At 40.8% G+C, this 80,942-nt stretch carries 76 protein-coding genes, 5 tRNA genes, 1 other RNA gene, 3 pseudogenes and 1 riboswitch; of the genes and pseudogenes, 37 read left to right on the forward strand and 48 right to left on the reverse strand.

Annotated elements, in window-relative coordinates:
- Positions 1-112 precede the first annotated feature (112 nt).
- Both FTU64_RS11035 and FTU64_RS11040 read right to left on the reverse strand, forming a co-directional pair.
- Entirely contained in the window at positions 113-667 is a 555-nt protein-coding gene (locus FTU64_RS11035) for a hypothetical protein (RefSeq protein WP_180055778.1), read from the reverse strand.
- A 64-nt stretch (positions 668-731) separates the two neighbouring features.
- On the reverse strand, positions 732-3,626 hold the full coding sequence (locus FTU64_RS11040) for a valine--tRNA ligase (protein WP_180055777.1): 2,895 nt from the start codon (positions 3,624-3,626) through the stop codon (positions 732-734).
- A 184-nt stretch (positions 3,627-3,810) separates the two neighbouring features.
- On the opposite strand from FTU64_RS11040, the gene FTU64_RS11045 reads away from it, so the two are divergent.
- From FTU64_RS11045 to FTU64_RS11055, 3 genes are all read left to right on the forward strand, one after another.
- On the forward strand, positions 3,811-4,482 hold the full coding sequence (locus FTU64_RS11045; RefSeq protein ID WP_180055776.1) for a hypothetical protein: 672 nt from the start codon (positions 3,811-3,813) through the stop codon (positions 4,480-4,482).
- Positions 4,483-4,526: 44 nt separating this feature from the next.
- On the forward strand, positions 4,527-5,333 hold the full coding sequence (locus FTU64_RS11050; RefSeq protein WP_180055775.1) for an SDR family oxidoreductase: 807 nt from the start codon (positions 4,527-4,529) through the stop codon (positions 5,331-5,333).
- Positions 5,334-5,407: 74 nt separating this feature from the next.
- Positions 5,408-6,424, forward strand: coding sequence for a hypothetical protein (locus FTU64_RS11055; RefSeq protein ID WP_180059755.1), 1,017 nt, complete (start codon positions 5,408-5,410; stop codon positions 6,422-6,424).
- Positions 6,425-6,457: 33 nt separating this feature from the next.
- Here the strand turns inward: FTU64_RS11055 and FTU64_RS11060 are convergent, their stop codons facing one another.
- From FTU64_RS11060 to sdsA, 8 genes are all read right to left on the reverse strand, one after another.
- The gene (locus FTU64_RS11060; protein WP_180005074.1) at positions 6,458-6,901 is read right to left on the reverse strand and encodes a YbjQ family protein; all 444 of its coding nucleotides are present in this window, start codon (positions 6,899-6,901) and stop codon (positions 6,458-6,460) included.
- A gap of 3 nt (positions 6,902-6,904) precedes the next feature.
- On the reverse strand, positions 6,905-7,261 hold the full coding sequence (locus FTU64_RS11065) for a YbjQ family protein (protein ID WP_180005073.1): 357 nt from the start codon (positions 7,259-7,261) through the stop codon (positions 6,905-6,907).
- Between the two features lie 150 nt (positions 7,262-7,411).
- On the reverse strand, positions 7,412-8,866 hold the full coding sequence (adeK, locus tag FTU64_RS11070; protein WP_180021981.1) for a multidrug efflux RND transporter AdeIJK outer membrane channel subunit AdeK: 1,455 nt from the start codon (positions 8,864-8,866) through the stop codon (positions 7,412-7,414).
- A complete protein-coding gene (locus FTU64_RS11075; protein WP_078192210.1) occupies positions 8,866-12,045 on the reverse strand; it encodes an efflux RND transporter permease subunit in 3,180 nt (1,059 codons plus the stop codon). Before FTU64_RS11075 ends, adeK begins: the two co-directional genes overlap by 1 nt.
- A gap of 12 nt (positions 12,046-12,057) precedes the next feature.
- The gene (locus tag FTU64_RS11080) at positions 12,058-13,323 is read right to left on the reverse strand and encodes an efflux RND transporter periplasmic adaptor subunit (protein ID WP_168378125.1); all 1,266 of its coding nucleotides are present in this window, start codon (positions 13,321-13,323) and stop codon (positions 12,058-12,060) included.
- Positions 13,324-13,365: 42 nt separating this feature from the next.
- Positions 13,366-13,962 carry a phosphatase PAP2 family protein gene (locus FTU64_RS11085; protein WP_180055773.1) on the reverse strand — a complete coding sequence of 199 codons (597 nt, stop codon included), beginning with the start codon at positions 13,960-13,962 and terminating at the stop codon, positions 13,366-13,368.
- Positions 13,963-14,114: 152 nt separating this feature from the next.
- The gene (locus tag FTU64_RS11090) at positions 14,115-16,166 is read right to left on the reverse strand and encodes a site-specific recombinase (RefSeq protein WP_180055782.1); all 2,052 of its coding nucleotides are present in this window, start codon (positions 16,164-16,166) and stop codon (positions 14,115-14,117) included.
- 31 nt (positions 16,167-16,197) lie between these two features.
- Positions 16,198-17,175, reverse strand: a complete 978-nt coding sequence (gene sdsA / locus FTU64_RS11095; RefSeq protein ID WP_078191391.1) for an All-trans-nonaprenyl-diphosphate synthase — start codon at positions 17,173-17,175, stop codon at positions 16,198-16,200.
- Between the two features lie 459 nt (positions 17,176-17,634).
- On the opposite strand from sdsA, the gene rplU reads away from it, so the two are divergent.
- The 10 genes from rplU to FTU64_RS11145 all read left to right on the forward strand — a co-directional run bounded on the left by rplU (position 17,635) and on the right by FTU64_RS11145 (position 26,340).
- A complete protein-coding gene (gene rplU / locus FTU64_RS11100) occupies positions 17,635-17,946 on the forward strand; it encodes a 50S ribosomal protein L21 (protein WP_078191390.1) in 312 nt (103 codons plus the stop codon).
- Positions 17,947-17,965: 19 nt separating this feature from the next.
- Entirely contained in the window at positions 17,966-18,220 is a 255-nt protein-coding gene (gene rpmA / locus FTU64_RS11105) for a 50S ribosomal protein L27 (protein ID WP_067764378.1), read from the forward strand.
- A gap of 330 nt (positions 18,221-18,550) precedes the next feature.
- Positions 18,551-19,708 (forward strand): YadA-like family protein, encoded by a 1,158-nt coding sequence (locus FTU64_RS16505; protein ID WP_373886577.1) that lies wholly within the window; start codon positions 18,551-18,553, stop codon positions 19,706-19,708.
- 232 nt (positions 19,709-19,940) lie between these two features.
- Positions 19,941-20,636: an outer membrane lipoprotein chaperone LolA gene (gene lolA / locus FTU64_RS11115; RefSeq protein ID WP_180011509.1), complete on the forward strand. Its 696-nt coding sequence runs from the start codon at positions 19,941-19,943 to the stop codon at positions 20,634-20,636.
- A 175-nt stretch (positions 20,637-20,811) separates the two neighbouring features.
- Positions 20,812-21,588, forward strand: coding sequence for an RsiV family protein (locus FTU64_RS11120; protein ID WP_180055772.1), 777 nt, complete (start codon positions 20,812-20,814; stop codon positions 21,586-21,588).
- Between the two features lie 117 nt (positions 21,589-21,705).
- Positions 21,706-22,977, forward strand: a complete 1,272-nt coding sequence (gene serS, locus FTU64_RS11125) for a serine--tRNA ligase (RefSeq protein WP_168378122.1) — start codon at positions 21,706-21,708, stop codon at positions 22,975-22,977.
- 73 nt (positions 22,978-23,050) lie between these two features.
- Positions 23,051-24,445 (forward strand): siroheme synthase CysG, encoded by a 1,395-nt coding sequence (gene cysG / locus FTU64_RS11130; RefSeq protein ID WP_180055771.1) that lies wholly within the window; start codon positions 23,051-23,053, stop codon positions 24,443-24,445.
- A gap of 3 nt (positions 24,446-24,448) precedes the next feature.
- Entirely contained in the window at positions 24,449-25,153 is a 705-nt protein-coding gene (locus tag FTU64_RS11135) for a hypothetical protein (RefSeq protein ID WP_180007575.1), read from the forward strand.
- 38 nt (positions 25,154-25,191) lie between these two features.
- Entirely contained in the window at positions 25,192-25,671 is a 480-nt protein-coding gene (locus tag FTU64_RS11140; protein ID WP_180055770.1) for a tRNA (cytidine(34)-2'-O)-methyltransferase, read from the forward strand.
- Between the two features lie 168 nt (positions 25,672-25,839).
- On the forward strand, positions 25,840-26,340 hold the full coding sequence (locus FTU64_RS11145; protein ID WP_218947298.1) for a hypothetical protein: 501 nt from the start codon (positions 25,840-25,842) through the stop codon (positions 26,338-26,340).
- 111 nt (positions 26,341-26,451) lie between these two features.
- On the opposite strand, the gene FTU64_RS11150 is transcribed toward FTU64_RS11145, so the two are convergent.
- Together FTU64_RS11150 and FTU64_RS11155 are read right to left on the reverse strand one after the other, a co-directional pair.
- On the reverse strand, positions 26,452-28,059 hold the full coding sequence (locus tag FTU64_RS11150; protein WP_180055769.1) for a PT dipeptide repeat lipoprotein: 1,608 nt from the start codon (positions 28,057-28,059) through the stop codon (positions 26,452-26,454).
- 70 nt (positions 28,060-28,129) lie between these two features.
- A complete protein-coding gene (locus tag FTU64_RS11155; protein WP_180055768.1) occupies positions 28,130-28,525 on the reverse strand; it encodes a hypothetical protein in 396 nt (131 codons plus the stop codon).
- A 152-nt stretch (positions 28,526-28,677) separates the two neighbouring features.
- Between FTU64_RS11155 and FTU64_RS11160 the strand changes: the two genes are divergently transcribed.
- The 3 genes from FTU64_RS11160 to FTU64_RS11170 all read left to right on the forward strand — a co-directional run bounded on the left by FTU64_RS11160 (position 28,678) and on the right by FTU64_RS11170 (position 31,369).
- Positions 28,678-29,874: a cupin-like domain-containing protein gene (locus tag FTU64_RS11160; protein ID WP_180055767.1), complete on the forward strand. Its 1,197-nt coding sequence runs from the start codon at positions 28,678-28,680 to the stop codon at positions 29,872-29,874.
- 66 nt (positions 29,875-29,940) lie between these two features.
- The gene (locus FTU64_RS11165; protein ID WP_180005061.1) at positions 29,941-30,753 is read left to right on the forward strand and encodes a DUF6502 family protein; all 813 of its coding nucleotides are present in this window, start codon (positions 29,941-29,943) and stop codon (positions 30,751-30,753) included.
- The gene (locus FTU64_RS11170; RefSeq protein ID WP_180025802.1) at positions 30,731-31,369 is read left to right on the forward strand and encodes a hypothetical protein; all 639 of its coding nucleotides are present in this window, start codon (positions 30,731-30,733) and stop codon (positions 31,367-31,369) included. The genes FTU64_RS11165 and FTU64_RS11170 overlap by 23 nt, the downstream gene beginning before the upstream one ends.
- Before the next feature lie 61 nt (positions 31,370-31,430).
- Here the strand turns inward: FTU64_RS11170 and FTU64_RS11175 are convergent, their stop codons facing one another.
- From FTU64_RS11175 to rpoD, 6 genes are all read right to left on the reverse strand, one after another.
- Complete coding sequence (locus FTU64_RS11175; RefSeq protein WP_180007581.1) at positions 31,431-32,828, reverse strand: APC family permease; 1,398 nt, start codon at positions 32,826-32,828, stop codon at positions 31,431-31,433.
- A 265-nt stretch (positions 32,829-33,093) separates the two neighbouring features.
- Entirely contained in the window at positions 33,094-34,278 is a 1,185-nt protein-coding gene (locus tag FTU64_RS11180) for an iron-containing alcohol dehydrogenase (RefSeq protein WP_111885299.1), read from the reverse strand.
- A 3-nt stretch (positions 34,279-34,281) separates the two neighbouring features.
- Positions 34,282-34,815 carry a hypothetical protein gene (locus FTU64_RS11185; RefSeq protein WP_180055766.1) on the reverse strand — a complete coding sequence of 178 codons (534 nt, stop codon included), beginning with the start codon at positions 34,813-34,815 and terminating at the stop codon, positions 34,282-34,284.
- Between the two features lie 76 nt (positions 34,816-34,891).
- Complete coding sequence (gene lipB / locus FTU64_RS11190; RefSeq protein ID WP_180170291.1) at positions 34,892-35,551, reverse strand: lipoyl(octanoyl) transferase LipB; 660 nt, start codon at positions 35,549-35,551, stop codon at positions 34,892-34,894.
- A gap of 157 nt (positions 35,552-35,708) precedes the next feature.
- The gene (locus tag FTU64_RS11195; protein ID WP_078191448.1) at positions 35,709-35,996 is read right to left on the reverse strand and encodes a YbeD family protein; all 288 of its coding nucleotides are present in this window, start codon (positions 35,994-35,996) and stop codon (positions 35,709-35,711) included.
- Between the two features lie 127 nt (positions 35,997-36,123).
- Complete coding sequence (gene rpoD / locus FTU64_RS11200) at positions 36,124-38,013, reverse strand: RNA polymerase sigma factor RpoD (RefSeq protein ID WP_078192191.1); 1,890 nt, start codon at positions 38,011-38,013, stop codon at positions 36,124-36,126.
- Between the two features lie 399 nt (positions 38,014-38,412).
- Here rpoD and FTU64_RS11205 point away from each other — a divergent pair, with 399 nt between their 5' ends.
- Positions 38,413-38,622, forward strand: a complete 210-nt coding sequence (locus FTU64_RS11205; RefSeq protein WP_078191373.1) for a PA3496 family putative envelope integrity protein — start codon at positions 38,413-38,415, stop codon at positions 38,620-38,622.
- A gap of 67 nt (positions 38,623-38,689) precedes the next feature.
- Complete coding sequence (locus FTU64_RS11210) at positions 38,690-39,214, forward strand: YecA family protein (protein WP_078191372.1); 525 nt, start codon at positions 38,690-38,692, stop codon at positions 39,212-39,214.
- Positions 39,215-39,294: 80 nt separating this feature from the next.
- Here the strand turns inward: FTU64_RS11210 and FTU64_RS11215 are convergent, their stop codons facing one another.
- The 5 genes from FTU64_RS11215 to FTU64_RS11235 form a co-directional block, all read right to left on the reverse strand.
- Positions 39,295-39,711 (reverse strand): ABZJ_00895 family protein, encoded by a 417-nt coding sequence (locus FTU64_RS11215; protein ID WP_180055764.1) that lies wholly within the window; start codon positions 39,709-39,711, stop codon positions 39,295-39,297.
- A gap of 123 nt (positions 39,712-39,834) precedes the next feature.
- A complete protein-coding gene (locus tag FTU64_RS11220) occupies positions 39,835-40,245 on the reverse strand; it encodes an ABZJ_00895 family protein (RefSeq protein WP_078192189.1) in 411 nt (136 codons plus the stop codon).
- Positions 40,246-40,265: 20 nt separating this feature from the next.
- Positions 40,266-40,877 carry a DedA family protein gene (locus FTU64_RS11225; RefSeq protein WP_168378111.1) on the reverse strand — a complete coding sequence of 204 codons (612 nt, stop codon included), beginning with the start codon at positions 40,875-40,877 and terminating at the stop codon, positions 40,266-40,268.
- Positions 40,878-41,266: 389 nt separating this feature from the next.
- Positions 41,267-41,563: a hypothetical protein gene (locus FTU64_RS11230; RefSeq protein ID WP_078192186.1), complete on the reverse strand. Its 297-nt coding sequence runs from the start codon at positions 41,561-41,563 to the stop codon at positions 41,267-41,269.
- A gap of 194 nt (positions 41,564-41,757) precedes the next feature.
- Positions 41,758-42,690, reverse strand: a complete 933-nt coding sequence (locus FTU64_RS11235; RefSeq protein ID WP_111885306.1) for a rhodanese-related sulfurtransferase — start codon at positions 42,688-42,690, stop codon at positions 41,758-41,760.
- Between the two features lie 188 nt (positions 42,691-42,878).
- Between FTU64_RS11235 and FTU64_RS11240 the strand changes: the two genes are divergently transcribed.
- Positions 42,879-43,367, forward strand: coding sequence for a DUF1289 domain-containing protein (locus FTU64_RS11240; RefSeq protein WP_168378110.1), 489 nt, complete (start codon positions 42,879-42,881; stop codon positions 43,365-43,367).
- A 63-nt stretch (positions 43,368-43,430) separates the two neighbouring features.
- Positions 43,431-44,041 (forward strand): annotated as a pseudogene (locus FTU64_RS11245) (LysE family translocator).
- An 88-nt stretch (positions 44,042-44,129) separates the two neighbouring features.
- Here FTU64_RS11245 and ribB read toward each other — a convergent pair.
- Positions 44,130-44,789 (reverse strand): 3,4-dihydroxy-2-butanone-4-phosphate synthase, encoded by a 660-nt coding sequence (gene ribB, locus FTU64_RS11250; protein ID WP_168378108.1) that lies wholly within the window; start codon positions 44,787-44,789, stop codon positions 44,130-44,132.
- A gap of 103 nt (positions 44,790-44,892) precedes the next feature.
- A riboswitch (FMN riboswitch) is annotated at positions 44,893-45,046 on the reverse strand.
- A gap of 171 nt (positions 45,047-45,217) precedes the next feature.
- On the opposite strand from ribB, the gene FTU64_RS11255 reads away from it, so the two are divergent.
- The gene (locus FTU64_RS11255; RefSeq protein WP_180059756.1) at positions 45,218-47,059 is read left to right on the forward strand and encodes a DUF2157 domain-containing protein; all 1,842 of its coding nucleotides are present in this window, start codon (positions 45,218-45,220) and stop codon (positions 47,057-47,059) included.
- A complete protein-coding gene (locus FTU64_RS11260) occupies positions 47,056-47,670 on the forward strand; it encodes a GDYXXLXY domain-containing protein (protein WP_257220650.1) in 615 nt (204 codons plus the stop codon). The genes FTU64_RS11255 and FTU64_RS11260 overlap by 4 nt, the downstream gene beginning before the upstream one ends.
- A 73-nt stretch (positions 47,671-47,743) precedes the next feature.
- Here FTU64_RS11260 and panD read toward each other — a convergent pair whose 3' ends face one another.
- The 11 genes from panD to FTU64_RS11315 form a co-directional block, all read right to left on the reverse strand.
- Positions 47,744-48,124 carry an aspartate 1-decarboxylase gene (gene panD, locus FTU64_RS11265; RefSeq protein WP_078192181.1) on the reverse strand — a complete coding sequence of 127 codons (381 nt, stop codon included), beginning with the start codon at positions 48,122-48,124 and terminating at the stop codon, positions 47,744-47,746.
- A gap of 150 nt (positions 48,125-48,274) precedes the next feature.
- Positions 48,275-48,850, reverse strand: a complete 576-nt coding sequence (pth, locus tag FTU64_RS11270; protein ID WP_168378106.1) for an aminoacyl-tRNA hydrolase — start codon at positions 48,848-48,850, stop codon at positions 48,275-48,277.
- Positions 48,851-48,870: 20 nt separating this feature from the next.
- A complete protein-coding gene (gene rplY, locus FTU64_RS11275) occupies positions 48,871-49,167 on the reverse strand; it encodes a 50S ribosomal protein L25 (protein WP_168378105.1) in 297 nt (98 codons plus the stop codon).
- Positions 49,168-49,265: 98 nt separating this feature from the next.
- Entirely contained in the window at positions 49,266-50,219 is a 954-nt protein-coding gene (locus tag FTU64_RS11280) for a ribose-phosphate pyrophosphokinase (protein WP_078191360.1), read from the reverse strand.
- A gap of 37 nt (positions 50,220-50,256) precedes the next feature.
- A tRNA-Gln gene (locus tag FTU64_RS11285) sits at positions 50,257-50,331 on the reverse strand.
- Positions 50,332-50,422: 91 nt separating this feature from the next.
- Positions 50,423-50,497 (reverse strand) — tRNA-Gln (locus FTU64_RS11290).
- A gap of 28 nt (positions 50,498-50,525) precedes the next feature.
- Positions 50,526-50,600, reverse strand: a tRNA-Gln gene (locus FTU64_RS11295).
- A gap of 38 nt (positions 50,601-50,638) precedes the next feature.
- A tRNA-Gln gene (locus tag FTU64_RS11300) sits at positions 50,639-50,713 on the reverse strand.
- Between the two features lie 3 nt (positions 50,714-50,716).
- Positions 50,717-51,556 carry a 4-(cytidine 5'-diphospho)-2-C-methyl-D-erythritol kinase gene (ispE, locus tag FTU64_RS11305; RefSeq protein WP_180055780.1) on the reverse strand — a complete coding sequence of 280 codons (840 nt, stop codon included), beginning with the start codon at positions 51,554-51,556 and terminating at the stop codon, positions 50,717-50,719.
- A gap of 28 nt (positions 51,557-51,584) precedes the next feature.
- Complete coding sequence (gene lolB / locus FTU64_RS11310; RefSeq protein ID WP_180005450.1) at positions 51,585-52,163, reverse strand: lipoprotein insertase outer membrane protein LolB; 579 nt, start codon at positions 52,161-52,163, stop codon at positions 51,585-51,587.
- A gap of 9 nt (positions 52,164-52,172) precedes the next feature.
- Positions 52,173-53,885: a hypothetical protein gene (locus tag FTU64_RS11315; protein ID WP_180005451.1), complete on the reverse strand. Its 1,713-nt coding sequence runs from the start codon at positions 53,883-53,885 to the stop codon at positions 52,173-52,175.
- Positions 53,886-53,963: 78 nt separating this feature from the next.
- Between FTU64_RS11315 and hemA the strand changes: the two genes are divergently transcribed.
- Positions 53,964-55,247, forward strand: a complete 1,284-nt coding sequence (hemA, locus tag FTU64_RS11320; RefSeq protein ID WP_078191358.1) for a glutamyl-tRNA reductase — start codon at positions 53,964-53,966, stop codon at positions 55,245-55,247.
- A 370-nt stretch (positions 55,248-55,617) separates the two neighbouring features.
- Here hemA and FTU64_RS11325 read toward each other — a convergent pair whose 3' ends face one another.
- The gene (locus tag FTU64_RS11325; protein WP_180055762.1) at positions 55,618-57,546 is read right to left on the reverse strand and encodes a DNA primase; all 1,929 of its coding nucleotides are present in this window, start codon (positions 57,544-57,546) and stop codon (positions 55,618-55,620) included.
- A 211-nt stretch (positions 57,547-57,757) separates the two neighbouring features.
- Complete coding sequence (locus FTU64_RS11330) at positions 57,758-58,750, reverse strand: outer membrane protein assembly factor BamD (protein ID WP_180059757.1); 993 nt, start codon at positions 58,748-58,750, stop codon at positions 57,758-57,760.
- Positions 58,751-58,821: 71 nt separating this feature from the next.
- On the opposite strand from FTU64_RS11330, the gene rluD reads away from it, so the two are divergent.
- The 4 genes from rluD to FTU64_RS11350 all read left to right on the forward strand — a co-directional run bounded on the left by rluD (position 58,822) and on the right by FTU64_RS11350 (position 62,812).
- Positions 58,822-59,874 carry a 23S rRNA pseudouridine(1911/1915/1917) synthase RluD gene (gene rluD, locus FTU64_RS11335; RefSeq protein WP_078191355.1) on the forward strand — a complete coding sequence of 351 codons (1,053 nt, stop codon included), beginning with the start codon at positions 58,822-58,824 and terminating at the stop codon, positions 59,872-59,874.
- A 44-nt stretch (positions 59,875-59,918) separates the two neighbouring features.
- On the forward strand, positions 59,919-60,659 hold the full coding sequence (gene pgeF, locus FTU64_RS11340) for a peptidoglycan editing factor PgeF (RefSeq protein WP_180059758.1): 741 nt from the start codon (positions 59,919-59,921) through the stop codon (positions 60,657-60,659).
- A 40-nt stretch (positions 60,660-60,699) separates the two neighbouring features.
- A complete protein-coding gene (locus FTU64_RS11345; protein ID WP_180059759.1) occupies positions 60,700-61,251 on the forward strand; it encodes a flavodoxin family protein in 552 nt (183 codons plus the stop codon).
- Positions 61,252-61,483: 232 nt separating this feature from the next.
- Positions 61,484-62,812 (forward strand): hypothetical protein, encoded by a 1,329-nt coding sequence (locus FTU64_RS11350; protein ID WP_180059760.1) that lies wholly within the window; start codon positions 61,484-61,486, stop codon positions 62,810-62,812.
- A gap of 52 nt (positions 62,813-62,864) precedes the next feature.
- Here FTU64_RS11350 and smpB read toward each other — a convergent pair whose 3' ends face one another.
- Positions 62,865-63,338 carry an SsrA-binding protein SmpB gene (smpB, locus tag FTU64_RS11355; protein WP_078191351.1) on the reverse strand — a complete coding sequence of 158 codons (474 nt, stop codon included), beginning with the start codon at positions 63,336-63,338 and terminating at the stop codon, positions 62,865-62,867.
- A 137-nt stretch (positions 63,339-63,475) separates the two neighbouring features.
- Here smpB and coaD point away from each other — a divergent pair, with 137 nt between their 5' ends.
- The 4 genes from coaD (at position 63,476) to FTU64_RS11375 (ending at position 64,788) form a co-directional block, all read left to right on the forward strand.
- Positions 63,476-63,967 carry a pantetheine-phosphate adenylyltransferase gene (gene coaD, locus FTU64_RS11360; RefSeq protein ID WP_078191350.1) on the forward strand — a complete coding sequence of 164 codons (492 nt, stop codon included), beginning with the start codon at positions 63,476-63,478 and terminating at the stop codon, positions 63,965-63,967.
- Between the two features lies 1 nt (position 63,968).
- Positions 63,969-64,232 carry a YfhL family 4Fe-4S dicluster ferredoxin gene (locus FTU64_RS11365; RefSeq protein WP_078191349.1) on the forward strand — a complete coding sequence of 88 codons (264 nt, stop codon included), beginning with the start codon at positions 63,969-63,971 and terminating at the stop codon, positions 64,230-64,232.
- Between the two features lie 26 nt (positions 64,233-64,258).
- An RNA gene (gene rnpB / locus FTU64_RS11370) (RNase P RNA component class A) lies at positions 64,259-64,638 on the forward strand.
- Between the two features lie 73 nt (positions 64,639-64,711).
- A tRNA-Met gene (locus FTU64_RS11375) sits at positions 64,712-64,788 on the forward strand.
- Positions 64,789-65,233: 445 nt separating this feature from the next.
- Here the strand turns inward: FTU64_RS11375 and FTU64_RS11380 are convergent.
- Positions 65,234-65,812, reverse strand: a complete 579-nt coding sequence (locus FTU64_RS11380; protein WP_180055756.1) for a hypothetical protein — start codon at positions 65,810-65,812, stop codon at positions 65,234-65,236.
- A 160-nt stretch (positions 65,813-65,972) separates the two neighbouring features.
- On the opposite strand from FTU64_RS11380, the gene FTU64_RS11385 reads away from it, so the two are divergent.
- Positions 65,973-67,394 (forward strand): P-loop NTPase fold protein, encoded by a 1,422-nt coding sequence (locus FTU64_RS11385; protein ID WP_180048746.1) that lies wholly within the window; start codon positions 65,973-65,975, stop codon positions 67,392-67,394.
- On the opposite strand, the gene FTU64_RS11390 is transcribed toward FTU64_RS11385, so the two are convergent.
- Entirely contained in the window at positions 67,391-68,014 is a 624-nt protein-coding gene (locus FTU64_RS11390; protein ID WP_180009716.1) for a CatB-related O-acetyltransferase, read from the reverse strand. The two genes, FTU64_RS11385 and FTU64_RS11390, sit on opposite strands and share 4 nt — an antisense overlap.
- Positions 68,015-68,098: 84 nt before the next feature.
- Positions 68,099-68,509: a RidA family protein gene (locus FTU64_RS11395; protein ID WP_180005422.1), complete on the reverse strand. Its 411-nt coding sequence runs from the start codon at positions 68,507-68,509 to the stop codon at positions 68,099-68,101.
- A gap of 141 nt (positions 68,510-68,650) precedes the next feature.
- On the opposite strand from FTU64_RS11395, the gene FTU64_RS11400 reads away from it, so the two are divergent.
- On the forward strand, positions 68,651-69,238 hold the full coding sequence (locus tag FTU64_RS11400) for a TetR/AcrR family transcriptional regulator (protein WP_180021942.1): 588 nt from the start codon (positions 68,651-68,653) through the stop codon (positions 69,236-69,238).
- 77 nt (positions 69,239-69,315) lie between these two features.
- On the opposite strand, the gene greA is transcribed toward FTU64_RS11400, so the two are convergent.
- The 3 genes from greA to carA form a co-directional block, all read right to left on the reverse strand.
- Positions 69,316-69,792 carry a transcription elongation factor GreA gene (greA, locus tag FTU64_RS11405; RefSeq protein WP_078191345.1) on the reverse strand — a complete coding sequence of 159 codons (477 nt, stop codon included), beginning with the start codon at positions 69,790-69,792 and terminating at the stop codon, positions 69,316-69,318.
- A gap of 107 nt (positions 69,793-69,899) precedes the next feature.
- Positions 69,900-73,130, reverse strand: a complete 3,231-nt coding sequence (gene carB, locus FTU64_RS11410) for a carbamoyl-phosphate synthase large subunit (RefSeq protein WP_180059761.1) — start codon at positions 73,128-73,130, stop codon at positions 69,900-69,902.
- A gap of 13 nt (positions 73,131-73,143) precedes the next feature.
- Positions 73,144-74,286, reverse strand: a complete 1,143-nt coding sequence (gene carA / locus FTU64_RS11415; protein ID WP_067764227.1) for a glutamine-hydrolyzing carbamoyl-phosphate synthase small subunit — start codon at positions 74,284-74,286, stop codon at positions 73,144-73,146.
- Between the two features lie 309 nt (positions 74,287-74,595).
- On the opposite strand from carA, the gene FTU64_RS11420 reads away from it, so the two are divergent.
- Positions 74,596-75,081, forward strand: a complete 486-nt coding sequence (locus FTU64_RS11420; protein ID WP_180059762.1) for a hypothetical protein — start codon at positions 74,596-74,598, stop codon at positions 75,079-75,081.
- A gap of 238 nt (positions 75,082-75,319) precedes the next feature.
- Here the strand turns inward: FTU64_RS11420 and FTU64_RS11425 are convergent, their stop codons facing one another.
- The gene (locus FTU64_RS11425; RefSeq protein ID WP_078191341.1) at positions 75,320-75,859 is read right to left on the reverse strand and encodes a DOMON-like domain-containing protein; all 540 of its coding nucleotides are present in this window, start codon (positions 75,857-75,859) and stop codon (positions 75,320-75,322) included.
- A gap of 6 nt (positions 75,860-75,865) precedes the next feature.
- Positions 75,866-76,189 carry a YhbY family RNA-binding protein gene (locus FTU64_RS11430; RefSeq protein WP_168378090.1) on the reverse strand — a complete coding sequence of 108 codons (324 nt, stop codon included), beginning with the start codon at positions 76,187-76,189 and terminating at the stop codon, positions 75,866-75,868.
- 195 nt (positions 76,190-76,384) lie between these two features.
- On the opposite strand from FTU64_RS11430, the gene rlmE reads away from it, so the two are divergent.
- The 3 genes and pseudogenes from rlmE to FTU64_RS16380 form a co-directional block, all read left to right on the forward strand.
- Positions 76,385-77,035, forward strand: a complete 651-nt coding sequence (gene rlmE / locus FTU64_RS11435) for a 23S rRNA (uridine(2552)-2'-O)-methyltransferase RlmE (RefSeq protein WP_078191339.1) — start codon at positions 76,385-76,387, stop codon at positions 77,033-77,035.
- A gap of 136 nt (positions 77,036-77,171) precedes the next feature.
- A complete protein-coding gene (gene ftsH, locus FTU64_RS11440; RefSeq protein ID WP_218949157.1) occupies positions 77,172-79,061 on the forward strand; it encodes an ATP-dependent zinc metalloprotease FtsH in 1,890 nt (629 codons plus the stop codon).
- A 98-nt stretch (positions 79,062-79,159) separates the two neighbouring features.
- Positions 79,160-79,401, forward strand: a pseudogene (locus FTU64_RS16380) (IS5/IS1182 family transposase); the annotation flags it as partial.
- A gap of 238 nt (positions 79,402-79,639) precedes the next feature.
- On the opposite strand, the gene FTU64_RS11445 reads toward FTU64_RS16380, so the two are convergent.
- Both FTU64_RS11445 and FTU64_RS11450 read right to left on the reverse strand, forming a co-directional pair.
- Positions 79,640-80,734: a hypothetical protein gene (locus FTU64_RS11445; protein ID WP_121531781.1), complete on the reverse strand. Its 1,095-nt coding sequence runs from the start codon at positions 80,732-80,734 to the stop codon at positions 79,640-79,642.
- A gap of 98 nt (positions 80,735-80,832) precedes the next feature.
- Positions 80,833-80,942, reverse strand: a pseudogene (locus tag FTU64_RS11450) (IS5/IS1182 family transposase); the annotation flags it as partial.

The following is an 80,942-nucleotide window of genomic DNA, read 5'->3' on the forward strand; positions in this document are numbered from 1 at the left end:
CAAGTAACTTGGACCAGTGTTGATCATTTAGCATTGTTCGAGGCATAGCGAGTGTAAAATTGGGTTTGGCGATTTAATTTTACTATCTCGCTATTTTTTTAATCAACAAATGTCAACAGACCCTAATCTTAATTGAAAAAAGTTTGTTAGTTAGTGCCTCTAAATCCGATGGAATTTGCTCTATCAGGGAGTTTAAGAAAGAAGTACCTAAAAAAACCACATTTTTATGATAAAAATCTAAAATATGTGAAAATCTTTCATTTAATTCATTAATTTCACTATCATCTAATAAAGTTAATATAACTAAAGATTTCAAATGGTTTTTGTTAAGAAAGCTATTCAACATCTTTGATGTAGATTCTACATAGGTTGAAATATTTTTTTCATATTCAATAAACTTTTTAGGATCTAAGTTTTTACTTTCTTTTAATATAATTTCATTTGGGAATACAGCAAAATTTATAGCTACAGGCCCACTTATATCATCAATATTTTCATCTGTAATTATGTTGTAAATTAATTCATTAACTTCAACATATTCTTCAAATGCAATATCTTTGTATTCGAGATATTGTTTTAAAATTGTTTCAATAAATATTTGAATATCTACGGTATGAAGTATCCCTTTTCTTTTAAAAATATCTTTTATTAAATAATCTATGTTCATAATTGTAAAAAAAGAAGCCCCTAAAGGCTTCTTTTTACAGAATAAAAGTCAAATAAGCAACACATTAAAGCGCCGCAATCTGCTCCATATTCGCATTAATCTTCGCTAACTGGTCAGCAAACTCAGCAAGTTTCACTTTCTCACCTTCAACTACAGCCGCAGGTGCTTTCGCCACAAAACCTTCGTTCGCAAGTTTAGTTGCAATTTGGTCATGCTGTTTTTGAACCTTGTCTAAGTCTTTCTGTAAACGACCTAATTCCGCTTTCGGGTCAATTAAACCTTTCATTGGAACAAATACAGACACATGACCGACGACAGAAGAAGAAGACAATGGCGGTTGTTCAGCATCAGCTAGGAAGGTAATGCTTTCAACTTTTGCCAATGCTTTAAACAACGGTTCAATACGAGCAATTTGTGCTTTTTCAGCATCAGTCGTGTTTTGCAGAAGAACAGGCAACAAGCGAGCATTACCTAAGCCCATCTCACCACGGATATTACGTACCGCACCAATCAAACCTTGCAGCCATTGCATATCTGCTTCAGCTTGTTCGTTGATTTTCGCTTCATCCGCAACAGGGTACTGAGCCAACATGATTGTTTCGCCAGAAATGTTCAGTTTCGGCGCAAGCGTTTGCCAAATTTCTTCTGTTAGGTAAGGCATCAACGGATGAGCCAAACGTAAAGATGCTTCCATTACAGCAAGAAGAACACGACGTACTTCAGCTTTACGCTCAACTGATACGTTTTCATCATTTAGAACAGGCTTAGTCAGCTCGACATACCAGTCACAGTATTCATTCCAAATGAACTCGTAAATCGCTTGTGCAGCCAAGTCTAAACGGTAAGTCGCAAATGCTGTTTGCACCACTTGTTCCGCTTTTTGCAGACGGCTCACGATCCATTGTTCAGGCAATTCCCAAAGGTCTTGACGTACTTCTTGACCAATCACTTGCTCTTCGCAGTTCATCATCACGAAACGGGTAGCGTTCCAGATTTTGTTGGCAAAGTTACGGTAACCTTCAACACGTTTCATGTCGAACTTGATGTCACGACCTGTGTTTGCAAGCGCACAGAATGTGAAACGAACAGCATCTGTACCGTAAGATTGAATACCTTCAGGGAATTCTTTACGGGTCGATTTTTCAATCTTCGCGGCTTGTTTCGGGTTCATCAAACCTGTGGTACGTTTTTGTACTAAAGTTTCAAGATCAACACCGTCAATCAAATCTAATGGGTCAAGCACGTTGCCCTTAGATTTAGACATCTTCTGACCTTCGCCATCACGTACCAAACCGTGAACGTACACAGTTTTGAACGGAACTTGCGGTGTGCCGTCTTCATTTTTCATGAAGTGCATGGTCATCATGATCATGCGGGCAACCCAGAAGAAGATGATGTCAAAGCCAGTCACAAGCACATCAGTTGGGTGGAAAGTATTTAAGAAATAGTTTTCTTTATCTTTCGCTGCGTCGCCAGTCCAACCTAAAGTTGAGAATGTCCAAAGACCAGAAGAGAACCATGTATCAAGCACGTCTTCGTCTTGTTTCAATTCAACTTCAGGTGCAATGCCATTTTTCGCACGAACTTCAGCTTCGTCGCGACCGACAAATACATTGCCTTCAGCATCGTACCAAGCAGGGATACGGTGACCCCACCACAATTGACGTGAAATACACCAGTCTTGAATGTTGTTCATCCACGCCATGTACATGTTGCTGTATTGCTCAGGAACGAATTTAATCTCGCCATCTTTTACAGCTTTGATTGCAGGCTCAGCAAGAGGAGCGATCTTCACATACCATTGGTCTGTTAGAAGTGGCTCAACGATCACGCCTGAACGGTCACCACGAGGTGGCTTCAAGGTATATGGTTGAATTTGGTCTAACCAGCCTTCAGCTTCCGCTTGAGCAACCAATTTTTTACGTGCTTCAAAACGTTCTAAACCAATGTAGTCCGCAGGTGCAGGAATAGTTTTAGAAATTTGCTCGCCCGCTTTTGCGATATATTCAAAATCGCTCAACACTTCCGCATTTTTGTTGAAAATGTTGATGATTGGAAGTTCACAGCGTTTGCCCACTTCATAGTCATTGAAGTCGTGCGCAGGGGTGATTTTCACACAGCCTGTACCAAATTCTTTGTCTACATATTCGTCTTTAACGATTGGAACAGCACGGCCTGTAATTGGCAGGATAATGTTTTTACCCACAAGCGCCGCATAGCGTTCATCATCAAGCGCAACCGCAACTGCTGTATCGCCAAGCAATGTTTCAGGACGAGTTGTTGCAACCACGATGTGATCTTTACCGTCGTGCGTGCGGATTGATTTGTCTTCAAAGAAATATTTGAAGTGCCACAATGAACCTGCTTCTTCTTTATCAGACTCAACTTCTAAGTCAGAAAGGGCAGTTTGTAGTTTAGGGTCCCAGTTGACTAGGCGTTTACCACGGTAAATTAAGCCTTCTTCATGTAGCTTAACAAATACTTCTTTCACAGCATTTGATAAACCTTCGTCCATGGTGAAGCGTTCACGAGACCAGTCTACAGATGAGCCTAGACGACGAATTTGACGGGTAATGTTACCGCCAGATTGTTCTTTCCATTCCCACACTTTTTCGATGAACTTTTCACGGCCAAGGTCGTGACGGCTGATGCCTTCTGCGCCAAGCTGACGTTCAACAACCATTTGCGTTGCGATACCTGCGTGGTCGGTACCCGGCTGCCAAAGGGTATTTTTGCCAGACATACGGTTATAACGAGTCAACGCATCCATAATGGCATTGTTGAAACCATGACCCATGTGCAAGCTACCAGTGACGTTTGGTGGCGGAATCATAATACAGAATGAATCACCTTTTTGAGATGGCTTGAAGTAGCCTCTCTCTTCCCAAGTCTTGTACCATTTTTTTTCGATCTCGGTCGGATCGTAGGTCGTAGCAATATTTTGCGCTGAATCAGTCATAGTCTAAACAGATCAAAAGTGGATAAAAAATTAGATCTATTGTAGCAAAAAAAATGGTGAATTAGGGATGTTGGGCGAATGTTAACTTTTAGGATTTGGCAGTAAATAAAAGAGTCCGTATGATAGGACCTAAGATAAGAAGTATCCATTGATCCCAAAACTAAGATAAAAGGAGCAATATCAAATGACTTATTCTATTTCTTTAAAGATTCAACCTACGACATATCAACGTTTTGAGACGATTCATCAAAAACTTAATGCAGGTGAAACAGAAAGTCAGTCCAAAGCCTTAGGGGATAATCTAGCGGATATTGCATGTGAAATTTTAGATCAAGTTTTTGGTCAAATGGCGCGCATGAATAAGTCTGGAGACAATGAATCCGAAAAAATTATTCAGCAAATACGTGAAACGACCCGTAAATATATGCCGTGGTCTGTGTCTTTTTTCGGCAATGACCGCCTTGTACCGATGGTGAATTATTTATATGGACGTTTTTATAGCGAAGATGGTCAGCATTTTATGCATTACCCGATCGATGCCTCTCTAGCGAATGACTTGCTAGGCTTTGTCAGTCAGATGAAAGACGGGCAAAACCAATATGTGCCGCTCGCGTTGAAAGCATTCACGCAAGTGGTCGATGCAGGGGTGACGCATTTGGTGCGTGAACCAAAAAAAATGCTGAAATTTAATATGGTGGTGGATAAAACTTTAACCGGTGTCATCAATCTCACCACGCAACTCGGATATAAACGCTTCGATAAACTCGGCAAAATTTATGATGCACAATCGATGAGTCAGTACTTTGATCATTTTATGGTGTTTTTGAGCAATGAGCCTGTACTACATAAAGCATAAAATACATATAAATGAATAAATTAGTTATTTAAAAGGATGTCAAAATGGCAAAACGTGATGATTTGAACGGAAAAGTGGTATGGATTACTGGGGCATCTTCAGGTTTGGGTGAAGCTTTAGCGAAAGAATGTGCTTTGCAAGGGGCACAGGTCATTTTGACCGCACGTCGTTTTGAAGAGTTGGAAAAAGTCCGGGTTTCATTATTACATCCAGATCAGCATCTTTCAGTGTGTGCAGACATTACCAATGAAGAACAAGTTCGCCATGCTTATGAACAAGTCCTTGCGCATAAAGGCCGAATTGATTGGCTAATCAATAATGCGGGATTGAGTCAGCGTGCATTGATTACGGATACGACTATGCAAACTGAACGTGCCATCATGGAAGTAGATTATTTTTCGCAAGTCTATTTAACCAAAACCGTTTTACCGACATTTTTAGCACAAAAGTCTGGTCGAATTGCTTTTGTCTCAAGTGTTGCAGGCCTCTTAGGGACACAGTACCGCGCGACCTATTCTGCTGCAAAAGCTGCCATTCATATGTGGGCGAACAGTCTACGTGCGGAAGTTGCGGATCAAGGGGTGGGCGTATCGGTGATATTCCCCGGATTTGTCAAAACCAATGTTTCATTTAATGCACTCAATGGTGCCGGCAAGCCACAAGGGCATCAGGATGAAGCCATTGAAAATGGTCTAGAAGCCAATGAGTTTGCCGAAGCAGTAGTGCAATCTTTGCAACGAGGGGAAGAATACATCGTGGTGGGTGGTTCTAAAGAAAAGCTCGGAGTTTGGGTGTCACGTTTATCACCGACAACGTTGTATAAAATGATTCGTAAAACCAAAGTGAAGTAAGTTTTAACAAGTTTAAATTGTTTAAAAGTCACTCTTAACAGTGACTTTTTTAATGAGTATCGAGATTATAAGAAATGAAAAAGAATAATTTTAACAAATGGGGAATAGCCATCATTTTGTGCGCAATCATTGGTGTAATTGGTACGGTGGCTTATTTTTATTTTAAACAGAAAACTCAAAAAATTGAGCACAACTCAACACTCGAAAAGCCTGAAAAAGAAATAGGAACTGTATCAGAACCAGTTACTGAATCTGTTGAGATTGAACCTAATGTTGAAGCGGCGAGTGCAGAAGTTGTAATACGAGGACCGAACGAGGGGTGGTTACCGATCGAAGCACTATTTGATGAAAAAGGATTATTGAAGTCTGAGTATTATAGTCAAAATCCTCAAGATTCAGATGTTGATAAATTACCTTATAGCTCGAATAAAATTGGTGATTTTAAATGGCGAGCTGAATTTCATCCTGTTGATGATTTTAAAGGCGATCAAGCTAGACTCAAAGATCAATGTTTTGGATATTGTATTTTAGTGAAAGGTAAGTTGCTGACCAGTGTTGAATCGACTGTATTTACAGGAGCATTTATTGCGAAAGATCATTTGATCGAAGTGATTGTACATAAGGGGAGTGGCGCATATATGCCTGTCAACTATAGCTTTATCAAAATCGACAAAGCTGGTAATGCAGAGTTAATCTCAGATGATCATAATTCTTACAAAGATCAATTGGCTCGTATCAATCATTCGGGACTCGAGATTGACTTAAAACCATTTAGAAAACTTCAATATTTTCTTCTAATGAATGAAAATGGTTTAAATGTGTCGATGCAAAAACCCAATAAGGTGGATGTCGAACCGACTCAGTGTAAAGAGTATTACGAAGGAACATTAGAGGCATGTCCAACTTTATATGGATGTAAAGCTGACATTGTGGTGCAAGATCTGGCACGTGCTTATGCTGGAGATGTTGCATTTAGTTATCATGATCCAAATATTGATGAAAAGAAATTTAATGAAGTTTGTTTTAAAGTTTGTCGCAATGAAAATGTGAGTTATGAAGAGTTTGAAAACACATTGTGTAAAGTAAATTAAATAGTAAAAATGAATTGGGGAGAAGTAGAGAGATCAGATGTCTCTCTTTTGAATTGCTGTCCCATACGCAAAGACTTCGACCATGCCGCCTTGCATACCCAACTCAGTGGTGCTTAAACGCAGGCCCATAATTTGCGTTGCGCCCATCTTTTCAGCTTCTTGCTTTAAACGCACCACGGCTTCACGACGTGCCCGATCAACGATGCTTTCATAACTGGTTAAACGTCCGCCAAAGAAGTTCTGAATATTGGCAATCACATATTTAAAATAATCATGTGAAATCACTACATTACTTGAAATCAGTTGTCCGAATTGTTCAGTAGTTTTAAAGCGGTTGTTGTCTATGCGAATATGCGCCAATCGCTTTTCTTGAGCTTCGAGTTCTTTGAGATGCTTTTGTTCGATATGGCGACCGAAGCCCCAACCAATACAAAAGAGCACCACAAAGATCAGGACTTTAAAAATAAAGGCATCCATGACTTAGTCCTGAGTTGGAAATGGGTCTGGTAGTTTTGCTGAGTTGGCTTCTACGCGAACTGCCGTGCCATACACAAATAATTCAGAGGCGCCTTGAGCAATATTTGAGGTTGAAAAACGGATACCGACGACTGCATTCGCGCCTAAGGCACGTGCTTTATTAATCATACGGCTCATAGCTTCTTGACGGGATTCTTCGAGTAGTTCTGTATAACCTTTGAGTTCACCACCCACGATATTTTTTAGGCCAGCCATAAAGTCACGACCAACATGTTTACTGCGGACAGTACTGCCATAAACGACATCAAGTTGTTGTGTAATGGTATGACCCGGAACAGATTCAAGATTACTTAAAAGCATTTTTAGTTATCAATATAAAAAGGTGAATTGAAGATAGGAAACTCTTCAACAAAAAGCAATATGTTCATTTTTATTTTGTAGCTCCGATCTAAAAATGAAAAAGCCCACCGAAGTGAGCTTTTCAAATATTACGGGCTAGGCTAAATCAAATTATTGTTTTGATGCAGCTTTACGCTCAGCAGTAGAAGGTTGGTATTGCACAGCATCAGAAGTGTTGGCTTTGATACCACCACCAAGTGTTTTATACAATTCAACTTGATTGTTGAGATTTGCTTGTTCAAGCAACAACAAACCTTGCTCAGCTGCATAAGATGCACGCTGCGCATCAAGTACAGTTAAGTAGCTATCAATACCAGCACGGAAGCGGGCATTTGACAGTTTGTAGGTTGTATTGGTTGCATCAACTAAACGGCGCTGTGCTGCAATACGGTCACCAATGTTTTGGCGAACTGCAAGCGCATCATTTACTTCACGGAAAGCTGACTGAACTGATTTTTCATAATCAGACAATGCAATTTTCTGGTCAGTTTCAGAAACTTTAATATTGGCCTGACGTGTACCCCAGTCGAAGATTGGAATATCTAGGCTAGGGCCAGCAGACCATACAAAGTTGCCTGATTTAAATAGATCACCTAAGTCCGTTGAAGCATAACCCGCAGAACCTGTCAGGCTAATCGTAGGGAACAGACGTGCTTTAGCTGCACCAATGTTCGCACCGGCAGCAGACAGTTTATATTCAGCTGCACGGACATCTGGACGGTTGTTCAACAAGTCACTTGGAATACCTGAACCAATGGTATTGGTCGAAGTAATTCGATTGACACGTTGGTTCGGCAGCAAGTTCGCAGGTACTTGTTGACCCACTAATAGGTTCAATAAGTTTTGCGCTTGAGCAATTTGAGTTTTGTAGTTCGCAACATCATTACGTGCAGTTTCTACAGAAATTTGAGCCTGACGAACAGGAACTTCACTGTCAATACCGACATCAAAACGCTTTTTGTTCAGGTTGTAAGATTCAAGCTGAGCCTTTAAGGTTTGATCTGCAAGCTTCAAGTTTGAGTTAGCGTATGCATAGTTTAACCATGCTTGAGCCACTTGACCGATCAACGCAATTTGTGTTGCATCACGGGCACTTGCAGTTGCAAGGTAACTGTCTAAAGCATTGTCTTTTAAGCTACGTACACGACCCCAAAAATCAAGTTCATAAGCAGTGACACCTAAACCGACATTATAAGAGGTGATAGGCTTTTGTGTATTCAACGTGTCTTGACGAAGTACACTACCACTTGCACCAATGGTTGGTAATTGACCATTGGCAGTGATTTGATACTGTTGCTGTGCACGTTCAATATTTAAAGCAGCCGTACGTAGGTCACGGTTATTGGCTAAAGCTAAGTCAAGAACTTGTACCAGACGTTGGTCAGCAAAGAAATCTTTATATCCTTGTTCAGCAACAGAAGTACCAGAAGCACTTGCTGTGTAGCTTTCGGGGATATTGGTCTGAACAACCGGCTCTGGACCACGCATGCTTTGGCAGGCAGCCAAAGCAAGCGCAAGTGAAGAAACCGCAATGCTACGACCTGCAATAGACCATACATTTTGCATCACGATAAATGCTCCTGATTATTTTGTTGTTTTGGTTTGTACTTAAAGATACTTCGGATCCATACGTAGAACACAGGAATAAAGAAGATACCAAGTAGGGTAGAACTGATTACGCCACCCAATACACCATAACCTACAGAGTGCTGGCTACCTGCACCTGCACCCGAAGAAAGGGCAAGCGGAAGTACACCAAAACCAAAGGCTAAAGTGGTCATGATAATTGGACGTAGACGCATTTTAGCGGCATGCAATGTTGCGTCAAACAGATCTTCACCTTTTTCTTGAAGTTCTTTGGCGAATTCTACGATCAAGATCGCATTCTTCGCGGACAAACCAATGACGGCAATAATAGCCACCTGGAAGTAAATGTTATTCGCCAAGTTTGGATTTTTGAAGAACACCATTCCAAGGAAAGTCAGTAATAACGCACCCAATACACCTAATGGTACAACCAGTAATACTGAGAACGGAATAGACCAGCTTTCATACAAGGCAGCAAGACATAGGAAGACGATTAACAATGAAAGTGCGTATAGGAATGGTGCTTGTGCGCCAGACTCACGTTCTTCTAGAGATAAACCAGTCCATTCATAGTCAAAGCCTTGAACGCCCATCGAAGGAAGTTTTTGTACAATTTCTTCCATCGCTTTCATCGCGTCGCCCGAACTTACACCTACACCCGGTGAACCTTGAATGTTCACAGATGCGATACCGTTATAACGTTCAAGACGTGGTGAACCATAAGTCCATTCGCCAGTAGCGAAGGTCGAGAATGGTACCATTGTGCCTTGGTTGTTACGGACATACCACTGGCTCAGGTCTTCAGGCATCATACGTGCCGCAGCTTCACCTTGTACATAGACTTTCTTCACACGACCACGGTCAACGAAGTCATTGATGTAAGAACCACCCCATGCCATACCCATTGTGGTGTTAATCTCAGAAATACTCACACCCATAGCACCAGCTTGAGCTTGGTCAATCGTGATTTTGTACTGTGGTGTATCTTCTTGACCGTTAGGACGAACACCCATGAGGCGTTTATCTTGAGCAGCCATACCGAGTACCATATTACGGGCATCGATAAGTTGTTGATGAGTTTGACCTGCAGAAGCTTTTAACTGCAAGTTGAAGCCGGCAGTTACACCCAATTCAGGCATTGCTGGTAATTGGATTGGCATGATGTATGAAGCATCCTTCACGATCATGTTCAATGCCATACCACGTTGAATAATCGCACCCACTTGAGATTCAGGTGATGTACGGTCTTCCCAATCTTTTAACTTGATGAATGCAAGACCTGCGTTTTGACCTACACCTGTGAACGAGAAACCGGCAACACTGAATACAGAATCGACATATTTTTCTTCGTTTTTCAGGAAGTAATCGGTCATTGCAGTGACAGTTTTATCCGTACGCTCAAGTGAGGCATTCGGTGGTAACTGTACCAGTGTCATTACAACACCTTGGTCTTCTTCAGGTAAGAATGATGATGGTAACTTTTGGAATAAAAGCACTAATAAGCCGATTACAACTGCATAAATCACACCAGAGAAAATCTTGTGGTGTGTCATGAAGTTCACGCCGCCTTGGTATTTATGCGCAACTTTATCAAAAGAGCTGTTAAACCAACGGAAGAAACGGGCAAAGATATTGTTGCTTTCAGGTTTGTTTGGATCATGTTGTTTCAACATGGTCGCACATAGGGCAGGGGTAAAGGTCAATGCTACAATCAATGACAGAATCATTGCTGTTACCAGCGTGATTGAGAACTGACGATAAATTACACCTGTCGTACCACCGAAGAATGCCATCGGCACGAATACAGCGGTTAACACAGAGGTAATACCGATTAAGGCACCCGAGATCTGTTTCATTGAGATTTCAGTTGCAGTCACGGGGTCAAGATGATCTTCAACCATGACACGTTCAACGTTCTCTACGACAACAATCGCATCATCCACGAGGAGACCAATCGCCAGTACCATCGCGAACATGGTGAGTGTGTTGATCGAGAAACCAAACATGTTAATGACAGCAAAAGTACCCAATACCACTACAGGTACAGCCAATGTCGGAATAATCGTTGCGCGCCAGTTCTGTAAGAATAAGAACATCACAAAGAATACAAGAATCACGGCTTCTACAAGGGTATGTACAACACTTTCAATCGATAACTTAATGAATGGAGTCGTATCAAATGCAAGCGTGTCTTTTAAACCTTCAGGGTAGTTTGGACGTAGTTCTTTTAAACGTGCTTCAACAGCTTCGGCTGTATCTAATGCGTTTGCACCAGTTGCTAGTTTGATCGCTACACCACCAGCAGGTTTGTTGTTGAACTTAGAGTCGAACTGATAGTTGTCAGCACCTAATTCAACACGTGCAACATCACCTAAACGTACTTGAGCACCATCACTACTGTTACGCAGGAAAATGTTTTTAAACTGCTCTGGTGTTTGCAACAAACTTTGTGCTGTAACTGTCGCGTTCAGTACTTGACCTTCAGTTGCAGGCGCACCGCCTAACTGACCAACAGCAACCTGAGCATTCTGTGTACGGATAGCCGCAGCCACATCACTCGGTGTAACTTTCAGGTTTGCCATTTTGGCTGGATCTAGCCAAATACGCATCGCATAAGAACCACCGAATACTTGGACTTCACCTACACCTGCCACACGGCTGAGAGGTTCAGAAATATTCGAGTTTACATAGTCCTTAATGTCGTCCGCAGTCAACTTGCCCGACGGTGAGTGGAATGCTACAACTTGTAGGAAGCTTGCGCCAGATTTGGTGACTTTTACACCTTGACGCTGTACATCTTCAGGTAATAGCGCTGTCGCAGACTGGAGTTTGTTTTGGACTTGAACTTGGGCGATATCTGGATCGATCCCTTGTTCAAAGTTCAATGTAATAGATGCCTGACCGTTACCCGCACTGTTTGACGAAATATAACGTAAGCCATCCAAACCATTCATTTGTTGTTCAATGATTTGGGTTACGGTGTTTTCAACTGTTTCTGCAGATGCACCAGGGTAAGTCGCAGAGATTGAAACCGTTGGCGGCGCAATGGTCGGATACTGTGCAATTGGCATATTTGATAGCGTGAGTACACCCGCTAGCATAATTACCAATGCAATCACCCACGCAAAAATGGGGCGATGAATAAAGAATTGAGCCATTCAGTCTACTCCTTATGCGTTTGAAGTAGCTTTTTGTTCAGTTTTAGGCGCTGCTTGTTCTGTTGCTTTACCTTGTTCTTTTGCTGCAGCAGGTTGTTGAGCACCTTGAGGTGCAGCAGCCTGAGGTTGATACGGTTTGGCTACAACTTGTTGCTCTGGCTTAACTTTCGCAATACCGTCAACAATCACTTTATCGCCAGTATTCAAGCCTTGAGTCACGATCCAATTCGAACCTTGTGTACCAACAGTGGTTACAGGGCGAGATTCAACAGCACCTTTTGCATTCACAATCATTGCCATTGCTTGACCTGTAGGGGTACGTGTAATAGCAGCTTGTGGAATGAGGTAAGCGTTTGGAATCACACCCTGAACGATGCGAGCATTGGCAAACATACCCGGAAGCAATAAATGGTTCGGGTTAGAGAACACAGCACGAAGGGTAACCGTACCTGTATCAGGGTTCACACTTGCATCAGAGAATGCAAGACGACCTTCAATTGGGTATTCGCTACCATCTTCAAGACGTAATTTCACTTTGGTGTTATTACTGCTGTCTAAGTTGCCTTTGCTTAACTGTTGGCGTAGACGAAGAAGTTCAGCACTTGATTGGTTAATGTCAACGTACATTGGATCAAGACGTTGAATTGTGACTAATGGATCAGCCTGAGATGCAGTAACTAAAGCACCCGCTGTCACTGTTGAACGGTTGGTTTGACCTGAAATTGGCGCACGTACAGTTGAGTAACCTAAGTTAATTTCTGCATTTTTAAGTTCTGCCTGAGATGCAGCAACATCTGCTTCAGCCAGTTTAACTTGAGCAACAATATCGTCGTATTCTTGTTTAGAAATCGCATTTGAGCCAACAAGCTGACGGTAACGACCTTCTTTAACACGTAACACGTTTAGGTTTGCTTGTTGACGTGTTAAAGCAGCACGAGCACTGTCAGCTGAAGCACGGTTTGTACGCGAGTCGATCTCGTACAAGGCTTGTCCTTCGCGAACATAACTGCCTTCTGCAAATAGACGTTTCAGTACTACACCACTGGTTTGTGGACGTACTTCTGAAATTTCATAGGCAGATGTACGGCCGGAAAGTTCAACAGATTGTTCAACGCTTTGCGGTTGGGCAACAATGACACCGACTTCAGTTGGTGGCATTTGCTGTGCAGCAGCAGCTTGCTGTGCATCTTTAGGATCTTTGCTACAACCAACAAGTGCAATACTTGTTGCCAATGCGCAAGCAGTCAGGGCGGGAGCCCAAAGCTTTGCAGACATCATTGTTCCACCTCAATTAGATATTTATCTAAATTATTCATTTGTTTACGCTTTACTGATTTTGATGTAACTCAAATAAAGTAGCGCGATCCAAATAAAACTTATGCTCCAACCGGATAAGACATCTGTCGGAAAATGAACCCCAACATATACTCGCGAAACACCCATACACAGCATCCATAACAATGCCAAAATGGTGATCAAGCGATGTTGAGCATGTTGTCGGTAAATCAAGATCATAAGACACGCAAGCGATGCAGCATAACAACTGTGTGCGCTTGGGAATGAACTCCCGTAAGACGCTACAAGATGGTACATTTCTGGGGGACGCGGTCTGGTGAACGTAAATTTAAGCAACCATGCAAGGCCGATACTTCCAAAGATCCCTATACTGATAAAAACAATCTCTGTGTATTTTTTATACCACGCAAAGTGTAAACACCATAGCGTGGTGAAAAATAATACAAAAGGCATGCCGCCTAGCGCCGAAAGTCCGATGGCAATTTGATTAAAAACAGCAATACGGTGCTGACTCATCCATTCCACGATATTTAAATCTATTAGATTTAAATGGCTAGAATAAAGCGACAACACACTGATAATTAATGCAAAAAAACCAACAAACAGTAGCGTTCGTGGCATATTTTATTCCTTGTCATTTTAACCGGTTCGAGCTCGGTTAATTAATGGACTAAAGTGTACTCATCAGTACACTTTATTTCAAGTCTGTGTAAATCATACTGATTTTATTTTTTGTGTTCATTTACATCTTACTAAAATAAAACACAAATCTGCTAATGATTGTTCTTACTGGCTTGTGTGCCATCTTCAACTTCAAGTGGGGTTTTCGGTGGCCAGAAAAAGTCACTTGGTCGAGTTAGAAAATGAGTCATCACCAATTTAGCCAGGGGTTTCCATTGTTCAAATCTTACGCGACGAGCCCGTAGTGCCACAATAATTGTTAACGTGAAACTGACGAATAAGTTAGTCAGACCGATCAGAATAACCCCTAAGAATGACACAATGATTAAGCCAATGTCTGGCGAACCATTGATATTGATGAGGCCTTGAATAAAGTTAGCCGATGCGAAGGCAATATGGCGAATATCTAAAGGTAAACCTAAGATATAACCAATTGTGCCCATACTACCCAGCATGATCCCGAATAAGAAGTTACCCGCCAAAGCACCTAAGTTTCGTTCAATGTAAGCGGCAAACTTATCCAGTCTGTCTTGACCCATGATGCGTTTTAACTTTGGATGCGCTTGAATTCGTGGTCCAACTTTGCGATAGACCGCCATGTTGTCAAAGTAACCGGCAATCAAACCCGATAAAAACAAACATACCCCAGCAATCGCAGCATGTGGGACAGCGAGAGAAGTGAATGGGTTAAGGTCGTGTAATGTTTTGGCTGCTTTTGCATGATTCATTAAAGGTTCATGTAAAGCCATGTCCCAACTGAGGGCAATCAGCGCTGCAACAGGAATCGCAATACTGATGTTGCCTAAAATTGCAATAAACTGGGTGCGGATAATATTAATAATCAGCGCGGCAAGTTCGGCAATCTGAGCCATTTTCGAGCCTTTACGATGCTGAACCGTTGAGGCAAGTGCGGCAGCTGTCATCGCAGGCTGTTTGGTAGCAACCGTAAAATGTAAGACATGAATCAGCATAAAGCCGAAAGAGTAGTTCAGACTATATGAAATGGCTTGCATGAGCGGTGCCATGGTGACACGGGTCATCAGCACTTTTAGTGTTGCCATACATGCAATGATCACGCCGGCACCTGCCGCAGATCGGTACATGCTCATAAAGCTTTGTTTGTCCGTACTTACATAGTGTTCGCCAGTTTTACTTGCATTTTCGGTGACTTGTAGGGCAACCAATTCACTATTGGTGGCGAGCAAATCGCGCACACTGCGTTCGCTATAAATCGCTGACGTCACATCACTGAGTAAACTACCCATAGAAACATAGCGGACATCATCTTCTTCAACAATCAGGTTGAGTAAGATTTCTAAGCGATCTAAACACTGTTCTAAAAGCGACAATAAGTAAGTCAGGCTGACACTTACGCCAATTCGTTTGGTCGCACGCCGAATCTTCAGCACCACATCACGACATTGTTCCAGCATCACCAACGCTTGAGAAGCATCCGGCGGTAGCACGGCACTCATTTCTTCAGCACTTTGATGGAGCTTTTTATACTGTTGAATAAAATCGTTTATTTCACGGTTTTGCACCAAAAAAGGCGATTCATATTCGGTCAGTTCAGGCTGCGCATTAATAAATTCAGGATATAAGCCAATACCACTCACCCGATAAGACAAAACGGTAATGGCCTTAATTAATTCACGGCGAATTTTCTTTTTTTCTTCCTGATTGCTATGACCTTGGTTAAACAATCGAAAGAGCTGCATCCATTGCTGATCATCAATACTGTCGAGCCAATATTTGTCGCTATGACGATAAAAAACTCGACGGACTAAATCTTGTAGTTGAGTTTCGTCATTGATCAGGGGAAGAAAATGTGCGCCAAGACGTTGGAACAGTTGTCCCCAAAAACCATCGAGAGACAAAATACCCGTGTCCGCATATAAACTGGTTTGTTTATATCGGCTAATGAGGTTTAGAACAAAGCTTTGCAGGGTAGAGGCTGCATCTGGCGTGATGAGTAAAGCTTGGATGAAAGCCTGAAATTTTTTCTTAATTTCGTCGGTATTTTTTGTATCTTCTGGTCGAATTCGGTTGACCAATTCGATCAGCAAGTTTTCATCCAGCACAGCCCGAGGGGTATCGAGCTGTTGCTGCATGGTCAAAAAGATATCATTCAGTTTTATATGCATAGGCAAGGGGAATTACGATGAATATTGTTAATTATTGAATTCGGTGTAATGCCAAGTTTGCGAGGTTGATTAAAGCTTGACGATATTCAGTATCTGGTAGCGCTGCTAAAGCGGCTAGTGCTGCCTCAGTTTCTTCAGTCGCTCGTTGGCTACAATAATCAAGCGCCCCAGAGCTTTGTACAATCTGAATAACACGCTCTAAATCTGCCGTACCACCTGTGGCAATACTGCGGCGAATAATGTCATGTTCTTCGCCAGTGGTATTCTTTAAGGCAGAGATTAAAGGTAAAGTTGGTTTACCTTCCATCAAATCATCGCCAATATTTTTACCTAATGTTTCAGCATCTGAGGTGTAATCTAAAATATCGTCAATAATTTGAAAGGCATTTCCAAAGTGTCCGGCAAATTTTCTAAGCGGTTCACGGTACTCTGGTGTACCAGTCAGAATCGCTGCACCTTCGGTAGCGAGCTCAAATAAACGCGAAGTTTTACCGTGAATAATATCTAAATAGGTTTGTTCAGTAGTTTCGGGTTGGTGTTGTGATTGAAGTTGTAAAACTTCACCTTCAGCAATTTCACAGGTACCCGTTGAAAAGTCTTTGAGTAATACTTTGCTGTCTAGATCCACCAATAAATCAAAAGCGCGAGAAATCAAAAAATCACCCACAAGTACGGCAGTTTGATTATTCCATGTCGCATTTGCGGTTGGGCGGCCACGGCGTAAACCCGATTCATCGACTACGTCGTCATGTACCAAGGTTGCGGTATGTAGCATTTCAATAATTGCTGCAAGTTTACGGTGTTTTTCTAAATCTTCTGCGCCACAAGCCTTTGCTGCAAGTAAGCACATAATGGGACGCATGCGTTTACCGCCTGCTTCGACTACATGTTTACTGACTGCCATGACCAAGGCAACTTTAGATGTGATCCCTTCATTAATAAATTTGTCCATCGCAGCAAAGTCAGTAGCAACAGGCGCGAGAATATCTTGCTTAAAGTCGATGGTCATATGAAGAGAAACCTCAATAATTTTTGAATTACAGACGTAGTGTAGCAATTTGTTATATGAATAACAGATAAGAACTTACTCAATTGACTTAATCTTAAGTGATTTTTTTCATCAAGCGGAAGTATTGTACTTATTTTTTAACAGACTTTTATCTTTAGCATGTTGTTTGAACAGCATGTTGTTGATGTCAGTCCAGAGTATATTAGCGAATTGTTGCTAAAAATCTATGTCAAACCTTGTCAAAAGCATGATAAGTGAAATAGAGCACTCATTTTAATACTTTTAATGACACTGTTTATATAATAAACGCATACTCATCTAATATTTTACGGAAATGACTTGTTGTTTTTCGGGTTATCCCTTAAAATCTTTGCCTTTGCAAAACCCCAGTGACGATCGTTTTAAGATCGGTATATCCCTTTACCGGCACGACAACACGGGCATGTTTGGAGTACTTAAATGTACGCAGTAATCCAAAGCGGTGGTAAACAACACCGTGTAGTTGAGGGTGAAACCCTTAAAGTAGAATTATTGAAAGCTGAAACTGGCTCAACTGTTACTTTTGATGACGTGTTGATGCTTGTTAACGGTGACAGCATTCAAATTGGTGCACCAGTAGTAGCTGGCGCTAAAGTAACTGCTGAAGTAGTTAGCCATGGTCGTCACGACAAAATCCGCATCATCAAAATGCGTCGTCGTAAACACTATCGTAAACAACAAGGTCACCGTCAATGGTTCACTGAGTTGAAAATTACAGCTATTTCAGGCTAATTACGAGGAGTAAGTAGACATGGCAACTAAAAAAGCCGGTGGTTCGACTAAAAACGGTCGTGACTCGAACCCAAAAATGTTGGGTGTTAAAATCTACGGCGGTCAATCTGTGACTGCTGGTAACATCATCGTTCGTCAACGTGGTACTGAATTCCACGCTGGTGTAAATGTAGGTATGGGCCGTGACCATACTTTATTTGCAACTGCTGACGGCGTTGTGAAATTCGAAGTGAAAGGCCAATTCGGTCGTCGCTACGTATCTGTTGAAGCGTAAGCTTTAATAGAAAAAAACCCGCATTTTTTGCGGGTTTTTTTTGTCTGAATAAAATTTGAGGTATTTTTCTTGATTGTTGCAAACGATGTATGTAGCAATAAACCACCATAAATAGTGATTTAAATCACAAAATATAAAGAGCGTAATAGAGGAGTACAAATACAAAAAAAGGATAAGGACATGAATAAAATATTGAATACAGTTTTTATCGGTGCTGACTATCAGAAAAGGAATTGTCCTGATAAAAGCCAACAAATTGCATTTTAAAAGACACTACAACTTGGTGAAATAACTTCAATCGCTATTAAAGCTGTACCAAAATTACTAGCTGTGAGTATTTTACTGTCATTGGGTTCAATCACTTGGGCTAGCGGTTCAGGAGAGCATACCTTAGGTGGTTCAACCTGTTCGAGTAGCTGTAATGATTCACATCAGCATTCAGGAGGCAAAGGACACACAAGTCATGGAAATGGCAATGGTTATGGACATAGTGGCGGAGGAAAACCTCATACTGGACCACAAGGACCACAAGGACCACAAGGACCACAAGGACCACAAGGACCACAAGGACCACAAGGACCACAAGGACCACAAGGACCACAAGGACCACAAGGACCACAAGGACCACAAGGTGTAAAAGGTGATACTGGAGCACAAGGTGAACAAGGTCTTCAAGGTTTACAGGGCGAGCAAGGTATCCAAGGTGTGAAAGGTGATACTGGAGCGCAAGGTGAACAAGGTCTTCAAGGTTTACAGGGCGAGCAAGGTATCCAAGGTGTGAAAGGTGATACTGGAGCACAAGGTGAACAGGGTTTTCAAGGTTTACAGGGCGAGCAAGGTATTCAAGGTGTAAAAGGTGATACTGGAGCAACAGGTGAGACAGGAGCCACTGGATATAATGCTTATCAAGTTGCGCAAGTAAATGGTTTTGACGGTACCATTACCGAATGGCTCGCTAGCTTAAAAGGCGATATGGGTAATACAGGTATGACTGGTGCAACAGGTTTTAGTACTTATGACGTTGCAGTTGGTAATGGTTTTGAAGGCAGCGTTACTCAATGGTTGGCCAGCCTTAAAGGAACAAATGGTACCAATGGGATCTCTAAAGAAGTAATGGATGCTGCGGACACCTATATCCTGAATGAAGCAAAAACTTATGTGAACCAAGTTGGGCAACAAACTCTTAACCAGGCAAACGCCTATACTAATAGTCGTGTAAACGCATTGAATAGAGACATGCGAAAACTCGAAGATCGAACCTATGCAGCAGTGGCTTCAAGCATTGCAATCGCTTCCTTACCACAACCCACAGATGCAGGTTACAACATGTTCAGTGCAGGTATGGGGACTTGGGACGGTGAGCAAGGCTATGCACTTGGCTTCAGTGGTGTCACTGAAAACAAAAAATATGTGTATAAAATTGGGGTAACCAGCAACTCTGAAAGTGACTTTGGTGCAGGAGCTGCTATTGGGTGGCAATGGAAATAACTGAAAATTGGAATGTTGAAATTGCTAAATCATGGTTTAATTATTTGAAAGGCATTTGAGTCAAATCAAGGGCCTTTTTACTTTATATTTCTCCATCATGATGAATAAAAAACAGCAATTTGCATTAATAACCATACAAAACTTCTTATTTTCTCTAAATTTAGTCAATGAAAGTGGTTTAAGATGGAGCCATCTAACAAATTGCGTTGATGCAAATATAAAAGGTGAATCTATGAAAATGCTTCGTAAAACCATCTGTGCTATGGCATTAGGTGCAGCGACACTGGCACCGGTTATGAGTACGACAGTATTCGCGGCACCAGTTGCAGCGTCGGAGCAGCAGGCAACTGCCAATTTGGTGAAACAATTATCGGGTATTAAAAGTTTTACTGCTAACTTTCAGCAAACTACAAAAGTGACCAACCCGAAAGCCACTCAAAAGAAAGGTTTAAGTGCGCAGCATATGAACCAGACTTTTACTGGGGTAATGAAAGTTCAGCGTCCGGGTAAATTCTATTGGGAAACAACCAGCCCATCTAAGCAAACCATTGCGACTACAGGTAAAACAGTTTGGATCTATGACCCAGACCTACAACAAGCAGTACGCCAAAGCTTAGATGACCAAGTTGCGAATACGCCTGCATTATTATTGTCGGGTAATACGGCTCAAATCATGAAGTCTTATCGTATTACACAGCCAAATAAGACAAAAACTTATTACACCTTATATCCAAAAAGTGATGATGGCGTATTTCAAAGCTTAACCATTAGTTTTGGTGCGAAAAATGCACCAACCTTAATGATTCTCCAAGACTCATTAGGTCAAACAACAAATGTACGTTTCAATAATGTGAAGGTGAATGCGTCTATTCCAGCGTCAACCTTTAACTTTGTACCTCCAAAAGGTACGGACATTATTGATCAATAATTCTCATGAACGAAAAAAAGCAGACATCGGTCTGCTTTTTTTATGGAGAAATGTAAAGCAAGCAAGCTGAATTTAAGTGAAATTTAGTAGTATGCTGATATTCGCAGGTTGCTTAAATGAAGTGACTTGTGGTTTTGACTGTTGCTATAGGGAATTTTGGGATGAAAAAAATCATATGAATAATATAGCTTGGGCTGTTTCAGCTGTGGTTTTAATTGGGTCATTAACGGCCTGTCATCCTCGAAATGAACCTGTTGAAGGTGCAACGACGGAACAGAAGCCAGCGGTCGTCGCTGATGCGATTCCACTTATTCAATCGAAATCTGTTGCGATGCAATTGCCGAAAGCACAAGCTTGCGATGCGGAAGGTTGTACCCAATATACGATTCAAACGGTTGAAACCAATGTTGATTGGATTAATCAATATTTTACTGACCGAATTAAAAAGGCAGATCCGATTGCATTTTCAACTGAGCCGAATCAAAAAATTGATTTATCGGACAAGACGGATGCAGGCTTAAGTCAAAGTACCACTTCTGTTCGATATATTAGTCAGTGGGGACATATCGCAACTTTTGCGATCGAAAGCTATACCTATGCAGCGCATGCTGCTCATGGCATGTCTCATGTTGAATATGTCAATTTTGATTTAAAAGCTAAAAAACGTTTGGCTTTACAAGATGTCTTGGTCAAAGGTGCAGATGCGAAAGTGATTAGCGCACTTTTTGATGCCAACTATATGTGGTTGGATAGTCACGATATTGAACGTTCAAAACTACAGTTAAGCGATAATTTTTATTATGGCGCGAACGGGATCGTATTTGCTTATCCGCTGTATGAATTGGCGAGCTACGCAGAGGGCATGCCTGAGCTAAAACTTCCATATTTTATGGCTAAAGGGCTATTTAAACCTGAATATTTACCAAGTTTGCCAAATTACGAAACCAAATAAGACAATTTGAGGCAAGATTATTGGTCTAATAAGGGGCAGCTGTAAGCTCGGTCACTGTATTTTTGAGTGTTAAGAGCTTACACTATAGCCAGTTTTTTTCTTTACTTAAGATTGGCTATGATCGACCCGAAATTACTCAGAAATAATATTGAGGCTGTAAACTTAGCCTTAGCAAAACGTGGTGTTCAACTCAACGTAGCAGAGTGGGCAGACCTTGAAGCTCGCCGTAAGGAAATTCAGTCTAAAACTGAGTCGTTACAAGCTGAACGTAATGCTGGTGCAAAACAAGTTGGTCAAATTAAAAAAGCTGGCGGTGATGCATCTGAAATCATGGCACGTATGTCTGCTATTGGCGATGAAATTAAAGCGGCTGAACTCGCACTTTCTGACCTTCAAGCTGAACTCGAAGCCAAATCTTTATCGATTCCAAATTTACCTCATGAGTCTGTGCCAGAAGGTAAAGATGAAAATGACAATGTTGAAGTTTTAAAATGGGGTACACCACGTCAGTTTGATTTTGAAGTCAAAGACCATACTGATCTTGGTGAAATGATGGGCGGTTTAGAATTTGAAACCGCAACTAAATTGACTGGTACTCGTTTTAGCGTACTCAAAGGGCCATTAGCGCGTTTACAACGTGCAATTACCCAATTTATGTTAAATACACATACCTTGGAAAATGGCTATACCGAAGCTTATGTACCGTATTTAGTCAATGCAGACTCTTTACGTGGTACAGGTCAATTGCCTAAATTTGAAGAAGATTTATTTAAACTTCAAGGCGAAAAAGAATACTACTTGATCCCGACTGCAGAAGTGCCTGTAACCAACTTCGTGCGTGATGAAATCATTGACCCAGAACGTTTGCCATTAAAATATGCAGCGCATACGCCATGTTTTCGTAGTGAAGCAGGTTCGTATGGTCGTGATACGCGTGGCTTAATTCGTCAGCATCAATTCGACAAAGTTGAAATGGTTCAAATTGTAAAACCTGAAACGTCAATGGAAGCATTGGAACAGTTAACAGGTCATGCTGAAGGAATCTTGCAAGCACTTGGTTTACCGTACCGTAAAGTCGTACTTTGTGGTGGCGACATGGGCTTTGGCGCAATCAAAACTTATGATTTAGAAGTTTGGGTGCCAAGTCAAAATACCTACCGTGAAATTTCATCTTGCTCATGCATGGGTGATTTCCAAGCACGCCGTATGAAAGCGCGTTACCGTGCTGACCAAAAGAAAACTGAGTTTGTACACACGCTGAATGGTTCAGGTTTGGCCGTTGGTCGTACTTTACTTGCCGTGATGGAAAACTATCAACGTGCAGACGGTTCAATTGAAATTCCAGCAGTACTTCGTCCATATATGGGCGGTGCTGAATTTATCGATTAATAGTCGATAAAGTGCATACATTTGTGCACAAAAATTGCTTAAGACAATCAGATTTAAACTATTGAGGTCGTGTGTGGATATCTTTCCAATCTCTTTGAAGTTGCAGCAGCAACCTTGTCTGATTGTTGGTGGTGGTCGAATTGCATATCGAAAGGCTGTGCTGCTTGCAAAAGCGGGCGCACAGCTGACAGTTTGTTCACCCGAAATTGAAGATGATTTATTGAGCTTGGTTAATCAAACCCAAGGTCAATATCTCAACTCGGTTTATCACGAATCGGTTTATCAAGAAAATGCCATTGCGCTGCGTCAGTTTCGTTTAGTGATTGCAGCAACCAATGACAAAGCGGTCAATCAGGCGGTATTTGAAGCCTGCGAAGCTGAAAATGTCTTGGTCAATAGTGTCGATGATCCGCCGCATTGCCGTTTTATGGTTCCTGCGATTATTGACCGTTCTCCGCTGGTCATCTCTGTTGCATCCAATGGCACATCGCCAGTACTCTCGCGCCAAATACGCACCCAGTTAGAAAGCTCAATTCCGCATGGCATGGGCAAACTGGCTGAGTTCTCAGGTCAATGGCGTGCAGCTGTTAAAGCCAAAATCGTCAATCCAGATGAACGCCGTATTTTTTGGGAAGACTTGTATGCAAGCCCGCTCAAAGAGCAGGTATTTAATGACAATTTGACCGAAGCCAATCGTTTGATTGAACAGGCCATATTGGAATGGAAACAGCCGAAAGGCGAGGTGTATTTGGTGGGTGCAGGGCCGGGTGATCCTGAACTGCTGACCTTAAAAGCCCTGCGTTTAATGCAGCAAGCGGATGTGGTGATCTATGACCGTTTGGTTTCTCAGCCGATTATGGACCTCTGCCGCCGTGACGCTGAAAAAATTTACGTAGGTAAAGCACGATCTAATCATGCTGTTCCGCAAGAAGGCATCAATGCCTTACTGGTGAAATATGCAAGTGAAGGCAAACGTGTCTGCCGTTTAAAAGGCGGAGATCCATTCATCTTTGGCCGCGGCGGTGAAGAAATTCAGGAACTTTTTGCGGCAGGCGTTGCCTTCCAAGTCGTTCCAGGGATTACTGCTGCATCTGGTTGTTCGGCTTATGCAGGGATTCCTTTAACGCATCGTGATTATGCGCAAAGTGTACGCTTCCTGACAGGCCATCTGAAAGAAGGTTCGCCTGAGCTGCCTTGGAATGAGTTGGTTTATCAAAATCAAACGCTTGTGCTGTATATGGGCTTGGTCGGTCTAGAAAAAATTTGTGAGAAACTCATCGCGCATGGGCAGCGTTCAGACATGCCTGTCGCATTGGTTTCTAAAGGGACGACACCTGAACAAACAGTCGTGGTCGGGACATTGGCAGATATTGCATCTAAAGTCAGTGAATACCAAATTCAGGCGCCTACATTGACGATTATTGGTGATGTGGTGAGTCTGCGTGAACAGCTTCAATGGCTGGATTGATGGATGGCCTATTATTTTGCTGGCTATTATTTGTTGCGGCTTAAACAGCATGCATTATTGAACAGGGCTAATCAATTTATTCGTACTTGCAGTTCTTGCATTAATGATCATTTGATTAGCGATTGGTCTTATTCATGCGTTAAAAATGCACATTTTAAAATAGAAGATGTACAAAGCCAGTTTAATTTGTCTAATTTGCAATTGAGTAACTTGCGGAAGTGGGCTGATCAACATAGTTTGCAAGATCAGGTTGGTTGGATCAGCCTCTTTTACGATATTGAAACTGCTTTAGAATATAAGCATAAATTCTTTGAGCATTGTCAAAATGTTCACTTATTATCAATGTATATTGATGAAGAATATAGACAGGATATTCTTGAAATTTATAAACCTGCTTTTCCTAATATAGGAGAGGTCGGCCTTTATGCATGTTTGAAGAAGGTAATTGTTGAACCTGAAGATACAAATGAATTACTTTTAGGCTATGACTATATTGGCATAGAACCTTGTGGAGATTTTCACAGTTTTCATTGTCACCATCTTGCAGATAGGCTTTGTGAGAAATTCAATTTAGAACTTAATTACAATAATTTATTTGATGATTCTTCAAGACAGTCTGAAATTGAAGATTTTCTAAATGATGAATCGTCAGGACTTGAAGCAGTCCCATGGGGGATTGCAAAAGTGAAGTTGGTCAAATCTTGGTAAATATGTATTTATCAAACAATTTAATATAGAGAAAATACGTGATACATGTTGTTTTATACGAGCCAGAAATTCCTGCAAATACAGGGAATATCATTCGTTTATGTGCCAATACTGGAGCGCAGTTGCATTTGGTCAAGCCATTAGGTTTTGAGCTGGATGATAAAAAACTTCGCCGCGCAGGTTTGGATTATCATGAATGGGCACACATGAAAGTGTGGGAAAACTTTGAAGAATGCCTTGCGGGCTTAAAAGTGCAAGGTATTGAGATGGATGCCATTTATCCATTAACCACCAAAGGTTTTGAAACACCGCATACCTCTGATTTAAACCGTCCTGTAGCATTGTTGATGGGGCCAGAAACACGTGGTTTGCCAGAAGATGTCCGTATGATGTTCCCGAAAGAACATTGGATTCGCCTACCGATGGCACCAAATTCACGCAGTTTAAACTTGTCTAATGCTACTGCTGTGATTTTATATGAAGCTTGGCGTCAGCAAAACTTTAAAGAATTGGTCTAAGTGTGATCTGTTCAAAAAGCCGCTCTGTCGAGAGGTTTTTTATTGGGAGTGAGCACAGTGAACCATTTACAGCAATGAAGTTTTGTAAAATAAGGGCTTAATAACTTCAGCATCAATATAAAAATGTGTATAAGAACACTGTGAAGAAATAAAACGGGTACTTAAAACTTGAAATCTATAAATTTAAAAGCTTTTGGTGTCGTGATTGCGACCGGATTCATTTCATCAGTGAGTTGGGCTAATCCAACCGTATCAAACACAACGGAACAGACACCAGTCACCGTCACTGCAACTACAGAAAATGTTCCAGTTGTACCGAAGGTTGAGGTGATTAAGCCTTTTACTAAGGCTGAAGTACAACAGGGCATGCTGGAAATGCAGCAAAGACAAAATCAGCGTATTGAGGAATGGGGAAAAACACTAAAAGCCGACGATTTTGAGCGTTCTTGGTATGGTGGTCGCCAATTGAAAAAAGCAAAGCGTCAGGAAGTATGTGGGCTATATCAAGACTTAGTCAATGAAACATACAGCTTGGCTCAAAAAAATAAAGCGCGTCTTAGCCCTGCCGATCAGCAGTTAGTAGCAGATCGAAATCAATTTATTCAAAGTTTAGGTTATGAAAAAAATATAGTAGATACCAAGATGGGTTTTAACTGCCGCTTAAAATAATCGGTGTGTATTATTGCTTTGATCCATTTCAATAATTAATGTCCTTGATGTCGAAATAACAAGGACATAGAAAAGCTTAAGTACTTTTAAAAGCTCAAATTACCTCGTGAATTAATCAATTAGATTAAAGTCACTCAGCTCTGTTTGCAGATGTTTTGGATTATTTGCAAACAGCAGTTGACCGCTGGTGTATAACCAACCCAATTGACCTTGCTGCTGAAGACGTTTCAGTAAGACGTCGTTAAATGTCGACGTTGCAAAGACAGTTTCGCTAAAGACTTTAAACTCACCGACATTGGTGTTTTCACTGTCTTTCATAAACAGCATACCGTTTTTGGTGGTTGAACTCATATCTAAAGCACGGCTGACTAAGCGGTAACCGTCTTTAGCTTGCTCATCGATCATCTCCTGTAATTTTATGCTGCGTTCTACACTATTGCTGCCGGTTGGGTAAGTTTTATAGCGATAGCTGTAAGTGCCATGGTGTGCGCTGCTATTTATACAGGTTGCAACTTTAGGACTATTTTGTTTGCCGTTCAGAACTTCAGGTCGTAAACCTGTGAAATAGTTTTTGAACTGAATAATACGGCAGCCTTGGGCACCCAGTGTATTAAGTATGGTTTCCAGTTGCACTGGGTCGACGAGTGGGGAAACATAGCTGCTGTCATAGGTGTATGTTGCGGTATCATTTTCCTTCTTAATAAAATAATCTTTGAAATTCAGGGCATTGGTTGGTCTGACGCTATGCAGGTATTGATAGCCTGATTTGCCTTTTTCGTTTAACTGATTACGCCATGTAAAATAAATGTCAGCGGTAGAGGGTGCTGTACGATCTGCAACAATATGATTGAAACGCGTATTTTCATTGGCAAGTTTCATGTAGTTATTAACATTACCATTGTCCAGGGTTTTAGTATCATAGCCAATTAACTTATAACCGCTTTGTCCCATTGTATTGAGCTGAGCCAAGAAGTTTACTGTGTCGGTGGTATTAATAAAATTCTCAGACTTAAAATCTGCAGTTGTGATTTTGGTTTTCGGTTTTAAATTGGTGAAGAATTCATTGGAATTTTTTGTATAGCAGCGGCTGTCCTTGAGTGGGTCGGTAATTAGACCTCGTTGCATGATGATATAGCTTGGATTTGAAATCGTCGCGTTAATTACACAGAAAGAATTATTATTTAAAAAAGTTAAGACACGGTTGCTCGTCGCGCCACCTCTGACTGGTTGAAACTTAATGGCATGATATTCAAAGTTATTTAGAGTTGCAGCAGGCTGTATTTCACTCATGACCATGTCATGAAGTAATTGATAGCGTTTGGAAATAAATTCACCGCTGCAAGTTTTACTTGAACTATTGTGTACCGCATATTTTAGTTCTTCGTTCAGTGCACTGACTGAATTTTCACTGGTTTTATGAATTGAAATTTGTGGTAAATCGCAATTACTGTTACCGAGGGCAGAATTCCCTTGAATCCATTCACCTGTGAATTTATCCGCTACAGTTGTTGGCGTTGGCGTTGGCGTTGGCGTTGGCGTTGGCGTTGGCGTAGGTGTAGGTGTAGGTGTAGGTGTAGGTGTAGGTGTAGGTGTAGGTGTAGGTGTAGGTGTAGGTGTAGGTGTAGGTGTCGCGCCATCATCATTGGAGCTTGATCCACCACAGCCCACCAATGTCGTAAATACAGCAGCGATAATGCTGATTTTGTGATTATTATTCATGACTAGTGCTCAATAGAGTAAAGTTGTTATGTACGGCTGATGCGGTTGTATAAACATTTAAAATCAAGATTTATTGAACAAGGTGTGATTCAATCCAGCCATTGCCATGTTCTGTAGTGACTTCTATCAAACCTGTTTTAGTCATGTTTCCCGCAAAAATAATATCTGCATTTTTTGACAGTTTATTAATGACTTGGCTCGATTTATCGGCAGTTTTATAAAGCGGTAGATTATTAATTTTAGGTCTAAGTTGTTGTCCCATACTGAAACCATTTGCAGCATAATTTGAATTAGTCGTGGCCTGACTGCCTGTCCATTCTTTTGCGGTATTCGATACTTCTTTGGATGTTTCATTAAATTGATTCAGTGTATTTCTTAAATCACGCATGGTATCGGCAAAACCTGCATATACTGATATTGAAGCTAAAGACAGACTGCTAACGATGACTAAATGACGAATTTTCATGAACTTTCTCCTTTACTTTGTTATGTCATTCCGCGTGATATCTGACGGATTCATAACATTCGCGGTGTTTAAATAATTATAAAATGCGAAAATTTAGCATTTTTAAAATAGATCATTTATACTTCACTTGTAAAGAGGGTGGAGTGGTGAAAATGAATGTAGAAAGCCAGAGTGAACATCTAAAGCAAAGTAAAAATTGGTATCAATCCTTACCGACGGAATGGCAAAATTGGTTGAATGAAAATATTGAAAATGGTTGCGATGTACAGAAAATAAGTCTAATTTTACAATCACATGGATTAAGCCCAAGGGCGGATCAATACTTATTTTCTGATGCAGACCAACTTTCAGAACAGCTGCAAAATGAACTTTTGGAATACAGTCTTGAGGGCTTAGAAACAGATGAAATTTTAGAAAAAATTAAGCAAAAAAATATTTCAAATCATTTGATCATTCAGTTTCTAAAGCGTGTAAACAATAACGTAATTTTTAAAAAACTGAAGCAAGTACAGCAACAGCAGAATAAACAGCGTTGGCTATTACAGGTGATGGGTCAATTGAATCAATTGAACGACCACATTCCATCCACAATCGATTGCATAGAAACACCTGATTTTGAAACATTTATAGAGCGGTATTATAGCCAGATGCGACCAGTCATTTTAAAAGGTGGGATACAACATTGGCCTGCACTGCATAAATGGAGTCCTGATTATTTTGCACAGCATTTTGAAAATGATTTGGTTGAAGTCCAGATGCATCGTGAGCAGTATCAAGATTTTGAAAAAAAATCGGTACAGCTGAAACGCATTATTTTGATGCAAGATTTTGTCGCACAAATTAAAGCCTCTAAGCGTAGCAATGACATTTATTTAACTGCGAATAACGCCGCTCAAAATAAGCAGTTCATGCAAAAGATAAGTAAAGATCTAGGTGACTTCGCCAAAGGTTATTGTCAAAAAGAGATCAAAGATCGACATTTTTTATGGTTTGGCCCTGCAGGCACATTTACGCCGCTGCATTATGACTTAACCAATAACATGTTGGCACAAATCTATGGACGCAAGAAAGTGACTTTGATTCCTGCATGGCAAATGCCGTATATGTATAACGATCATTGGGTATTCAGTCAGGTTTTAGACGTTGCAAAGGCTGATCTAGCAGACTATCCACTGTTAGAAAATGTGACACCGTTCGAGTGCATTTTGCAACCAGGGGAAACCTTATTTATCCCAATTGGTTGGTGGCATAGTGTTGAAAGTTTAGATATCTCGATCAGTGTTTCTTTTACGCATTTTAATGTAAATAATCATTTTTTTACTGAATATCCTCAAGATCTCATCAGATAAAAATTGTGAAGTAGATTAAACAATGCGAAAATTTCACTTATGCAGTCTAATTTTCATGGCAATTCAATGAGCAAACTTCTCACTAATGAGGCAGATCAAAATTTACAGCAAGTATTGGTGCTGATGAATGAGCTGAGCCAATGGCTGATTCGCTCAGGTGTGGGATATACCGAGTTTACTGCTGCATTGAAACCGGTTTTTTTCCAACAAGCTGTACAAGAGTTAGAGCGTATCGATCAAAAACCGACGATTTCCGCGATCAGTTTACTTTCTGGCCTACACCGTAAAGACGTGACTGCTTATAAAGAAGTGATTTCTGAAGGTAAGGATTTGACCGAAGCGACTGTTTCGGAGCCGATTAGTGTGCCATCACGTGTGATGGGTTTGTGGCTTGCAGAAGGTTGGGGGGATTCTTTACCATTTAGCAGTGAGTCAGAAAATAGCTTTGAAATGCTGGTGAAAAGAATTTCAACAGAACGTCATCCGCGTTCAGTACTCAACGAGCTTATAAGGCTTGAAATTGCGACAGAAAAAGATGGGCAGATATATTTACAACAGCGTCGTTTTATTCCTGATCCTTCGCAGTTAGAAGCACGTAAAATTTTAACACGAAATGTTCAAGCGCATTTAGAAGCGGGTTTGCATAATTTATTGAATCCTGATGAAATACCTTACTTAGAACAAGCCATTTGTGCTGACGAATTAACAGAAGAATCGATTAATAAATTACATGAAATGAGCTTAGAGCTTTGGCAGAAATACTCACTACAACTTTTAAAACTTGCCGCGGAGCGTTGCGCAATGGATGACGGGAATCCTGAAGCAAATCGTGCATTTCGCTTTGGAGTTTATCAACATGATGCGAAAATTAAATTTTAAAATACTGACACTTTGCAGCCTGATGTCCATATTGTCAGGCTGTGAAATTGATTTTTTTTCGAGCGGTGGGGTAACGATCGAAGGCACAGGTGATCCAATCATTGATATCGGTCATGCAGGGGATGGCCGCGGAACAATTATCTTGGGGACACGATATTTAGAGTTTTCAGCTTCCGTGCAGGATTCTTGTTATGGCGTGGAACGTAAATTAGCCTTCCTCAATCCATTTGATCGTCAGTCGATTGACACAAAAACGTATGTAGAAATACCTGCTGCCCAAGCGGATCTTAATTCGCAAAATGTTCAATTGATCTTAAAAAATACCAATAGCGTACCAGTCACCATTCATTTGCAATGTGATATGCCATTAACCATGCAATTATTCGAGCAGGTTAGACCATATTTTCCAAAACAAGTATGTGATACACCTATAGATATCAAACTCTATCCACAACAACAGCATATATTTGAAGCAGCTGTAAATTTAGAGACTGTTGAAGATGGTATATGGTCACACGGTGATGGAGCATCGGTTGAATTAAAAGGCAATACACCAGACAAGTGTGAAGAAATTTCAATTCAATTTCAGCAATCTAGAAAATTCATACAACCTTAATTGGTATATTTAAAACAAAAAAGGCGCTTTAAGCGCCTTTTTTGTTTAGAGATAAACTTGATTAGAATTTATCATCAAATTCGTTATGTTGTGGTGCTGGGTGTTTAAAACCTTTAGTTTTATAACCAAGGTATAAAATACCGAACATTGCCCACCATAAACCATATTTCAAAGCAGTTTCTTCAATTTCTAACCACATCGCAAAGATACTGATAAAGCCAAGCATTGGAATAACGACAAAGCTAAAAATATCTTTGGCTGTTTTTGTGCGGCCATCACGAAGTGCATAACGTGAAATCACAGATAAGTTCACGAAAGTAAAGGCTGTCAATGCACCAAAACTAATCATCGAAATGACAATATCAAGATCCATAAAGCCCGCAGTTAATGCAACCGCACCTACAATCATGATGTTGTACGATGGTGTGAAGTTTTTCGGACTAATATGACCAAAGATCTTCTTGTTAATGACGCCATCACGCCCCATTACGTACATCAGACGTGATACACCGGCATGTGCAGAAATACCTGATGCCATTACTGTCACAATCGCAAAAGTTAAAACATAGGATTGGAACAGTGAGCCGCCGACGAGCAAGAGTATCTCTGGCTGTGTTTCAGCAATATTCTTGAAATAGTTACCCGGCTCAGCAGGGAAGAACAGCTGCATGAAGTAGGTACTAATAATGAAGATAATCCCTGCGATTAAAGCAGTTAAGAAAATCGCTTTCGGCAGTGTTTTCTCAGTATCTTTTGTTTCTTCTGCCAATGAACTTAATGAGTCAAAACCAGTGAACGAGAAGCACAGTAATGTTGCACCTGTAATCAGCGCACCCACAGACGTCAGCTCATTCCAGAATGGCTCAAGGCTCCATAATTGGTAGCGTTCTGCCGCAGAAATCGGGCCATCAGCATTGAAGCCCATTTGAAGCTTGCTGTAGACCATCCACGTGAAAATACCAATTACTAATAACTGCACAAGTACAATCAGGCTGTTAAAGTTAGCAACAAAACGCGCGCCGCGTAAGTTAATTCCAGTCATGAATGCCGTTAGCACAATGACCCATACCCAGTGGTTTACTGTTGGAAATAGTGCTTCAAGGTAAATCACTGCAAGAATAATATTCACCATTGGAGACAGCAGGTAATCTAGCCATGATGACCAGCCCACCATGAAACCAACGTTCGGGTGAATGGATTTTTGAGCATAGGTATACGCCGAACCCGATGATGGATAGCGACGGATCATATGTCCATAACTGATAGAGGTAAACAAAATTGCAATCAGGGCAATAATGTAAGATGTCGGCACGTGTCGATGACTTTCTTCAGAAACTAGACCGAAGGTATCGAACAAGGTCATCGGCTGAATATAAGCCAAACCAATAATAATAATGTGCCAGAGTCCAAGCGTTTTTTGCAGTTTAGCTGCCGATTGAGTCCCAGAGATATTTGTCAACGGCGTTATCCTCTTATCGTTGATCAAGGATCAGTCATATTCTAAGGATCGTTTGAGACGAACGATCCCCCCTACGTTTTAAAACAAAAGTGCGCCAATCTACTCCAAATTGGTACATTTTGTCAGTAACTTTGAAATTATTTTTAGCAGAAATTATGCCAGTTTGATTAAAAAATAACTGATATTGTGTTCTGCAAGTGAAAAGCCCGATGTTTAAAAAAACATCAGGCTTAATTTTTCGCTATATTCGCTTATTTTTCAGCAATTACCAAGCTTTTTTTAGAATAGTTTTGAGGTCTTCTAAGCTGGCTTCTTTAGGATTATAAATAATCGATCCATCATTCAGTGCTTTCTCTGCCACTTCATCTAATTGAGCTTCTGTCACCTTGCCAGTTTCACTCAAAGTACGAGGTAATTTGGTCAAACTAAACAAGCGGTCACGCATGGCTAAAAGTGTTGAAATGGCTTTTTCAGCGCGGAGGTTGGCCGGCGTTTGTGCATAAATATCAGGGCCAGCCAGTGGTAATAGCAATTCAGCAATCTTATCGCCATTTACTTCTTTGTTGTATTCCAACACATACGGCAGGAATAAGTTCATGCATAAGCCGTGGGGCAGGTGAGCGACTGCACCCAGTGCATGACCTAATGAATGCACTAATCCAACCATCGAATTCGAAAATGCAATTCCTGCCATCGTAGAAGCTTGTGCAAGTTCTAAGCGACCATGTGCATCGCTGGTATTATCTAATACACCAAATAAGCTATTGCTAATTTTCTTGATTGCGGCAGTTGCATAGGCATCTGAAATCGGGTTCGCCGCCATGCACGTATAGGCTTCAATGGCATGCGTCATCGCATCCATCGCTGTCATCGCCGTAAGATGAGGTGGCAAAGTTTGCGTCATACGTGGGTCAAGAATTGCCGCATGTGGCATCAAATAATTCGATGCAAAGGCCATTTTTACATTCTTTTCAGGGTCAGAAACCACAGCGACCATAGTCACTTCTGAACCTGTACCCGAGGTTGTTGGAATCACAAAAAATGGTTTTAACGGTTTTGGTAAGTTGTGCGCACCTGAGTATTTCAGTAAGTCATCGCCACCTTCAGACACCAAGATATTGGTTGCCTTAGAGGTATCAATGACTGAACCGCCACCGACTGCAATAATGGCATCACATTGGTTGTCGCGGTAAAGTTGAGCCGCTTTACGTACGGTTTCTAAACTTGAGTCTGGCGGAACATCATCAAAAATATATCCAATCACCGTCTCGGTGCTTTCAAATGCCGCTTCAATCGGTGCAAGTAATTGATTACTGCGAACGCCTTTGTCGGTAATGATCATGGGACGTTTAGCACCCAAAGTAGACAGTTCGAATGGGATGTGTTCTAAAGCAGCATGGCCAGCAATCACTTTTACAGGACAGAAAAATTCGTAATATGGTTTAGCCATGTGTTATGTGCTCCGTTTTAAATAAGACTGGGCTACTTTTAAATAAATATTTGCAGCACCGCTCAGTTTTTCTTTTAGGCTTAAATGTGTTGGATATTCTTTGACAGCCAATTCAGCCACCAATTTAGGTAAAATTAATGCTTCCATTTTGTTGAGACAACGCACCAGTCGGATCGCATAAGACAAATCACCATCGGCGATCATGCGGTCATTGGCAAAGGCTTGTGCGGTACTTTCTTGAAATGAGAAGACCAAAAAGGCATGACTCAAATGCTTAAACGTAATGGTTAAGTCCGGCTTTTGAGTGCCGGGTGTGAGGAGTTTGAGTTGGTGGTCTTCCGTGACTTGCGCGACAAATGCAGCACCATTAGGAAAAACGTTCATAGATAAAATAAAATTAACTGGAAATTTAGCAACTTCTTGTTTAATTTCTTCATCGACCTGGCTCGCCATGACCAGACCTCTGCCAATCACATCCATCATGAGTTTGACATAGGCCTGCTGGAGCGCGGGTTTAACGGATTTAGTTGCAATCACGTGTACATCCCTTATCTATAATTATTAAATTTAGAGCTTTTACTCTAAATTATTTTATTTGAGAAAGCAAAGTCTTTTATAGTTGTTTGACTGTTACGTCTTTAAAGTAACCACTGTTTTTCAAAGTATCAATGATATCGACGCATAAGTTTTCAAATTTAGGGTAGTCCTGTACTAAATCTTGTATGCGTACCATTTCCAATCCTGCATAGCCACATGGATTGATGGTATGAAAACCAAATAAATCGCAATCAATATTCAGTGCTAAACCATGATATGAACGACCTTTACGAATTTTAAAGCCCAATGAACCAATTTTTCGTTCATTGACATAAACACCCGGCGCATCAGGCTTGGCATAAGCTTGAATACCATATTTGTTCAGCAAATCGATCATGATGGTTTCGGCATACGAGACCAATGTACGAACATTCCAGCCCAAACGGTTTAGGTCAAACATGAAATAAGCCACCAATTGACCCGGCCCATGCCAAGTGACTTGTCCACCGCGGTCTGTTTGTACCACAGGGATGTTACTTTGCACCAAAATATGTTCAGGTTTACCAGCTTGCCCCTGAGTTAATACGTCGGGATGCTGTAATATCCACAGTTCATCAGGCGTGTTTTCATCGCGCTGTTCAGTGAGTGTTTTCATCTCTAAAAAGCGGTCTGCATAAGGGGTCAGGTGGTTATATTGACGAATGATTAATTCGGGTTTTTGAACAGTTTCAGTCACGTATTTCGTGTCCTTTTCTATCAAAGTCATGTATGGATTATAATGAATTAGACGTACAAAAGGGGGGTTAAATACTGAATTACTTGAGGGTATTACTATTATACTTAGACATAAAAAACACGCTCGAAAGCGTGCTTTTTTATTTAAATCAACAGAATTACAGCGCGGTACGAATGTGTTTACAAGCTGCTAAATCCGCATAGACCGCATGTACTTGTTCTAACTCTTCGAAACGTAATTGAGCAGTAATTGAATGATATTTACCTGTACGAGATGGAGTCACAGTCATTTTACTGCCATCAAAATCAGGAAAATGTTTAACAAAAATTTCATTCACTGCAAGGCGAAGTTCTTCACCTGCATTACCAATCAATTTAATAGGGTAGTCCATAGGGAAGACCCAAAGATGCTCTTGCAATTCACGTGAAGGAGCGCGATTAGTCATATCAGTCATGGGACACCTCATTATTTAAAAATACCTGCAATGAGCAGGTATTTGGAATTATTTGCTACATGCTCATAATATGGGGCGGAAAACCCCATATTCAAGCCTGCATTGTCCTAGTTATAGGTTAATCATTCTCAAGGAATGAACGCAGATGTTCTGAGCGTGAAGGATGACGTAATTTACGCAATGCTTTCGCTTCAATCTGACGAATACGTTCACGTGTTACGTCAAACTGTTTACCCACTTCTTCCAAGGTATGGTCGGTTGGCATATCGATACCGAAACGCATTTTCAAGACTTTCGCTTCACGTTCAGTCAAGTTTTCAAGAACTTCACGTGTTGCTTCTTTTAAGCCTTCTGACGTTGCAGCGTCAATAGGAGAGGTGATATTACCGTCTTCAATGAAGTCACCAAGATGCGAATCTTCATCATCACCAATTGGTGTTTCCATTGAAATTGGTTCTTTCGCGATTTTAAGCACTTTACGAACTTTCACTTCGTCCATTTCTAGACGTTCACCTAATTCTTCTGGTGTAGGTTCACGACCCATTTCTTGAAGAAGTTGGCGAGATACACGGTTGATCTTGTTAATGGTTTCGATCATGTGTACTGGAATACGAATCGTACGTGCTTGGTCGGCAATCGAACGCGTAATCGCCTGACGAATCCACCAAGTTGCATAAGTAGAGAATTTATAACCACGACGATACTCGAATTTATCCACCGCTTTCATCAAGCCAATGTTACCTTCTTGGATCAAGTCGAGGAATTGCAAACCACGGTTGGTGTATTTTTTCGCAATCGAAATTACCAAACGTAAGTTAGCTTCAACCATTTCCTTTTTCGCACGGCGAGCTTTCGCTTCACCAATCGACATACGTTTAGAAATGTCTTTGATGCCTTTAACATCTAAACCAAGTTCTTTCTCGATGTCAGCGATTTTTTGTTGGAATGCCAGAACGTCAGGGCGGACTTTTTCAAGATAGCCTTTCATTTCTGCAGGTGCTTTAGCAATTTGTTCATCTAACCAAGCAAAGTTAGATTCTTGACCTGGGAAAGACGTACGGAATTGAGTACGGTCCATACGACCACGACGTACTGCATAGCGCATAACTTCACGTTCAGAAGTACGGATTTGGTCATGGGTATTACGAATCAAATCAGAGATGATGTCGAATAAACGTGGCGTGAATTTGAACATCATGAACACAGTTGCAAGTGCTTCAAGTGCAGCAGCAGCTTCTTTACTGTTACGCCCATGTTTTTCAATTGCAGCTTTAGTGACTAACCATGCTTGTTCAAGCTCAGTGAAACGTGCTTTAGCAATTTCAGGATCTGGACCAGATTCGCCTTCAGAATCATCATCACCTTCAGACTCTTCTTCTTCATCGTCATCATCAAGTTTGACATCTTTAGTTGGCTTGTTGGTTGACGCTTCATCTTCATCGATCTCAGAATCATCTTCATCGATCACTTCTGGGATGGCTTCGTCAGATTCTGGATCTAAATAACCAGAAAGAATATCCGCTAAACGGCGTTCACCCGCTTCATAATCTTTATATTCTTGCAGTACCACTTCGACTGCATTTGGCCAATAAGCAATAGAATGTAAAACGTCACGAATACCTTCTTCGATGCGTTTTGCAATGCTAATTTCGCCTTCACGTGTCAAAAGCTCAACTGTACCCATTTCGCGCATATACATACGCACAGGGTCAGTGGTACGACCGGGTTCATTTTCAACAGATGCAAGTACAGCAGCGGCTTCTTCTTCAGCAACTTCGTCAGTCGCTTCGCTGCCACCTTCAAACATTGTATCGTCAGTTTCTGGTGCACGATCATGTACCGGAATACCCACGTCATTCAACATCTGAATGATGTCTTCAATCTGTTCACTTTCAGTGATTGAGTCCGGGAGATGATCGTTAACCTCGGCGAAAGTTAGGTAACCTTGCTCTTTGCCTCGGCTAATCAGAGCCGCTACTTGAGAAGTAGGGGAAGTCATATCGCTCATCTTTGCTTACTCTTCGTTGAATCTGTGGCAGTAAAAAACCGTGCATTTTAGCACGATCGTCTCATTAAATCTTGTGAATAGCTGGCTTATCCCATTAGGACGTTACAGCATCAAGCTGTCCAATGAGATATTAAAAATTTAAATTCAGTAATTTAGGTGGGGCTGAAATTGTTGTTTTCAAGTTCATCCCATGCATCGATTATTTTACGAGTCATCTTTGACTGTCATAAAAATGAAGGACGCAGGGTGGATTATATCATGCCACAGGTTTTGGTAAGAAAAAAAGCCCTATTTTTAAAGTTTAGTTGTTAAAAAAACAAATAAAACTTGACAATATTTTATATCCCATATAAATAGCGGCTAGACCCCTTCAATTTTTTTCATTATGAGGTAGTTTTGGTGTCTTCTACAGATTTTGAACTAGATGATAACTACGGTGATGATGATGTGAATTTCGATGAGGCCAGTGCAAAAACTAGCGCGAAAGAATCGTTAGAAAAGCGCCGACTTATTGATGACCTTCTGGCTCAGCGCCGTCTTGAACGTGAGCTTAAAGATTTTGATTACGACATCGACGATGACGATGATTTTGATGACGAAGAAGACTAAATAGCGATTTAGCATAGCGCTTGAAAATGCTATGCTTACGCATTAAGTTTCTAACTCTGGATTTGAAATGAGTGCTTTAGATTTAGACCTTTTGAGTGACTATCTAGACGGCGATGACAACGAGCATGGTCTAGATTTTGCAGCGACTCATGGTTTTTTGTGTGCAATTGCAGTAGGCCCAGCTTTTGATAAATGGCTAGACGAACTTTTTGATAACAATCAGAAAAAAGTACCTGCTGAAATTATTGCGCAAGTAAAAGCATGGCTCGAATCGATTCGTCAGAATCTTGCCAATGAAGATGGTATTGAATTTCCATTTGAAATTGAAGAAGCCGATGTTGAATCAAGTCTTGGTGACTGGAGTGTTGGCTTCGTTGATGCCATGTTCCTAAACGAAGATGCATGGTTCACCGACGAGTTTGAAGAACAATTGGTTGATTTAACTTTGCCAATCATGGTGTTCAGCGGCATTGATGAAGAAGATCCACAAATGGAATCTTTCCGTCGCAATGGTCAGTTGATGGATGAACTTGCAGAAGAAATCCCAACCAATTTGAACGAATTATATTTGATGTATCACACACCAAATTAATTTCGACGAAATTTAAAAAAAGCACCTTGGGGTGCTTTTTTTAGCGCTGTACTTTTTTAATTCAAAATCAATCTTAATGCTTAACTGCGTTGGGCTTTTAAGAAGCTTTTCGCCATCCATCCAAAAGATAAAGCCAACACGAGATAATGGATAAGTAGCGTAAAGCTGATAGCAAGCAGCCAGACCCAAGCGGGTAATTGCGTTAGCACCATTTGAATAAAGGCTTGGGTTTCTGGGAAGATTAAGAGACAAATGACGGTCGCGACGACACTAATCAGTACCGAAGCTAAAATACAGCTCCAAATCAAAGTTCGCTTTTCTAACTTATTTGGCACTCGCTGATGGTCTTTAACAAAGCTAGATGCTGCAGCAAGACCGCCCACGATGAGACAGGTAATAGATGAACCACCGGGTAAATCAAAGAAAGATTCGATGGCTGCGACAGCAACCATGGCGAGGGCATAAGCAATGCTAAATGTGATGATGTATTTTTTCATTATTTAATGTTCATGTTTTCGTTTTATAAAGAGCGAGTATAGCTTGCCCGAAGTTTCTTCACTGAATTTTAAGTTTCAGTGAAGGGTATTGATTCAAATTCTAACGGAATAAGTTAAAAAAATTTATAATTTTTTAGCGCAGTAGTCTGCATACCAACCGTAGGCAATATGAAATATCGTGCCATGAATGGCGACCATGCAGAGCATAACTACAGCAGTTAGCCCAATGCCTGCATTATCCACAGACTTCATAATGCTTTCGGCATTGGGATTCATCAGCACCAAGAACAGCACAAAAAAGCTACCAATGATGATTGCAACGGCACTGGAGCCCCAAACCAGTTGGATCTTTTCATGGTTGCTAGGCACACGTTGTTCTTTCTTTACAAAATGCCCAACGCTGATTAATGCACATGCCACCAATGTAGGAATTAATGTAATACCACCAAGATTTAATCCAAAAATTAATACGGTAATCAAAAGCACCAAGGCGATGCTATAAACAGCAGCAAAGTGTAGGAGATAGTGTTTCATTTAAGCCCCAAAACAAAAAATTAACGAGGTCGACGTTTATGTCGACGGTACAAAATCCAACTAATAATGATGACTGTGATCAGAATAATCACATGGCCAACTTTACTAAATATTTGCTGCATTAACTGCTGATTTTCACCTAAATAAAAACCCATACAAGCTAAAAAAGTGGTCCAAATAATCGTGCCTAAACCACTATAAAACATGAACTTCCAAAATGGCATGCGGCTCATTCCCGCAGGAATACTAATGAGAGAACGCACAGCTGGAATCATCCGGCCAAAAAATACAATGCGGTGACCGTATTGCTCAAACCATGCTAGAGATTTTTTTACATCTGCCGATTTGATAAATAAATACTTTCCATAGCGATCGACGAAGTGAAAGATGGATTCATGCTTAAATTTATAACCAATCCAATATAGCAATGCAGCCGCCAGTAAAGAGCCGACACAACCTGAAATAATGACACCAATGAGCAGTAGTTGACCTTGGGAGGCAGAATAGCCAGCCGAGGGCATAATGATTTCTGAGGGGATTGGGGGGAAGACATTGTCAAGGAACATGAGTAGGGCAATACCGAGATAACCCAATTGTTCCATGATTGAAATGATCCATTCAGTTAAAGTCATGGTAGCCAAGGCAGAGAAAAGGTGTATTTATCCTATGTTGAAAAGCGCAGTGGGTAAAGTTCAGTTTTAGATATTCCTGAAATCACCTAAGCAAAAACAATAAATATTGAGTTCATCTTGTATTAAGTAGCATGTAGGCTTAATTAGAAGGAACATGTAGGCTTAATTAGAAGGAAAATGTATTAATGCGTGATGGCATTAAGCAATGCTGAATGATATAAGATTGAAGAATTGAAAGGCTTGGATCATAGTTTTTATAGTATTGAGTGTACGCTGTTCAGTTTGGATTTTATTTTTGATTTTTGGCGCTTTAGCAGCCTTAAAAATCGTTTTATGTACTGAACAGCGTAGGACAAAGTTGCAATAAGTAGCGTTGCAAGGTGCATAAATTAATCATCATGTTCCATATTTAACAGTGTGTGAATATAGACTTGGCGTAAGCTCAGAGATAAAGCAAATGGAATCACACAAAGTCCAAGAATGTTGAGCATAGTGGGTTGTAAGTGCAATGTATAAGCAATAAATAAGGCAAAAATTGCACCAATGCATGTAGCAATACTGACTATCAAAATATGCGACTGTTGGTTAAGGAGGTGTTTTAATTCTCCTACACTTTCTTTTACACGGGGAGCGGGTAAAGCAAGGCGCCTTGAGGTTGCAATTGGAGAGTTGATTAATTTTGGCATAATGCTTTCCTTTTCAATTATCTATAATGATTTTCTCGGATCAATTGATCAGAATAAGCATAAATGCGCGAACTGATTCTCGTAAATAACCAGATATAGTTATTTTGTCAAAAAAATTAAGTCACTGTTGAGAATGCGTAAAAAAAGCCCTAAAAATAGGGCTTTTATTTATATATCGTTACAACAAATTTTCCTTAGAGACGCTTACGTTTTGCTGCCACAATTTGTGATTGACGCATACGGAAGCCAGCTTTTTGTTGTTCCGTGGTTTTGTCGATACAGTATTTGCATGATACGCCATGTTCGTAGCTCGGAAGTTCAACTTCAGCAGGAGCCAGTGGCCAACCGCATGCGTGACATTTGATATTTTCGCCTTCTTCCATACCGTGAGTGACAGCAGTACGACCGTCAAATACGAAACATTCACCTTCCCACATGCTTTCTTCAACAGGGGTTTCTTCTAAATATTTTAAGATACCGCCTTTAAGGTGATAAACCTCATTAAAGCCTTCTTGAAGTAAAAGTGAGGTTGATTTTTCACAGCGAATACCGCCTGTACAGAACATGGCAATTTTCTTATCTTTATGCTGCTCAAGCTCTTTTTTCACGTATTCAGGGAATTCACGGAAAGTCTCAGTTTTCGGGTCAATCGCACCCTTAAATGTACCTGCTTTGTACTCATAGTCGTTACGTGTATCAATTAGGATTACGTCATCACGTGTAATTAGTTCATTCCATTCTTTAGGATCAAGATAGTGACCGACTAAATCACGTGGTTTCACTTCCACACCTAAAGTCACGATTTCTTTTTTCAGTTTGATCTTCATTTTACGGAATGGTTTATCCGTACTATGTGATTCTTTGTATTCCATCGCATTAAAGCCTTCATTGAGAAGGAATTGATGGATGATATCTACAGATTTACGGTCACCGGCAACAGTACCGTTAATACCTTCACCTGCCACAATTAGAGTACCGCAAAGGTTGATGGTTTTTACCAAGTCTAAAAGACGTTGTTGAAGATCGGCAGGATCTTGAACTTCTTTGAATTGATAAAGTGCGGCAACAACCCAACCAGAGGTCGCTTGCTGTTCTACAGGTGCAAGCTGTTCTACAGTAGCGTTCATGGAGTACTCCAAATGAATAAACAGGATAAAAATTAAGGCGCACATTCTACCGTGATTTGGATGAATAAGCGAGTAAAGCGATGGCTTTTAACCACACATTTGATCATAGCTTCATTTCAGTAGTTTTAGCGTGTATAGTCATGCCGAGTTGTTTTTATCCCATAAATATTGCTTGAATGGAGCCGGTTTTGAGTACTGATCGTCGAATTGCCTCGTTAACCCCATGTGCAGGGCGTTGTTCTACGGTATTTGGTGATTCAGTCTGTCGTGGTTGCCGCCGCTTTAACCATGAAGTCATAAAATGGAATACCTATACAGCAGAGCAACACACGGCCATTTGGTGTCGTTTAGATGCACAATTAGATCAAATTTTAATACCGATGTTGCCGCAAGCAGATATCATCCATGTCGAAGGCTTTGTCTTGTCTAAGCGAGTTCGCTTACGTCCAGATGCAAGCAAAGGCCGTAAACTGTATCACGCACTCAAGCTCTGCGAAAAAAACCGTCATTTCACAGATGAAAGTGGACTCGGGATACATTACAAACAGGTGCGACCGTTGTGGGATGAATTTGAGCGTCGTGTTTTAGCACTCGCCACAGCCAGCTATGATTTGGCATTTTTAAGAGCAGATGCCATTCGCTTGCATTTATTGCAAAACATGGATGAAGAGGACTAAGTCCTCTTTTTTTATTTATGAAATTTATCGTGATGTAAAAAAAATAAGTGAAGGAATCTCAGCGTGAATTATTCGGAGTACTTTTTATATTGTGTGGCCGTCATCGTAATGATTGCAACACCTGGACCTGTCATGCTGTTGGTCGCAAGTTCAGGTTTACAAGGCGGATATAAAAAGGCATTTCAAACCATTGTCGGGACAAATTTTGCGTCACTGATTTTGATTGTGCTGTCAGTGTGTATTTTAAAAGGCATTTTAAATGTGAATGCTCATTGGCTCGATGGCATCAAAATACTGGGTTGTTTATATATTGCTTATATTGGATTTGATATTTTAAAAGAAGTAGCTATACAGCCCACTGCACAATCTCTGCAGTTAAAAGCAGCACAAGGGGGGGTAAGCAAGGACTAATTGTGGGGATTTCAAATCCTAAGGATATTATTTTCTTCGCGTCATTTTTTCCGCAGTTTGTAGGAATTACTCCTCATCTTAATCTGAGTTTAATTGTGTTGACCCTGAGTTGGATCGTTTTAGATTTCGCGACCTTGTCTTTGGTGTATTTGTCTTTTCATCGCTTGTCGAAATCACGTTGGTATAAAAAATTGTTGGCACTGTGCGGGGTGATTTTAGTGGTGGTTGCCATCTATGGCATCTATAGCACATTCACGGCTTAATTCTTAACTTGAAACGTCTAGTAAAAAATAAAAAGGCTGATTCAATCAGCCTTTTTTTATGAACGTGTAGAGCTTTAATTTATTCGCACTAGAGATTGTGCTGTAAGCGATATTGCACAATTTCTTCAATGGTGAGTACAGTCAAATGATGCGTTTGTGCATACGCTAAAACTTGTACGCCATTCGCCATCGTACCGTCTGGGTTGGTTAATTCACACAAAACACCTGCAGGTTTTAAACCGGCTAGACGGGCCAAATCAATGGTGCCTTCAGTATGTCCACGACGGGTCAATACGCCGCCTTCACGCGCCCGTAAAGGAAAAACATGACCCGGACGGTTTAAGTCACCCGCAACAGCACCATCTTTAATTGCGGCTTTGACTGTAGTTGTTCGGTCTTTTGCTGAAACTCCAGTAGTAACACCTTCCGCAGCTTCAATGGTTACGGTAAAGGCAGTTTTAAAATGGCTAGAGTTATCAGACACCATGGGTGGAAGTTCTAAATGATTGGCTTGAGCATCGGTTAAACACAGGCAGACAATCCCTGAACCGTCACGAATCATACGTGCCATGGTTTCTACAGTCAGTGTTTCTGCAGCAACAATCAGGTCGGCTTCATTTTCACGGTCAAAATCGTCCATGACTAAAACTGGTTTACCTTGACGAATGTCTTCTAAGGCTTGCAGCATGCGCTGTTCTGCAGGTGGAAGGGCAGAAAAGAAAATTTCGGGTTGAATTAAACTAGACATTGAAACGCTCGCGTAAATTTTAGATACGGTTGAACATTTCAGGACATGTGAAATAGTGGCGTTACGATATATATTGAAAATGATCAATGATATAGAGATGTGACGTCGTCTTCTTTCATCCGGACTATACCGTCGGCTCAGGTATTGCACCTGATCTGCGAATCGCGTTTAAACGATTGGCTCGTGGGCTTTTTTCAGGGCTTTCAACCCAGCAAATTTACCACCGGTGGGGAATTTCACCCCGCCCTGAAGCGATGTGTCTTTAGTATAGACCTGTTTGAGTGATGATGGGGGGATTATTGCTTAGAATCATTTGCAAAATTTTAGATAAGTAAAGTTATAAGATTGGATTTGTAAGCATTTATATAAAGTGTGTCAAAGCATGCTATCGTGCCGATAAATCAACCATGATTGCATAATGATAAAAAATGACCGTTCCTCAGCATTCTCAGCAGCAGAATATAAAGCTGCATCGTTCACAGTTAGATCAAGAGTTTTCAACAGATCTGTTTCAAGATGTACAGGTTATTCGGTATCTGCAAGTGATTGGTGTTGCACTGATAGCTGCCAGTTTCGTGTATTTGATCGCGGCAAACTGGTTGATGTTGCCAAAATTCATTCAATTGGCAATTCCAATGTTGCTGTTGCTACTGAGTGCTGTGACGAGTGTATATTTTGCAAGGCATGCTTGGATTCAGCAAAGTTTAGATGCTTTAAGTGCTTTGTTGCTCGGATTGAGTTTGGCTGTGATTGGACAGGTCTATCAAACAGGTGCAGACAGTTATCTGTTATTTTTAGTCTGGGCTTTGCTGCTTTTACCTTGGTTATATCGACCGAATATCGGAGTCTTTGTGTTACTGTGTTTGATCAGTCAATTGGCATTATTTTTATATTTTAAACAAAGCTATTTAATCGTTGATCATTCTTGGGGGTATTTACTCTGTATGAATGTATTGACGGCAATTTGTGTGACCTATTGTTTGAAATATTATGCTGCACTGCGCTTAGTATTTATTGCATTTATTACACTAATGTCGATGTATTGCATGTTTTTATACTGTGGAAATGGGGCAGAGCAGTATCAATGGCAATATTTAATTTTTGCATTGTTGCTTCCAATTTATCTGATTATCTATTTTTATCGACAACATCGTGCATTAGAAACCAGTTTACAAGCTGCAGGTCTCGCCGCGAGTTTCAGTATTTTGATTTTCCAATGGGCAGAACATATTTTATCTGACTCGAGTGCAGGATTGTTGGTTTTTGCCTTGCTGATATTTGCTTGGTTTGCGGTGATCAGTTGGGCACTGATGAAATTTCTGCCACAGACTAAATTTGCGGTTATTCCTTTAGCGATTGGGGCATGGTTCGCAGGCATTATTTTATCGAGCTTATTGCTGACCTATTGGAAGGCGTTTTCAATCGTCATGGGCTTAGTTTTTGTGGCTGTGGCTTGGTGGTTGATTCGACGAGCTAAAAGTATCTTTAGTCGCCAATTTGCTTACTGCTTATGGGTATGTGGCCAATCTGCGGTCTTCATACATACAGAGAGCTTGACCGATAGCATTGGGTTTATTTTAGTATTACAAATTGGCGTTATCTTGCTCTGTTTGTTTAGTCGAATGCATTGGTTTATTGTTTTTATTCAACTCATTGCAGGATATGGCCTTGCAGTGGCCACACTATTTGATGCCGATCTTTTTATGAGCGATGAACATGTCATCTTAGCTGTGATTGGATTGAATTATATTCTACTGATTTTCTTGCTCGGGAGTGCAACAGCTTGGTTGCACTCGATGTATCGAAAAAGTGTTGTGTTGTGGATGTTATGCATCGTATTGGCGGGTGTGGTGTTGCAGACCTTGTCAAATAACGTTCTACATTTTGAACAGACCCAACATGGTGTTCTTGACCTGTTTATCGTTTATCTACTGCCTGTGGTTTGGCTTGGCCTTTACATCGCAAATCAGCAAAAACAGACGGGGCGCGAAAAATGGCTGTTACTGCTATTGGGCCTTGTGCTGATTGCGATGGGCTATTTTGAAATTTTCTTGTTATTGGTTTTATTGGCATGGGCGCAGGTCTATCAGCAATCTTTGGTTAAAGCCCTTTGCATCGTGTTGATCATTTTTAGCTTATGGATGCTGTATTACAATTTAGGGTTGAGCTTTTTACTGAAAAGTTTAACGATTTTGATCTCTGGTCTTTTGCTGCTTGGCATCACCAAAATGTTAACTGCGATACAGCATAAACAAGGGGAAGGAGCATGATGAACATACTCAATAAAAAAATGCTTCCTATTGGTTTGGCTGTACTCAGTATTCTTTTATTTGTACTGATGATTGCACGGCATGAATGGCATCTGGCAAACAGTCAGAGTATTTATGTAAAGCTGCAACCGGTCGATCCTCGCTCTTTGATTCAAGGAGATTATATGGCCTTGAATTATCAGCTCTATTTTGGTGGTCAGCCTTCTGAAGAGCAATCTGCTAATGGGCAGGCTGCCAAAGCGAACAAAGAAGAAAATGTACACCGTGACTATTTTGTAGATCAAAAAAGTATTGTGAGTTATGTGCAGCTTGATGCACAGCGTAGAGTGATTCGAACCAGTTTCAATCCAAAGTTATTAGTGCAGTATCCAAGCTCATCTACAAAACTGGTGCTCAAAAATCCTGACAATAGATTTGAGGGTTTATATCCCGCTGCAAGCAGCTTTTTGTTTGCCGAAGGCTTGGAACCGTGCTATCGCGATGCGCAATTTGCAGAGCTGAAAGTACAGGAAAATGGTCAGCCCTTATTGGTGGGTCTAGTGGGTGAAAACCTGCAGTCACTTCTGTGTGAGCAGAAGAAAGTTTGGTGGAAGGGGCCACGAAGTGAATAAAAGCGGATTATGTGATTGATCGCATAAAAAAGCCCGCAAATTTGCGGGCATTTAGAATCTTTGAATGCTTGAATTAAGCAACTTGAACTGGAATACAGTTCGCTGTGTGGTTCACTGTGTTATTTGGGTTCGCATAGACTAAACGTGGCTTATGTGCATTTGCTTCAGCTTCTGTGAAATCGCCAAAAGTTGCAATAATCATCAAATCACCAATATCTGCTTGGTGAGCAGCACCGCCATTTACAGAGATAATGCCAGAACCTTCTTCACCACGAATGGCATAAGTGGTAAAACGCTTACCATTAGTCACGTTCCACATATGAATTTCTTCATATTCACGGATACCGGCTAAATCTAGAAGAATACCGTCAATTGCACAAGAACCTTCATAATGTAATTCTGCTTGTGTAACGACGCAACGGTGGATTTTAGCTTTTAATAAACGAGATAGCATGGCTAGCGTCTCCTTGGTAGACCTAAGATCGTATCTTATGGTGGAACAATCTCTTGAATGCTGGGTGAGCAGTCAAATGCAAGCGCATTTTGCTCTGAAATCATTCAGATGGCAATAAGTATTGTTCAACAATTTGTGGAATTGTCAGTTCTATTTGTAAGCATTGATCTGGTTCATGGCTTGCTGAATCTCACCACTTACCAACAATTTAGTACGTGATAAGGCATGTGCAATTGCATCATCCATTAAACCTTGTTCACTACTTGGTGCTTTACCTAAAACATGGCCTGAGACACGTTCTTTAGAACCAGGATGACCAATACCAATACGTAAACGATGGAAATTTGGACCAATATGCGGGACGATATCGCGTAAACCATTATGACCACCATGACCACCGCCCGTTTTCAGGCGAATGACACCCGGGTTCATATCGAGTTCATCGTGTGCGATAAGCATTGCTTCAGGAGCAATTTGATAGAATTTGGCGAAGGGAACAACACTTTGACCTGAGAGGTTCATAAAGGTTGTGGGTAACAGCAGACGAACGTCTTGACCTTCGATATTACCACGACCACTGATGCCTTTATATTTAGGATCAGCTTTAAGTTGGATGCCATATTGTTCTGCAAGGCGTTCTACAAACCAGAAGCCTGCATTATGGCGGGTTTGGGCATACTCAGAACCTGGGTTACCCAAACCAACAATCAGTGAAAGTTTGCTCACTCATTTACACCATTTAACACTTATGCGCGTTTGAAGTCAGCGTGCATAGGAGTGTTTTTAGCTGGGTGACGTTGTAAAGCTTGGATTTTAACGCTTTCAGCTTTACCGTCGATGTTGATTTCAACAACTTCTTCAAAGAACGCGTTGCTTTCTAAAGCTTTAACAAGTTCGCGAAGTTCTAAAGTAACTGCTACAGGTTCAGCTGCACCACCGTAGATGATTGCTGGTACTTTATTTTGAAGACGAAGGCGGCGGCTCGAACCTTTCCCTTGTACTGCTTCTTCACGTGCTACTGCATTTAATACGAAGTTTGCCATGATAGACATTCCTATTTAAGTTTAATTGACTAGACCTTCGACCAGTCTAGTGATAGAAAGCCCCACCAAAAGGCAGGGCTTTTAAATTTAGCGCTATATTATAGATAAGAATCGAACATTGCGCTAATAGATTCTTCGTTGTTAATACGACGAATTGTTTCAGCAACCATACTTGCAACTGAAACTTGGCGAATCTTACCAAGAGCTTGAGCTTCTTCTGAAAGCGGAATGGTGTCTGTTACAACCAATTCGTCAATCACAGAGTTTTTCAAGTTTTCTAAAGCTTTACCAGAAAGTACTGGGTGAGTTGCGTAAGCAACAACTTTGCGAGCACCAAAAGTTTTTAGTGCGTCAGCAGCTTTACACAATGTACCTGCTGTATCCACCATATCATCAACGATGACACAGTCACGGCCTTTAACGTCACCGATCAAGTGCATTACTTGAGATTCATTCGCTTTTTGACGGCGTTTGTCGATGATCGCAAGATCGATATCACCCATTTGCTTAGCAACAGCACGCGCACGTACTACACCACCAACGTCAGGAGAAACAACCATTAAGTTGTCGTGTGACTGTTGACGAAGATCTGCTAAAAGCGCAGGAGTACCGTAGATGTTGTCTACAGGAATATCGAAGAAACCTTGGATTTGGTCAGCATGAAGGTCGATCATGACAACGCGGTCAATACCAACAGTTGTAAGCATATCTGCAACAACTTTTGCTGTAATTGGCACACGGCTTGAACGTGGACGACGATCTTGACGAGCATAACCAAAGTAAGGAATGACAGCAGTGATACGACCAGCACTTGCACGACGCAAAGCATCAGCCATAACTAAGATTTCCATAAGGTTATCGTTAGTTGGGGCACAAGTTGGTTGTACGATGAATACGTCTTTACCACGAACATTTTCAGTAATTTCGACAGCGATTTCACCGTCAGAAAATTGACCTACAGATGCAGCACCTAGAGGGATGTGAAGGTGGCTAACGACTTTTTGGGCGAATTGTGGATGTGCAGATCCACTAAAAACGACAAGATTGGGCATGAAGCACCCTTGGCGGTTGGCAAATTAGGGAATTAGATGGCAGGGGCGGCTGGATTCGAACCAACGGATGCCGAGATCAAAACCCGGTGCCTTACCACTTGGCGACGCCCCTAATGCGGCAGAACTTTAATATTTTTGCGGTATTTTGTCAAGTTGAAACAACAAAGATACTGCAAATTATGCTCTGTCTTTTTTGAAGTAAATGGCAGGGGCGGCTGGATTCGAACCAACGGATGCCGAGATCAAAACCCGGTGCCTTACCACTTGGCGACGCCCCTAAATTGATGAAATAGCGAATAAAGTAAATGGCAGGGGCGGCTGGATTCGAACCAACGGATGCCGAGATCAAAACCCGGTGCCTTACCACTTGGCGACGCCCCTAATACTTTACTGCAATTACATCTACAGGTGAAAAATGATGGCAGGGGCGGCTGGATTCGAACCAACGGATGCCGAGATCAAAACCCGGTGCCTTACCACTTGGCGACGCCCCTATATCAAACTTCAAAATGACGTAATGGTGATTCTTGTAAACTGCGAACCAAGTAAGATTTACATGGTGCATTTTTCAATATGTCATCAATATTCATATTTTCAGTTACTTCAGTAAATACACAAGCACCTGTACCTGTAAGCTTTGCGGCACCGAACTGATCTAAGTACTGCATTGCTTCATCGACTTCGGGATATAAGCTTCGTGCCACAGGCTCAAAGTTATTTCCAAAATCAGATGGCGTTTCCTGATAGCCGCAAAATTTAGTGGGCTTTGAGTCTCTTGTCAACGTTTTTTGTGAAAAAAGCAGTTGAGTGCTGATAAAACAGTCAGGTTTCAGCACAATGTACTGTTTTTGAGCTAAATCTATGAATGTTAAGTGTTCACCGATGCCTTCAGCCCATGCATTTAGACCATGTACAAACACGGGAACATCTGCCCCAAGTTGTAAGCCGAGTTCTGCTAGTTGTTCAGTATTTAGACCACATTTCCACAGTTGATTGAGCACAATAAGGGTTGTTGCTGCATTGGATGAACCACCACCGAGCCCTGCACCCATCGGAATATTTTTTTCGATGTGGATTTTTTGTGCAGTCAGTGCTTTAGCAAACGGTTTGAGTATTTGAGCAGCACGATAAATTAAATTTTGCTCTAGATTGACGCTGTTTAAGCCCTCAATTTGAATAAAATCTTCATCAGCTGAATTTGCGCGTGGATGAAATTCCATCCAATCAGATAAATCGATGAGCTGAAAAATCGTTTGTAATTCGTGATATCCATTCGGACGTCGGCCAGTAATGTGCAAAAACAAATTGAGTTTTGCAGGAGAAGGTACACGAATCATGGAAGTCATAGTTCAGCTTTTAGGCAAATTAACGATTTTGAATCACCATTGTAATACGGTTTTCCTGACCGGATTCAAGTGCTTGTTTTAAAATTAACTTGTTCGGTACCGTCGCAGTCTCGTTATAGCTTAGGTCAACCGTCCAACCATCTTCAATAATCTGTTGTGGGCGCTGTGCAGTATCGCGTTGAATTTTTGCTTGTGTGGTTGCAGGGCGCGCCTGTACCCAGTCGACGAGGTGGGTAATGGGAGCTTGCCAACCAGTAGCACGTTCCAGTAATTCTTCAGGTGTTTCTGCTTCAATTAAACCGGTTTTTGCACTGTTTAACTGAACTTGACCGGGTTTACCGCTGATTTGAGTTTTTCCAACACCCAAGATGCCACTCAGTTCGATGTCATATTCATTGCGGTCTTGAACCCAAGTAAAAAAAGCACTTCCTGACTGTTGTGGCGTGCGCACACCAATCTTACCTTGTAAGTTGAATTGATTTGCAGCGACTTCTTCAGGGCTGGGTTGATCGGGTGTTTTAACATATTGCTGACAACCGGTAAAAAATAAAGCGCAGCAGGTCAGGGCAGATACCCCAAATTTTGAAGATACTTGCATAAAGTCTTTCTAACTCTTTTTCATGGGTTGGGGTAACAATAACGAATGTAGTTGCTCTAATTGCGGATCATTCGGATGTTTTTGTTGGAGTTGTTGTAACAACGCGTCAAATTTATTCATATCACCTTGCATGAAGACTGATCGTGCATAGCGAATGCCAATTTTTAAACTATTACTCAGTTCATACGCTTTGGCCAAAACCGATGCAGAGGTACTAAAATCATTTTGCAAATAACAAATATAACCGAACGTATCTAAAATTGAGGCTTGCTCAGGAGCATATTCTAAGGCATGTTCGACGTATTTTCGGGCTTCATCTAAGCGTCTATTTTGTACCGCCAAGGTATAGGCATATGCATTTAAATAGGTCGGGCTATTGGGTTCAATTTCAAGTAATTGTTTTAGTAATTGGTCGAGTCTATCTTTATCTTGATGGGCGTCGAGCAGAAGAACTTCGGCATAAATGAGCTCAGGATCTTCGGGCAAGTTTTTTACCGCTTCATCAAGCAAACGGACTGCTGCTTTTTTATTGTTCATGCGTTTTAAAATATCTGCCTGAGCAAGATATAAGAAACTGGCATGTTGAGGATAATTAACCCGCTCTTGGGTTAAAAAGCGCAGTGCATCATGCAGCTTATTTTGCTGGCTAAAAATGCTGATCATATTGCGCCGTGAAACTGTATAAAGACTGCCATCAACAAGGCGATAATAGGCTTTTGCCGTTTCATAATGCTGTTTGCGTTCAGCATTTACTGCGAGATAGTAATACGCTTCATTTTGGTATTTGCTCGAATAACGTAACTCCACCAAATACTTTTCGGCTTTTTCATAAAGCTCTAAGTCAATACTGGTCAAACCTGCCATAAATAGCGGTTCTTCAGCAGATGGCCATTTCTTTAGTATATCTTCGAGTTTTTCTAGACCTAATTCTGACTGATTGATTTTAATTAAATATTTTGCTTCTGCTAAGCGAACTTCCATATTGTTGCGGTGTTTACGGCTGGATTTTTCGAACCATTTTAAGGTTTCTTCTTCATCGCCTAACGACATAAGTAAATTGGCTTTCATTAGGATATAGCCAGTCACTTTCGGGCGTTTTTTCAGTGCTAAATTAATGGTGTCTAAGGCATCAGCAAAGGCACCATTTTGAGCTTGTAAACCTGCGACTAAGACCAAAATAGAAGGGTTGGTTTTTTCCTTGCTAGCGGTCAGTGCTTGAATCAGATAAGCGCGATCTTCCTCTGATTCAGGGGAAATACCCGCCAAAATTTGTTCTAAATCTGCATTTGGGTCAATGGTTAAAATTTTATCAAGTGTTTCGGCGGCAAGCTCATATTCATGGGCTTTCAAAGCAATATGTGATAAATAAAATAATGCTGGTACATCTTCAGGTTCTTGCACAACCCAATGTGTAGCAATATCTAAGGCTGCTTGTAAATCATTTTGCTCAATTGCAACGTTTAAAGCACGTTGTTTGACCATGGTGGATTTACTTTTGATTGCAAGCACGGTGTAGTTATGAAGCGCGGTTGGAATGTCGTTATAGGCTAAGGCAAATTCCGCAATCATACTTTGTTTAATTGCATCATATCCTGAATTTGCATGGTAAACTTCTCCCACGGCCCGAATTGGGGCAGTAGAAGCCATGCTACCGACAAGTAAGAATGTGGTAGAATACTGCTTTATTGTCTGGCCGTTCAGTCGGCTATTTGTTAGACGCAATTTTTCTTGATCCAAGTAATGCTTTTTATGACACCGATGTTGCACAATAGCATAAATTTAGCGAAATGATGATCTGATATGTCTTTCTTTGCATTGGGTGTCAACCATCAAACCGCTTCTGTAGAGCTGCGTGAACAGATTGCATTTAACCCTGAAAAGTTAACTGCACTGCTTGAACAGCAAAGCCATACGCCTGAACTCAATGACATGGTGGTGGTGTCTACATGTAATCGTACCGAAGTCTATGCGATGTCTGAAAATGCAGACATGGTATTGAATTGGCTCGCCCAATCAAATGGTATCGATGTAAAGCAATTGTCAAATCATGTGTATCGTTATGAAAATGCACAGGCGGTGACACACCTCATGCGTGTGGCTAGCGGCTTGGATTCGCTCATGCTTGGTGAGCCTCAAATCTTAGGTCAAGTTAAAACGGCTTTGTCATTAGCCAAAGATGCCGAAACTGTCTCCCCAAATTTAAACCGTATTTTTGAATATGCCTTTTATGCGGCAAAACGAGTGCGTTCTGAAACAGCAGTCGGAAGTCATGCGGTATCGATGGGCTATGCTGTTGCTCAGCTCGCTTTACAGGTCTTTAGTCAACCTGAAAAATTGACGGTCATGATTGTTGCTGCTGGTGAAATGAATAGCTTGGTTGCGAAGCATTTGGCCGAAATGGGTGTGGGTAGAATTATTATCTGTAACCGTACACGTGCCCGTGCTGAAGCTTTATCCCAAGAGATTGCTCATCGTGTAGAAGTTGAAATAATTGATTTTGCAGATTTGGCAGACAATTTACATCGCGCAGATGTAATTTCAAGTTGTACTGGAAGCTTGCATCAAGTGATTTATTTTGCGGATGTCAAAGCAGCATTGAAAAAACGCCGTTATAAACAAATGTTGTTGGTCGATTTGGCGGTACCCCGTGATATTGAAGCCAAAGTTGAAAGTTTAGATGGTGTTTATTTATATGGTGTAGATGATCTGCAAACAGTCATAGAAGAAAACTTGGCTCAGCGTCGTCAGGCGGCAGTTGAAGCCGAAGTGATGGTCAATCAGCTTGCGACAGATTTAATCACACAGCAAAAAGTGAATTTGGCTGGCTCGACAATTCATGCATACCGTGAACATGGGGAGTCATTACGTCAAGAAGAGCTGGCTTTGGCCTTGAATCGTCTACAAAAGGGTGAAGATGCTGCGAAGATTATGCAAGAAATGTCACATCGTTTAACCCAAAAGTTGCTGCATCCAACTTCTATCGTGCTGCGAAATGCAGCAATGGCGGAAGACCCAGCATATTTTGAAATGATAGAGCAAGATTTAGTTAATGTGGCTGAAAATCGCCGTAAACCAAAGAAATAAATAAGCTGATTCATTGAATAGTATGTTGTTCACAGCTTGAACTTGAAGTTAAAACCTGTTGTTAAGCAGGTAACATCATAAGCGCCATATGATTCAAATAAAAGAACGATACGCGGTAAGGTCATCCGCAAGTGTTTGAGACAGGACTACTTCTAATCAAAAATGTTTTTTGCGATATTTTCAATAATTTGACGCTAATGAACGAGTTCTGCGGATGATAATGGTTTTGGGTACTTTTGCCGAAACAAAAGTACCTCCAGCCGAAGGCTAATCCCTTTATTCGATCCCTAGAGGCAGGACTCCGTCGAATAGAATTAAAAATCATTTTAAAAATGCGTAATTTTTTTACGGTCGTAACATGAGTTAAAACTTAATCTTCAAGGAGTGTGAGCGATCTTTTTTTATCAATATCATAAATACGTTGTTTTAAATTACGCATTTCTGCAAGGCTAGAAAACTTATTCGACTTGATCTTGAGTTGTAAGAATTGATATTGCAATTTTGTCGATAAATCTGCTGCGAGTTTATCTGCTTGTTCAGGTGATGATGTATAGTCACTGATATTGGCATGCTCTAAAATATGTTGTAATTCATGATGATGTGCTGCGCAAGCACCGAGTACATAATAGGTCGATAACTCTGGGTCATCAGGCAATTCATCAAAAATCACATTGAAAATATTTAAAACGTGATAAAGCAAGAGATCTTGTGAAACTAAGGCGCGTAAAGGCTCAAAATGAATGTAGAGATAAGGATGATTGATTAAAATCGCAATCACATATTCTTCAGCATCAATTTTTGTACTAAAGCTCAGAGACGCATCATTATTGACTTGAGGCTGCCACTTTCGGCTAAACCCTAATTTTTCACGGAAATATTGTTGTAGCAAATAACGATATGAACCACCTTTCGGTAACAGTTCAGTCAGTTGTCTCAGTTCACCCATCACCTGACTTTTACCTTCAGGCGAAGCAACATTATGATTTTGCGTTAAATGTGCAAAAACAAATTCAGAAAGTAGCGGTGAGGTGTCCAATAAACGTCGAAAATTTTCGATACCTTCACGACGGATCAATGAATCTGGGTCGTGGTCATTCGGCAAAACAAAGAATTTAAGTTCTCGTCCATCATTCAGTAATGGCAGGGCAATTTCAAGCGTACGACGAGCTGCTTTTTGACCCGCGGCATCACCATCAAATGCAATGGTAATACGGCTATTTTGCTTAAATAAAATGTTTAAATGTTCTGTATTACTGGCTGTCCCAAGAGTTGCTACAGCGCCATGAATGCCATATTGCTGAAGGGCAATGACATCCATATAACCTTCGACCATTAACCAGTCTTGGGCTTTTTGTTTACGGCCTTCATATAAACCATAAAGTAACTGGTTTTTATGGAAAACTTCAGAGTCTGGAGAGTTGATATACTTCGGTTTGATTTCATCATTTAGGGCACGACCACCAAAACCGACCACACGACCTTTCGCATCTCGAATCGGGAAAATCACCCGCTCGCGCAGTAGGTCAAAGTCACGACCACTGTCACTGGTTCGAATCAAACCGAGAAGTTTGAGTCCTTCGATATCTTGTGGAAAGGCTTTTTCTAAATGTTGCCAATCTTCAGGGGCATAGCCTAAGCGCCAATAGGCGATGGTGTCTGCACTGAGACCCCGTTGTTTAAAATAAGCTTGCCCAATTGGACTGAGCGGAAGTTGTTGTTCATAAAACTGTGCGACATTTTCCAGCAAGTCATATAAGTTTCCATCTTGCGGCACATCTTCAAAAGCATTGGCAACTTGGTCAAAGTGAGCAAACGGATCGCTCCCATAAAAGGCTTCTTCGCTATTTTGAAACTCAGCAAATGGGTCGTGTTCGAAATTTACTGCAGCAGGAGCAGTCTGTGTTTCGCCTGTTTGGGGCGTCAGAGCTTTTGTTTCGATTGCAGGTTTTTGTACAGCTTTGGGTTTAGATTCGCGTTTATATTTGAGTTTATTGGAATCGTTATTGTCTTTCGGTAGTTCAATACCTGTTTGGCTTGATAAATCCTTCATTACTTCAATAAAGTTACGGCTACCAATATCCATTAAAAAACGGATGGCATTACCATTGGCCTGACAACCAAAGCAGTGAAAATATTGTTTATCACGATAGACATGGAAAGATGGCGATTTTTCCTGATGGAATGGGCAGCATCCTGAGTAGGTGCGTCCAGTCTTTTTCAATTTCACAAATTGACCAATCACATCGACAATATCGGTGCGATCTAAAATTTGATCAATTGTATGTTGAGGAATGGCCATGCTGTTTTATCTGTCTATCTATTGAATTTGGGCAGTTCGTGAAATATGTTGAAATCAGCAATGCTGTAAGTTCAGTGGGGATGCAGTACAGCATCGTCCATCGAACTATTGTATACCTTTTAATCTAACCGAATCTGTAGATCCTGAAAAGATAAAAGGGCAAGTATTCTAACTTGCCCTTTGTGAAAAATCGACCTTCGTTGCGACTATATTATTCAGCTGATTCTGACGACTCAGTTTTTTCGCTATGAGGACGATCCAATAAGCCAAAGCTTAAACGATTGGTTAAACTGCGTTTTTCTTCATCAGTTTCAACTGCGTCTGTAGAGGTTTGCTCAGACATCGTTTGTGCTTCTTTACCGAAAATACCTAAGGTTGCACGGTTAAGGAAGCTGCCTTCACTACGTGCAGCACGCATATTGACCGTACCGTCTGACTTCACAAGTTTTGGATAGTTCAGTTTAAGTACTTCAATGTATTGCTGAGACGTGGTTTTATCACCAAGTTTGTCATAACCATAGGCTACAGTCGCTAGAGCTTCTGGAACTTGTGGCGCTTGCGGATAATGTTCGATCACCCAAAGTGAACGTTCAACAGCAGCTAACCATGCTTTACGCTTCACATTAAAACGTGCCGCATTCATTTCGCTTTCAGCCAATTCTTGACTGATGAACTTCATACGTTGTGCGGCATCGACTGCATATTCGCTCGATGGGTAGCGACGGATAAAGTCGACAAAGTTTTGATAAGCCACTTTGAGATAGCTCACATCACGGTGCGATTGCTTTAAAGAAGTATAGCGAAGCAAACCATTGTAGTTTTGCTCCATGTTTGAAACACCACGCACGTAGTACGCATAATCAACTTGCGGATGTTGTGGGTTCATACGAATAAAACGGTCTGCAAGTGCAATCGCAGCTTCATAGTCTTTTTGCTGAAACTTTACATACAATAGTTCAAGTTGTGCTTGCTGCGCATAGTTACCTGTAGGGTAGTAGGTCTCTAGAGCTTCAAGGTGTTTTGCTGCATCTGTATATTGGTTACGTTCAAGCGCTTTTTGTGCTTTTTCGATATAAATCTGTTCGCTTGATTGTGGACCTGTATCGACCACTTCTTTCTTTGGATTACTGCTACAGCCTACCATTGCCGATGCAATGCCTATTGTTAGAGCAAGCATTGTCATTTTATATTTTGGTAGCGACATAAAAATTCCTCTGTTAATACGGGCAATGAGCTACAATTGAACTATTAAACCACTTTTGTCTGAATGAGCAAATGAGTCAAGCACAATCTTCCAATTCTAATTTCCCTGAAACTGATTTCAATTTACTTGAAGATTCTGAGGATGCAGATAACCATACTTCAGACTCAACTGCAACACGTTTATCGTTGCAATTTCAATTGGATGAAAGCTATTTAGGACAACGTATTGATCAGGTTTCAGCACTGGTTTGGACTGATTTTTCTCGCGAAAAGCTAAAACAGTGGCTTAAAGAGGGCCATTTGTTGGTCAATGGTAACACTGTGAAACCAAAGTACAAATGCGAAGGCACAGAGTTACTGACTTTAGACGTCGAGTTAGAAGCACAAACACGTAGCTTACCTGAAGATATTCCACTCAATATTGTCTATGAAGATGACGATATTATGGTGATTAATAAACCTGTCGGTATGGTTGTTCATCCGGGCGCTGGAAACAGTACAGGGACATTGGTGAATGCAATTTTGCATCACTACCCAAAATCTTCAGAGTTGACCCGTGCAGGTTTGGTGCATCGTATTGATAAAGACACCTCAGGTCTGTTGGTAGTTGCGAAAAACCTCGAATCCCAATTTTCTTTAAGTAAGCAATTGGCGAAGAAATCGGTTTACCGTATTTACGATTTGATCGTATATGGCAACATTATTGCCGGCGGTACAGTGGATGAGCCGATTAAACGTCATCCTGTTGATCGCATTAAAATGGCAGTCTTGCCGGGCGGTAAAGATGCGGTGACTCACTATAATGTGAAAGAACGTTTCCAAAACTTTACCCGCGTTCAAGCACGTCTAGAAACGGGTCGTACCCATCAAATTCGTGTGCATTTCACGTATATCGGTCATGGTCTCGTAGGCGATCAAGTGTACGTACCACGTGTACGTATGCCTGCAGGCGCGTCGATGTTATTAGATGACACTTTACGTGGCTTTAAACGTCAAGCGTTACATGCGGTTAAATTGGGTCTTGTTCATCCACGTACAGGTGAAGACATGATGTTTGAAGCACCATGGCCTGAAGACTTTAATCAATTGGTTGAAGTTTTACGTAGCGAAAACAAAGCTTATTAAGTTTTAAACTGATTTACACGCCATAGATAGAAAAGGACGGCAACATGCAATTTGTTCAGGGACTTCCACAAGGTGTTTTTGTGGGACAAACTCGAGTTCATCATGATCAGACGCAACCCGCTGAACAACCTGAACTGGCAGGATTCAATCTGGCATTGCATGTAGGAGATGATGCAGCACGTGTGCAAAAGCACCGGATGCAATTGCTCAAAGACTTTGCTGAATATGGCGTGAATAAAATCAGTTGGATGAACCAAACGCACAGTACGCTATGCCATCGCATTGATGAACAGATCAACTTTGTTGCACCCGAAGGCGATGGTATGGTCACGCAGTCTAAACACCATGCCCTGATGATGATGACCGCAGACTGCTTGCCCGTGGTTTTGGGTAATGCTGACGGGACTGAAGTTGCTAATCTGCATGCAGGTTGGAAGGGTCTAGCAAATGGTATTGTGGAAAACACTATTGCAGTCATGTACACTCAGCCAACATGGGCTTGGTTGGGGGCAGCTATTTGCCAAGAGAGTTTTGAAATTGGTGCAGAAGTCAAAGCTGCCTTTTGTTCCAAATACCCAGAACTTGAAAGTGCATTTAAAGCTGGTGTAAGGGAAGGCAAATATTATGCTGATCTTTATGCGATAGCGCGTTATATTCTTGCATTACATGGGGTTAAAGCCGTAACAGGTGGCGACCAATGTAGCTTTTTGCAAGCTGAAGAATATTTTTCTTATCGCCGCGAAGCGAAAACAGGACGTATGGCAACATTCGTCTTTATGCTTTGAAAATGCTAAACTTGACTGAATCTATCGACTTTTAAATGTTATGTCTTTGACTGCTAAATCTCTTGCTGTTGTTTACCACAGCCCCTATGGGCACACTGCCAAAGTGGCGAATTTCATTGTACAAGGTGCAGAAAAAGCCGGTGTAAAAGTCCATCTCATGAATGTAGAGCATGTGGATTGGGATGAATTGGACAGTGCAGATGCCATCGTTTTTGGATGCCCAACCTATATGGGCAGTATGAGTGCGGCAATGAAATTATTCATGGAGCAATCATCTAAACGCTGGTTAGCACGGACATGGCAAGGCAAGTTGGCTGCTGGTTTTACCAATGGTGGCGGCTTAAGTGGTGATAAATTGGCAGTATTGCAGCAAATTAATTTATTTGCCATGCAGCACGGCATGTTGTGGAGTGGTCTTCCATTGATGCCAACTGGACGCAGCACAACAGATTTAAATCGGATGTCGAGCTTTTTAGGTTTGATGACACAATCGGATAATGCGCCTGTTGAAGTCACTCCACCTACGGGCGATTTAGAAACCGCCATTTGGTTTGGTGAATATCTGGGGTTGTTGTTAAATAAAGTTAATTAATTTGTAAATAAATTATTTGAACTATCATTTATAAATCTTTGAAAACCCTAGTGATGGAAATGTTACTGGGGTTTTTATTGGCCTAAAATCTGTGAAAATTGGCATTTCGTATAACTAAGATGTGATGTGCGTCATATATTGCCATTCATTTGCGCCAAAGCTATTGATTTAATCTTCTCATAAATTTCACTCTGGATGAGTGGTAAATATTAAAAAGGATTAAACAATAGTAATGGCATTGACCTTATGTGTTTCTGACGTTGTTTTTGCAGCAGAAGGCTTGGTGGGATTAGCCGATGAAGAATTGTCTGCCATCAATGGTGCGGCATTGATGAATATGTCCTATACCGACCCTATTTTAGTCAACCAACAAATGGTCGATGAAAATATTGGTTTCTACAAACTCAGTTTAGATGCCGTCATGGATTTGAACGTCAATGTCAAAAGTTTGCAACTCGGCTGTGGTGGGGTAAATGGGTCAAATGGCTGTGATATTGATATTCGTCATCTAGCGCTGAGTGGTAATGTAACGTTGACCGATGCCAATGGTAATCCCGTCTTTAATGGTGATCGAGCGTCAACAAGTGCCAAACTAAAAAATCCATTTATTGAATTTGCAATTAAAAACCCTAAACAAACCGCTTTACGCGAAGTTAAAGGCTTTCGTGTCAGTGCTGAATCTATTACGGGTTTATTGACCACAGGTATTCAAAATACAGGTGCGTCAACAGACGGGATTAAGTCACTGAGTGGTTATATGAAAATTGCACCGACCACAGGAACAGCAAAGACCCAAGCAGCGCTCTTTGGTGATAGTAGCAGCGAGATTTTATCGGGGAATTTGGTGATTAATACGATTTGGAACAATGATCGTAGCTTTGTCAGCCAACCTGAAAATAGTAAGGGTTTAAAAATTCCTTCAATGAATGTGCCATTTACCGTCCCTGAAATTACCATCAACGGAAAACGACAAACTCAAGCCGTTGCCAAAAATATCAGTGCGACTGTACCGTCGATTCAACTCAATCGAGATAGCGGTAGCATGCAGGTCAAACTTGACCGTAATTTGTTATGGGTAGAAGGGGCGCAGTTCTTTATGGATTCGGGCTCATCAATTGATGGTTTGAAAATGAACATTACCTTTGAGCAAGCCTTAAATATGATTCATAACATTCCATTAAATGGCACAGCAGGTTATTTATCGCTTCAATCTCAAGATATCAGTTGGCCAGATGCCAATGCAGATGATATTGCACGTACAGGTTGGTGGATGTCATTTAAAGACCCGATTAATATTGGCAAATTAAATCCAACATCTGAAGTAGATATTTCAGGCGTCTTGCCACAAGTTGCACAAAAAGTATCGCAAATTTTAACCAATGAACCGATTTATATTCCCTTAGGTTCTGCTGTTGGTGCAGCATTTGGTCTACCGATTTATAAAAATGTCGGTTCAATTAACCTCAGCAATGCCGGTGCGGCCAATTTAACTTTAAAAAATCAGGTCTTGGGGAATCAGGAAGTTCGAACAAACTGTTTTGGTGGGTTGAAATTCTGCTAAATGTGCAATGTATCAATAAAAAAACCTCCAAAATGGAGGTTTTTTATTGAACTTATTTATGAAAAATACGGGCTTTATCACGCTGCCAATCACGGTCTTTTTCCGTTGCACGCTTGTCGTGAAGCTGCTTACCTTTTACTAGGGCGATTTCAAGTTTGGCATGAGGACCTTTCCAGTAACATGCCAAAGGCACACATGAATAACCTTTTTGGTTAATCGCACCTTGTAGTTTTTCAATTTCACGGCGGTTCAGCAATAATTTACGAGTACGAGTCGCTTCAGGCACCACATGCGTTGAAGCACTCAGTAAAGGTTGCACTTGAGCGCCGAATAAAAATGCTTCGCCATTTTTAAACGTAATATAGCTTTCTACGATGGTCATACGACCTGCACGCATTGATTTGACTTCCCAGCCTTGTAATGAAAGACCCGCTTCAAATTTTTCTTCAATGAAATAATCGTGACGCGCACGTTTATTGAGGGCAATCGTACTGCTACTATTTTTTTTAACTACTGCTTTCGTCATAATCAAAAACTTCCAAACTTAGCACTATTGTACCCGAACTTTGAATAAGATGAAGTTTTTAAATTTACAAGCTGACTTCACCTATAAATCAAGATTTTGTTAAAATACCCATCTACAAAATAACAGAGTACAACTGGATGTCTAAAACTCGTGTAATTTATCCGGGCACATTCGATCCAATTACTAATGGTCATATCGACTTAGTGACACGTGCATCACGCATGTTTGACGAAGTTGTCGTGGCAATTGCAATTGGACATCACAAAAACCCTGTGTTTAGTCTGGAAGAGCGTGTTGCACTAGCGCAAGAGTCTTTAAGTCATTTGTCAAATGTTGAGTTTGTAGGTTTTGATGGGCTGTTGGTCAATTTCTTTAACGAGCAAAAAGCAACAGCCGTATTACGTGGTTTACGTGCAGTTTCAGATTTTGAATATGAATTTCAATTGGCAAATATGAATCGCCGTTTGGACAGTAAATTTGAAGCGGTGTTCTTAACCCCATCAGAGCAATATTCGTTTATTTCATCTACGCTCGTGCGTGAAATTGCACGTTTAAATGGTGATGTCACTCAGTTTGTACCACAAGCTGTCGTGGAAGCCTTTAAGCGTAAACAACAGCAAGGTTGGTAGAGTGTCTTTATATATCACTGATGAATGCATCAACTGCGATGTCTGTGAACCTGTATGCCCCAATGAGGCGATTTTCATGGGGGAACTCATTTATGAGATTAACCCTGATTTGTGTACGGAATGCGTTGGGCATCACGATAAACCGCAATGTCAGTTGTTCTGTCCAGTGGATTGTATTCCATTGGATCCGGCACATCCTGAAACTCAGGAACAGCTTCAACAAAAGTACGAAAAACTAACTGCTCAAAAAACATCAAGCAATTAGTTGTCAGATTTGTTAGAATGCGCCCCGAAGTGAACCAGACGATCGCTGCTGTGTATAGGTCTCCGTGACTAAAGCAGGGGAGGAAAGTCCGGGCTTCATAGGGCAAGGTGCCAGGTAACGCCTGGGCGGTGTGAGCCGACGGAAAGTGCAGCAGAGAGTAGACCGCCTTCATTATGGTTTCGAGTAATCGAAATCGGAGGTAAGGGTGAAAGGGTGCGGTAAGAGCGCACCGCGTGTCTGGTAACAGTTCACGGCATGGTAAACCCCACCGGAAGCAAGACCAAATAGGGATCCTTTAGGCATGGCCCATGCTGGATCCGGGTAGGTCGCTTGAGCGTATGAGTGATTGTACGCCTAGAGGAATGATCGTCCTCGACAGAACCCGGCTTATCGGTTCACTTCAACAAATTTTGATCAAATACGCGCATTATGGGCTTGACGATATTTAAATATCCCTCCATAATGCGCGCACAGTTTAAGGCTATGTAGCTCAGTTGGTTAGAGCACCGCACTCATAATGCGGGGGTCACAAGTTCAAGTCTCGTCATAGCCACCATATTCAAAAAAAGACCACTCCGATTGAGTGGTCTTTTTTTGTTTCGACGTTTTAAAATCGAAAGTTTTATCATCATAACTGATGTTAAGCAGTAATATCAGAAGCGCTATTTGATTCAAATAAAAGAACGATACGCGGTAAGGTCATCCGCAAGTGTTTGAGACAAGACTATATCTATTCAAAAATATTTTTTGCGATACTTTGAATAATTTGACGCTAGTGAACGAGTTTTGTCGGTGAGGTGCATTGCACCGCAATATGGTTTCCTTGCGAAGCACGCTTCTCATTTTGCCGAATGAGAAACAACGTTTCGTAAGAGTACCTCCAGCTGAAGGCTAATCCCTTTATTTAAACCCTAGATGTAAGACTCCGTCGAATAGGCTTAAAAATCATTTTTTAAAAAAATACGTCATTATTTTAAAGGCGTAACATCAGATCTTAAATATCATCGATAGACAAAACGACGCATACCTGCACGTAAGGCAAATGCGCCATGCATATATACGCCACCTAGCCAATACGGCACATTATAAATATCTTCATGGCGATATTTAACTAAAGCAAACTGAGCCAATAGTCCTTCAAAGAACATACCACCAAAAGCAAGCATGATGGCTAATATCAGTAGCCATGTACGCTCATAGCTAAATAACCAGCGAATAAAAAAGCTAATGTAAAAAATCCAACAAAGTGCTTCGGGATGAAAATTGCCAAATCCGCTGAGTATGTAGACGATGGCAAATAGTATTAGGCTCTCGACGAGAGGCGCAGTGCCGTCATGATGGCAACTGAGCTGAGTCATCACATAATGTTTAAGTAGTTGTGTAAGTTGAATATAGCTAAATGCCATGAAGGCAAAGGCAATAAAAAAGCCGGGGAATACCCACCAAGCCTGATGGAAAAATAATGGGTTGGGATAACTAAGTGTTTTTGTATAGACATGAATCGCATCGCAAAAAGTTGCGACGACTGCTGCCAGCAGGGCAAGTATAAATATGCCTGAGAATTGAGTGGTTCTCGTCATCATTCATCCTGAAAGTGGGTCTTTTTATTTTATGAGTTCTTTATAGTCTGAATTTGAGGAAAAGGCTATGACAAGTTACGAGATGCTCATGGGTTAAATGTTAATTTATAGCGCTACTGCTATACTCAATACATAGTTAACTTGATGAATATAAATAGAAATGATGGATAACCAATTAAACTGGCCTAAAGATAATTTTGAGAATATTGAAACTGCATGGGAAGGTGATCTTTGGCATCGCCGTCGTTTAGGAGAGCAGCTTACAAGTTATGTTGATCGCTTAAACTGCGGTGCTGTTCTTGCTTTGGATGCACGATGGGGTGAGGGTAAAACGTGGTTTGTTCGTAACTGGGCGAAACATTTAGATGATACTCAGCATAACGTGATTTATTTGGATGCGTTTGCAAATGATTATTTGGAAGATCCTTTTTTGGTTATTGCATCTGAAATTGCTTCAAAGTTAGATAAAACAGCCGAAAATAAGCCCTTAGTGCATAAATTTAAGAAAGCAGCAGCAGTTATGCAACAAGGACTTTTAACCTTAGCTCCAACACTCATTGCTTCAATGATTAGCTGTGCTTTAACTGGTGGGCTAATTCCACTGATTAAAATTGATAGCGAGAAAATTACAGATAAACTTGATGATGCAATTGATAAAGTAACAGAAAATATTGGAGAAAAAGTTACTGAGGCAATTCAAGCTAAGATTGATAGTTATGAAGAAGAGAAAAACTCCATAATTGCTTTTAAAGCAACATTGGCACAGTTAGCAGAAAATTTAGATAAGCCTTTAGTCTTTATTATTGATGAATTGGATCGATGCCGCCCTGATTTTGCAATACGTTTAATTGAGAGGATCAAACACTTTTTTGATATTAGAAAAATAGTTTTTGTATTGGTAATGAATAAAAACCAACTTATAAATGGTATTCAGCATATTTATGGATATGACAATGAGAGTTCGAAAATATATTTAGAAAAATTTATCGACTTTGAGATTCCCTTGAGAAATCAAGTAAATATTCTGGATAAAAATAAATCTAATTTAGAAGTAATTTCAAAATTATTAAAATTGGTGGGAGAAGAGTCCGTAGATATTGCTTTAGTCGTGCTACTTAGTATTAGTAAAGATATATCCACACGGGAACTTAAGAGGAAAATTAATCTTTATGCTTTATTAAAAAAAGAAAAATTAGAAAATAATATTTTTATCGCTTTGGGAGTAATTAAAGGGGCAAGGGATTTATTGCATGATATGGAACGCATTGCTGTGTTAATAATGAAAATGAAGCAAGGTAATGAAAATGTTTCTGGTCTAAATATGGCTCATTTTAATATAGAAAACTTTAAAGAAATAGTTGAGAAAGAGTTTAATGTTGAGTTATTGATAATTAATGATTATCTTGAACACGTAAGTGCGATGGAAGACTTACGTACCCGCTATCAGCATAATACTTATGAAATAGAATATACTAAGTTTTTAAATAAATATGCATTTAAGCCGTCAGAAGAAATGCAATATCATTTATTCCAGCAGCAATACTTTAACTATATCGAAAACAGTGTATGGCTAGAGGATTAATCAATCTTAAAATAATTTATCAATAGTTCTACATCATCAGTCTGCAACTGTTCCCGCATATTTAAAAACTGCTTTTCATCTAAGTCATAGAGCTTAAGGGAAAGTAGTTTTTTGATATCTTCTTCAGGAAAGCGATATTTAATTACTTTAGCAGGGACTCCGCCGACAACAGCATAAGGTGGCACATCTTTAGTCACCACCGCACCAGTAGCTACTACAGCACCTTCACCGAGTGTAACACCTTGCATAATCATCGCACGTGAGCCGATCCAGCAGCCATCACCAATGATTGTGTCACCCGCAGGGACAAAACTCCGTGTATCAAACGGAAATGCCGAAATCCAGTCTGTGCGGTGGAGTTGGTTACCGCCCATCATAATCACGCATTCTGCGCCAAAACAGACAAAATTACCGATATGTAACTGGTCTATCGGCTTTTCAGCTGTTGCAGGTTTATCGTGTAGATAACGCACCACACAGCGCTCAAAACCCTGATCCCAATATGCAGAATAATATGAATAATTACCTTTGATGTGAATATTTGGGTTCTTCACTGTTTTAGAGATGAACTCAAACTCACACCAATGATTGACAGGTGAATTAATCAATTTTTCAGACATAAACAGTACAACTTAAAAAGGGTAAACCATTATAACCAATTGAACTGATGTCATGCGTCGTTCATCCCTATTAAAAATCAATCGCTAGACCGAAGTGTTTGTAGGGAGGTTTGGGATCCGAGCAATGACTTTAATTTCAAAATCAAAACCTGCAAGCCAATTAACACCTATTGCTGTCCAGTTTGGATAAGGCTTTTGTGTAAACACCTCATTTTTAACTTTCATGATGACTTCAAATTGCTGTTCAGGGTTTGTATGGAAGGTGGTGACATCGACAATTTCATCGAAAGTACAGCCTGCCGCAGCGAGAGTATGGCTAAGATTCTGGAATGCTAGTTTTACCTGTTTCTCAAAATCAGGTTCAGGACTGCCATCTTCACGGCTACCGACCTGGCCTGATACAAAGAGTAAATTTTCCGATTTAATAGCAGCAGAGTAACCATGCTGTTCATACAAGGCATGGCGATCTTGGGGAAATATTGCAATTCTAGTCATGTTTATTCTCATTCAATATCTGGTTTTAAAAGTGGGGGGGAAAGCAGCTTTATTTTTGACATACCAGGCGTATGTCAACATAATTGACATACGCCTGGTATGTCAATTAAAATTTTTTGTGATGATGAGGTAATCAAAGCAATGTCTGTTCGTGAAAAAAAAATGGCGGCAACCCGCAAGAAACTGATTGAAGTGGCACGCCGTACGTTTGCTGAGTATGGCTATGCAGACACCTCAATGGATAAACTCACGGCAGAAGCAGGGCTGACCCGTGGTGCGCTGTACCATCATTTTGGCGATAAAAAGGGCTTATTTGCTGCTGTGGTTAATCAAATTGATTCAGAAATGGCTTTATCTGCCCAGAAGTATCTGGAGCAACCCGAAGATCTTTGGGAGGGGTTGATGCTTGAGGGGAAAACCTATATTGAAAATGCCTTGAATCCTGAGTTTCAGCGAATTGTATTACGCGACGGACCTGCGGTATTGGGTGATCCTGCGCATTGGCCGAGTCAAAACAAATGCTTGAAGTCTACACGTGAATGCGTAGAACAGTTATTGGCAGCAGACCGAATTAAAGCAGTGAATTCTGAAGCGGCAGCCATATTTTTAAATGGAGCAGCCATGAATGCGGCGCTTTGGGTGGCTTCTAGCAAGAATCCTGAGCAGGTGTTGTCAGAAGCATTACATGCCTTTCAACTTTTTGCATCAGGATTATTAAAAGAAGGATAGAGCAGGGGTATAATAATTATTTGTCTGATTATAAAAAACCCCTCAAAAGAGGGGCTTAAAATTGCTATCTTAATGAATTAAAGATATTCAACTTTAGAAACTTCGTACTCAACTTCACCTTGTGGTGTGTTGATTTTTACATCGTCGCCTTCATTTTTACCCAAAAGACCACGAGCAATTGGTGAATTCACCGAGATTTTGTTGATTTTAAAATCTGCTTCGTCATCACCAACGATTTTATAAGTCTTTTGTTCTTCAGTATCTAAGTTCTCAATGGTCACAGTCACACCGAAAACCACACGGCCATTTTGCTCAAGTGATTTAACATCAATCACTTGGCAAGCACCCAATTTACCTTCGATATCTTGGATACGGCCTTCACAGAAACCTTGTTGCTCGCGAGCAGCGTGGTATTCAGCGTTTTCTTTCAAATCCCCATGTTCACGCGCTTCAGCAATTGCTGCAGTAATACGTGGACGATCAACACTTTTAAGTTGCTGTAATTCTTTCTCTAGGGCAATTTTGCCTTCGGGAGTCATAGGATAACGTTGCATTGTTGTCCCTCATGTTTGTAAAAAGAAAAAATCAGTAAAATTTTTACTGACCTAGAAATGAAAAAAAGCCCGCCACCGAGAGGTGGCGGGACTTCTCGGTAACTTAATTAACCTTTAGTAAGGTCTTGTAAGCGGTATACATCCATTGGCAATTTGATTGCTAAAGCTTGGCATACTGCATCAGCACCGTTAAGGGTAGTTGTGTAATACACTTTACCTTGTAATGCAGAGCGGCGGATCGAGAATGAATCTTCTTGAGCCTGTTTGCCTTCAGTTGTATTGATAATGAGGTGAACTTCGCCATTTTTCAAGCGGTCTACGATATTAGGACGGCCTTCAGTCACTTTGTTCACACGTTCACATTCAATACCAGCATCTTTAATCACATCATAAGTACCGCCAGTAGCGATCACTTTGAAGCCAAGATCTGTCAACTGTTTCGCAATACCAACAGCACGAGGCTTGTCAGAATGACGAACAGATAAGAATGCATGTTTTACTTCGCCTTCCGTTGGTAGGCCAGGTAAACGGTCATTAGAGCCTAACACAGCTTTATAGAACGCTTCACCAAATGTTTTGCCTACACCCATCACTTCGCCTGTAGATTTCATCTCAGGGCCAAGAATTGGGTCAACACCAGGGAATTTGTTGAATGGGAACACTGCTTCTTTTACAGAGAAGTGTTCAGGAATAATCTCTGTAGTGAATCCTTGAGATTCTAAAGATTGACCAGCCATACAACGCGCAGCAACTTTCGCTAAAGATTCACCAATGCACTTAGATACGAATGGAACAGTACGTGATGCACGTGGGTTCACTTCTAAGATGTATACGTCAGTGCCTTTAACCGCAAACTGAACGTTCATTAAACCAATTACGCCAAGCTCTTTTGCCATAGCGATCGTTTGACGACGCATTTCGTCCTGTACTTCTTGAGATAAAGAGTAAGGAGGAATAGAACAAGCTGAGTCACCTGAGTGAATACCTGCTTGTTCGATGTGCTGCATGATACCGCCAATCACAACGTCTTTACCGTCAGATACGCAGTCCACGTCAACTTCAATCGCGTCGTCAAGGAAATGGTCAAGTAGAACTGGCGCTTCGTTAGATGCTTGAACCGCGTCACGTAGGTAGCGTTTCAATTCGTCATCGTTGTACACGATTTCCATTGCACGACCACCAAGGACATAAGAAGGACGTACAACTAATGGATAACCAACTTTTGCCGCTTCAGCCATACCTTCTTCAGCAGATTTAACAATGCTGTTGTTTGGTTGACGAAGTTGCAGACGTTGAATCATTTGTTGGAAACGTTCACGGTCTTCTGCACGGTCAATCGCGTCTGGAGATGTACCGATAATTGGCGCACCAGCTTCTTCTAAAGCACGAGCTAATTTAAGCGGAGTTTGACCACCGTACTGAACGATAATGCCTTTAGGCTTCTCGATACGCACGATTTCAAGTACATCTTCCAAAGTGATTGGTTCGAAGTACAAACGATCTGATGTGTCGTAATCTGTAGAAACAGTTTCAGGGTTACAGTTCACCATGATTGTTTCATAGCCGTCATCACGCATTGCAAGGGCAGCGTGTACACAGCAGTAATCGAATTCGATACCTTGACCAATACGGTTAGGACCACCACCGATCACCATGATTTTGTCACGGTTCGATGGATTCGCTTCACATTCTTCATCGTAAGTAGAGTACATGTAAGCTGTATCAGATTCGAATTCTGCAGCACATGTATCTACACGTTTGTAAACTGGAGTTACGCCCAAGTTCCAACGGTGTTTACGGAATTGTTTTTGTGAAATGCCCATCAAGTCCGCAATGCGAAGATCTGATAAACCTTTGCGTTTGAACGAACGGATGTTGTCCGCATTCAAATCACCAAAACCTAAAGTTTTGATTTGGTTTTCAGTTTTGATGATGTCTTCGATTTGGATCAAGAACCAACGGTCAATTTTGGTTGCTTCAAATACTTCATTAAGGGTGAAACCGTGACGGAATGCATCGCCCACGTACCAAATACGCTCTGGACCTGGAACTTTCAATTCAACGAGAATTTTTTCACGTGCGCCTTCAGTACCCACTGCGATTTTTTCATCAAAACCACATGCGCCAACTTCAAGACCACGAAGCGCTTTAGACACAGACTCTTGGAAGTTACGGCCAATTGCCATTACCTCACCGACAGATTTCATCTGAGTCGTCAAAGTTGCGTCCGCTTGCGGGAATTTCTCGAAGTTGAAACGAGGAATCTTTGTTACAACATAGTCAATTGCTGGTTCGAAAGATGCAGGGGTTGTACCGCCAGTGATGTCGTTTTTCAACTCATCAAGGGTATAACCTACAGCTAATTTCGCCGCGATTTTTGCAATTGGGAAACCCGTTGCTTTAGACGCAAGTGCAGATGAACGAGAAACACGTGGGTTCATCTCGATTACAACCATACGGCCGTCTTTCGGGTTGATACCGAACTGAACGTTAGAGCCGCCAGTTTCAACACCAATTTCACGAAGTACAGCTAAAGATGCATTACGTAGAAGTTGGAATTCTTTGTCTGTCAATGTTTGCGCAGGAGCAACAGTGATTGAGTCACCAGTGTGTACGCCCATTGGGTCAAAGTTTTCAATGGTACATACAATGATACAGTTGTCGTTTTTGTCACGAACAACTTCCATTTCGTACTCTTTCCAACCAATTAAAGATTCATCGATCAATAATTGTTTGGTTGGAGAAAGATCGAAACCGCGTTCACAGATTTCAATGAACTCTTCACGGTTGTACGCGATACCACCACCTGAACCACCCATGGTGAATGATGGACGGATAATTACAGGGAAGCCGAAACGCGCTTGAATTTCAAGTGCGTGTTCCATGCTTTCTGCAACGTCAGCGCGAGGGCATTCCAAACCGATTTTACGCATTGCGATATCGAAAAGTTTACGGTCTTCCGCTTTTTCGATCGCTTCTTTCGTCGCGCCAATCAATTCAACATTGTATTTTTCTAAAATACCGTTGGCATCGAGTGCAAGGGCACAGTTCAATGCTGTTTGACCACCCATTGTAGGAAGAACTGCATCTGGACGTTCTTTCTCAATGATTGCAGCTACAGTTTGCCAAGTGATCGGCTCAATGTAAGTTGCGTCTGCCATAGCAGGGTCAGTCATAATGGTTGCTGGGTTAGAGTTTACCAAAATAACACGGTAGCCTTCTTCACGAAGGGCTTTACATGCTTGAGCACCTGAGTAGTCAAACTCACATGCTTGACCGATGACAATCGGACCAGCACCAATAATTAAGATGCTTTTAATGTCTGTACGTTTAGCCATGATGCTTCCTTAATTACTTCTTAGATGCTTCGATAAGTTCGATGAAATGATCGAACAATGGTGCGCAGTCATGTGGACCAGGGCTTGCTTCGGGGTGACCTTGGAAACTGAACGCAGGTTTATCTGTACGGTGAATCCCTTGTAGGGTTTGGTCGAACAGTGATTTGTGCGTAGCTTTCAAGTTTGCAGGTAATGTTTCTGCATCGACTGCGAAGCCATGGTTTTGCGAAGTAATCATCACAATACCAGTTTCCATGTTTTGCACAGGGTGGTTGGCACCGTGGTGGCCGTGAGGCATTTTCACAGTTTTAGCACCTGAAGCAAGTGCAAGAATTTGGTGACCCAAGCAAATACCAAATACAGGTACGTTACGAGCATCTTCTACAATTGTTTTTACAGCTTCAATTGCGTAGTCACATGCAGCTGGATCGCCGGGGCCGTTCGATAAAAACACGCCATCTGGATTCAATGCAAGTACGTCAGCAGCAGGAGTTTGCGCAGGCACGACAGTCAATTTACAACCGCGGTCTGCGAGCATACGTAAGATGTTGGTTTTGACACCGTAATCGTATGCAATAACATGGAATTTAGCTTCAGGCTGAGAGAAACCTTTACCTAATGTCCAAGAACCTTCAGTCCATTCAAAGCCTTCAGGGTCACAGCATTCTTTTGCAAGGTCTAAACCATTTAAACCACCAAAAGCGCGTGCTTTAGCTAAAGCTTCTTCTTCTGTAATGTTTTCGCCAGCAAGGATACAACCATTTTGTGCACCTTTTGCTCGCAGAATACGCGTTAATTTACGAGTATCGATGTCTGCAATAGCAACAACATTGTGTTGTTCAAGGTAATCACCAAGTGATTGCTCAGCACGGAAGTTGCTATGCAATAAAGGTAGGTCACGAATGATCAATCCGTTAGCCCATACTTTATGAATTCGACCTGACTCAGCGTCTTCATCATTACAACCTGTGTTACCGATATGTGGGTATGTTAGTGTCACAAGTTGTTGTGCATAACTAGGGTCAGTCAAAATTTCTTGATAGCCAGTCATTGCTGTATTAAAAACGACTTCACCAGTCGTACTACCCGATGCGCCAATAGAAGTACCTTTAAAGATAGTTCCGTCGGCAAGGGCTAAAATTGCTGGGGTGCTCAAACCAAAGCTCCTGAAATTTAGGCTGTAAAAAAGCGAGAAGACGAAAAAAAAGGAAGGCTATTTAAAAACCTACCCTCCCTATGTCTGCTCGCTTGAACTTAACACGGCATTATACGCAGAAAGCCACTGAAAGTCCATCGTAAATATCAGGAATAAAGCAGATAAAGCGCTTGCATTTTAGAATAAAGTTTGGTTTTGCAAAATCTTAGAAAAATGTAAGCAATTAATTATTGTCAGACAAATCATAAATTAAAATTTATCAAAAAGCGCTAATGTGGGTCGGTCAGCAAAAACTATAGGTACAAAGTCATGGCAACACAACAAAAACAAACAGCGGCTAAAACCTCCCTGAAAGAAGTCGTTATCGAAGGTGCTGAAAAGCTTGAACAAGTTGCAAAAGAGGCAAGTGTTCAAGCCACAGAAGCGGTCACTGAAAGCAAAGGAAAGATCGGAGCAGAGGCAAAGCAGTTGAATACCAGTGTGCAAGATCAATTGCGTCAGTTGAAGCAAGATGTATTGAATAAACTTGATCAGTTAAAAGTTCAGTTTGGTTCATCGCAAAAAGATTTTAGCGAACTCAAAGAATTTGTGAAAACTGAGTTTAATACTGTTATTGATGATCTTTCAAAACTTGGAAAAGAGCTGAAAGAAGATGTGACCCAAATTTCAGGAAAGCACAAAGATCATCTAACAGAAACATTTAAGCGTTCTAAGGAACATACTTTGGAAGCGTGGAAAAAAGTTTCACCAGTGAAAGCTGAAGTTACGGATCAAACCACAGATCTTAAAAGTTAATTGTGAATGACATGAATTTTAAAACGCTTGAGCTAAGTCTAGTCATTCCAGGGAGCTGGATTCGGTGAGAGCGAATTAAACTTCAATTTAACGCTAAATATGCAAAAGGGAGTCATTAATGGCTCCCTTATTGTGAATGGTACATTTAAGTCCAAAATACTTATTTAAAATAAACAGGCAATAAAAAAGCAAAAGATCGTACTTTTGCTTTTTATCGAAGATCAAAACATTAAAAAGTTTAGAACTGATGTAGCCAATCACGTTTGTTGTGAAAGTCAGCATTTGGACTACTATGCTGCATGGCATAGTACTGTTCACCTTGAGGGGTTTTCAGTACTGCAGTTAGACCAATATAGAGATCTTCCCATTTAAGTTTGTACTTCAGCATAAATTCTGTCAGATCAAGACTGACATTTAAGCCATAGTGCGTCCGTTTCAACTGATTCAGTTCAATATCGTAAGCAGCTTGTGGCGGCATATCTTCTGGATAGCGATATTCTTCAAACTGGTAAGCCTGCCAAGCTTGTGAAGGGGAGAGGTTGATTTCACGATAAAAGTCTTCATTGCGTACACCAATAAAAACTTCTAAGCAGGTCTGTTCCCACAAAAAATCGATTCGTGGGTGAGCTGATACCAATTCTGGCCATTGAATCAGTTGGTTTGGGTCTCGAATCCAATAACCCACATTTAAAGTATATGGGCTTTGTTGTTCGATAGCACCAACGACTGATACAGCCTGAAAGCGACGATCAAAAGCGCTGAGTTCGAAACTTGCCATAAATGCTTAGTTAGACAGGTGTGCGTAGCGAACAAGGTTAGACAGTTTTGCATTTTGTTTTGCCGCTTTGCGGTAAATCAAAGCAATCTTACCAATCGTTTGAACAACTTCAGAACCTGAAACAGTCGCAATTTCAGTAATCATTGCAGCACGAGCTTCACGGTCTTCTGCCACAACTTTCACTTTAATTAACTCATGGTCGTTTAACGCACGGTTTAATTCTTCAATAACGCTTTCTGATAAGCCTTTGTCCGCAACCATTACAACTGGGTTTAGGGTGTGACCAATTTGACGTAAGCGTTTACGTTCTTGAATAGATAAAGCCGCCATAAATATAACCTAATTTTAAAAACGACCTAGTATAGCAAAATCAAAGTTGAAGCGCTGTATTTAATCGGCATTTTCTCGATGAAGATTATTGAAAAAAACATGATTTAAGATGCTTTTTAGATACACATGTCTACTGCAAAAGTGCTGAATTTCACGTACAATCAAGACTGAGAAGTTTTTTTTATTTAGAGAGTTATGGCTACCCGCATTACTAACCAGAAATTATCCAAAAGTAGTCGTGACTGGATGCGTGAGCATCTTGATGACCCCTTTGTGAAAAAAGCACAAAAGGAAGGATATCGTGCGCGTGCCGCTTATAAATTGCTTGAAATTCAAGAAAAATACAAATTGATCAAGCCAGGCATGACCGTTGTCGACTTAGGTGCTGCACCAGGTAGTTGGTCGCAAATTGCCGGTAAACTTGTTGGCGACAAAGGTTTGGTAATTGCTTCTGATATTTTACCAATGGATGCTTTACCCGATGTGACCTTCTTGCAAGGTGACTTTCGTGAACAAGAAGTGTTCGATGAATTGTTAAAAATTTTAGATGGACGTACTGTAGACGTTGTAATTTCAGATATGGCCCCCAATACATCAGGTAATAAGGCTGTAGATCAACCGCGTCAGATCTATCTTTGTGAATTAGCAATCGATTTTGCTCAAAAGGTTCTTGGACCAAATGGGCAGTTTGTTGTTAAAGTGTTCCAAGGTATTGGATTTGATGAATACCGTAAGCAAGTTGTAGACACATTTGATGTATTAAAAACTGCTAAACCTGCTGCATCGCGTGCTCGATCTAAAGAAGTGTTTTTAATCGGGCAGGGACGTAAGAAAGCTTTCAAGTAAAGTTTACTTGCCAACTCGTTAAAAATTGTGCATTTTGTACGTTTTTAAATTATTGCGAAGCTACTCTGCAGCGTAAGTATTAGAGTCACCCATGTAAGTGGGATTGAACGAATTAGATAGAAATGGGAATAAAGCTTTGAGCGATCTTTTTAAGAATGCCGTGTTGTGGCTGGTTATCCTAGGCGTGCTGGTTTTAATCTTCAGCAACGTCAGCGACCGCAATCAACCGACCGCGATGAACTATTCTGAGTTCGTGGCAGCCGTAAATGCGGGTCAGATTAAACAAGTCACCATTGATGGCGAAAGAATTCGTGGCGAAAAATCAAACGGTTCGGAGTTTGAAAGTATCCGTCCTGCGGTTCAAGATCCTGAACTTATGCCGAACCTGATCAAGAACAATGTTGTTGTTGAAGGTACAGCGCCACAGCGTCAAAGTATTTTGATGCAACTTCTGATTGCAAGTTTCCCTGTTCTTTTAATCATTCTGTTATTCATGTTCTTTATGCGCAATATGGGTGGTGGAGCTGGTGGTAAGAATGGCCCAATGAGTTTTGGTAAGTCAAAAGCAAAAATGCTGTCTGAAGACCAAATCAAAGTGACATTTACTGATGTTGCGGGCTGTGATGAAGCTAAACAAGAAGTTGTTGAAATCGTTGACTTCCTAAAAGATCCATCTAAGTTCAAGCGACTTGGTGCAAGCATTCCGAAAGGTGTGTTAATGGTTGGTCCTCCGGGTACGGGTAAAACTTTACTTGCTAAAGCCATTGCGGGTGAAGCGAAAGTACCATTCTTTAGTATTTCGGGTTCTGACTTTGTTGAAATGTTCGTGGGTGTGGGGGCGTCTCGTGTCCGTGACATGTTTGAACAAGCAAAGCGTCATGCGCCATGTATCATTTTCATCGATGAGATCGATGCCGTTGGTCGTCACCGTGGTTCAGGTACAGGTGGTGGTAATGATGAGCGTGAGCAAACATTAAACCAAATGTTGGTTGAAATGGATGGCTTTGAAGGCAACGAAGGTATTATCGTTATTGCTGCAACAAACCGTGCTGACGTATTGGATAAAGCTTTACTTCGTCCGGGTCGTTTTGACCGTCAAGTGATGGTATCTCTACCGGATATTAAAGGTCGTGAGCAAATCCTGAATGTACATTTGAAAAAATTACCTTCTGTGACTGGTGTAGATGTTAAAGTCTTGGCACGTGGTACACCGGGCTTCTCAGGTGCTCAGTTGGCTAACCTTGTAAACGAAGCAGCACTGTTTGCTGCACGTCGTAACAAGAACACGGTCGATATGCATGACTTTGAAGATGCAAAAGACAAGCTTTACATGGGTCCTGAACGTAAATCGATGGTGATTCGTGAAGAAGAACGTCGTGCGACGGCTTATCATGAAGCAGGTCATGCGATTGTTGCTGAAATCTTGCCGGGTACAGACCCAGTGCATAAAGTGACAATCATGCCGCGTGGTTGGGCATTAGGTGTGACTTGGCAGTTGCCTGAACATGATCAAACTAGCCATTACAAAGACAAAATGTTGAATGAACTTTCAATTTTGTTTGGTGGTCGTATTGCAGAAGAAGTCTTCATTAACCAAATGTCGACTGGTGCTTCAAATGACTTTGAACGTGCAACGAAAATGGCACGTGCAATGGTTACTAAATACGGTATGTCCGATAAAATGGGCGTCATGGTTTATGAAGATGACTCACAGCAGTCGTTCATGGGTGGTTTAGGAAGTCGCGTGATTTCTGAAGCAACGCAGCTTGAAGTTGACCGTGAAGTTCGCCGTATTTTAGATGAACAATATAAAGTTGCACGTGATATTCTTGAAAATAACAAAGATATCGCACATGCCATGGTGAAAGCATTGCTTGAATGGGAAACCATTGATCGTGATCAAATCCGTGACATTATGGAAGGTCGTGAACCTCAACCACCAAAAGTGTACATCGCAGAAAATCCAGTGATTGATGTTACGCCTACAGATGGTCCAGCTACGCCACCGCCGTTACCTGCAAATTAATGCATTAACTGCGTAAGTTTAAAAAAGAGTCTCAATGAGGCTCTTTTTTGTTTTTGGGTTAGCACAATAACCGAGTATCAAACCTTATTCAGCAATGTGGATTGCATTTACTCGTAGCTTCCGTAGAATGAAAATTTCTAGGCGAAGGTGTGATTGAAACATAAAAAATATCCGCTTGAATACCGTCGGAAATAGCATAAGCTCCACATTGGTACAGATGCTGAAACATTGCATATACGTTCAGTTCAGCTCAAAATGAGCAATATCAGCGATTCAGTGGTTCTCGATGATTTACTGACTTTATCAGGTCCCACTTGAAGAACGAACTGATTCCATCTATTGGACATGTTGTTCAGATCATCGAGCAAGTTCAGGAACATTTAGTGCAGGCGCCACGATTAAAAGCAATGCTGTTAAATTTCCAAGCGGAATTCGCTGTAAAATGTTTTTATAAAATTTAAATCAAAAATATTAATGATCAAAATAAACCAATCATTTGTATTATTTATAAAATTTCAAAACATAACTGTTCCTATATCTAGAAACAGCTATGTAAACTCTTTTCATTTTAAGATTACTTATCCTCTAAAAATATTTTTTATTTCTTTTTCTAATCTTTCATGAAATTGTTCTAAAGTTGCATTTTTCAATGGCCCTCGCCCCCTAATAGCATATGGCAATGCTTCAGCAACCAATTGCTCATATAGTGGATCATTTACATATTTAGCCAGTATTAAGCGTTGGATAACAGCTAGACCTGTTATATATTCTTTTTCATCGCCATGGTTCACCCACTGATTGAGGCTTTCTATATCTTTATGCTTTTCTGCATCATAGATTAAAAAATCATACACTTGCTGAAGTACCAATTGTAACTGTTCAGGTTTCTCAAAATGACTTGCTTCACCTTCGATACCATGAAGGCTCAGTAAATATTGTAATGTATACTGATTTATTGGATGTGGGCGAAATATTCTTATTGCTTTTTCTGGTAAAATTTGTATATAACTGGTAACACATATAAGATCATAAGCTATAACGCCTCTTTTACCTGAGCTTAAAAATATAATATCTTCATATAATTCATCATTAAAGTCTCGGTAATATCCAGTTTCATTAAATTGATTTTTTTTTCTCTGCTTTATAAAACTTAGAGATACTTGATTTAATTCTAGCCATTGATCTGCAAAAATACTTAATTTTTCACTTGTAGAGGGAACAACTTTGAATTGTAATAACTGTTCTTTTGTGACTGCTTGAACAGCATCTAACATTTTTTCAATACTTTTTTGATCAGGAAAAATAACATCCTTACTAAAAAAAATATAATGCTTTGAATCAAAGGCAACAAGATTATGTCTACGTAAGGTTTCGACCAGTATTTTATATAGGTATTTGCTTTTTTCTTGTAAATATTCAATCACAAAAACATCGGTTGAAAAATTGAAAAAGCCTTCTACATTACTAAAAAATTCAATAATTTCTTCATCAAAGTTTTCAGCAAGTTCGGGGCTAGTCACTATCCTTTCAACATCTAAAAGCCAATTTTTTAAATTTTCAGTAAACCCTAAATCTTGAGGATGTGTCGCAAAATACTCTGCTTGTTCCAAAGTTGTAATTGTTGTATTCGAATTATGCTGTGCTGCATCCCAAACATAAAATAATGCTGCCATAATATCCCCTAAATAATTTCAAATTAAATTTATGAGATCTCCAGAAGCGGAAATCTAACTCTTATATTTTCTATATTATACTAGATTTCTTTCATAAGTCATTTTTCACTCAGCTCCAAGTTATAAATTCCAGCAATTAGATTGAATCTTAATGCTAGTCTTTTGCCTCGATTGCGATATCGCTCAGCAAGAATTTTGAAGGTTTTCA

Origin of the sequence: Acinetobacter sp. YH12128 (genome assembly GCF_013418655.1) — a bacterium.
Taxonomy (GTDB): Bacteria; Pseudomonadota; Gammaproteobacteria; order Pseudomonadales; family Moraxellaceae; genus Acinetobacter; species Acinetobacter amyesii.

What these genes read in the sequence shown, in the direction of transcription:
- FTU64_RS11035 (WP_180055778.1), bottom strand. Translation starts at nt 667, where the DNA reads ATGAACATAGATTATTTAATAAAAGATATTTTTAAAAGAAAAGGGATA.
- FTU64_RS11040 (WP_180055777.1), bottom strand. Translation starts at nt 3,626, where the DNA reads ATGACTGATTCAGCGCAAAATATTGCTACGACCTACGATCCGACCGAG.
- FTU64_RS11045 (WP_180055776.1), top strand. Translation starts at nt 3,811, where the DNA reads ATGACTTATTCTATTTCTTTAAAGATTCAACCTACGACATATCAACGT.
- FTU64_RS11050 (WP_180055775.1), top strand. Translation starts at nt 4,527, where the DNA reads ATGGCAAAACGTGATGATTTGAACGGAAAAGTGGTATGGATTACTGGG.
- FTU64_RS11055 (WP_180059755.1), top strand. Translation starts at nt 5,408, where the DNA reads ATGAAAAAGAATAATTTTAACAAATGGGGAATAGCCATCATTTTGTGC.
- FTU64_RS11060 (WP_180005074.1), bottom strand. Translation starts at nt 6,901, where the DNA reads ATGGATGCCTTTATTTTTAAAGTCCTGATCTTTGTGGTGCTCTTTTGT.
- FTU64_RS11065 (WP_180005073.1), bottom strand. Translation starts at nt 7,261, where the DNA reads ATGCTTTTAAGTAATCTTGAATCTGTTCCGGGTCATACCATTACACAA.
- adeK (WP_180021981.1), bottom strand. Translation starts at nt 8,866, where the DNA reads ATGCAAAATGTATGGTCTATTGCAGGTCGTAGCATTGCGGTTTCTTCA.
- FTU64_RS11075 (WP_078192210.1), bottom strand. Translation starts at nt 12,045, where the DNA reads ATGGCTCAATTCTTTATTCATCGCCCCATTTTTGCGTGGGTGATTGCA.
- FTU64_RS11080 (WP_168378125.1), bottom strand. Translation starts at nt 13,323, where the DNA reads ATGATGTCTGCAAAGCTTTGGGCTCCCGCCCTGACTGCTTGCGCATTG.
- FTU64_RS11085 (WP_180055773.1), bottom strand. Translation starts at nt 13,962, where the DNA reads ATGCCACGAACGCTACTGTTTGTTGGTTTTTTTGCATTAATTATCAGT.
- FTU64_RS11090 (WP_180055782.1), bottom strand. Translation starts at nt 16,166, where the DNA reads ATGCATATAAAACTGAATGATATCTTTTTGACCATGCAGCAACAGCTC.
- sdsA (WP_078191391.1), bottom strand. Translation starts at nt 17,175, where the DNA reads ATGACCATCGACTTTAAGCAAGATATTCTCGCGCCTGTTGCTACTGAC.
- rplU (WP_078191390.1), top strand. Translation starts at nt 17,635, where the DNA reads ATGTACGCAGTAATCCAAAGCGGTGGTAAACAACACCGTGTAGTTGAG.
- rpmA (WP_067764378.1), top strand. Translation starts at nt 17,966, where the DNA reads ATGGCAACTAAAAAAGCCGGTGGTTCGACTAAAAACGGTCGTGACTCG.
- lolA (WP_180011509.1), top strand. Translation starts at nt 19,941, where the DNA reads ATGAAAATGCTTCGTAAAACCATCTGTGCTATGGCATTAGGTGCAGCG.
- FTU64_RS11120 (WP_180055772.1), top strand. Translation starts at nt 20,812, where the DNA reads ATGAATAATATAGCTTGGGCTGTTTCAGCTGTGGTTTTAATTGGGTCA.
- serS (WP_168378122.1), top strand. Translation starts at nt 21,706, where the DNA reads ATGATCGACCCGAAATTACTCAGAAATAATATTGAGGCTGTAAACTTA.
- FTU64_RS11135 (WP_180007575.1), top strand. Translation starts at nt 24,449, where the DNA reads ATGGCCTATTATTTTGCTGGCTATTATTTGTTGCGGCTTAAACAGCAT.
- FTU64_RS11150 (WP_180055769.1), bottom strand. Translation starts at nt 28,059, where the DNA reads ATGAATAATAATCACAAAATCAGCATTATCGCTGCTGTATTTACGACA.
- FTU64_RS11155 (WP_180055768.1), bottom strand. Translation starts at nt 28,525, where the DNA reads ATGAAAATTCGTCATTTAGTCATCGTTAGCAGTCTGTCTTTAGCTTCA.
- FTU64_RS11160 (WP_180055767.1), top strand. Translation starts at nt 28,678, where the DNA reads ATGAATGTAGAAAGCCAGAGTGAACATCTAAAGCAAAGTAAAAATTGG.
- FTU64_RS11165 (WP_180005061.1), top strand. Translation starts at nt 29,941, where the DNA reads ATGAGCAAACTTCTCACTAATGAGGCAGATCAAAATTTACAGCAAGTA.
- FTU64_RS11170 (WP_180025802.1), top strand. Translation starts at nt 30,731, where the DNA reads ATGATGCGAAAATTAAATTTTAAAATACTGACACTTTGCAGCCTGATG.
- FTU64_RS11180 (WP_111885299.1), bottom strand. Translation starts at nt 34,278, where the DNA reads ATGGCTAAACCATATTACGAATTTTTCTGTCCTGTAAAAGTGATTGCT.
- FTU64_RS11195 (WP_078191448.1), bottom strand. Translation starts at nt 35,996, where the DNA reads ATGACTAATCGCGCTCCTTCACGTGAATTGCAAGAGCATCTTTGGGTC.
- rpoD (WP_078192191.1), bottom strand. Translation starts at nt 38,013, where the DNA reads ATGAGCGATATGACTTCCCCTACTTCTCAAGTAGCGGCTCTGATTAGC.
- FTU64_RS11210 (WP_078191372.1), top strand. Translation starts at nt 38,690, where the DNA reads ATGAGTGCTTTAGATTTAGACCTTTTGAGTGACTATCTAGACGGCGAT.
- FTU64_RS11215 (WP_180055764.1), bottom strand. Translation starts at nt 39,711, where the DNA reads ATGAAAAAATACATCATCACATTTAGCATTGCTTATGCCCTCGCCATG.
- FTU64_RS11220 (WP_078192189.1), bottom strand. Translation starts at nt 40,245, where the DNA reads ATGAAACACTATCTCCTACACTTTGCTGCTGTTTATAGCATCGCCTTG.
- FTU64_RS11225 (WP_168378111.1), bottom strand. Translation starts at nt 40,877, where the DNA reads ATGACTTTAACTGAATGGATCATTTCAATCATGGAACAATTGGGTTAT.
- FTU64_RS11230 (WP_078192186.1), bottom strand. Translation starts at nt 41,563, where the DNA reads ATGCCAAAATTAATCAACTCTCCAATTGCAACCTCAAGGCGCCTTGCT.
- FTU64_RS11235 (WP_111885306.1), bottom strand. Translation starts at nt 42,690, where the DNA reads ATGAACGCTACTGTAGAACAGCTTGCACCTGTAGAACAGCAAGCGACC.
- ribB (WP_168378108.1), bottom strand. Translation starts at nt 44,789, where the DNA reads ATGTCTAGTTTAATTCAACCCGAAATTTTCTTTTCTGCCCTTCCACCT.
- FTU64_RS11255 (WP_180059756.1), top strand. Translation starts at nt 45,218, where the DNA reads ATGACCGTTCCTCAGCATTCTCAGCAGCAGAATATAAAGCTGCATCGT.
- FTU64_RS11260 (WP_257220650.1), top strand. Translation starts at nt 47,056, where the DNA reads ATGATGAACATACTCAATAAAAAAATGCTTCCTATTGGTTTGGCTGTA.
- panD (WP_078192181.1), bottom strand. Translation starts at nt 48,124, where the DNA reads ATGCTATCTCGTTTATTAAAAGCTAAAATCCACCGTTGCGTCGTTACA.
- rplY (WP_168378105.1), bottom strand. Translation starts at nt 49,167, where the DNA reads ATGGCAAACTTCGTATTAAATGCAGTAGCACGTGAAGAAGCAGTACAA.
- FTU64_RS11280 (WP_078191360.1), bottom strand. Translation starts at nt 50,219, where the DNA reads ATGCCCAATCTTGTCGTTTTTAGTGGATCTGCACATCCACAATTCGCC.
- ispE (WP_180055780.1), bottom strand. Translation starts at nt 51,556, where the DNA reads ATGATTCGTGTACCTTCTCCTGCAAAACTCAATTTGTTTTTGCACATT.
- lolB (WP_180005450.1), bottom strand. Translation starts at nt 52,163, where the DNA reads ATGCAAGTATCTTCAAAATTTGGGGTATCTGCCCTGACCTGCTGCGCT.
- hemA (WP_078191358.1), top strand. Translation starts at nt 53,964, where the DNA reads ATGTCTTTCTTTGCATTGGGTGTCAACCATCAAACCGCTTCTGTAGAG.
- FTU64_RS11325 (WP_180055762.1), bottom strand. Translation starts at nt 57,546, where the DNA reads ATGGCCATTCCTCAACATACAATTGATCAAATTTTAGATCGCACCGAT.
- FTU64_RS11330 (WP_180059757.1), bottom strand. Translation starts at nt 58,750, where the DNA reads ATGTCGCTACCAAAATATAAAATGACAATGCTTGCTCTAACAATAGGC.
- rluD (WP_078191355.1), top strand. Translation starts at nt 58,822, where the DNA reads ATGAGTCAAGCACAATCTTCCAATTCTAATTTCCCTGAAACTGATTTC.
- pgeF (WP_180059758.1), top strand. Translation starts at nt 59,919, where the DNA reads ATGCAATTTGTTCAGGGACTTCCACAAGGTGTTTTTGTGGGACAAACT.
- FTU64_RS11345 (WP_180059759.1), top strand. Translation starts at nt 60,700, where the DNA reads ATGTCTTTGACTGCTAAATCTCTTGCTGTTGTTTACCACAGCCCCTAT.
- FTU64_RS11350 (WP_180059760.1), top strand. Translation starts at nt 61,484, where the DNA reads ATGGCATTGACCTTATGTGTTTCTGACGTTGTTTTTGCAGCAGAAGGC.
- smpB (WP_078191351.1), bottom strand. Translation starts at nt 63,338, where the DNA reads ATGACGAAAGCAGTAGTTAAAAAAAATAGTAGCAGTACGATTGCCCTC.
- coaD (WP_078191350.1), top strand. Translation starts at nt 63,476, where the DNA reads ATGTCTAAAACTCGTGTAATTTATCCGGGCACATTCGATCCAATTACT.
- FTU64_RS11380 (WP_180055756.1), bottom strand. Translation starts at nt 65,812, where the DNA reads ATGACGAGAACCACTCAATTCTCAGGCATATTTATACTTGCCCTGCTG.
- FTU64_RS11385 (WP_180048746.1), top strand. Translation starts at nt 65,973, where the DNA reads ATGATGGATAACCAATTAAACTGGCCTAAAGATAATTTTGAGAATATT.
- FTU64_RS11390 (WP_180009716.1), bottom strand. Translation starts at nt 68,014, where the DNA reads ATGTCTGAAAAATTGATTAATTCACCTGTCAATCATTGGTGTGAGTTT.
- FTU64_RS11395 (WP_180005422.1), bottom strand. Translation starts at nt 68,509, where the DNA reads ATGACTAGAATTGCAATATTTCCCCAAGATCGCCATGCCTTGTATGAA.
- FTU64_RS11400 (WP_180021942.1), top strand. Translation starts at nt 68,651, where the DNA reads ATGTCTGTTCGTGAAAAAAAAATGGCGGCAACCCGCAAGAAACTGATT.
- greA (WP_078191345.1), bottom strand. Translation starts at nt 69,792, where the DNA reads ATGCAACGTTATCCTATGACTCCCGAAGGCAAAATTGCCCTAGAGAAA.
- carB (WP_180059761.1), bottom strand. Translation starts at nt 73,130, where the DNA reads ATGGCTAAACGTACAGACATTAAAAGCATCTTAATTATTGGTGCTGGT.
- FTU64_RS11420 (WP_180059762.1), top strand. Translation starts at nt 74,596, where the DNA reads ATGGCAACACAACAAAAACAAACAGCGGCTAAAACCTCCCTGAAAGAA.
- FTU64_RS11425 (WP_078191341.1), bottom strand. Translation starts at nt 75,859, where the DNA reads ATGGCAAGTTTCGAACTCAGCGCTTTTGATCGTCGCTTTCAGGCTGTA.
- FTU64_RS11430 (WP_168378090.1), bottom strand. Translation starts at nt 76,189, where the DNA reads ATGGCGGCTTTATCTATTCAAGAACGTAAACGCTTACGTCAAATTGGT.
- rlmE (WP_078191339.1), top strand. Translation starts at nt 76,385, where the DNA reads ATGGCTACCCGCATTACTAACCAGAAATTATCCAAAAGTAGTCGTGAC.
- FTU64_RS11445 (WP_121531781.1), bottom strand. Translation starts at nt 80,734, where the DNA reads ATGGCAGCATTATTTTATGTTTGGGATGCAGCACAGCATAATTCGAAT.